Source organism: Acinetobacter sp. MF4642 (assembly GCF_002018925.1).
GTDB lineage: Bacteria > Pseudomonadota > Gammaproteobacteria > Pseudomonadales > Moraxellaceae > Acinetobacter > Acinetobacter johnsonii.
Genome location: NZ_MVON01000002.1, coordinates 1 through 115,343 on the forward strand (window position 1 = coordinate 1; position 115,343 = coordinate 115,343).

Genomic DNA, 115,343 nt, shown 5'->3' on the forward strand with positions numbered 1-115,343 from the left:
CTTGACTCAAGCATTAATGCAGTACGATCTTCAAAGTTAAGATGATGGTATGACAATTTTATATACTCCATAAACCTTTTAAATTAATTAGGTGGTTTATGTCGCACTTCAAGTTTTACTCTGCCCTAATATACCTCAAAACGATTAACAAAAATAATCCATAAAGTCCAATTATTTATTTTTCTGAATTAAAATATTCCAAATATAATTAATTCGATTTGAAAATGACATTTCTCGTTTAACCAGATAGACATCTTGAAATAAATAGTACTGATTACCATCCAGTACTTTTAATTTATTTTCTTGCATCTCTCTTTCAACCAATAATTTAGGCAACCATGCCACACCTAAACCTTGTAATACCAACTCTTTTAAATCACCTGCATTATCCGTCTCATATAAAGTTCTATAATCCAACTTATTTTCAATCGCTTCATCCACACAGTTTCTTAAATATGCTTGTTTACTATAAGACAACAAAGGAAAAGACTGATCGAGTGAATATTTGGCCGTCCCATCATGATCTAAGGCCGTCACCGGGAGTATTTCCATTTCAACAATTTTATGAAATTCGAACAAAGAACGATCGAATTGTTCTAATGTTTTTTGATCGCAATAGCTGATTAAAAAATCACACGAACCATCTTTTAATAAGCGCATGCCCTGTTTGAAATTTGAGGCAATAATTTCCAATTTTAAGTCCGTCATATCCATCGATAACTCATGAATAAAGCGGGGGAAAAACTGGGTAATGAGCGAGTGTGACACTGCAAACTTGACGGTTAACTCATCATGTTTCACATTCTTTTCTAAATATTTTATTGTTGTAGTGAGTTGATTTTGTATATTTTTTGCCGAAGCCAGTAAAACCTGGCCTGCTTCTGTGAAATCAATATTTTTACTGTATCTTTTCAAAATTTGGAAACCCAATGAGTTTTCAATATTCTGAATTCTGCGCGTAAAGGCAGACTGCGTGACATGTCGTAGAGCTGCTGCTTGAGATATCGATTTTTCTTGCTCTAATGCAAGTAAATCTTCAATCCATCGAATTTCTAAAGTCATAACTCATTCTTCACTCATCCTTTGATCAATTATAATCTATTATGCAAAAAATGCATGTAGTAATATATTTTTACATTAGAAAAAAAACCGTGCGCACTTTAATATCGATTTATTCGAGATTAGAGTCTATTTAAATGAACATTAAGATTAACACACGCGTTGAAAAGGATTTATTAGGGCATAAAGAGATTCCCGTTCATTGCTATTATGGCGTACAAACTTTAAGAGCTTTAGAGAACTTTAATTTAAGCCCAAATAAACTCAATCAATTCCCTGTTTTTATTAATGCCCTTGCAATGGTTAAAGCTGCATGCGCAGAAGCCAATTTTAAACTCAATAAGCTTGAAGAAAATAAATACAATGCTATTCAGTATGCATGTGAACAAGTTATTAATTATAAGTATCATGACCAATTTCCAATTGATATGATTCAAGGTGGTGCGGGAACATCCACCAATATGAATATCAATGAAGTACTGGCTAATATTGGCTTAGAACATTTAGAGCATTTAAAAGGCGAATATCAATATTTACATCCAAATAATGATATTAATATGTCTCAATCAACCAATGATGTCTATCCAACAGCAATTAAAGTGGGTTTAATTTTTGCAATAGAGCAATTGAATAGCCCGTTTCAAAATTTAATTCAAAGTTTTAAGAACAAGTCAGATGAGTTTTCGCATATCTTAAAAATGGGTCGTACCCAATTGCAAGATGCCGTTCCAATGACCTTGGGTCAAGAATTTGGCGCATTTGCAAATACCTTACAAAATGATTTAAACAAGCTCAATGACATCATGCCGTCTGCTTTAAGTGTTGTAAATTTGGGCGGAACAGCAATTGGAACAGGCATCAATACCGAAGTTAAGTATCGTGAATATGCCATCGCAGCATTGTCTGAAATTACGCAAAAGCAGATCAGTAGTTCACCTGATTTAATCGAAGCAACCTCAGATATGGGCGATTTCGTTTTATTATCGAGCTTCTTAAAACGTACCGCGACTAAGCTCTCAAAAATTGCCAATGACCTGCGCTTGCTGTCTAGTGGTCCTCGTACAGGTCTGAATGAAATTCATTTAGAACCGCGTCAACCAGGCAGCTCAATTATGCCAGGTAAAGTAAATCCAGTTATTCCAGAAGCAATGAATTTAGTGTGTTTTCAAGTGATTGCAAATGATTTAGCCATTACTATGGCGGCCGAAGCAGGTCAACTGCAGCTCAATGCGATGGAGCCATTAATTGCTTTTAAACTGTTCGAATCGATCGATTTGTTGGGTAAAGCGATGCAAATGTTCCAACATAAATGTATTGAAAACATCCGTGCCAATGCTGAACACTGTCAGGCAAATGTAGATAATTCAATCGGCATTATTACGGCACTCAACCCATATTTGGGCTATGAAACAACGACTCGTATTGCAAAACAAGCAAATGAAACTGGTCAAAGTGTATTGGCTTTAATTAAAGCTGAAAACCTATTGTCTGATCAAATTTTGGCTGATGTGCTATCGATCAAAAATATGGTTCATCCTCAGCAATCTTTATCATGATTTATTAGCATTTAGTCTTTTAAAAAAGGGATCTCATCAGAGGTCCCTTTTTATAGAGAGGAAAAGTATGCTATGTCACTCGTATTAGCTGAACATCTTTATTCTATAAAGCTCTTTTTTAAATACCAAATTTGCCTAGCCATAAAAAAAGAACTTGATATAAATCAAGTTCTTTTTCACTTCATGCAATATTTAGATATATGATCTAGAATGGAAGATCATCATCCATATCTGCTGGTGCTGCCGCAGGCGCTGACTGAGGTGCCGCCTTTGGTGCAAAACCGCTTGGGTTATTGTTCGCATAACCACTTTGTTGGTTGTTGCTATTACCCGCTGCAGGATTGCCGCCATAACCACCTTGGTTGTTGTTATTGTTATAACCACCACCTTGGTTATTGTTGAAACGTGGTTGTGCATAACCATCATTTCCGCCTTGCATTTGCTCACCTTGCTGACGGTTGTTGTCGAGCATCTGCATTTGCTCACCACGAATTTCTGTGGTGTAGCGTTCTTGACCATTTTGATCTGTCCACTGACGAGTACGCAGTGAACCTTCAATATAAACTTTCGAACCTTTACGTAGGTATTGTTGCGCAATTTCACCTAGACGGTTGTGTAACACAATACGGTGCCATTCGGTTTGCTCTTTACGCTCACCTGTGCTTTTATCTGTCCAAGAGTCACTCGTGGCAATTGAAAACTGTGTCAACGAACCACCATTTGGGAAAGTTTTCGTCTCTGGATCTCGGCCTAATGTGCCCACTAAAATAACTTTATTTACACCGCGCATCTGATGTTTACTTCCTATCTATTTCTATTATTTACTTTATAAGAGTTATGCTTAAATGGCTACCTCTTTCCCCAACAACTGCGTTAAATCTTGTCGCGTAGCATCATCTATTTGCTGCTTATCGACTTTTACATACGCTACTTGCTGATCAGACATCACCACGACCTCTTCAATACCACGAATCGCTAAAAGCTGTGAAGTCCATTCGTCCGTTTGTTTATGCTCAGGTAAACGCAATACCATCGAAGACAAATAACGTGGTTGTGCCAAGCCAAAACTAATCAATAACCAAACAATCGCAAGTCCAGTCAGGATGCTCCAACCCAAGGCAGTATTGTTTAACAACAACAACTGACCACCTGTGACACCACCAAAGAATGCGCCTAAAAACTGGCTGCTGGCATTGACGCCCATCGCAGTCGCTTTGGACTGAATCGGTGCAGCTTTCGATAACCATGACGGCAACAACGCTTCCATGACATTAAAGGCAATAAAGAATAAACCCAAACCTGTCAGCAAAATATACTTCGACTCAAAGCCAAAAATTAGGATGCCTAAGCCTAAAATAATGCCGCCAATAGCCGTTAAAAAGATGCCTCGCATCTTGCGATATTTTTCAGCCAACACAATACTTGGAAAGGCAAAAAATAGGCTAACTACCAACAGCGGTAAATACACCCAGCCATGCGAATTTAGTGGAATTTTTGCAAAGTCGATGAGTTGCGATGGGACATAAATAAACATTGCCGTCAGCAATAAATGTAAGCTAAACACCGATACATGCAGACGGTTCAGATCGCCCATTTTTAAGACTTGTTTGAGCTGAGCCAAATAGCCTTGCTGATAATTACGATGATGGCGGGTGACTTTTGGCACCAAAAACAACATCGAAATGGCCGCCAAACCCATGATGGTCGTTACCCAGAATAATCCTGAAATCCCTACTAAACCGGTAAGCCACGGCCCCAAACTAAAAGCTACAGCAAAAGAAACCCCGATACTCATGCCCATGGTTGCCATGGCTTTCATGCGGTTTTCTTCACGGGTCACATCCGCCAGTAGTGCCATCACCACTGCAGACACTGCTCCACCACCCGCAATGGCACGACCAATAATCACCCCATAAATGGTGTCTGACATCGCGGCAATTGCACCACCCAAAGCAAACAGAAGTAGCCCGAAAACCACCAAGGGCTTACGACTATAACGGTCAGCAATCAAGCTGAAAGGAATCTGTAAAATAGCCTGTGTTAAACCATAAATCCCCACAGCCAAACCGAGCAGCGCAGGCGTTGCATATTCATAGGTCTGCCCTGCCACAGAAAATACAGGGATGATCATGAACAAACCCAACATGCGTAAGGCAAAAATACTGCTTAAGGCAAAAGTTGAACGACGTTCTAAAGCATTCATCATAAACGAGGACAGACTGTATTGAATTAATCTTGGATCAAGATTATAGGCTATTCAATCCGACTAGCGGCATGAATTTTATGTTTAATAAAAGCCTTCCTGATCTGAAAAACAAAAAGCGCAGCCTGAGCTGCGCTTTTCTGCGGTTTAAAGCAATCTGCTTTAAGCGGCTTGATGTTTTTTGTATTGAATAGAAGCAATAACTGCCCAAACAATAAAGGCCACACCAATTAAACCCGTGACAACTTCTGGTACATGTAGACCTGTACCACTTGCCAGCATAATGAATGCTAAAGCACCAATGGCGTAGTGTGCACCATGCTCAAGGAAGACATAGGCATCCAAAGTCCCTTTTTCTACCAAGTAAATCGTCATCGAACGCACGAAAATCGCACCAATCGCGAGACCCAACATAATAATCACGACATCGGAAGTAATGGCAAACGCGCCAATTACGCCATCAAAACTGAACGATGCATCAAGTACTTCTAGGTATAAGAAACCACCAATACCTGCTTTGACCACACCCGTGGTTGCGCCATTGGCATCATGTGTAACTGCATTGCCGTCTTCATCAACTTCAGGTTCACCACCCAACAAATGACTCAAGACTTGTACGCCAATGTAAACCACGATGCCCCAGATTCCCGCCATGGTCACCACGAGACGTTTAGCTTCATCGACATTGGCCGCCATCACCAAAAGTGCAATCAGTGCAAGGAAGACTGACATTGCAGGAACATTAGCCAAGTTCGCCAAACGGCGCTCCAACCAACGGAACCAGTGCGTATCTTTACCTTCATCCAAAAAGAAGTTAAGAAACACTAACAATAAGAACGCGCCACCAAATGCAGCTATTTCAGGGTGGTGATCCATCAGACGTTGTGAGTAGGTTTTTGGATCATTTAAAGCCAATTGAACAACTTCAACGAAGCCCATATCTGCAGTTACCGCCACAATTGCGACAGGGAAGATTAAACGCATACCAAATACAGCGACTAAAATACCCACGGTAAGGAATAACATTTTCCAAAAATGATCCCAACCTCGTAACACAGATGCATTGACAACGGCATTATCAAAAGATAACGAGACCTCCATCACCGCTAAAATTGCAGTGATGGTCAAAGCAGTAAACATGGTCTTTAAGCCCGCTTCTGGTCCATGGGTAAAACCCCAGTACGCAGACAACGCAAGACACACGATCGTAAAAATGATAGAGAAACCAAAATGTTTCATCATGACAGATCGACCTATAAAAAAATTTGGAGATGAACGAAAACTTAAAAAACAGGTTGAGTTTTATGGCCGCAATTATGACGCTTTTTGCGCCTGAAACCAAAACATCTTCGTTAATTTTTACTTATCTCACCGATGTACGGAGATGGATTGTTGTTCCGCGTAAACTGTTGTTATAGTCTTGCCCATATTTTGGCTTCCCTCAGGATCTAATCATGGCCTTTTCCCAAGACGTTTGGCAACGTAATGTCGACTTATATCAAAAAACACTGGCTTTACCTTTTAACCAAGAATTGGCTTCAGGCACACTTAATAAAGAAGCGTTTTGCCATTATGTGATTCAAGATGCGCACTACTTGGTGGCTTATGGTCGTGCTTTAGCGGTGTGTGGTGCCAAAGCGTATGAGGCTGACGACATTATTCAGTTTAGCCAAGGGGCTAAAGAAGCGATTGTGGTGGAACGCAGTTTACATGATGGCTTTATGAAAAATTTTGATATTTCAAAGCAGCAGTTTGAAGAAACACCGCTAACTTTAGCATGTCACCATTACACTTCATTTCTAACGGCAACAGCATGGTCTGAAAGCTACCCTGTAGTGTTAGCAGCACTCTTACCTTGTTTTTGGATTTATGCTGAAGTGGGTAAAGACATTGTGGGTAACTCTATCGCCAACAACCCGTACCAAGCGTGGATTGATACTTACGCGGGGGAAGAATTCAACCAAGCGGTACGTAATGTAATTGCAACCATCGATAAAGTGGCTGCACGTTGCGATGCGGATACCATTGAGAAAATGCATAAAGCCTACCGTAAAGGGGCTGAACTGGAATGGTTGTTCTGGGACAGCGCTTATAAACAGCAGCAATGGCTCGGTTTAGACCACGCTTAAAAGCGAAAATGATCCAAAAAGCCCTGAACCCTTCAGGGCTTTTTTATTGACCGAATATCGTATTTTTTCAGAAGGCGCGATTGCTATTTTAAGCATTTAAAACTAAACTCCAATAATGATAATAATTATCATTTGCATAATTAACTTTCGAGGGCCGTTCTCATGCATCCTGATACTCTAGGTACTGAAGCCATTCGTGCATTTTTTACCGTACAATGTTGCTGGCTGAATAACGAAGAAATTTACCTTGAAAAAGGCTGTTTACACTGCGGTTCTGCCGCGACCTATCTCATTTATTATACCAATCCACATATTCAAAAATTGATGTTGGCTTTTATTAAAAAATATCATTGCGTTTTAAGTCGAGAACAAGACTTACTCGACCTGCCAGACTTTGAAGATGACTACGACGCCTTCTTACAAACTCTTGAGCATGAAGTCAATTTCTATGCCCGTCTCCATCATGACATTATCCGTCCCTTTGCTTTTGAGACGGTCGATTCAATCTTTGAACGTCCTTATGCGCTAGCATGCTAAATGCTGCAACTATAACAATACTCTATCCCTGAAGGCGTACGGCAAACCAAAAATAGCACAGCCATGATTCAACTTTTACGCTACGCCGAATGGGTGATCATCTCTTTATTTACGCAACTTATAAATACCTTCCAGTTTTCAGTCGCAGCCAATGTCGATACGTTGAGACTTGTTTCAACACTGAAATCTAGCTACAGTCTAGCAGCATCACTTTTCTTTTGGCCGACATGATTTGTCGCTATAAAATCATGTTTAACACTTGAATAAAGCATAAGTCGTTATCATATACCTCCTTCATCTGCACAATTTCGAGATAGTTTTATGAGCCAAAGTCATATCCGTATTCGAGGCGCACGTACCCATAACTTAAAAAATGTGAACCTTGATATTCCCCGCGATAAATTCGTGGTGATCACGGGACTTTCTGGTTCAGGTAAGTCATCGCTTGCATTTGATACGCTGTACGCCGAAGGCCAGCGTCGTTATGTCGAATCGCTCTCGGCCTATGCGCGCCAGTTCTTGTCACAAATGGAAAAACCTGAAGTTGACTCAATTGAAGGTTTAAGCCCTGCCATTGCGATTGAACAGAAGTCAACCAGCCATAACCCACGTTCTACGGTGGGTACCATTACCGAAATTTATGACTATTTACGTCTACTCTACGCACGTGTCGGCACACCATTTTGCCCAGAGCATGATTTGCCGATGGTGGCACAGACCGTATCGGAAATGGTCGATGCAGTAAAAGGATTGGATGAAGGAACAGCGCTGATGCTGCTTGCACCTGTGGTGCGTGAGCGTAAAGGCGAATATTCCAACCTGTTTGAACAGCTACAAAGTCAAGGTTTTGTACGGGCGCGCGTCGATGGTGAGATTGTTGATCTCGACCCAATTCCAGAACTCGATAAAAAGAAAAAACACACCATTGAAGTGGTGGTGGATCGTTTTAAAGTCCGTGATGACCTCGGCAACCGCATTGCAGAATCTTTTGAAACGGCACTGCGCTTAGGTGGTGATATTGCTGTTTTGTCTTGGATGAACGGTGAACATCCTGATCGGGTTTTTTCGGCTAAACATTCATGTCCTGAATGTGACCGTGCTGTTGCGGAACTTGAGCCGCGTTTATTTTCATTTAACAATCCCTTTGGTGCCTGCCCAACCTGTGATGGTTTAGGTACACGTAGCCATTTTAGTGCCGAAAAACTCATTCCAAGTCCTGATGTGTCGATTAGCCAAGGCGCGATTCGTGGTTGGGATCGTCAACGTCCGTACTACTACAGCATGATTGAAAAAGTCGCAGCGCATTTTGGTTTTTCTTTGGATACACCTTGGAATGAACTGGATGCCGACACCAAAAAGAAATTTTTATACGGTACAGGCAAAGAAAAAGTTGATTTAAGTTATATCGATGAGCGTGGTCGTAAGCATAATCGTGTGCAACCTTTTGAAGGAATTTTGCCACATTTAGAACGTCGCTATCGTGAAACTGAGAGTAACTATGTTCGTGATGATTTGGCACAGTATCTGTCTAATGCAGCATGTGATGCCTGCGGTGGATCACGTCTAAATGAAATCTCACGCCATGTTCGAGTTAAAGATAAAACCATTGCCCAAATTACTAAAATGTCGATTGGTGATGCGGAAAGTTACTATCAAGATTTAAATCTTGATGGCGCAAAAGGCGAAATTGCCGATAAGATTTTTAAAGAAATCCGTGAGCGTTTACATTTCTTAGTATCAGTAGGTTTGAATTATTTAAGTCTTTCTCGTTCAGCAGAAACATTGTCTGGTGGTGAAGCGCAACGTATTCGTTTAGCTTCTCAAATCGGCGCAGGTTTGATGGGTGTGATGTATGTACTCGATGAACCGTCGATTGGTCTGCATCAACGTGATAATGATCGCCTATTAGAAACCTTAGTTCGTTTACGTGATTTGGGGAATACCGTTTTAGTCGTTGAGCATGATGAAGATGCGATTCGTGCAGCAGATCATATTATCGATATTGGCCCTGGTGCTGGTATTCATGGTGGTCATGTGATTGCTGAAGGGACTTATGATGAAATCCTTGCGAATAGTGAATCTCTCACGGGTCAATATTTATCAGGCAAACTGAAAATTGAAGTACCGAAAAAACGTACTGAACCACCAAAGCCTGAAGAACAAATTAAATTGATGGGTGCTGCGGGTCATAACCTACAGAATGTGGATTTAACCATTCCTTTGGGTGTGATGACCTGTGTGACTGGTGTATCTGGTTCAGGTAAATCAACGTTGATTAATCGTACTTTATTGCCTTTAGCAGCAACACAGCTTAATGGTGCAACCACTTTAACGGCTGAAAAATTTGATTCAATTGATGGTCTGCAATTCCTTGATAAAGTTGTTGATATTGACCAAAGCCCGATTGGTCGTACACCTCGTTCTAACCCTGCAACCTATACCGGTTTGTTTACCCCGATTCGTGAATTATTTGCGCAAACACCTGAAGCCAAAGCACGTGGTTATGCAGCGGGTCGTTTCTCGTTTAACGTGAAAGGTGGTCGTTGTGAAGCCTGTGAAGGTGACGGCATGATCAAAGTGGCAATGCACTTTTTACCCGATATGTATGTGCCTTGTGATAATTGTCATGGTGAACGTTATAACCGTGAAACGTTAGAAGTGGGTTATAAAGGTAAGAATATTTCCGATGTACTGAATATGACAGTTGAAGATGCAATGCATTTCTTTGATGCGATTCCTGTGATTCATCGTCGTTTAGAAACACTGAATCAAGTGGGCTTGGGCTATATTCGTTTAGGTCAGTCAGCAACGACTCTATCAGGTGGTGAAGCGCAACGTGTGAAATTAGCACGTGAATTGGCAAAACGTGATACAGGTAAAACGTTATATATCTTGGATGAACCCACTACAGGTCTACATTTCCATGACATTGCTAAACTGTTAGATATTCTTCATGAGCTACGCAATAAGGGCAATACCATTGTGGTGATTGAGCATAATTTGGATGTGATTAAAACTGCTGACTGGGTGATTGATTTAGGCCCTGAAGGTGGTGCAGGTGGTGGTCAGATTATTGCGGAAGGTACACCTGAGCATGTGGTGAAATCTAAAGTTTCACATACAGCTAAGTTTTTGAAACCGTTGTTGAAGTAATACGATTTAATCCTCCCCTTGCGGTGCATACTCCTCACCTTTAAAAAAGGAAGGAGTTCCCATTACCAATCAAGTGATGTTCCCCTCTTTATCAAAGAGGGGTTAGGGGAGATTAAAAATCATGAGTAAAATTGGATTTATCGGGGATAAAATGCACTTTTCAGAAAGAAATGGATATAAACCTGTTCGCGAAATAATTCAAAAAGAAAGTATAGATGATGATTTAAAAACACGTCTATGGTCATTGCTAGACATCTCTTTATACTCAAAATATACAAAGCCATTTATCTTCAACCAAAATGATCATAATGTTTTAGATAAATTAATTCAAAATTATTGGTTTTCATTTTTTAAAAAAGCAACGGATGAAATTCCATCTGAAAATAACCATAAAGTCAAAGCACTCAAACGAATTTTTCTTACAGAGCTATCTTGGTTCAGAATTTATGATTTTATTGAACTTAATATTCAACATTATCCATTTTTAACTTCTAAAGAAGAATTCATTTCCGAAATAAATAAAGTTTTAGTTGAGGAAAATTCTGCATATCAAATTATTAATAATCAGATAATTGAAATCACATCCGAACAAGAGATTCAATCCATCGAGGATGCTTTACAAAATACAAATCCATATTCAGGTGTACAACAACATCTAAATCAATCATTAAAATTGATGTCAGATCGCCAAAATCCTGATTATCGAAATTCAATCAAAGAATCGATTAGTGCTGTTGAATCTATTTGCAAAATCGTGACCAATGATGAAAAAGCAACTCTAGGAAAAGCTTTAAAAATCGTTGAGGATAAATTTGGTTTACACTCTGCTCTAAAAGGAAGTTTAAGCCAACTCTATGGTTATACTTCTGATGCTGATGGCATCCGCCATGCTATGCTCGAAGAATCTAATTTAAGTTATATCGATGCCAAATTCATGTTAGTAGCATGTACCAATTTCATCAATTATTTGATTGAGAAAACAAAATAACATTTAAGGAGTAAAACTACTTACTCCTTATTAATCTAAGACAATCCAAAACCCCTCATCTTTTCAGCCAACTTCGCCAACGTCTCATCATCCGCTCGCTGAAAATCATGTGAAGAAATATAACCTTCATATTGGTCAAAATATTTATCGACATTCGAGTTCACAGCTTGCCAGTTTTCATGCACTTGTTTAGTACCATGCATTGGAAATAACTTAGCGTGAACATGATCCACACCAAAACCCTCAAATACCATTGCCGTCCGACCAACATCATCAAAGAATCCATCTAACTTTTTCGCAATTTTCTTGGTGTAAAGTATCAATCCGGTGAGGACATCATCATCCAAATCAAAAGCATAACTTGTGTAATGTTTTTTGGGGATTACAACAGCTGCACCTAACGTATTCGGAAAAATTGTTAAAAATGCCATGTATTCATTATTGCTATCAATAATATGGCAAGGTATTTCATTTCGTGTCATCTGACAAAAAATACAGTCTGTTCCCATTTTCCCCTCATTTATTCTTTTGTACTGTTATTTAATTTACTTATTTATTTTGATCTAGTTCTTTTAAATATAATATGACTCATTCACTTCATCGACTGAATAAGCCACAACCTTATTTTTACCCTGCTCTTTGGCTTGAAACAAAGCACGATCGGCCTTTTCTAACAGTGCCATCCAACTGGTCGCACCAATTGCCACCCCAATACTAATACTAACTTTCAAATCAGGGCAGCGTACATTATCAACTGACTTCGCTTCATAAATCTCAGAACGAATCTTTTCCGCAATTTTTAAAGCGCGCTCCATTCCAACATTTTCAATCAGTACTATAAATTCATCGCCACCGTAACGTACCAACAAGTCAGATGTCCGAATATTTTCTTTTAATTTTTCAGCCACAAACTGAATCACCTGATCCCCCATCAGGTGCCCATACACATCGTTTACCTGTTTAAAATGATCAATGTCGATCACCATTAAACAAGTCTCCGAAAACTGAGTCGGCTGATTTTCCAAAAGTTTAATGTATTCATTCAACGCATAACGGTTTGCAACCCCGGTTAATGAATCCAAATGCGCAATATTCTTGAGTCGAAACTCCAACGCATCTCGCTGCTGAAGCGTCTGTTTTAACTGCTGAATTGCTGTAAATAAAGAATACATATTGGCTGGTTGATCTTTGGTATCCATCGGGTTGGGGCGAATACTGGAATGGGATAAATCAACCAAAATTTCACGCGCTTGAATGAGTGGACTAAACACTCTCTTACGCGCATAAATCATGGTAAACAGTGCCGCAAAAATTGAAATGAGTGAAATACCCACCGTTGTGAGCAAAATATTTTGTGCTTTATGCTTTTCAATGATGGCTTTTTCAACGCTATATTTGAGTAAATAATTTTGCAACTCCACCACGGTCGAAAATTTATCAACGATTGCTTCAGTTAACTGTGTCCCCGTTAAATAGTACGGTCGATGGTAAATACTTTCATTCATCAAGCGCTCAACAATCAATAGCCCTTTGGCTAAAAACTCATTATAAACCGCTTGATGCAGCACCTTAAATTCTTCGGTTTTATCACGCTCAGGCTGTAAGGTATCAATGAGTTCCCACAAATACATCACTTGCTTCCGAGTCTGTAAAGAACGTGCTAAATTGGTTTCAGGAATCGGTTGTTTAAAAGCTACATGCGCCATCACATTGGATGCAGCACGACCAGCCTGATCGCGTAAGTCAGCCAATAATAAAATTTGGGTATAAAAGTTTGAAATCGCGGTGTCTTTGCCTCCCGAAACTGCAATCACATCTTTTAGGACATCGTGACTATGCTCCCAAGCATTAAACATTTCTAAAATGGCCTGATCCATTTTTTCTGCATTGCACTGCTCACGTGGCAGAGCTGCATAAGCATCCACCTGCTGTCTGCCTTGCATTAAAGCTTCATCTAAACGGTCAAATAAACTTAAATCTAAATTTGGGAGGTTCGAATGCTTTAAAACCTCTAAAGTCTTTTGCATCTGCTCATCTACCGTGAGCCGATACAGTTTTAACTCAAGCACATGCTGGGCAAAATCTTGTTGATTACTCGACATGAGTTTGTTGGCTGGCGCACGCTCTCGTGAAATCTTATTGGCCAAGTCTGCAACAGCTTGTAGGGCTTGTATTTCAGTTAAAGCTTGGTTGGTTTTGATGTAATCGCGATAACTTTTGACCATCAACGGAATGGATAAGCTGCACAATGACAAAATAATAATGCTCATTGCAATATACAGCTTTTGACTCAAATACTCAGAGCGTATTTCTCGCATACTTCAACCACGCCCCCATTCCTAAATAAAAGAAAACTAAATTAACTGTTTATTATACGAACAGTATATCGTGTATTTAAGTGATTAATTCTTTGTTTTGCATCGTTTTAAGATTTCATCATCCCCAAATAATCATGGCTAAACTTTCACGCACCTATGAAAGCTGAGTCAATCCATCCTTAATAATATTCATGTTTAGTGTGAATTTCATTCAATATTTTTAATTCCCATTTTTTAAAGTGCCTATATTTACACATGCAACATTTAAGTGCATAATGCACAGTATTGGGGCGAATTAGAGTATATCCTCAGCAGATATTCTAATTTTCCCACAAGTTTTGGCTGAAAAAACCAACCTCTTTTAGAGGTTGGTTTTTTTTTGCTCAAATAAAAGTTTTTAATGAAAAATATAGCCTCAAATTCGCACCATTATTGTGCATTAAATTGCAATATATTTTTATTCAGAAAAAAATAAGATCTCGAAAATTTAAATAAAAAAAAAGCCCAACCTTGGGGAAAGTTGGGCAGATAAACAAAAACTGTTTGAGGAGAATTAGCTTCTCAGAAAACAACAATATTGTTAAATGATTCGCTAAAATCATTATGAAATAAATCCGTTCACTTGTAAAGCCAACTAAAGCACTATGGATTAACACAACGCTATAATTAGCGTGAAAATTATCACAAATACTCAGAGGATATGTACATTATGCAAGCAAAAAACGAGCTTTTTGCGCTAATTTTAGGCGTTTTTTAGATTTAGGACACAAAAACGCCTATATTTGAGGTGCCTTATTTAACTTTTTTACCGTTTATATCCATATATTCAATCTAATTTACCAATTAAAAACCAAGTTCAGTACAATTCATTTTCCTGCATTCTCTGTTTTCTAAATAGGTATACCCTATTGTTCTGCTGTAAGTTTTTTTTGGTTGACATGGATACACTCAATTGAGCAATTTTTAACCTCTAACATAGCTAGAGTAATTACTCAATAATATAATACCATTAGAGCTCATTGACTTAATAAATTGTTACAATAGAATAGCATTAGTTTAATCCAATGTTAACAATCTGGTAAATATCATGAAAAAACTCGGTTTAGCCACTGCTTTATTATTAGCCATGACCGGTGCTCAAGCATACCAATTCGAAGTACAAGGTCAATCTGAATACATCGATGCATCTGATGCAAATGACAAAGATTTTACTGGCGGTTTACAAGGTACTTTCTACTTTAAAGATGTTGATTCATCTAAAGGTCCTTTAGCTGAAGCTGCTTTTTTAAACCAAGCTTCAAATGTTTCTTTGGCATATAACTATGCTGAATTAGGCACTGACGGTACTGATTTCATCGCACACAACTACGGCGCTAAAGCAGAAGCGTATATTCCTACTAAATTCGTTCCAGCATATGCAAGTGCGTCTTATAGCCACACACATTTGGATGGTAAAAACAGCGAAACGCCTGATGACAATGGTGACCGTTATGCACTTGAAGTGGGTGCTTTAGCTGCTCCGAACTTCTTGGTTGCTGTAGGTTATACTAGCGTTGCTGACCAATTTGCTCTTGATGCGTTCAACGTAATGGGCAATGGTGTTGTTAAAGCTGTTGGTGAAGCTGCTACGATCGGTGAAGATCAAGACGCGGTTACTGCACGTACTAAATACGTAGGTAACATCGACGGTACAAACATGGCGCTCGGCTTAGAAGCTGGTCTTGTTTACGGTGAAGACACCGCTTACCAACTTAAAACTGACCTTTACTTAACTCCTGCGTTAAGTGTTGGCGCTTCTTATGTTGAATCAAGCTTTGCTGGTACTCCAGATTCAGCTTGGGGTGCAAACGTTAACTACTTCATCACTCCAGCAGTTGCTGTAGGCGCAAGCTATGTAAATGCTAACGCTAAAGACAATACTGAGAATCTTGATACTCAAACTGTTGGCGTAAACGCTAAATTCCGCTTCTAATTTCATTTAGAAACTGAATATAGAAAAGGACGCTTTTAAGCGTCCTTTTCTTTATTGGGGAGTTCTCACTAAGTTTAAGAAATATAAATGACGTTCGTACTGGTCAATAATATCTTGTAATAGATCATCTAAAGTCCAATCCATCACATCATAATTCTGCCCACCTTCTCTTAAGAAAACTTCAGCTTGATAAAACTGCTGTTCTTCAAGTCGATCTGCCATAAAACTAGGTGGCTGGGTTTCACGGGCAACCACCTGATAGATGAAGTTAATTTCATTATGGTGATCTACGCGTAACTGCAAGCCATGCTCAATCGGTTGGATGGTCACGTCTAGCTGACGGCGCTGAAATTCCTTTTGCACCGCTGAAAATGCATGTTGTACTTGCTGACCAATGAATTCTTCAACCTCAGACTGAGTATGCGGATAATGCATAATCAGACCTAGACGTTGTTGCCAACTGCGTGGATTTTGAATCGCACGTGGCGTGATTCGCGCATCTTGTAGTGCACGCATTTTGGTGACATCCAAACGCAGTGCTTTCAGTAAACCCCAACAGACCAGTAACATAATCAAAGTAAATGGTAAGGCACTCATAATTGTGGCCGATTGTAAGGCCGAAAGTCCGCCTGCCATCAGTAAGATAATCGACAGTAACGCAATCAAAATGGTCCAAAACAATCGTTGCCATAAAGGTGAATTTTCTGTTTCTGCGGTTAAGTAATCAATCACCAATGAGCCTGAGTCGGCTGAAGTCACAAAGAATAGCACCACCAGAACAGTCGCAATCAGGCTCGATATTTCAGAGAAAGGTAAATGGGTCAAAAATTCAAACAGTGCGACGGATGAATCTTGTTGTACCGCTGAGATTAACGAAGTGTGCCCATCTTGAATAATACTGAACAGCGCTGCATTCCCCATGAAGCCCATCCAAATTAGGGTAAAACCTGTTGGAATGAACAACACCCCGACAATAAACTCACGAATGGTTCGACCTTTAGACACTCGGGCAATAAACATTCCAACAAAAGGCGACCAAGAAATCCACCACGCCCAATACATGATAGTCCAACCACCAATCCAACCATTGGGTTGGTAGGCATACAGGTTGAAGGTCATCGTGAACAGATTAGATACATATTGCCCTGCATTTTGAATACTGGTTTGTAAGATATAAATGGAAGAACTGGCAAAAAACACAAATAACAGTAAAACCACTGCCAGCACCAAGTTCAATTCAGACAGCCGTTTAATGCCTTTGTCCAAACCAAACCCGACTGAGAGCGAAGCTAAAAAAGTGACAAAAATGATTAGCCCGACCTGAATACCAATACTTTGCTGGATACCAAAAAGATAATTCAGTCCCGAATTAATTTGGGTCACCCCAAAACCAAGTGTGGTAGCAACCCCGAAAATAGTGCCTAAGGTTGCAAAGGTATCAACCGCATCTCCCGTTGCACCATAGATTTTTTTGCCCACCAAAGGATATAAAGCAGAGCGAACCTTTAAAGGCAAATTATGTCGGAAAGAGAAATAGGCGAGCGACAACCCCACAAGCGCATAAATGGCCCATGCATGTAATCCCCAGTGGAAAAAGGTGATCCGCATCGCTTGTTGTGCGGCATCTACGGTTTGCCCGTCTCCCGTGGGCGGGTTGACATAGTGCATCACGGGTTCAGCGACACCGAAGAACATCAAACCAATCCCCATCCCTGCGGTAAACAGCATGGCGAACCAAGAACCACTGCTATATTCAGGCAGACTATGATCAGGGCCGAGTTTGATTTTCCCCATATCGGAGAGTGCAATAAAGATCAGTAAGATCAGAAATAACGCGACAGATAAAACGTAAAACCAGCTAAATGAGTCAATAATCCATTGATTTAAATGTTTGGTTAAAGCCTCAAAACCACTTGGGTCAAAAAGAATCAAGGCCAGAAAAAGCACCAGAATCACGACAGTGCTGAGAAATACATTCCGTTTGATGTTTGCAAACAGCGATGGCTTTATGGAAGGCATAATTCCCCCAGAAAATTATTTTTAGTACAAAGATATAACCAAAATGGTTAATTAGACGAGTCTAATAAAGAGTGAAGAATGAATAGCTTAAAATTTAACGATTCTGTTCCATCATAATTTATGTTTAAAAATAAGGCAGTGCGAATCCTGTAACAGTTTAATTCTCTTTATGATCATTGGGTCGATGCTGAATATACTGCAAGGCAATCAAGCGTGAGACGACTAAAGCCAAATACATCACCCCACAAAACATCTGTAACATCGCAATCATACGAGCCAGCGGTGTTAATGGCATTAAATCGGACAAACCTGTCGCCGACTGCAAACTAAAGCTTAAAAATAATAAATCGAGCCATGACTGTGCACCCGCCACATTGGCATTTAAAAAGCTATTGGGTTCTAAAATCTGGCAAATGCTATATAAAAAGGCAAAACCCCATGCAATAAGGGTAAACACTGCCCCTGCAGCAAATAGCTCATCTTTGGTCAAATAACGGTCTGCAAACATATAGCGCAGCAAGCCATAGGCCGCAATAAAATAGGCCATCGCCTCAAAGGCATGACTAATCACCAACAGCATCGGATCTCGCGCACCCAGCAAAATCAGTAAGGAAAAGAACAATGCCCCACCAACAAAACTCAAGCCGAGGATGGTAAACACGGGAGTTTGACGAATGACCTTGGCAATGAGTAACAGGACCAAAACACCTAAGCCCCAAACCAATACACGTAAGGACAAGCTATGGCCGCTCAACAGCGCCAAAATCAGCATAATAAATTGCAACAGCAGTAACCATGCTGAAGGCAGTAGACGGAAGCCTTTCCAAAATTCGACAAATACTTGCATATGCAGCCTGTTATTTTTAAAGCCAAGTTTGATTGGTTCTTGTTCTCGCTTTTTAAACTTAGCATGAATAGCCACTGAAACCGATGCTTTTTATTCGTGTCAGTCGATTCATTTTGCCCAATAATTTGAGTACTGCTTGAGTACTGAATATCACAATCTAGGTCTTTCAGCATTCAAAGCCAACACAGTTAGGAGCGTCAACACCATAAAAAAAGCCCCAATGAATGGGGCTTTTTTTATTTCAGGTTCAGATTAGTGATCTGAAGCGCCTGAAATACCAATACCTGTTTGCGAACGTACATACTGCGCATCAAATGCTTTACGTTCTGCTTGTGCACGTGCTGAGTTATCAGTCACAGAGAACAACCAGCAGCAGAAGAACGCCAATGGCATTGCAAAGATTGCTGGACCATTGAATGGGTTCACTGGCGTTTCAGAAATACCCAATGTATCGACCCAAACGGCTTTAGATAAGATAATTAGTGTTACTGCAGTCACTAGACCAATCACACCACCAATCACCGCACCACGTGTGGTTAAACCTTTCCAGAACATTGACAGTACAAGCACTGGGAAGTTGGCACATGCTGCTACAGAGAATGCTAAACCGACCATGAAGGCAACGTTTTGTTTCTCGAACAGAATCCCTAAAATCATTGCAAAAATAGCAAGACCTAAAGTCGCGATTTTAGACATACGAAGTTCAGATTCAGGAGTCGTTTGACCTTTCTTGAATACGTTTGCGTACAAGTCATGCGAGATTGCTGAAGCACCTGACAAGGTCAGACCTGCAACAACAGCAAGAATCGTTGCGAACGCCACTGCTGAAATGAAGCCCATGAACAAGTCACCGCCCAATGCATCAGACAAGTGAACCGCTGCCATGTTGTTACCACCAACAAGCTCTAACTTACCAGTTACAGCCATTTTCGCGACATCAAGGAACTGTGGGTTGTTCGATACATAAAGGATCGCACCAAAACCAATGATGAAGGTTAAAAGGTAGAAGTAACCAATGAAACCTGTTGCTACAACCACTGATTTACGTGCTTCTTTAGCATCTTTAACGGTAAAGAAACGCATTAAGATGTGTGGTAAACCCGCTGTACCGAACATTAAAGCCAAACCTAAAGAAATGGCATCAATTGGGTTCGCTGCAAGTTTACCTGGGCCCATGATATTGCCCGCTTCTGCTAAAGAAATGTCATGTACTTTAGAGAAAACTTGAATTGACTGGGTGAACATTTCGGAGAAGCTGAAGCCCACGCCTTTCATCACCATGAAAGCCATGAATGTCGCACCAGATAAAAGCATCACAGCTTTAATAATCTGTACCCAAGTTGTTGCTAACATTCCTCCGAAGATCACGTAAGCCATCATCAGAAGACCAACAATCACTACAGCAATGTTGTAGTTCAAACCAAATAAAAGTTTGATCAGCTGACCTGCACCCACCATCTGAGCGATCAGATAGAATGCAACGACAACCAATGAACTCACTGCTGCAAGCGTACGTACTGGTTTTTCTGCTAAACGGAATGACACTACGTCAGATAAGTTGAACTTACCTAAGTTACGTAGACGTTCAGCCACCAAGAACAATACGATTGGCCAACCCACCATGAAACCCAATGAATACAGCAAGCCGTCAAAGCCTGAACTGAAAACCATTGCGGAAATACCCAAGAATGATGCTGCGGACATATAGTCACCCGCAATCGCTAAACCATTTTGGAAACCTGAGATCCCGCCACCTGCTGTATAGAAGTCAGCAGTATTGGTGGTTTGTTTTGCTGCCCATTTGGTGATGAGCAAAGTAAATCCGACAAAGATACCAAACATGATAATGGCATGCCAGTTTGTCGCTTGCTGTTGAGCCTCACCCAAATCTGGGCCTGCAAGTGCTAGGCTCGAAGCCAACAGTGCTGTAGCAGCGACTGTAAGCGCTTTCAATGAATTCCATTTCATTAGTGCTGTCCTTTCTCTTGCGCAATGGCTTCAACTTCACGCATTGCTTCTTCATTTAATGCGTCGAGTTTGTTATTCGAGATATACGAATACACACCACACAAAACAAAAGACAATACAATAATGCTTAGACCCAATGGCATGCCAATCGTGGTCACCCCACCACTGACTGAAGTCATTAAAAATTCTTTGTTGTAGCCGACCAACAACATGAAACCAACGTATACAACCAACATAATAGTTGTCAGTGTCCAGCTCAGTTTACTTTTACGACTAACCATTTCCTTGAATTTGGGATTTTGTAGAATCTGTTCTACTTGTCTCTCATCCATAACCATACTCCTGTGTGTATCCAACCGTAGATACAATTTTTTAATTCGAATTATTACATTTGCTAAAGTAGCAAGCTTCTGTATTGGTTGTAATTTAGACTTTGGTCTGTAAATTTTAAACAAGCCCAGCAGCCTCTATCCGAGATGCGCTATGATGGACGAGATGATGGAAAAACTTTAGGTAAAATGAACAGCTGGCTCATTATCGGGGTATTGGCCCTCTATATCGTCTTACTCTTTATCTGCGCCTTTTTTGGTGAGAAACACGCCAGCCGCCTGAGCACGCGTGGGCGCATGCTATTGTTTAGTTTAACTTTAGGGGTCTACTGTTCATCTTGGACCTTTTATGGCGCAACAGGTGCAGCAGTTCGTGAAGGCATTATCTTTCTGCCGATCTACCTTGGCCCACTACTTTTCGTCGCACTGGGCTATGACATTTGGCGTCGTTTAGGCCGCGTCCGTCAGCACCATGCTATTTCATCGATTGCCGATTTTGTTGCTGCACGCTATGGTAAAAGTGGGCCTTTGGCCTCAATGGTGACTATCCTCGCCGTCATTGCGATTATCCCTTACCTTGCCCTACAGCTACGTGCCATTGCACTCAGTGCCGCGGTGATTTTAGAACCTACCGCAGGCAGCATCGCCTCCACCACCAACGGTGTGCTATTCCTCACCGGTATTTTGGCCATTTTAGCCATGATTTTCGGGACCAGACAGATTGCCAATACAGAACAGCATGGCGGTCTGATGTTGGCGGTTGCCTTCGAGTCTTTTGTCAAACTGTTTGCTTTGCTATGTGTCGCGCTCTTTTTCGTGTTTGCTGCACCTGAAAACATCCATCAAATTTCCAAAGATGTCGCAGAGACTTTCCATCAAGTACAACTCATTGGTGTACCCGATACATTTTGGATTCAAACCTTATTGGCTGGACTCGCGATCATTTGCTTACCGCGTCAGTTCCACGTCGCTGTGGTCGAATTGCGTGATGAAAAGCATATTCGCGGGGCACGTCGCTGGTTCGCAGTTTATTTAGTTTTAACCATCATTGCCATTATTCCCATTGCCAGTTGGGCGCTGCATGCAACGCCAGGTTACTTAGCGATCCCCGATGTCGCAGTTTTGTCTTTACCCCTAAGTTATGGCCAAGACTGGTTAACCCTATTGGCCTTTTTAGGTGGATTTTCTGCCTCTACGGGTATGCTGTTGGTGTCTTCAGTGGCCCTGTCGATCATGCTCAGTAATGACTTGATCATGCCTGCCTTATGGCGTACCAATTTACTGTCCCGCCACGATAAGCGCTTACCCTTGGTACTTAAATTTACCCGTCGGGTCTGTATTTTAGCCGTCATGTTATTGGGCTTTTTGTTCTTCCATTTCTTTAATGACATCGACCAACTTTCAGTCTTTGGCTTATTGGCCTTTAGTGCGGTGGCTCAGTTCTCACCTGCCCTCATAGGTGGTCTGTACTGGCGTGGCGGCAGTAAACAAGGCGTCTATGCAGGTTTATTGGCCGGTTTTGGTATGTGGGCCTACACCCTGTTATTACCCACTGTACTTCGCAGTTTGCCTGCTGAATATTCACACTTTACCGAAAGCTTTCTTAATTCCGGTCCAATGGGCATTAACTGGTTACGCCCTGAAGCCCTGCTCGGTTTTGAATCCTTTGCCGCACTTACTCATGGGGTGGTGTGGGCACTGGGTCTGAATATTATTTTATACATTTGGATTTCCCGAATTTTCCGCCCCAGCGTGGCCGAACAAATTCAAGCAGAAAGCTTTTTCTATTATGAAACCAAGCCACTGCCAACACAGAGCACGTCTACAGACATCAACTACATTCATCACGATGTTGCACGTTTAAAAGTCGGTGATTTAATCACCTTAGCCAAACGGATTACAGGCGATGGCGCAACCATGCGCGCTTTCCAACAGTTCTGTGCCCAAAACAATGTGGTGCTGAATGAAAATAGCAATGCCAACGGCATGTGGTGGCGTTTTACCGAACAATATTTAGCAGGGACCATTGGCGCTGCATCGGCGCGTACCCTGCTCACCACCGCAATGGTCAACAATGGCCTCGCTTTGGGGCAAGTAGCAAACATTCTAGACCAAGCCTCACAGTGGCAACGTTTTAATCAAAACCTGATCATGACCATGATTGACCACATGACCCAAGGGGTGAGTGTGGTCGATGAAAATATGTGTTTGGTGGCATGGAATAACCAATATTTAAAACTGTTTGATTATCCAAAAGATATTGTCTATGTCGGTTGTCCGATTTCTGATTTGATTCGGTATAACGCAGAGCGCGGCGAATGTGGCCCGGGTTCGGTCGAAGAACATGTGCGTAAACGGATGCACTGGATGCAAGTCGGTAGCGCACATGAGTTTGAACGGATTCGTAAAGATGGTCGTGTCATTCAAATGCGCGGCAACCCAATTGAAGGTGGTGGCTTTGTCACCACCTTTGCCGACATTACTGCCTTCCGTGAAAATGAAGCCATGCTGGAGGCGCGTGTCCAAGACCGAACTCAACAGTTAGCAGATGCATTATCTGAGCAACAACTGGCACGTGAACAAGCCGACAAAGCCAATATGTCGAAAAGCCGCTTTATTGCCGCGGCCAGTCATGACTTACTGCAACCGATGCATGCTGCACGTCTGTTCAGTACGGCTTTAGAACAAAGCGTACAAAGTGAAGAAGACCGTAAAACCCTACAACAGCTTGATCGTGCCTTACACGGTGCAGAAAGTATGTTGTCTGCCCTGTTGGATATTGCCCGTCTTGAAGGCGGCACCATTCAACCCAACCGTCAGGCTTATCCGCTGCATGATTTACTCAGTGACCTCGAATTGCAGTTTAAATCCATTGCCGCACAGCGCTGTATTCGTTTCAGCGTACATGATGCTCAGTTCTGGATAGATACCGACCCACAATGGATTCGCCGTATTATTCAGAACTTTGTCAGTAATGCCCTACGCTACACTGCCAAAGGCAAAGTGGTGGTGGGTGTACTCCGCTCCACGGACAAGCCACGCCATATTCGAATTGGAGTATGGGATACTGGACCCGGCATTGCAGAAGAACAACGGATTAAACTATTCCAAGAGTTTGAGCGCTGTGGTCATACCTCACCGTGGGGTGAGCAAGGGCTTGGCTTGGGTTTGGCCATCGTACAACGGATGACCAGCCTGCTCGACTACCCAGTGCATGTCTATTCAGAGTATGGCAAAGGGTCATGCTTTATGATTGAAGTACCAATCATTGACCCACCAAAAGTCGTGGCAGCGCCTGTGCAAGCGGTTCCACTCAAAACCAAAGCCTATAAGATTTTGTGCTTGGACAATGACGAAACCATTTTAGAAGGGATGTCGACTTTACTGACCAAATGGGGCTATCAAGTGTTTAAGGCAACCGAGCCTGAGCAAGCTTTTGAGATGATTCAGCAAGAAAACATTCAGGTCTGGTTGGTCGATCAGCACTTAAATCATGACAAAATTGGTTTGGACTTTATTTTGGCCAATCGCCAAGAAAATGTACCTGTCGCTTTGATTACCGCAGACTCAGATCCTGAACTGCCACAACGGGTCAAAGATATGAATATCGTGCTTTTGAAAAAACCATTAAAACCTGCTTCTTTACGAGCATGGTTATCGGGTTTAAAAATTTCAAATCCTGAATAAATTCACTACATTTGCTCACAAAACCCAAGTCAGATGACTTGGGTTTTGTCTTTTTTAGGCCCTGTATATACGGCAAACTGACTAAAGTTTTAACGGTTTCGACCAAAGTGCTCATTTCCAGCTCTTTGAAGCCCAATAATATTGACTAAAAATTCCACATCCATTTTTACTATGGCAAAATACACCAGTTACATTAGTGAACACTTGTATACTTAGTTACAATTTTTCAAGTATTTGTTTTATTTAAACTAAATATGTATAAAAACACAAACTACGACTTTAGTCGTATTCATCTCCACAGGAGATTGGCAGATAACTAGGACTAAGAAAAGATCAGTTTTTCTACCTATATCCCTCTTCCTTCGCTGAAGAAACTGATCATCTTTCTCTTGGAGTTTTATGATGAACATTTCTAAAGCAATGCCACATGGCTCAGATCAGTCGCAACAATTTCTGCGCCAGTATAGTGCCAATGCCTTTTTACCCAGTATTGACTGGGTCGAAGTCTTTAAACAAAGTAGACTCAACGAGACACATGTTCGGGCCTTAGATACGCTGTATCACACCGCTATTCCCCTCGCATTACAAGTGTTTGAACAACTCGACTTTGATGTGTTTCGCCCCGCGGCTTACCAACCGCAAGGTTTAGGTCTATTTGAAAAACTTCAGCAACAAGAAGACCCGTTCTTGCTGGCATTGGAAGCCGAATCCAGCGGACTCAGTGAAGATGTGCGCCATCAAATTTGGAGCATGCTCCTTCGCGGCGGTGCAGTTTTGGTGTTTAAAGCATGGCTCGGTAAAGTCAAAACCGATCAGGATCAACTCGACACCACCCAGTTTGACCAATTGTCGGATCTGCTCTTTATTAAAACACCACCGCAAGTCTTGGCGGATCGTTTAAGTATTGATGCGCAAGGAACACAAGACCATATTTTCCTCATGTATGACAACGAAATCTACTTAGACCGTTTCAACAGCTTGGAAACAGCGGCTTTATTTGTCGATCTTGGCGTGTATGATGCGGCCTTTTTAAGTCTGCGCGATGACCGCGTTGCGGCTTATTTGAAACAACAGGGCTATGTCTCTGAAGAGCAAATTGATGATCTGCAATGTGCTTTAAATCCTTTATTTTGTACCGATGTCACCAGTAAACAAAACTGCTTGGCTTAAACTTTAGACCGAAAAAAAGCGCTGATGATTCAGCGCTTTTTTAATTCAATAGATCAGCTTACATGCGTTTTTCTTCAATATTTAAGGCATTGATCGCGAGTACCGCTTGAGTTCGGTTTTGTACCCCGAGCTTACGGAAAATCGCGGTCACGTGTGCTTTAATTGTTGCTTCTGAAACATCGAGTTCATAGGCAATCTGCTTGTTCAGCAAACCTTCTGCCACCATCATCAATACACGGAACTGCTGCGGCGTTAAGGATTGAATCCGCTCAGCCAGTGCAGTTTCATCGGCAGCACGTGGGTCAAAGTTCATGTTAGCAGGTAAATTTGGCGGCAACCAAATTTCACCATCTAAGACTTCGCGAATTGCTTCGCCAATATGACTTGGATGTGCCGACTTTGGAATATACCCCATCGCACCATGCGCAATTGAACGCTGAATGATTGAAGTCTCTTCATGCGCTGAAACGACAATAATCGGTAATGATGGATACTGGGCACGAACGTGTACCAATGCAGAAAAACCTGAAGCACCTGGTAAGTTTAAGTCCAATAGCACCAAATCAGGTTCAGGACCTTTTTCAAGGCGTTCATAAAACTCGTTTACTGCGGCTGTTTCATGAATTTGAGCTTGCGGTAAGCTATAACGAACAGCTTGGATTAACGCATGGCGAAACAGCGGATGGTCATCAACGATTAATATATTCATAAGCAACGAGAGATTTCGAGTGCACTAGTCTTGACTATTCTAACCATACAAGTGCCGATAAGGATATGCAAAGTCTAACTTTTTTTCACTTTATCACGCTTTAGGCAGGAAAATAGCATCAATTCCAAGTCGATATTGAAATATAAATAACTAATCACATTTTGATATAAAATTTATCAGCACATCGAAAAAGGTTATTTATTTTAAATATATACATAAAATACAAACATTTAATAAAAATTTTAGCAGCCTTTTTCAAGCTCAACAGATATATCTTAAAATCAGATAACTTAACGCTATTTCTTTATTTTACAGACCAAGTTCAGATATTAGATAAATAAGCCCATTCCGAGATACAACACTTTAGGGCTTTCCTTATGTCTACTTTACTGCAAAAACCACTCAATATTGTCGCTGTGTCAGGCGGTTTAAATACCCCGTCTAAAACTGAGGCTTTGGTACAAGAAATTTTAAATGAACTGGGCGATGCAACCCCAATCCATGTACATTTCATTAAATTCAGCGAAATTGGCCATTTACTCGGTGGCGCGATTTACCGCAATCAACTGCCACAACGTGTGCAAGATGATTTAGCCGCAGTCGAAGCTGCCGATGCGTTGATTGTTGGAACACCAGTTTACCGTGCTTCATTTACTGGTTTGTTTAAACACTTTTTCGACTTTGTTGAGCAAACGGCGCTGGTCGATGTACCGGTACTGCTTGCAGCCTCAGGCGGCAGTGAGCGTCATGCGTTGGTACTGGAGCATCAACTTCGCCCACTATTTAGTTTCTTCCAAGCGCAAACTTTACCTATTGGAGTCTATGCCACAGACAAAGACTTTACACCCGCGTATACCATCCACAGTGAATTATTACGAGATCGCATTACTCTTGCTGTGGCCCGTGCTTTACCCATCCTAGAATGGGCACCTGCCAAAGGTCAGCGTGCAGAAGTGGTGAAAGAAAAGACCCAGCTTGCCAATCAGAACTTGGGTATCAACACGCAAATCGAACAAGACGATGTACTGCCTTCAGCCGCGGTCCCGAATTTAGATGCAGCCGAGTCTCGCTTGCATCAGAAAAAAGCCAAACCACAGGTCGCTTAACGCAAAAAGCATTGAGAGGGTTTTCACATGTCACAACAGAATAAAAATATTACGTTTGCTTATTGGGTTCCCAATGTCAGCGGTGGCTTAGTGGTGAGTAATATTGAGCAGCGCACAGACTGGAGTTATGACTATAACGTCCGTTTAGCGCAGGCTGCGGAAAAAAATGGCTTTGACTATGCTCTAACTCAGATTCGTTTTACTGCGGGTTATAATGCAGAAAACCAACATGAGTCGGTCAGTTTTAGTCACGGTATCTTAGCCAAAACCAGCAAACTCAAAGTCATAGCCGCTATTTTACCTGGCCCGTGGAAACCCGTGCTTGCCGCAAAACAGCTTGCAACCATCGACCACTTAACCCAAGGGCGTATTGCGATTAATGTGGTCAGTGGTTGGTTCCGCGGCGAATTTGATGCCATTGGTGAAACATGGCCTGAACATGACCAACGCTATGCTCGCTCGGAAGAGTTTATTCGTGCATTAAAAGGCGTTTGGACCCAAGACAACTATAGTTTTGATGGAAAATACTACCAGTTCAAAGACTACACCTTGTCCCCCAAACCTGTGCAAAAGCCGCATATTGAAATTTTCCAAGGCGGCAGCTCTCGTGCTGCACGGGATATGGCTGCACGAGTTTCAGACTGGTATTTTACCAATGGCAATACCCCTGATGAACTCAAAAAACAGATTGATGATATTCGTGCAAAAGCCCAACAGAATGGCCATCAGGTCAAAATTGGGGTGAATGCTTTTATCATTGCCCGAGATACCGAGGAAGAAGCGAAAACGGTTCTGCAAGAAATTATTGATAAAGCCAATATTCAAGCGGTTCATGCCTTTGGCAAGGCCACCCGTGAAGCGGGTGCAGCAACACTGGAAGGTGAAGGCAATTGGGCCAAATCGACCTTTGAAGATTTGGTTCAATACAATGATGGCTTTAAAACCAATTTGATTGGTACACCACGCCAAATTGCTGAACGTATTGTGGAATTAAAAGCCGTTGGTGTGGATTTAATCCTTTCAGGTTTTTTACATTTTATCGAAGAGGTTGAATACTTCGGTGCCAAAGTGTTGCCATTGGTTCGTGAGTTGGAAGCTCAACAGCAATCCGTTGAGACTGCCAAATCTGCTTAGCTCGGTAAGCAACAGACACGAACTAAAAAATAATAATGATAGGTGACTCTATTCTTCCCTCAGGGCTCGGCTTGAGGGTTTTTTTATTGGTGTATAATCCGCACAAAGTAAAAAATAACCATTTTATATGAACAACAGCCAACCCTCTAAATTCATTAATCTTTCTTTGGCCTTTTTATGGGGCTATCAAGGTTTAGTTCCTAAAATCCTTTTTATCAATCCCGATGAGATTGCCATTTGGCAAACTTTTGGGCTTTCCTACGCACAGGCCCAACTGGCAGGTCAGGGCTCAGGTGTGCTTGAGTGTGTTTTTGCTTTATTGTTCCTCTTTAATTCCAGTAAATATCTGCATTACCTCAGTATCTTTAGCTTAGTGTTTTTATTCGCACTGGTCGCTTTGCTAATACCAGACAGTCTCATTCGTGCTTTTAATCCTGTGGTCATGAACCTTGCAATGATCAGTTTATCCATTTGTTATTGCATGCTTCACAGCCAAAAAGCAACGTCCTTTAATTCACAAAGTAAAGGATCCATATGAATTCAAAATCAGGTTGCATCGTCATTACAGGCAGTTCTAAAGGTATCGGCTTGGGTTTAGCTCAAGCCTTCTTGGAACAACAACAAGCCGTCGTGATTTCTGGCCGAAATAGCACAGATTTACAGCGCACCCTGCAACAGCTACGGCATCGCTTTCCCGCTGCGTTGATTCATGCCGTTACTTGTGATGTCACGCAGATCCATGAAGTACAAACGCTTTGGGATGAAGCCATTCAACAATTTGGTGCTGTTCAGATTTGGATTAATAATGCAGGCAGTTGTACAGCGACACTAGACTTTAAAGATCTCGCAGCAGCAGACATACAGACTGTGGTTCAAACCAATATTCTAGGCAGTATGTTCGGCTCACAAGTGGCCTTAAACGGCATGCTGGCACAAGGCTATGGTCAAATTTTCAATATGGAAGGTTGGGGTACTCGAGGCGAATGGAGTGCAGGCATGACCGCCTATGCCACCACCAAACGTGCCGTAGGGTACTTTAGTCAAGCCCTGTTTAAAGAAACCAAACAGACCCACATTCAAGTCGGTACACTCAGTCCCGGAATGGTAGCAACTGACCTACTGGTATCCTCTTGGCAAAATGGCAATGTTCAGCACTGGAACAAAATGAAACGGCTTTTTTTGTTTATTATCGATCCTCCCGAAGTGGTCTGTCGCTATTTGGCTCAACGTATTTTAGAGAATAAACGTCGCCATACTCGAATCGTATGGATGACGCCCTTGCGTCTGTTGCTCCGATTTTTGCGGCCCTATTATTGGCGTCGCAATCCCATTAAAGATACAGCTTTAGCACACCTCAGCTCAAAATAATGCCACATCAAGTTGTAGATCATTTACATTAAACATAACCCCCGAATTAGGAAGACTTCTGATGTACACAGGTATCGTACAAGGCTTAGAGAAAATTTTAGATGTCCGTCAAGGCGACGGTTTTAGCACCCTTGTAGTTTCAAATACACACAACTTTTTTCACGATGTCTTCATCGGTGCAAGTGTAGCCATCAATGGCACCTGCTTAACTGCAACGCACATCGATCTGACCACCAGTCAAGTCCATTTTGATGTCTCAGATTTGACTCGACGCCTGACCACTTTAGGGGCTTTACAGACAGGCGATGAGGTGAATATCGAACGTTCAGCCAAAGTCGGGATGGAAAATGGGGGACACAACTTGTATGGACATATCGAAGGAACGGCTACGATAAAGCAGCTGAGCCGTCACGGCGAGACTCTGCATGTGGATCTCCACATTCCCGAGGGTAATATCAAATACTTTTTCTTAAAAGGTTTTATTGGTCTGAATGGTTGTAGCCTCACCGTCAACCGTGTTGATCGTAACAGCCATGAAATTTCAGTTGATTTGATTCCTGAAACCTTGCGTCTAACCACGTGGGCATCGGTACAAGTCGGCGATGCGGTCAATTATGAAATTGATCAGATGACACGGACGATGGTGGATACCTTAGAAAGCATCCATCAGCGTTAGAACTCTTTAATTTCTAAACGTCTTGCACTTACAAATTTGTATACAGCAACACGATGTATTCCATCAGTACACTAAAATAAAAAATACCGTCTGCTTAAGACGGTATTTTTTTAGGTCGATTTTAGCCGTTTGGATATACTTCTTTAATCAACACTTCGACCACTTGCGGTTCAGCCAGCGTCGATGTATCGCCCAAACTATCTAACTCGTTCGCCGCAATTTTTCTTAAAATACGGCGCATAATTTTACCTGAACGTGTTTTCGGTAAAGATGGTGCCCAATGTAAGGCATCTGGTGTCGCCACAGGACCGAGTACCTTTCTTACCCACTGAATCAGCTCTGCACGGAGTTCTTCCGTTTGCGCTGTGCCCGCTTGTAAAGTAACAAAAGAACAAATTCCCTGCCCTTTGATTTCATGTGGCATTCCTACTACTGCAGCCTCAGCAACCGCCTCATGTGCCACCAAAGCACTTTCCACTTCAGCCGTGCCTAAGCGGTGCCCTGACACATTCAGTACATCATCCACCCGACCTGTGATCCAGTAATAACCATCTTTATCACGGCGTGCACCATCGCCCGTGAAATACGTTCCCGGATAAGTTGCAAAGTACGCTTCGATAAACCGCTCAGGATCCCCCCAAATGGTTCGCATTTGCCCTGGCCATGAATCCTTAATCACCAGATTGCCTTCAGCTTCTCCTTCTAACTCTTTGCCTTCAGCATCAACCAAAGCGGGTTGAATCCCAAATAAAGGACGCGTTGCAGACCCCGGTTTAAGTGGTGTCGCACCCGGAAGTGGAGAAATCAAAATCCCGCCTGTTTCGGTTTGCCACCAAGTATCCACCACTGGGCAACGGCTTTCCCCCACCACTGTGTAGTACCAATTCCATGCTTCAGGATTGATCGGCTCTCCGACGGAACCAATTAAACGTAAACTGCTACGGTCACTCTCACGGACAAAGGCATCCCCTTCACGCATCATGGCGCGGATCGCTGTCGGGGCAGTGTATAAAATCGTCACATTGTGTTTGTCGACAATATGTCCTGTACGTGCCCAACTTGGATACTGTGGAATCCCCTCAAACATCACTGTTGTGGTTCCATTCGACAAGGGGCCATACAGCACATAAGAATGTCCCGTAATCCAGCCTACATCGGCGGTACACCAAAACACATCATCTTGTTTTAAGTCAAACACTTCACGGAAGGTACTATTCACATAAGTTAAATAGCCCCCTGTGGTATGCAGCACCCCTTTGGGCTTACCGGTTGAACCTGAGGTATATAAAATAAATAGGGGATCTTCGGCATTCATCGGTTCAGGTGGACAAATCTCGTTGACGGTCATGATTTCCATGTGATACCACAAGTCACGCCCTTCTTTCAGCGTGATTGGATTGCCTGTCCGGTGTACCACAATCACATTTTGTACCGAGTCTGTCCCGGGTAGATTCAATGCTGCGTCTACATTTTCTTTCAGCGGAATCGGTTTACCCCCGCGCATTCCAGAGTCTGCGGTAATCACAATTTTGGCTTGACTGTCATCAATTCGGCTCGCCAATGAGTCAGGTGAAAAGCCACCAAACACCACACAATGCACGGCACCGATTCGGGCACAGGCCAACATCGAAATGGCCGCTTCTGAAATCATCGGCATATACAGCACTACACGATCGCCTTTCACCACACCATGCTTTTTTAGAACATTAGAAAAACGACACACTTCATCATACAGTTCTGCAAAGGAAATGATTTTATGGCGTGAGGGATGGTCACCTTCCCAAATAATGGCGGGTTTATACGGATGCTCTTTTAAGTGGCGATCAAGGCAGTTAGCACTTAGGTTTAACTGACCATCTGCAAACCATTCAATTTTAAAATTATCTTTATCATAACTGGTGTTTTTAACTTGACTAAAAGGCTTGATCCAATCGAGCTTCAAAGCTTGTTCAGCCCAATATTCATCAGGTTGTTCTATCGATTTTTGATAACGTTCAAAATATTCTTGTTCATTGGTGCGCGCAGTTTTTTCAAATTCAGCAGGTACAGGATAGACTTCTTTCATATCATACTTCCTTATATTCTGACTCTCATCGCGAGAGTTCATGCCACAGTTATTGGTTTATTATTGGACTGCATAACCACAGTATGACGATTGTTTTTTAAACAGATCAACACGGCTTTGGTCGTATATTATTTCTACAATTTAAAACACATTTTATAGTGATCTTTCAATGAGATCCTGTGTTTAATCCGTAACATGAACAAAACTGAACTCAGTAAAGTCGCTCCAGCTAGGCTTTTTTAAGCAGATTGTTACACTTCAGGCTGCGCTATTTCATACATAGAAGCATGACTCAGCGCCTTCATTCCAAAACTCAAGCATTTAAAAAACAGAGAGATAGATTTTTATCCGTCTATCAATCAACCAGAATGCGATAATTTCATACGCTTTTCTCTATTAAATACACACAATTTTCAGGCAAAATATGCCAAATTTTCAGCGATTGGAGCACCAGTGTCAGAACAAACCAATACCTTGAGCGAGGTTGCTCAAGGTACGTCAGAGATGCTACATGACGCGACAGCGAAAACCACGCAAAGTGTAATTGCACATACGGCAAAATATAATGACGCCTATTCCACCATCGACAAATTTGTCGATAGTTTTTGGGAGCGTATGCCTTATTTTTGTATTGCGCTAATTACCTTCGTCATTTTTTATTTGCTCTCCAAACTGTTTAAGCTTTTTGTTCGTAAAGCACTCTCTGATCGTTCTTATACCAAGCAAAACCTTGTTCTAGTCCTGAATCGTGTCGGCAGTTCAGCCATCGTCTTTATTGGCTTCCTGATCGCCATGGTGATTGCGATTCCGGGTTTCACCCCTGGTCAGCTGATGAGTGCTTTGGGGATTGGCTCGGTTGCCATTGGTTTTGCATTTAAAGATATTTTCCAAAACCTACTTTCAGGAATCCTGATTTTACTGGGTGAACCATTTAAGATTGGCGATGACATCATTGTCTCGGGTATGGAAGGTAACGTTGAAGATATTCAAATTCGTGCCACTTACTTACGTGCACCAGATGGTCGTCGTATCGTGATTCCGAATGCGACTGTGTATACCAGTGCGGTCACCGTTAACACCGCCTATCCACGTCGTCGCTGCGAGTTCTTGGTCGGTATTGGTTATGAAGATGACATCAAAAAAGCCAAAGATATTATTTTAGGCATTTTAGACCGAGATACGACCATTTTAAGTCAACCGGGTTTTAGCGTGAACGTCGCTGCACTTGCAGATTTTTCAGTAAATCTTAAAGTTCAATGGTGGGTCAACACCACAGAAACTACGGTATCTGGCTCGATCAGTTCAGTACAAGAATATGTGGTTCAAGCCTTTGCTGAGCAAGGAATTTCTATTCCTTACCCAGTCCAAGAAGTTCGCGTCGCAAAAAATGACAGCTACCCGACAGAAACTTCAACCGCTAAATAAACGCCCTAAAACATAAGGGATCACGGTTTCAGTCCGAATAATACGGTTGCCTAAGCTCACCGCTTGGCAGCCGTTTTTTACAAGTAATTCAACTTCGTAAGGGATAAATCCTCCTTCCGGCCCGATCACAACCGTACAGGGATGCTGAATCGCAAAAGGCATTTTGGCATCGCTATAGGGATGTGCCACATAGGCAGGACAGTCGGCTGAAATCAGGCTGGGCAATTGATCTTCAACAAAAGGCTTAAAGCGTTTATAGATTTCAATTTTCGGGGCAACCGTATCACCTGCCTGCTCTAGCCCCAAAGTCACATACTGGTCCAACTGTTGTAAGAACGGGGTTTGCCAATAACTTTTATCGACCCGATAGCTGTGCAGCAAAATGATTTTTTCAACCCCTAAAGTCACCGCATCCATAATCAAACGACGCAGGACTTTAGGGCGTGGCATCGCGACAATTAAAGTCACTGGTAGTTTGGCTGGTACAGGTTCTTCATATAAGGGTTTTATACGTACAGCTGTTTCAGAGACTTCCATCACTTGCGTAAGATGACGCTTTCCGTTTTGTATCCCGACTTTTAAAGTATCACCGACTTTAAGCTCTAAATGACGATGTAAATGTTCAAGCTGACGCTTAGCACTAATGGACCAGACTTCAGATTCAGTTTGTCGCGGGTCTAAGAGAACGATATTCATAATTTGAAAAAACTACTTTAAACTGTGCGAACTCGTGATATTCAGCAGCTTAATCACTCATAGCCACAAATAACAATATAAATTTAAAGCCCCTGTGTAGGCATGACCCTACTTTTGAAAGAGCAAAAGTAGGCAAAACTCTTTGTTAGGCTGATAGTACATTCCTATACCACAGCCTAACGGTGGCATCCCTGCCACCTCACCGTTCCTATTTTTTGTGAATAGTCTATAAATAAGCATCAATCACTTGAATATGCTTTTTCAAAGAGCCCGTATTTAACTGCATAATCTTTTGTGCCGCTTGATTCAGTGTATTCGCCTGCTCAGTATCCTCTAACAGTGTCATCAACACCGCAGCAGCTTGTTCAGCATCATCAACAACTTTCACCGCGTTGGCTTGTACAAATTCATCGACAATCGTTTGGAAATTAAAATAGTTTTTGCCCAAAACCGTCGGCACATGTAACGCAATTGGCTCTAAAATATTATGTCCGCCACCCGGTTCATTTAGTGATCCCCCGACAAAACAGGCATTAGATAAGGCATACCATAACCACATCTCCCCCATCGAATCGGCTAAATAGACTTGGGTGTCCGCCTCTATGCTTTGTCCCGTACTTCTGCGAGTGGTATTTAAATTTAAACTTTGTGCAACAGCAAAGACCTCATCAAAACGCTCTGGATGACGTGGTACAACAATGCACAACAGTTCAGGCTGTGCATCCAAATATGGCTTAAATGCGCTTAACAGTTTTTGTTCTTCGGGTGCATGAGTACTGGCAATAGTGATGATCTTACGCCCAGCGAGTGACCATTCTTGCTTGAGCTGAGCTGCCTGTTTGACAAACGATTCTGGCGCATGAATATCAAACTTAATACTCCCCACCACCTGTGTTAGCGATGGCACTGAACCAAGCTGAATAAAGCGCTCTGCAGTTGCCTGATCTTGTACCAAAAGCTGATCTAGTCCGTGTAACATCGGCTGCGTAAGGCTAGATACTTTGGCATAGCCTTTGGCTGATTTTTCAGAAAGACGTGCATTAATCAAGATACATGGCACCTGACTCTGCCCCGCTTGGGCAATTAAATTCGGCCAGAGTTCAGTTTCAACCAAAGCCAAAAGTTTGGGCTGATACAATGCGAAAAACTGACGAACTAAAGGTTTTTGATCCGCAGGTAAATATACAGCTTGGAACAGATCTAGATACGGTGCTTTTAAAAATAGTGATTTGGCCCGCGCCTGACCCGTTTTGGTGGTATTGGTCACCAAGACTGGATGACCCGCTTTTAAATAATGCTCGATGAGAGGCTGCGCTGCATTGGTTTCACCCACCGACACCACATGGAACCAAATCGCTTGGCGATTTTTAACCGGTTGAAACGGCCCGAAACGTTCGAGACATTCTTGTTGAAATTGTTCTGTACTCTCTGCACGTTTTTTTATTTTAGACTTATACAGCGGTTTGATCAGCGCAAGTGCTGCGTTATACCAAAAAGGAGTAGCCAAATACGTGCTCCAAAAATCAATGCAAAAATAAAACAGCGCAACTCATATTATCCCATGAATTGCGCTGTTATCTTGTCGCGAATTGAACGGAAAAGCAATTTAAACCGCAGCAGTTTCCATTTCAGCTAAAGTTGGATAGTCCACATAGCCTGCCGAGACATCTGTTCCAATCATGTTTTCCAGTTTCAATTCATTCAATGGTGCATCTTGCAGTAGACGCTCATACAGATCTGGATTCGCAATATAGGCTTTACCAAATGCAACGGCATCTGCCTTTTCAGCTGCCAACAGCTCAATCGCATCTTCACGACTCAGTTGCATATTGGCAATATAAGGCACTCCACCAGAACGCTCTTTCATATATTCAGAAATACTGTCTTCAGCCAGATATTCACGGGTAAAGAAGAAGGCAATCTTGCGTTTGCCCAGCTGCTCCATGGCATAGCCAAATGTTTCACGTGGATTATCATCGCCCATGTCATGGTCATCACAACGCGGCGCAAAATGCACCCCTACACGATCTGCGCCCCATACTTCAATCAGTGCATCAGTTGCTTCTAGCAGGAACCGTGTACGATTTTCCACTGAACCGCCGTATTCATCTTCACGCTGATTGGTTTTGCTTTGCAAGAACTGGTCAATCAGATAACCATTGGCAGCATGTAATTCCACACCATCAAAACCGGCTTCTTTAGCACGAATCGCGGCTTGCTTATATTGCTCGGTAATCGCGTGAATTTCAGAAACCTCCAAAGGACGTGGCAATACATAAGGACGTTTTGGACGTAGTAAGCTGACATGACCCGCCTGTTGTACTGCACTTGCAGAGACTGGTGTTTCACCATTTAACAGATCCGGATGCGATACACGACCAACATGCCAAAGCTGGGCAATAATCAGACCGCCCTTCTCATGAACCGCTTGAGTGACCTTTTTCCAGCCTTCGACCTGAGCATCGGTAAACAATCCTGGAGTATTCAAATAGCCATTGGCTTCTTCAGAAATCACTGTAGCTTCAGAAATGATCAGGCCAGCACTTGCACGTTGCGCATAGTACTCAACCATCATTGGGGTTGGAACGCGATCAGCAGTTGCGCGGTTACGGGTCAGCGGCGCCATGATGACACGGTTTTTAAGCTCTAACGCACCGAGCGTTAAAGGAGAATTTAATTCAGCCATCGTTACTCCCACCTGTTAAAGGTGTTGTTGTAGGTGTTCGATAAATTGCTGAATCAACGCTTCATTGCGAGAAAAATAAGACCATTGTCCATATTTTTCCACTTGAATTAAACCGGCCTGCTGTAACACAGACAAATGGTTCGACATCGTCGATTGCGATACATTTCCCAACCGTTCGATATGACCTGCACATACGCCGCGTCTAAAGTCACCACATTCGTCACTCGATAAAAATTGTTCCGGTTTTTTTAACCATTCCAAAATTTGGCGACGCGTTGGATTAGCCAAGGCTTTAAAAATTAAATCTATATCCATACTCAAGACACGTTTAATGGGCAACAAAGCGTTGTCAGCTTGTTTTACTTAATATATCGCATTTTTTCGATTTTAATATCGATTTTTTTAGATATATTGTAAAATAACTGATAACCCTTTGCTTTCATTCATCATTTAAATTACAAACCTTGTTTTAAGCTTGCTTCAATAAACTTATCAAGGTCACCATCTAGTACTGCACCTGTGTTGGAGTTTTCAACACCCGTACGTAAGTCTTTAATACGCGAGTCATCCAATACATAAGAACGAATCTGACTGCCCCAACCAATATCCGACTTCGAGTCTTCAAGTGCTTGAGCCGCTTCGTTACGTTTGCTCATTTCCAACTCATACAACTTCGCACGTAACTGTTTCCACGCATGGTCACGGTTGGCATGTTGTGAACGTTGGTTCTGACATGCCACCACAATGCCTGTTGGCGCGTGGGTTAAACGTACCGCAGAGTCTGTTTTGTTAATGTGCTGACCACCTGCACCCGAAGCACGGTAAGTATCGGTACGCACGTCAGATGGGTTGATATCAATTTCAATGTTGTCATCGACTTCTGGCGAGACAAACACAGCAGAGAATGACGTATGACGACGGTTACCCGAGTCAAATGGCGATTTACGTACTAAGCGATGCACGCCCGATTCGGTACGCAACCAACCATAGGCATATTCACCTTCAACACGAATCGTTGCAGACTTAATCCCAGCCACGTCGCCGTCTGACTCTTCCATCAATTCAGCTTTAAAACCATGACGTTCAATCCAGCGCATATACATACGCAGTAGCATTGAAGCCCAGTCTTGTGCTTCTGTCCCACCTGAACCGGCTTGAATTTCCACATAACATGGATTTGGGTCCATTGGGTTACTGAACATACGGCGGAATTCAAGCTTCGCCAACTCTTCTTCTGCAGAGGTCAATTCAGCCTGCACATCAGCCAACAGACTCTCATCATCTGCTTCTACTGCCAAATCAAGCATCGCTTGCGCATCTTCAAGCTGCGTTGCCAAACCATCTAACACATTTAAGACGTTTTCAAGTTCGCCTTTTTCTTTGGCCATGGCTTGTGCACGGCTTTGATCATTCCAAATCGCTGGGTCTTCTAATTCACGGAGAACCTCTTCTAAACGCTCTTTTTTCAGATCGTAGTCAAAGATACCCCCGTAATGTGAGACCACGGTCGTTTAAGTCTTTTAATTGGTTTAGATACGGATTAATTTCCACGTGAATTACTCTCAATCAATATAAAGCGAAAAATAGCCGCTGATTATATCACAGACGACGGCTGGGATTATTCATCTCAAATTGGACAAAATCACTCCCTTCTTTCTAGAGCTTAAAACCGTTTAGTCTCCCAAAAAGCATTCGCTTGATCCAAAATCAAGCTGCATATAAATGTGAAGCACACCACAAAGCATACACCTGAGAAGTGTTCTCAACAGACGAACGGACTAAACATTTTGAGTCAAAATTGGTTAAAATAGCGTCAAAAATTATGAAATCCACAGAATCTACACAATTTTAATAAAACAAAACATTATAAATTTATAATTTATTATCAATCATTTAAATTTTAGAAATTACACGATGTAACCTTAGATACAGAGCATTAACTTTCCTTTGGTTGACGCTTTTTTATTTTGCCCTAGACTGAAGTTGTAACAAAAAATTAATGAAATACGGGTCCACTTACGAGGGGTACATACCATGAAAAAATTAGCAATTGCTTCAGCATTACTTTCAGCTCTAGCGATCACAGGTACTGCACATGCATACCAAGCAGAGGTGGGTGCTTCAGCTGGCCTAATTGATCCAGACAACGGTAGCTCAAGCGGCTCTTTTGGCGTAGATGGCACATACTATTTCAACCCAGTTCAAACACGTAATGCGCCACTTGCAGAAGCAGCATTCTTAGACCGTGCAAGTAACGTTAACGCAAAATACCAATACGACGAAGTCGGTGATGATGAACGTCATCGTTATGGCATTGGCGCTGAAGTCTTTGTCCCTAACTCAGATTTCTATTTAAGTGGTAACGTTGGTCGCGACGATGTGAAATTTGACCGCGGTGGCGATTTTGATGAGACCGTTTATGGCGCTGAAGTTGGTTATTTACCAGCACCAGGTTTATTAATTGCTGCGGGTCTAAAAGGCTATGACAACGATTATGACGACGGTGTAGATCCTACTCTTCGCGCTAAATATGTCACTTCCCTAAGCAATGGTAAAGACATTAACTTAGAAGCAGGCGCAGGTTTTGGTGATTTAGACGAATATAATCTTGCAGCAGATTACTTCATCGATAAAACCTTAAGCCTAGGTGTAGACTACTACAGTAAAGACCGTGACTATGGTGATACTAACGAATTTGGTATCAATGCACGTAAATTCTTTACCCCGCAAGTCAGCCTTGAAGGCCGTGTTGGTTTTGGTGAAGTCGGCAACAACGACTACAACAAATTCGGTTTAGCTGCTAAATATCGTTTCTAAAACCAATTAAAAACCTTGAATACTCAAAGCCCATTTTCGAATGGGCTTTTTGCACTCTGATAAAGCATTGTTATAAATAAAGATTGACTCCCTGCTACTTTTTTGTACACTTCGTTACAACTGTCATAGAACAGTCATATTTTTATAACAAAGAGAGAACCTCTAAAATGCTTAAAAAAATTGCGCTGACCACAGCACTGATCGCAAGCTTCGGGACTGCACATGCTTACCAAGCGGAAATCGGCGGCACCATTGCTGTGGCTGATCCTGATCATGGGGACACTTCAATAGGTTTTGGCGTAGATGGCACGTACTACTTCAACCCTGTTCAAGTCAAAAACAGTCCACTGAATGAAGCTGCATTCTTAAATCGCTCAAGTAATCTCAACGGCGAAGTTTCATACATTGATTATGATTATTACGAAGTCACAGACTTTAATGTTGGACTTGAGTATTTTATTCCAAACTCTGATTTTTACCTGAACGGTAATATTGGGCAAACCAAACACGAAGCCGATGGTGTTGAAGACCTAGATACCACCATTTATTCTGCTGAAGTAGGTTATCTACCTGTTCCTGGCTTATTGGTTGCAGCTGGTTTATTTGGCTACGATAATGATAATGGCGATGATGTCGATCCAACTTTACGTGCCAAATATGTCACTCAAGTGGGTGCTTATGACATGAACTTTGAAGGTGGTGCAGTCTTTGGTGACATCGATTACTACAACCTTGATGCTGACTTATACTTAAATAAAACTTTTAGTGTAGGCCTTGGTTTCTCTGATACCGATGAAAAAGATGCTGAAATATTTACCATCCGTGCGAAAAAGTTCTTCACGCAACAAGTCAGCCTAGAAGGTTCGATTGACTTTGCTGATGAAGACAATGTGTTTGGCCTACGTGGCGCTTATCGCTTCTAATTGCAACTAAAATCTATTAAAAAACCGCTCTATAGAGCGGTTTTTTAGTGTTGTTCTAAATGCAAAATGCGAAGTTGGACGCTGACATTGCCACGAAATTCATTTTTATCCAGCTCATAGACCAAACGAACTTGATGGTTCATCTCATTGAACTGGTATTTATCTGCCGCATTAAAAGCAATGGCATCCACGACATGTCCATTGTCTAAAGCAACACGTAATTTTAAATGCACTTCTTTCAGCCAGCGAAAATCTAAAATTTGAAAATTTCCTTCAAAAATAGGCGCTGGAAACTTTTGCCCCCATGGACTAATCTGTTGTAGAAGATCGACCGTTTCAACTTGAATATTCTGTGCAGCTAACTCACCATCGGTCCATAAAGTCGCGATAAATAAACCTTCATCCTGAGCTGCCATCAGTACTTCAAAGGCCTGCTTAAACTCTTCAAAATGGACTTTTTGAATGGTTAAACCCGCTGCCGCAGCATGCCCACCAAAGTGGCTGACCAAATGTGGATATTGCTCAGCAACACACTCAATGGCATCGCGGATATGCACTCCTTCAATCGAACGGGCAGAACCTTTGATATGTATCCCGTCTTCATCTGCAGCAAACACAATACTTGGCCTGTGAAACTGTTCTTTTAAGCGCCCCGCAACAATGCCAATCACCCCTTGATGCCAATGCGGCTCGAACATAATTAAAGCCGCAGGTAAGACCGTATCATCCAGTTGAATTTGATCCAAGGCTATTAAAGCCTCTTGTTTCATCGTCGCTTCAACCTGACGACGCTCCACATTCAACTGATTCAGTTGTTCTGCCAATGGATAGGCAGAAGAAAAGTCCTGTGCCAATAGACATTCAATCCCGATGTCCATAGTTTCCATACGACCTGCAGCATTAATACGTGGCCCCAGTACAAACCCCAAATCTTGCGCTTTTAAAGTTGCAGCCTCTCGACCTGCAATCTCCAGTAGAGCACTGATACCGGGACGACATAAATGTTGTTGAATGCGCTTCAGGCCAACATCGACCAAGATGCGATTGTTATAGTCAAGACTGGCAACATCGGCATAGGTACCTAATGCTACCAAATCCAAATACTGACTCATGAGTGCCGAAGACTTATTTAGTTTTTTACGATAGGTCGATAAGTTAGCCAAGACATAAAAGGCCACACCCACCCCAGCTAAGGCTTTACTTGGAAAATCACACCCCAACTGGTTCGGATTCACTACCGCTTGGGCACGGGGAGTCGGTTTGGTGGTCAAATGGTGATCGGTAATAATCACCTGCATGCCATGATCTTGCGCTTGTTTCACGCCGTCATGACTGGAAATACCATTATCCACAGTAATCAATAAATCAGGTGTAAAGCTGGTAAATGCTAAATCCGCAATCGCAGGCGTTAAGCCATAACCATATTTAAAGCGGTCTGGAACCAGATACTCTACCTGCGCCCCCATTTCTCGCAAAGCCAAAATCATTAAAGCGGTGCTGGTTGCACCATCTGCATCATAATCACCCACAATGACAATTTTGTGTTGCTGATCAATTGCAGCATCCATCAACTGAATCGCTTCATTTAAGCCTTTCAGACTAGGGGCCAGTAAATGCTTGAGCTTTAACTCCAGCTCCTGTGTTGACGCCACCCCACGGCGGGCTAAAATTTCTGCAATAAACGCAGGAATGTCCTGAAATAATTCAGGACAGGTAATAAAGGGTCTTTGCTTAATTTGAATGGCTGACATTTATGGCATCAAACGTTTCAGCATCCAGACATCTTGCTGTTTTTCATAACTTAAACGGTCATGTAAACGGTTCGGACGCCCTTGCCAAAACTCATAGTGGTCAGGCTCAAGACGGTAGCCACCCCAAAAGACAGGTTTATTCAGTTCTGATTTACCTTCAACTTGACTTTGCAATTGCTCAAAACGTTGTTGCAAGACTTCACGGCTTTCAATCACACCACTTTGTGGTGTACTGATATGTGCTGCAATTTGACTATCTCGTGGACGCTTATGATAGTAGTCAGTCGATTCTGCTTCAGAAATTTTGACTACTTTACCGCCAATGCGAATCTGACGTTCCTGCTCTTGCCAATAGAACAGTAACTCTGCATATGGGTTTTCTGCCAAATCATTGCCTTTTTGGCTGTCATAATTGGTATAAAAATCATACCCTACTTCGGTTGCACCGCGTAGCAATACTGTTCGCACATGCGGACGACCCTGCGCACTTGCTGTCGCCAATGACATAGCATAAGGTTCGTGTAGTTGTGCTTCTAGGGCATGATTAAACCAAAGCAAGAACTGAGCATGTGGATGGGTTTCTACTCGATCTTCATGCAGCTCGCCTTTTTGGTAACTTAAACGAAGCTCACTGAGATCTTTGATTAAATCACTCATTTCTTCACTCCTAATTAAGCTGCGTTCGTACGTACAGCATCAGCCAATGCATTTGCTAAACTGCTGACTTCATTGAGGTCATCCCCTTCTACCATGACACGAATCACAGGTTCAGTGCCTGATTTACGAATCAACAAACGACCACGACCTTTGAGTTGTTGCTCGGCTTTATCAAATTCAGCCACCAAAGCAGGCACCGCATAAGGGTCAAACATCGCCTCTAAACGTACATTCACCAGCACATTCGGTAGAAGCTTAAAGTCAGCAACCAATTCATGCAGCGCTTTCTTCTGCTCGACCATCACGGTAAGGACTTGTAGAGCCGCAATAATGGCATCACCCGTGGTACTTTTATCCAAGGTTAAGATGTGTCCTGATGGCTCACCGCCAATGACCCAGCCTTTTTCTTCTAGACCTTGTAGGACATAACGATCCCCCACTTTAGCACGTAATAGCGCTACACCCGCTTTATCCAATGCCAACTCTAAAGCCATGTTTGACATCAAGGTGCCCACTATTCCAGCAGGCTTTTTAGCACTTTGTGTCGCCAAGATATATAGAATATGGTCGCCATCAATCAGCTTGCCATCTTTATCCACTAAAATAACGCGATCTGCGTCCCCATCAAAGGCGATACCCAAATCAGCCTTATGCTTCACTACGAGTTGCTGTAAATGCTCAGGATGGGTCGAACCACATTGCTCATTGATATTTACACCGTTAGGCTCGTTATGAATGGCAATGACTTTGGCACCTAGCTCACGAAAGACTGATGGACCCACGTTATATGCTGCACCATTGGCACAATCCACCACAATCGTTAAATCATTCAAGTCATAGTGATAGGGAAATGTGGATTTACAAAATTCAATATAACGACCATTGGCATCTTTTACACGGACACTTTTACCTAAATTGGCAATATCATCAATGATGAGGTCTTTTTCTAATTCTTGGTTAATTTCTTCTTGAATAGCATCTGGTAGTTTCTTGCCTTCACTGGAAAAGAACTTGATCCCGTTATCAAAATAAGGATTATGTGATGCTGAAATCACAATGCCCAAACTTGCGTGTAAGGCACGGGTCAAATGTGCAATCGCTGGGGTTGGCAATGGGCCTAGTAAATGTACATACACCCCTGCTGCGTTTAAACCCGCTTGTAATGCTGACTCTAAAATATAACCCGATAAACGTGTGTCTTTACCGAGTACCACCAATGGTTTTGATTTTTTACTGTGGCGTTTTAAAACTTTCCCTGCGGCAAAGCCTAATTTAAGGGCAAATTCAGGGGTAATAGGGAGGACGCCAAACTTACCGCGAATACCATCGGTACCAAAATAACTCATGTTCTACTCACTTCTTAATGGTGATCTAAATCATCACTTTTTTACTCACGACACTTTACACCAAAACGAAAAAGCCGTCATAAAAATGACGGCTTTTACATTCAACAATTCGTATAACTTTATTAGCCAACGCGATAGTTTGGTGCTTCTTTGGTAATCGTTACGTCATGAACATGTGACTCAGACATACCTGCCGAAGTAATTTTCACAAACTTCGCATTTTGACGAAGATCTTCAATCACAGATGAACCCGTATAACCCATAGAAGAACGTAAACCACCCATCATTTGGTGCACAATGTTACCCATTGGTCCCTTGTATGGCACACGACCTTCGATCCCTTCAGGAACAAGTTTCTCAGCACCTGCTTTAGAGTCTTGGAAATAACGATCCGCAGAACCTGTTGCGCCTGCCATCGCGCCCAATGACCCCATACCCCGATACGCTTTATAGTAACGACCTTGGAAGAACTCCACTTCACCTGGTGCTTCTTCAGTCCCGGCAAGGAGTGAACCGACCATAATCGTACTCGCACCCGCGCCAATCGCTTTCGCCATATCCCCAGAGAAACGAATACCACCATCTGCGATTAATGGAATTTGATCTTTCAATGCATTGGCAACGCTATCAATCGCAGAAATCTGCGGCATGCCAATACCCGCTACAATACGCGTGGTACAAATTGAACCTGGGCCGATACCGACTTTGACCGCATCTGCACCTGCATCAAGGAGTGCCAATGCAGCATCACCAGTTGCAATGTTACCGCCAATCACTTGAACTTGTGGGTAATTCGCTTTCACCCAACGTACACGCTCGATCACACCCGCAGAGTGGCCATGCGCCGTATCTACGACAATTGCATCTACACCCGCTTCAACCAAAGCCTCTACACGGCTTGGTGTTTCTACACCTGTACCGACTGCTGCACCCACGCGTAAGCGACCAAGGTCATCTTTACAGCTGCTTGGATAGCTTTCCGCTTTACGGAAGTCAGTGACTGTAATTAAACCTTTGAGTTCGTTGTGTTCTCCAACGACCAAAACTTTTTCAATACGGTGCTTTTGCAGTAAAGCTTGAATATTTTCTTTCGATTCACCTTCACGAACAGTCACAAGGCGGTCTTGACCGGTCATGATGTTGCTTACAGGTTGCTCAAGATTGGTTTCAAAGCGTGTATCGCGACCTGTGACAATACCGACCACTTTGCCATCTTTCACAACAGGCACACCGCTGATGTTGTTGGCTTGAGTAATCGAGATCAATTCGCGCACTGTAGTTTCAGGTGTCACAGTGATTGGATCTTTCACCATTCCTGCTTCAAATTTTTTCACACGACGGACTTCTGCAGCTTGTGCAGCAATATCCATGTTCTTGTGCAAAATACCAATACCACCGTTTTGCGCCATCGCAATCGCCATACGTGATTCAGTCACCGTATCCATTGCTGCTGAAACAAGGGGGATATTTAAATTAATGCCGCGCGTGAATCGTGTCTTTAATGAGACATCTTTTGGGAGAACAGTAGAATAGGCAGGGAGTAATAGGACATCATCAAAAGTTAACGCGTCTTGAACGATGGTCAACATGGCAGTCTCACTGGTAATTTCCGTGCGCTATTATAAACAAATATGAACTTAAATTTCATTTCAATTGAAAATTTATTTTTTTATCTTAGAAAATAAAGTGATAAAACCCATATTTTATTTGACACCTTCATTTTCACCTTTATTTTTTATTTCTTGTTTTGAGATGGGTTCAATTGACGTTCTAAAACTCAAAAAAGCAGAGCCTTGACTCTGCTTTTACCGATTAACACACTTGATCAAAACCTTCATCGTTGACTGGAATGCTCGCTTCCAATTGCACAAATGGAATCATATTGTGCGCACGTCGCGCTTTGTTGCATTGATCATCAGCGATTTGAACTTCTTTACATGAAGAGCTACGCTGTTCATACATCCCACAACTCACCTGCTCACCAATGGTACCTTGCAGTGCAATACAGCGTGGGCTGGCTTGATTGGTTCCAGCCATGCATGAATACACAGCCGTCACTGGCTCTGTGTAATGTTCAGGCATTGAAATGCCTTCAGCCCAGTAAAATGAGACTCTAAAAAAGGCACAACATGCCCCGCAGCTTAAACAGGCATCTTCCGTTGGAACTTGAGACAACATCCTTTATATTCTCATTTTCAAAAACTTTTTTTGGAAGAAAATATTAAAAAAATTGTGGTTGCCAAACAAGCAAAATTTACGACTATTTTGTCACTTAAGTTGGACAGGTAAAAACACTCTCATCCATCAAGTCGGTACCGCACTCCAAAGTCTCAATCCAGTCTAAAAATTGATGAATCTGCTCTTGCCCAATAAACGGTGTACCATGCTGCGGCACAATCATTTCGACATCCATGGTGCGGACCATATTGACCCATAAACGAATCACTTTGTTATTGCACATATAGCGCTGATGAAACCCTTTCATTTTAGGAATATGCGCAGCAAAGTTTTCCAAAGGTTTCGAGGCATCATCCACCATCGATGCCCCCATATCGCCTGAAAATAGAATCTTGGCAATCGGGTCATAAAACTGAAAATTACCCACCGAATGTAGAAAATGCGCAGGCACAGCAATAATCGAAGACTGCCCCAAAGTAATCACCTGACCGTGGTCAGGCAGCTCCACTAAACGATCCAACCAGTTACCTTTCATCCGCTCACTCATAAAGGCAGAGTTCAAGTGGGGTAAAAAGCGTGCCCAAAGTTTAGAAGCCACCACTTTCGCTTCGGTATAGACCAACCAACGCGGCATTGAGGTAATAATGTCAGGGTCTTGGTGTGAGGCCATAACAAAATCAAGATTGGTCAAACGGGTATATTTATTCAACTCCATGGTCAACGGTACATAAGTTAAATCACCACCGGGATCTAAGACCGCTGCACGCTCATGGTCAATAATTAAAAACTGATTTGCCTGTACACCCTCGCCTTTGACCAAGCTGGTAAAGCTAATACACTTATGTGTGCCATCATCATATAAAACCTGTGACGTTGTGCGGTCAAATGCCATGCCCATCCCCTCAAAATGCTGTTTTTCTTAAAAGACTTTTTAATACCTACAACATATATGGATTTACACAAACTTACAATGCATTTGCGACTAATATCATTTGATATATCAATAAATTGAAGATTATTTTTCAATAAAAAATCCCGATTTTTTAAGTCGGGATTCCTATCTTTTACGGTAAATTAAAAGAAATAATGCTGTACAAGTGTTGCAACACCAATGACCAAGAAAATGGCCGCACCAATTTTATGAATTAAGGCAATTGGCAACTTGGTCGCCAACTTATCGCCAATAAAGACCGCTGGCGCATTGGCCAACATCATCCCTAAAGTCGTGCCCAACATCACCCAAACAATACTGTCAAAACGTGCCGCTAAAGCCACTGTCGCAATTTGGGTTTTATCGCCAATTTCGGCCAAGAAGAACAACACAAACGTTGCACCAAATACCCCAAGTTTCTGCCACTTCTTAATGCTGCCTGACTCATCATCCAACTGATCAGGAATCAACATCCAACCTGCCATAGCAATGAAACCAATCGAGAGAATCCAGATCAGCGCATCAGGGCTTAAAACTGTGGTAATCCATTGGCCTAAAACAGCAGAGACGCCATGGTTAATAATGGTTGCCAGCAAAATAGCCAATAGAATTGGGACGGGTTTACGGAAACGTGCAGCAAGTAACAATGCAAGCAGTTGGGTCTTATCGCCCATTTCAGCTAAAGCCACGATGGCTGTGGAGAGGAGGAATTCATACATGATGTCTTTCTCTGGCTAGCATAACAAATACCAATGACTCACCGCTCCTGCTAGCCAAAAATCTGCAGAGTGGTAAATCAAAGGTCTTGCCAACAAAAGAAAGCTCTTTAGAAGCTCATTTGGTTCTTTGCTATGATGACCATGCTCGTTTTAGAGCAAATATGTTGATCATCACCTGTTCTGAAGAACAGCGGCTACTCCCCAATGAAGTAACACAATTTTAGGCGAAAATATGTTTTTTGGCAATCTATAAATACAAAAGACCCTGCCGAAGCAGGGTCTTTATTGAGGTATTTTTTCAGTGCTTCCAGCCGCTATTTTTCTCTTTTGAGAAGAGAGAATAGCAGAGCTAAAAGCTAGATCATTAGATCAGCAAAGTACGGATGTCTTTCAACAACTTGGTCAGCTTATTGGTAAAGCGCGCTGCATCGGCCCCATTGATCACACGGTGATCATAAGACAGTGACAACGGCAACATCAGTTTCGGATCAAAACCTTGACCATTCCATACGGGTTGCATCGTCGCTGGAGAAATACCCAAAATTGCAACTTGCGGCCAGTTCACCAGAGGTGTAAATGCTGTACCACCAATTGCACCTAAGCTTGAAATCGTGAAGTTTGCACCTTGTAGGTCTTTCGGCGAAAGCTTCTTATCACGTGCTTTCTGACCCAATACACCGAGCTCCACCGCAATGTCTTTAATCGATTTCTGGTCTGGATTACGGAGTACAGGAACGGTTAAACCATCTGGTGTTGCTACAGCAATGCCCATATGGATTTCGTTACGCAAGAGTACAGACTTACCATCATCAGCCAAGTGACCGGCAAAATCACGCTCCTCTTTCAGCAAATGCGCAACAGCTTTAATAATGAAAGCCATAATGGTCAAGCTAATACCATCTTTCTTAAAGTTACCTTTAAGGTCATTACGCCAAGCTTCAAGCTCAGTAATATCCGCCAAATCAAACTGAGTCACTTGTGGAATATAGTTGTTTAAAGACAACTGTGGAATAGAGACTTGTTGCAGACGTGTCAGCACTTTCTCTTCAACACCACCAAACGCACTAAAGTCAGGCAGTTTCGGTAAGCCCGCAGCAGCAACAGCCGTCGCAGCAGGTGCAGTTTGCGGTGCGGTTAAACGACCTTTCACATAAGCAAAAATGTCATCTTTCATTAAACGTGCATGTGGACCAGAAGCTTTGACTTCTGCCAGCACCACGCCCAATTCACGCGCGAGTTTACGTACCGCAGGACCCGCGTAGACTTTAGCATTTGCTGCATTTTGCTCTTTGGTCAGCTTATCTGCACCTTGAACTGCTGGTGCAACTTGTACAGTAGATGCCACCATTGGTGTAGTTGCAGCTGGAGCCGCTGTAGGTTTCGCTGGTGTCTGAGCAACAGCTTGAGCCACTGGTGCAGGGGCTTGGCCCTCAGCTTCAATGGTCACCAAAGCCACACCTTCCGATACATTTTGTCCCAATGCAACATGAATGGCTTTAATCATACCCGCTGTTGTACTTGGTACTTCAACCGTTGCTTTGTCTGATTCAACCACGATGATACTTTGGTCTTTTTCAACCGTATCACCTACTGACACCAAAATTTCAGCAACTGCCGCTTTGTCTACACCCAAGTCAGGCACTGCAATTTCAACCGCACCTGCAGGCGCAGCAGCAGCTTGTGGCGCCGCTTCAGCAGGCTGAGCTTCAGTGGTTTGAGGTGCTGCAACTGGCGTAGGCTCAGCAGTCACTGGTGCAACTGACGCTGCTGTTTTTACAGTCAGGATCACTACGCCTTCTTTAACACTGTCACCAACGTGAATGCTAATCGATTCCACTGTGCCTGAAATCGTACTCGGGACTTCCACAGTCGCCTTGTCTGACTCAACCACAAGGATGCTTTGATCGACGTCAATTTGATCGCCAACCGACACCAAAATTTCACCAACGGTTGCTTTTTCCACACCAATATCTGGCACTTGCACATCAATCACTTGTGATGCTGTAGTGGCAGCGGGTGCAACCGTTTCAGCAACAGCAGCGGGTGCAGTCTTTTCTTCAGCTTGTACAAGGTCAGCCTGTGCTTGTACTGCTGGCGCTTCAGTTTGTCCCTCGGCTTCCAGCTCAATCAGCGCTGCACCTTCAGCAACAGAGTCACCTAAGTTTACTAAAATGCTTTTAACAACGCCTGCTGAAGTGCTAGGCACTTCAACAGATGCTTTGTCTGATTCTAATAGAACAACACTGTCATCAACCGCAATGGTATCGCCAACTTTGATCAAAATTTCAGCAACAACGGCTTTATCTACACCAATATCAGGAGTTGTAATTTGCATACTTATTTCTCCTCTTTGTAGTCAGCTACAGCGTGTACAGATGGCGTTGCTTGAGGAGCCCAAGCTACTGGATGGTCCGTATCTAATTCAAATGTAGAGATGGCATCTTTCACTAAGCGTGCATCCACCTCACCTTCATCAGCCAATTTCTTCAGTGTGGCAACCACAATGTGCGCTGCATCTACACCAAAGTAGCTACGTAATTTAGCGCGTGAATCTGAACGACCATAACCATCTGTACCCAATGCTACGAATGGACGGTTGTCTGGAAGATATGCACGAATTTGTTCGCTATAAGCACGCATATGATCTGTTGCAGAAACTACGATCCCTTCTGTGCCGCGCAGTTGCTCAGTCACCCAAGCTTCTTTCACATTCTCGCTCATTGGATGCAAGCGGTTATATTCTTCACATGCCATACCATCACGTGCAAGTTCATTGAAACTTGTTACGCTAAATACATTTGAATGGATTTGGTATTCATCACGTAAGATTTGAGCAGCTTTAATGACTTCACGCAGAATTACACCTGAACCCATCAACTGAACAGTGGCTTTTTCATCTTTTTGAAGTAAGTACATACCACGTTTAATGCCTTCTTCAGCACCTTGTGGCATTTCAGGATGCTCGTAGTTTTCGTTCATTACCGTTAAGTAATAGAAAATACGCTCTTGGTTCACATACATGCGTTGTAAACCATCATGCACAATAACTGCTAATTCATAACCAAAACATGGGTCATACGACACACAGTTCGGAATTGTATTTGCAAGAATATGTGAGTGACCATCTTGGTGTTGTAAGCCTTCGCCATTTAGCGTGGTACGGCCTGCTGTTGCACCCAATAAGAAACCTTGTGCTTGTGCATCACCTGCAGCCCATGCAATGTCGCCAATACGTTGGAAACCAAACATAGAGTAGTACATGTACATTGGAATCATTGGTAAGTTATTGGTTGAATAACTGGTTGCCAACGCTGCCCAAGCGCTCATTGCACCTGCTTCGTTAATGCCTTCTTGAAGCATATGACCATCTTTTGCTTCACGGTAATGCATCAACTGTTCTTGGTCTTCAGGCGTGTAATGCTGACCATTGGCTGCATAAATACCCAATTGACGGAACATACCTTCTAAACCAAAAGTACGTGCTTCATCTGGAACAATAGGAACAACACGGTCTTTAATGGCTTTTTCTTTTAACAATGCAGCGATTAAACGAACCATCACCATGGTGGTTGATTGTTCTTTGCCTTGTGAGCCTTTTAAGACTGCATCAAAGATAGAAAGTTCTGGAATAGCCAACTGTTCACTTTCTTTACGACGTGCAGGTAAGTAACCACCTAGTGCTTCACGACGTGCCTTCATATATTTCAATTCAGGTGAGTTTTCGCTTGGACGATAGAAAGGCACTTCTTCTAATTGCTCATCGTTAAATGGCAAATTGAAGCGATCACGTACATATTTTAAAGATTCGATTTGCATCTTTTTGATTTGATGCGTTTTGTTTACTGCTTCAATTTCATCAGACAAACCATAACCTTTAACAGTTTTCGCTAAGATTACAGTTGGTTGACCTTTGGCTGTACATGCTTCTGCATAGGCTGCAAAAACTTTGTACGGGTCATGACCACCACGATTTAGATTATCAATATCTTCATCGCTTAAGTCTTTAATCAACTCAGCCGCTTCTGGGTATTTACCAAAGAATTTTTCGCGTGCATATGCACCGCCCTTCACTTGTAAGCGTTGGTATTCGCCATCCAGTGTTTCTTCCATAACCGACTTTAAAGCACCAGTTTTGTCTTTAGCCAGTAGTGGGTCCCAATGACGGCCCCAAACCACTTTAATGACACGCCAGCCCGCACCACGGAATAGAGACTCTAATTCTTGAATAATTTTACCGTTACCACGTACTGGGCCATCTAGACGCTGTAAGTTACAGTTTACAACCCAAATGAGATTGTCTAATTTTTCACGACCCGCAAGTGAAATTGCACCTGTGCTTTCTGGCTCATCCATCTCGCCATCGCCAAGGTATGCCCAAACTTTGCGATTTTCTTCTTTGATTAAACCGCGGTTCATCAAATACTTTTGAATATGTGCTTGGTAAATCGACATGATTGGGCCAAGACCCATCGATACCGTTGGGAACTGCCAATAATCAGGCATTAAGTATGGATGCGGATAAGAAGGTAAGCCAACACCGTCCACTTCGCGACGGAAATTGTTTAGATGCTCTTCAGTCAAACGACCTTCAAGGAACGAACGCGCATAAATACCTGGCGCACAGTGACCTTGATAATAGATCATGTCCCCGCCAAAGTTGTCGTTATTGGCACGGAAAAAGTGGTTAAAACCGACATCATATAAAGTTGCTGAAGATGCAAAACTTGCCAAGTGACCGCCTAAGTCATCACCTGTTTTATTGGCACGGAGTACCATCGCTAGCGCATTCCAACGAATCAACGCACGGATACGACGCTCCATGTCTTGATCGCCTGGCATTGCAGGTTCTTCAGCCACTGAAATTGTATTTAAATAAGGCGTATTTAATCGCTGAATAGGGACATGTTTAGCGATTGCTTGTTGATACAGTTTTTCCAGTAGAAAAGCTGCACGCTCAGTCCCCATGTGTTGTAAAACGGAGTCAAACGCATCTTGCCACTCTTGCGTTTCTTGCGCGTCAGTATCACCATAAAACGCCATAATTCACCTATTTCGATATCCTAATCTTATACGCTAATATGTATCATACTTTCGTCCTATAAGAGTATCGCCACAGCTGAATATGGCTGAGCCATACTATTTAGCAACTAAATAGTCATTGACCATTTGTTACCCAAGATAACAAAAAACCGCCAATTTAGGCGGTTTTTTATACATTTAATGCTACTTTTTGATGCTAACTTAGATTTCGTCAGAGCTGTATTCCTTTTTCAAGCATCAGACCAACGGTAAGTTCGGATCATCGATCAAATCGGATTTAAGGCAACATTGCTAGATAAGTCGATGGGTTTTTGCGTTGACCATCTTCAACTACTTCATAGTGTAAATGTGGGCCTGTACAACGACCTGTACAACCGACATTGGCAATATGTTCACCCGCATCTACACGGTCGCCAACACGAGCGATTAAACGTGAAGCATGAGCATAGCGCGTGATGTAACCATTGCCATGGTTAATTTCAACATATTGACCATAACCTGTACCCCAACCTGACTTGGTCACAATCCCTGGGCCTGTCGCATAAATCGGTGTACCGCTTGGCGCAGCAAGATCTAGACCTGAGTGGCGCTCAGCACGACCATTCATTGTACGACCACCATAACTAGAGCTCACACGTGCACTTGGAAGCGGGTGTGTCACTAACCACGAATATGGATTATTTGAAAAACTTTTTGCAGAGGATTCCGAACCGTATTTTTTCGCTAGTGAAGCGTTGTTGAGTTCAACCGTTTTCTCACGTAGTTTCACGGACATTTTCGTTTCGGCAGGGATATCAATATCATTAGATTCGGTATAAGCACCTTCCGATAAAGTGCGTGTCAATTGCTCAATTCGATCCGAAGATGCATTATTTGTATTGAGTTCTACCAAATCAGCGAAGGCTACTGAAGCAGCCGATGCCGCAAAAGAAAAAGCCAACAAAATACGTCGCATATGCATAAAAAACCTCTTAAAACTGTTCTTACGAATGTTTCTTGCGTGATCTCGTCCTTGATATCTACCGAAAGAAGCGCATAAGATTAAGACATTAACATGAAGGAAATATGTATGTCCGAACCAGTGAATCTCTTTCAACAAACCAGAAAACACATAAAAACAGGAAACTTAACGTTTCTCTCAAAGCAAGTAACTGCATGGCAGAAACTTACAAAACTGATTCAACCTATCCTACCGCAACCAGAGCAGTGGCAGGTTGTTTGTTATCAATATGGTATTTTGACGATTACCGGCGAAAATCAAGCGATGATTAGTCAACTTGGTTACCTTCAAAAACAATATATTGCACAACTGTCGGAACTTGATGAGTTTAAAGACTTACAAAAACTCCAAGTTCGTTTGAGAATCCCCTCTCAAACACCCGCAAAGATACAATCTATTTCAAGATCGCTAAGCACAGAAACTCAAGACTTAATTCGAGGTGCTGCTGACTTTGTGAGCGACCCTAAGCTTAGCCAAGCAATGCGCCGTTTGGCAAGCAAAAAAAAGTAACCTCGTCTCGACCCGCTTCAGAATTGCGTTTTTAAAATGATAAATTCATCACACTTGCTCTTGTTACAATATAACATCACACAATAAAGACAATGACTTAAGTCACACTCACATAAGGAATTGGACACTGACCTTTGTCATTAAATGTTACAATTTCATAGCTGCTTGGATCACTTTGGACATTGCGCAATAATTGATTATTCAAAGCATGCCCAGACTTATATCCATCAAATTTGGCAATAATTTGGTGGCCGAGCAAGTAAAGATCCCCCACCGCATCTAATATTTTGTGACGAACAAATTCATCTGAGAAGCGTAAACCTTCTTCATTCACCACACCAGTTTCATCGACACCAATAGCATTGTCTAAACTTGCCCCCAAAGCGAGATTATTGGCTTTGAGATAGTCCAAATCTTTCATAAAACCAAAAGTACGGGCCTCGCTGACTTCATAAACAAAGGTTTCGGTTGAAAAATCAATAGTGGCAGACTGATATTCCTTCTTAAAAGCAGGATGGTCGAAGTCAATGGTGAAATTGAGCTGGAAACCCTCATGTGGGCGGAAAATGGCGCGTTTGTCGTCGATGAGTGCTTCTACAGGTTTGAGTATTTTTATAAATTTTTTAGGGGCTTCTAATTCTTTGAGACCGCCTTGCATGAGCAAGTAAATAAACGGACCTGCACTGCCATCCATAATTGGGACTTCAGAGGCAGACACTTCAATGATCAGGTTATCAATACCCAGACCTGCAATTGCACTCATAACATGTTCAATCGTACCGACTTTGGCATCTTCTTGAACCAAGTTTGAACACATGAAGGCTTCTTGAATCAACATCGCATTTGCACGAATGTCGACGGGTGGATTGAGATCGATACGACGAAACACAATTCCTCCGTCCGCATGATGTGGCACAAAGTTAATTAAGACTTTTTGACCACTATGCAAACCAATGCCGCTTGCTTTAACGACACGTTGTAGAGTTCTTTGTTTCAACATGTTTCATACCATCTCACCACTAAACCGCTATACGTTAGCATATTTAGCCATTGATAAAAAACAAAAAGGTAGTCAGAGACTACCTTTTCTTCATCACATGTGGCTTAACCACATCAATAAATACTACTTACGTTGTTGATTTTTCAAGTAATCTTGAATGCTCATTGGTGTTGGGCGTGCAGCACTCACTGTCGATGCAGAACTCGCTGCAGCAGCCACGTCTTGGTTCTGACGCTGGATTGCAGGCACATCATCATCTTCAACAACCGCTTGCGTTGCATGCCCATGTTGTGCTACCTGCACATGTGCATTTGGACGCTTCACTGGCTCAGCAGAATCTGCTGAATTTCGAGTCAAACCTGTTGCAATGACAGTGACACTGATTTCATCGCGCGCATCTGGATCAAATACGGTGCCATAGAAGACTTGGCCTTCATCTAGATCGACAATTTGGTTCACAACGTCGGTAATTTCTTCGATTTCGCCAAACGTAACGTCATCACCACCCGTCACATTAATCAGAATCCCTTTGGCATTCATAATGGTGACGTTATCCAGCAATGGACTACGGATCGCTTGCTCAGCCGCTTGGCGTGCACGGTTTTCACCACGACCTAAACCCGCACCCATCATGGCATAACCACGTGTGCTCATCGCAGTTTTCAAGTCAGCAAAGTCAAGGTTAATATGACCTGGGCGTACTACCAAATCAAAGATACTACGGACCGCATTTAACAAGACATCATCCGCTTTTTTGTAGGCATCTTTCATTGAGATGTCACGGAAAACTTTTAACAAACGTTGGTTTGGAATGATGATTAAAGAATCTACATGCGCTTCTAATGCTTCAATGCCTTGCTCAGCGGACTGAAGACGACGCTTACCTTCAAAGTTAAACGGTGTCGTTACCACGCCTACGGTTAAAATACCCATTTCTTTGGCAATTTCAGCAACCACTGGCGCAGCACCTGTACCTGTACCACCGCCCATGCCGGCAGTGACAAACACCATGTCAGTGCCTTCAAGGTGTTGACGAATCAAGTCACGACTTTCTTCAGCTGCTGCTTGACCTACATTTGGATTGGCGCCTGCACCTAGTCCACGAGTACTTTGCTCACCCAACTGGATTTTGAATTGTGCATTCATACGGTCTAGCGCTTGCTTGTCCGTATTGGCACATACAAATTTTACACCTTGAATATCTGACTCAAGCATGTGTTGTACGGCGTTACCACCTGCACCACCAACACCAAACACAGTAAAACGGGCTTGACCGTTGCTATCGGTTTGATCATCTTCTAAAAATTCAAATGAGGCCATGACCTATAGATTTCCTAATTCGTTATTGGCAGTCACTTAAGCCCGTATACTGCCTTGATCTTAATAAACAAAATTGCTTTTAAGCATGCTGTGCAAGCCATAGCTTGTCAAGTTTAAGCGATGCGTTGTACAACTTCTTAACAATATTCCAAAAAAATTCAACTTAAAAAACAGATTTCAGCTTTTCATTGAGTCCAGACCAAGCACGTCCAACGCGTTTAATCAGAGACAGTTTTTCTGTATCTTCTGGTTCCACTATGGTGTCTTGTGTTTCGCTCTGACTAAACATCAACAAACCTGCGGCAGTGGCATACTGAGAGCGACGCAGTGCGGCAATATTCTGCTCATCTGCTGTCACTTGCACAGGTGGATTACCCAAATGCGCAGACACACCCAACATACGACGGGTCAACGTCACCATACCTTCGATTTGACTGGCATCACCAGTTAACACCACACCATGATACAAACCATGAATCGCACCATTACGCTCTAGCTCTTGGCGAACTTGGCCTAAGATTTCTTCATAACGCGCAATCACGATTTCAGTCAGCTCAATACGACTAATCGTTTGCGGACCATCAATCCCTTGGATCTGAATCATATGGTCCGGTTTAACCGACTTAATGTCGACACACCCATAGAGTAATTTAATTCGCTCTGCTTCTTCAGTGGTGGTTTGTAACACAGCAGCAATATCACGGGTGACATGTTCGCCACCACGCTGCAAAGTATGTGTCAACGCCAAACGACCATCCAAATACACCGCAATGTTGGTGGTACCTGCACCAATATCGACTAAACAAACGCCATACTCTTTTTCATCTTTGAGTAGGCTCGCTTCTGCCGTTGCCAGACAAGACACCACCAGTTTCTCCACCCCGATGTTCGCACCTTTTAAGGCCCGATCAAGGTTTTGCATGGTGCTAATCGGTAACATCATCAACTGATAATGACCAATCATGCTGTGGGCAGACATTCGTATTGGGTTTTGTACCCACTCAGTGGAGTCATCCAGCTCAAAGCCCAGTGGAACAGCACTAACCAAATAATGATCCGAGGTCATGTGGCTGGCTTTGGCCAACTCTAATGCACGAACCACTTCACTTGTTGTAATTGTATGGTCAGTATTTTCAACTGGCGTTCGTCCTGATGCATAAAAGCTTTTTAACTCGGCACTTGGGATCGACACCCACGCAGAATGGACACGACATTCAGCCATATCTTCTGCTTCTTGCACGGCATTTTTTATCGCTGTAATGACTTTATCAAGACTTACAATTTTTCCTTTATTCATGCCTCGGTTACGAGCAGTTGCCATTCCTATCACTTGGATATTGTCTGGCGCATGTACCTTACCAATCAAAACTGAAACTTTGTGCGTCCCAATGTCAATCGCAACAACTGAGGGAACCGCTTCATTCATTATTTACTACTACCATCACATGTTTGTTTAATTTATGGCTTTATGCCTCTGTTTTAAAGCCAAGTATTATGGCTTTGCTGCTGCTCCACCTGCAATGCTTGTGTCATCAATCGTTACAACAAAATGACCATTTGCTATCTTTGGTGCGGCAGCATTCTTCCATTGGATGGCCAAGCCATTCCGATAACGCAAATCAATGGCAGATACTTTGGTCCAAACTGGCTTCAAATCACTTTGAGCCAAATAACTCAAACGTTGCAGCTTACTCATGGTTTGATCCTGATCTACGATAACACGTAAACCTGAATCGAACTGCATAAACCAAGTCATACGCTCCGTTAAATATAGTTCTTTTAAACGGAGATTGACTGGCTGGAATAATTGATTAATTTCATTATAACGGCGCATCATCATTTTAGACTGACTGATTGGGCCGTGTAATAAAGGCAAATTCTGATTATTTTTCGGTGTCACTTCGCTAAATACGTCACCACTGTCACTTAAGAGACGCCCCGTCCCCCAACGTGCAATTGCATGCCGAGGCATGACGCGAACGCGAATCGCATTCGGCCATGCGCGCGAAACCACCACACGATCGACCCAACCCAGCTCTAAGGTACGATCACGAATTTCTTCTAAATCTGAGGTGAAATAATTATGAGTAATGGCCGCTGAAACATGTCCCATCACCTGATTCTTTTCCGCCTCAGAACGTACGCCTACTACATCAAGTTCGGCCACGCGTGCATCTGTCATGACTTGATATAAGCCATAAATACCAACCAACAGTACCGCCACGGCAACGATCAACATCACCCAACCACCAAAGTTGGCAAGCTTTTCCTTACGCGTCGGTGGTTTATCGTGTATTGAAGTAATCGCTGCGCGTTTACGGCGCATAGAAGCAGGTAATTGCGCCATTTAGTGAGCCGCACCTGTCAGTGTTTGCTCTAAAATTTGGACACAAAGCGCATCAAAGCTATAACCCACTGCATTTGCTGCTTTCGGCACCAAAGAGTGACTGGTCATCCCAGGTACTGTGTTCACTTCTAGTAACCAGAAATTGCCTTGCTCATCTTGCATCGCATCAATACGACCCCAACCACTTGCACCCACCGCTTGGAATGCACGGAGGCAAAGCGCTTGCAACTTTTGCTCTTCTTCAGTGCTTAAGCCACACGGAATTCCGTATTCCACATCATTACGCTGATATTTCGCTTCATAATCATAAAAAGCCACATCCGCAGGAGGTTGTAGACGAATCACAGGTAGCGGTTGACCATTTAAAAATGAAATCGTGAATTCACGTCCCGTAATCCATTTTTCAGCCATCACCACAGCATCGTGTTGGGTCGCTTTGGCAATTGCCGCTGCCAAATCTTCTGCTTTTTCAACTTTACTCATGCCGACACTTGAACCTTCGTGTACCGGCTTGATAATCAGTGGAAGACCCAAATTCGCCACCACTTCAGCTAAATCTGACTCTTGGCTAATGATGCGATAGGGTGCTGTCGGTAAGTCTGAACCCTGCCAAACTTGCTTGGTTTTAACTTTATCCATGCCAATAGCAGAACCCTGTACGCCTGTTCCGGTATACGGGATATTGAGCCACTCCAAGACCCCTTGGATTTGACCGTCTTCTCCACCGCGACCATGTAACACAATAAACGCACGGTCATAACCGACCAATTCGGTCACACTACGCTCTTGCGGATCAAAAGCTTCTGCATTTACACCCGAACGAACCAATGCTTCAAGTACAGCTGCACCACTATCTAGAGAAACCTCACGCTCAGCAGACTTACCACCAAGCAACACCGCTACTTTGCCGAATTTTGAAGCATTTGACACGTTGATATCCTTAAACTTTATGACTGTTTTATTCATTGAGTAATCACAAAACGTGATTATTTTAAATATAAATGATTGCTTGCAAGCTCAACCGAGATAGCCCCCACATTACCTGCGCCTTGCGTCAATAACAAGTCATCCGCTTGTAACACTTTTTTCAACGCATGCTGCAAATTACCTTCGACTGGATCGATCAAAATCGGCTCTACATCGCCACGTAAACGAATACTACGCGCCAATGAACGACTGTCTGCACCCACAATCGGTTTTTCACCCGCAGGATAGACTTCAAGCAGCAACAACTGATCGACATGTGACAGTACATCCACAAAGTCATCGAAACAGTCACGGGTCCGGCTAAAACGGTGTGGCTGAAACATCATCACTAAACGGCGGTCTGGATGGCTTGCTCGTGCAGCTTTAATGGTCGCTTCAACTTCTTTTGGATGGTGACCATAGTCATCCACCAATTTCACATTACCGCCTTCGATGTCAAATTCACCTTGGACTTGGAAACGACGACCTACACCGCTGAAACTTTCCAATGCACGTGCAATCGCAGCATCAGACACACCTTCATCGGTTGCAATACCGATCGCCGCAAGTGCATTTAAAATATTATGTAAACCCGGCAAATTGATGGTTAAACGCAAAGGCTCACGATCTTTACGCAATACGGTAAAGTGCGACTGCATGCCTTCTTGTTCAATATCCACTGCACGAATGTCATTGTCTTCGTTAAAACCATATGTGATCAATGGACGACCAATACGCGGCATGATTTCACGAATGTTGGCATCATCGCCACACACCACAGCCAAGCCGTAAAACGGTAGTTTTTGTAAGAACTGTACAAAGGTATCTTTTAGGACATCAAAGCTACCACCGTAGGTGTCCATGTGGTCTGCATCAATATTGGTCACGATGGTGGCCATTGGTTGCAAATGCAAGAATGAAGCATCTGATTCATCTGCCTCTGCCACGATAAAACGACTCGCGCCCAGTGCTGCATTCACACCAGTACGATTCAGCAAACCGCCAATCACATAAGTTGGGTCGAGATTTTCTTCTGCCAACATACACGTGACAAGGCTAGTGGTCGTGGTTTTACCATGCGTTCCCGCAACAGCAATCCCATGACGGTAGCGCATCAGCTCACCCAGCATTTCTGCACGGCGCACCACAGGTGTACGCGTTTCAATGGCTGCTTTAATTTCTGGGTTTTCTGCATCAATTGCAGTCGACACCACAATCACGTTTGCCCCTTGAATATTTTCAGCGGTATGCCCGATATAGACTTTGATGCCGTTTTCTTCAAGCTGAGCCGTGGTTTTTGATGCTTTGATATCTGAACCTGAGACTTTGTAGCCTTGGTTCTTGAGCACTTCAGCAATACCACACATACCCGCACCACCAATCCCAATAAAATGGATGTGCTTAATACGGCGCATTTCTGGCACTTTAATTAACTTTTTTGCTTGATCAGCAGGCGTAGATGGCGACATAAAATACTCGGTTTACAATGCTTGAATTAAACGAACCACATGTTGGGTTGCATCGGGTTGTGCTTGCTGACGTGCTTTCACTGCCATTTCAGACAATAACTGACGGTTCATCAAGGGTAATAATAATTCTTTTAAACTCTCGGGCGTCATGCTTGCTTGTGGGCAAATTTTGGCTGCACCGATATTGGCTAAAAACTTTGCATTGGCCGTTTGGTGATCATCCACTGCACTTGGCAGCGGAACAAAAACCGCAGCCACACCCGCAGTCGCAATCTCGGTCACGGTTAACGCCCCAGCACGGCAAATAATTAAATCGGCATCGCTATAGGCTTTGGCCATATCTTCAATAAAAGGGTGAACTTCAACCTGAAGCTGTTCAGGGGCATCGGCATAACGCGCTTGGGTCGTATCTGCATGGTTTTGACCACACTGATGATAAACGCTTAACGGCACATTCAATTGCTTCAATGCTTCAGGAACACGCTCATTTAACGCTTGTGCACCCAACGAGCCACCCACAATTAAAACTCGAAGCGTAGCTCCAGCTTTTTCACGTTCTTGATAACGCCAAGACGGATTTAAAATTTCCGTAATCTCTTTGCGGACGGGATTACCTGTGGTCACAATTTTATCTTGTGCAGCAAAGGTGTTTGGAAAAGCCTGACACACTGTTTTGGCAATACGTGATAACTGCGTATTGGTAAAACCCGCAATCGCATTCTGCTCATGAATAATCACAGGAATACCCAATGCGCGCGCAGCCAATCCACCAGGCCCAGCGACATACCCCCCAAAGCCCGCGACGGCATCGACTTTGAGCTGCTTCATGTAACGCATTGCACTTAAAGTGGCTTTTAAAATTTTAAAGGGTGCCAATACTTTGCGGACTAAGCCATTGCCGCGCACACCTTGAATATCAATTTGATAAATCGGGATATCATGATTTTTAAGCAGGCGATTTTCCATACCTGTAGGCGTAGCAAGCCACGAGACTTGGCAGCCTTGTTGCTGTAATTCCTTAGCCACAGCAAGTGCTGGAAAAACATGCCCGCCCGTTCCGGCAGCCATCATCATTACATGTTTCGGCTTTGTTTGTGTTGCTTCGGTCACAGTCTAATTCTTCAATTCTAAAAATATGGAAACAAAATTCAATTTTAAGCGATCAATTGTAATCACAAACGCATAGCCGCGAAAGATTATTTACTTTTTTTCAACAGGCATTTGATTGTTTTTTTCTACTGATTTTCAAGTTTAAACTAGATTTGTTATCAGATGTGCATTTTTACTCAAACTACAGCACACAATCAGGCTCGACAGCGCAATTGGCTATATTTAAAATTAAAACCAGGAAGGTGATTGGAATCAATTATTTAACATAATTTTAAAGCCCAATTCGCGTCATTTTAGCGCCTAGAAATACAATCTGAGTGCATACATTTGAGTAGGATGAAAATTTGTAGTGTCTGGCAACATAATCCGCTTTATTTTCAACCAAATTGATACACTTTGCAGCAAAGCACAGCTCTATTTCAAAACCGACCACAACCATGAAAGAAAAAAGGAACCATTTCAGGTTCCTTTTCTGTCGTTTTAGCTGGCTTTGCCTGCTTCCAAGACATCAAATAAATCATCGGCAATCGAGGTACCAAATTGCGCATCAATCTCACGAATACAGGTTGGACTGGTGACATTAATCTCGGTCACATAATTGCCAATCACATCAAGTCCGACAAAAACCAAACCTTTTTCACGTAAGAAGGGTCCCACTTTTGCAGCAATCGCCTTGTCGTTTTCAGTCAAAGGACGTGCTTGACCCAAACCACCTGCGGCCAAATTCCCACGGACTTCGCCGTTTTGTGGAATACGCGCCAAACAGTACGGAATCGGTTCACCATTGACCAGCAAGATACGTTTATCCCCTTCCACAATTTCAGGAATATAACGCTGCGCCATAATCGGACGTGTGCCCATTTCCGTCAACATTTCCAAAGTTGAGCCAATGTTCACACCATCTTGATATAAACGGAAAATTCCCATGCCACCCATCCCATCGAGAGGCTTCACAATCACATCACCATGTTCTTTGATAAATTCACGGATCAGGCTTTGTTGTGAAGTCACTAATGTAGGGACTTGGAGTTCGGGGAACTGCGTGGCAAACAGTTTTTCATTACAGTCACGTAAGGACTGTGGTTTATTGATAATCCACGCGCCTTCACGTTCCGCTTGTTCCAAAATATAGGTGGTGTAGACAAAGTTCATGTCGAATGGTGGATCTTTACGCATCAAAATCACATCGTAATCGGCCAAGGACTCTTTTTGCTGTTCACCCAAATCATAATAATGATCGTAATCTTCAAACACTTTTAAGGGAGAAATCAGACCAAAGGCTTTGCCTTGATCGATATATAAATCGTGTTGTAATGCATAACCCAGTTCATGTCCGCGACGGCTTGCGACCCATAACATGGCCATGGTGGAATCTTTTTTCAGATTCACCGTTTCAATCGGGTCCATCACTACCAGTACACGCATAATTCTCACGCTCAAATTTTTTTAAACTTGGCAAAAAGTATAGCGAAGTTTTCAGGTTTGGGTGCAACAAGTTGTGTAATAATTAAAGATTAAAAAATCTATTTTATTCAAATAACTACAACTTCTTGCGGCAACTAATCAGATGCTAACTGCGCGATGCAACAAAGGAAAGTTACATCCATTACCAAGCGACAGCTCCTTTCCACACCTTCTCCATTAAGCCAAAAGGCGTTGAATATCCTTGGCAATTTTTTCAGGTTTAACAATCGGCGCATAGCGTTTCACCACCTGTCCTTTTTGGTTAATGAGAAACTTGGTGAAATTCCACTTGATACTCTGGCTACCTAAAATGCCTTTAGCTTCAGCGGTTAAATACTGATACAGCGGATGCGCTGTAGGACCATTCACATCAACTTTGGCAAACATTGGGAAAGAGACTCCATAGTTACGCTGGCAAAAGCTGCCGATCTCTTCATTACTCGCAGGGTCTTGCTGCGCAAATTGGTTACAAGGAAAACCTAAAATCAGCAGGCCTTGCTGTTGATAGTCCTGATATAACTTTTCCAAGCCTTCAAATTGCGGGGTTAAACCACATTGGCTGGCGGTATTCACCACCAATAAAACCTTGCCCTGATAATCGGCCAGATTTTTTTGCTCGCCTTCCAACAGTTCAGCCTGAAAATCATAAATTGTGGTCATTACATCTCTTCCATTCATCAAAATGTCATTAATTAAAGTCGCTTCAAGTTCTGAACCGACCTCAGTCTCAAATAAATATCGCACACAATTAACTTGCACACAAGATTATTATGCGCAATATACTTTCATCCCTATTTCATTTATACTGCTTTACAGACATTAACACCCAAGGACATGCAACATGGCGGACACCCCACTTTTAAAAAACCGCGTGTGTTTTGCCATGTATTCCGCAACCAATGCCATGGTTCGTCAATACCGTCCACGCTTACAAGCTTATGATCTGACCTATCCGCAATTTATTGTTTTGTTGGCTTTATACGAGCAGGACAATGTGACGCTGACCGAGATTGGACAAAAAACTTTTTTTGACTCAGGCACCTTAACCCCAATTATTAAAAAACTAGAAGAAAAACAGTTTTTAAAGCGTGTTGCTGTCAAAGAAGATGAACGTATGAAAAAAGTCGTTCTGCTGGAAAAAGCACTCTTAGCCAAAGATAAAATTATAGCCATTCCATTTGAGCTGGCGTGTTCTTTAGGTCTAGATTCCGATGATTTGGTAGCCATCCATCAACTGTGTCAGCGTTTTTTAAACGGCTTAGAACAGCCTCAACACGTCAGTCGAGATACTTAAGTGCAACAAGCGATTGTCGGTTTTCATCTCGATGAAGAACATCATTGGGTGGCGGAGCTTGCCTGTGGCCACACACAACATGTCCGCCATACTCCACCGTGGCAAAACCGTCCTTGGGTACAAACTGAGCAAGGACGCCAAGAAAAAATAGGCGTTCTTTTAAGCTGTAAAAAATGCATGGAAAATGCACAAAAATAATTCTTTTGCATTTTCTTCAAATTTTAATGCTTATTTATCAATTTTTTAGAAAAATTAAAAAACCTGTACAGCTGTACTTTTCAACCCAGTCAAACTATGTAGAAAAAATGAATATTACCGTAAGTCTTGTTCATTTTTAGTAAATGATTATACTTCTCATTTTTATTGGCAATTCACTCTCTCCGAGCCTTAAATCATGATTAAATTTTCACCACAGCCGCTTTGTGGTTCTAACCTATTCAAATATAGCCTTCTCAGCTTTATGATTTTAAATGCGCATGCAGCTTATGCGGATGAAGCAACGCTACAAAATAATGAGAACCCTTCCTCTCAAGCGACGATAAACAACTCGAATACAGCAGCAGTTCTGCCGACCTTGAAAATTGAGGCAATGAGTGAACTTGATCCAATCAAAAGCTATGTCGATTATGATCAGGCCAATGTCACACGGAATGGTTTAAAGAAAAAAGACATTCCTCAAACCATCGACACCATCGATGTACAGAAATATAAAATCTATGGCTCTAACGACCTCAGTGTAATGTTACAAGGTACACCAGGGGTTTCAACCAGCTACGATATGCGCGGTGATGGCATTACCCTCCGTGGTTTCTCTGCCGACTCGGGTGATATTTACCGTGATGGTATCCGTGAAAGTGGCCAAGTGCGTCGTAGTACAGCCAACATTGAACGGATCGAAATTTTAAAAGGCCCTGCCTCGGTGTTATATGGACGTAGTGCAGGCGGCGGTGTGGTCAATATGGTGAGTAAATACGCCAACTTTGACTCAAAAAGCTCAGTCGGTACTTACGTAGGCTCATATGATACTTATGGCGCAACAGCGGATATTAACCAAGTCTTAAATGACAACTGGGCTGTCCGTTTAACAGGTGAATACGGTGAAGCGGATAGTTTCCGTTCAGGCATCGACAGTCAAATTGAGATGATCTCGCCAAGTTTCACTTATAAAAATGATGATGAAACCCTCACGTGGACCACACAATATACCTATGACAAATTAGGTCGAGTACCAGACCGTGGACCTTCTTATAGTGTTTTACCTGCTGGAACATCCATTAAAACGGGCTTTGCACAAAAAGGCGATTACGTTGATGATGTACTACAAGTCATTCGTTCAGATTTAAATTACGAATTTGCGCCGAATTGGAAATTCCATTGGGCAACAAGTTACCGCCAAGCAGATCAAGACTTTGATCATTTTTATGGTGGTACCTACTGTGCTTCAGATGCAACCACCAGTAATGGTGAAAGCGCTTCTAGCACTCCACTTACACAACGTCGCTGCTACAACAATGTCGGAAAAATTTCGCAAAACTATTACTGGCAGCAAACATCTAATCGAACCACCACCAATACGTGGGATATTACAGGTGAGTTTGATACGGGCGCTATTAAACATAATCTTTTAGTGGGTACCGATTGGACCTATGAACAAAGAGAGCCGAAACTTTCTAATAAAAACGCCAATGGCAGTCGAATTGATGGTTTTTATGACCCAATTACAGGTCAATTAACACAGAATAATCGTGATAACGGTGCTAAAACCATTACTCAGCATAATTATAATGAAGGCACAAGCTACGGCTTTTTCATTCAAGACTTAATTAGTTTTAATGAATATTTCAAAGTAATGCTTGGTGCACGTTATGATTATTACGATACATCAACCACCAATAAATTATTAGCTTCTTCCGACATCAATTACCATCGTAGTATCAATGATGAAAGCTTTAGCCCCAACATTGGTTTCATTTGGCAACCCACAGATCAACACAGCTTCTATGCTTCATACAATAAAAGCTTTGCACCGTTTGGTGGGCGTGTAGGTGTCAGTGTTGTATCCGCAAATACCAATCTGAATACCTTTGATTCAGAACCTCAATATAATGAGCAATATGAAATTGGGGTCAAAAGTGACTGGTTTGATGACCGTTTAAATACCCAACTCTCAGTTTTTGACATTCGCAAAAATAATATTCGTTATGTACCTGATGACACTAAACCTGAAGAATGGGCAACTGCGGGCGAACATCAATCTAAAGGTCTAGAGTTTAGTTTTATTGGTCGCGTATTGGATAATGTATTTGTCCGTGGTGGATATGGTTATCTACAAGCCGAAGTTAAAAAAGACAAGCAAAATCCAGATAATGTGAATAAAGTGCTAAATAATGCGCCTGAACATACGGGTAACTTATTTGTTCGTTACTTACCTACAGAAAAACTCTATGGTGAAGTTGGTGTGACTTATGTGGGTGACTACAAAGCCTACCCTAATAGCAATTTAAGCAACCAGCCCTTGGATATGAAAGCTTTCTCACGTGTCGATGCAGCCATTGGTTATAGTGCTGATCCATGGAACCTGACCTTAGCTGTCAGTAACTTGACCAATAAAGAATACTGGCGTTCAGACTCTATGCCTGGTACACCGCGTAGCTTCCTCATGCGTTTGAACTACCAGTTCTAAACCCCTTCAGTTAAAACGCCATCTCAAGCGGAACAGGTCACTGTTCCGCTTTTTTATGCTTATCAAGGAACGACTAAGTCAATCAATGCATGCTTCGAACCTTTTCTGATAAAGCGCAAGAAACGGATTTTCAGGCCTGACTGGATTTGTTAGTGTTTTCTTAAGTTAAATGATTTCCACGAGTAATCATGACAGAACATAGCAATTACGCACGTGTGGCAAAGGCAATTGAATACATTGAACAAAACTTCAAACAGCAACCCAGTTTGGCTGAGATTGCAGAACACGTGCATTTAAGTCCTACACATTTTCAGCGTATCTTTAGCGAATGGGCAAGTATTAGCCCGAAAAAATTTCTGCAATATGTTAGTGTGGAATATGCAAAGTCGGTTTTGAACAATCACACAGAAAATAATATTTTTGCAGCAACCTTTGACACTGGCCTTTCTAGTACCAGCCGATTGCATGATTTATTTGTCCAAATCGAAGGGATGACGCCCGCAGAATATAAACAGGGCGGTGAAGCACTCGACATTCACTATAGTTTTGCCGAAACCATTTTTGGCTCCGTCATTATTGCCTCGACCCCTAAAGGGATTTGTCATATGGCCTTTACCGAAGCAGATCGGGATGCATTGGCCTATCTGAAAAAACAGTTCCCACGTGCGACATTTATTGAAGATCAGGATGAATTACAACGCAAAGCGCTTGCAATTTTTCAGCACAATCAAAACAGCCTATCAGAGATTAAACTGCATCTGAAAGGCACCGACTTTCAGCTCAAGGTGTGGCAAAGTCTGCTTAAAATTCCCATGGGAAAGCTCAGCAGTTATGCATATATTGCTCAAGAGATTGGGCAAGAGCGTACCTCACGAGCGGTCGGAACAGCCATTGGTAACAATCCCGTTGCCTTTTTAATTCCATGCCATCGGGTCATTCAGTCTTCAGGACAACGTGGTAATTATATGTGGGGAACAACACGTAAAACCGCGATGATTGGCTGGGAAGGTGCGCATAGCCAAACACCAACTGAAAAAGAAAGCGAATAAAAAAGGAAGCCGAAGCTTCCCTTTTTTGTTTCAATGCTTAGACGCCATACTTCACGCGATAGGCTTCCATTTTTGCTAAAGCCTCTGTCTCACCTTTAGCCTCTAAATAATTCATCAAATCTTTCATGGTCACCAATGCATGCACAGGAATTTCCAATTCTTTTTGGACTTCTTGAATCGCAGACAGTTCACCTTGACCTTTTTCTTGACGGTCTAATGCCACCAACACACCTGCAATCTGCGCACCCGCATTTTTCAAAATGGTGACTACTTCACGGATCGCTGTGCCCGCAGTAATCACGTCATCAATAATCCAGACTTTTTTGCCTGCAACGGATGCACCAACCAAGACCCCGCCTTCACCATGATCTTTGGCTTCTTTACGGTTAAACCCCCAAGGTACGCTCACCCCATGATTTTGTGACAAAGCCACCGCTGTTGCAGCAACAAAAGGAATCCCTTTGTACGCAGGACCAAAGACCACCTCAACATTGTTGCATTCTGTCAGTTTAGTTGCATAGCCAGACGCCAGTAATGACAAGGCTTCACCGTCATTAAGCAGACCTGCATTAAAAAAATAAGGACTCACACGACCCGATTTTAAAGTAAACTCACCAAATTTAAGCACGCCACGTGATAATGCGAGTTCGATAAAAGCTTGAGGGTTAAATGTCGCTTGCATTGTCATGCGGTGCTCCGTATTTTCAAATTGAGGTAAGACTTGCGCATGATACCAAAGAGTAGCTATCCAAGTGATCAAAAAATTTTACGTGTGGTTTCAATTAACGTAAATGGTCTACGTTCTGCAGAAAAAAAAGGGATTTTTGATTGGATTGCCACATCAGATGCTGATGTGATTTGCATGCAAGAATCTCGCATCACCCACGAACAATGGACCGATAAATTTAAACCTGAAGGCTGGCATACTCACCTGTTCCCTGCTGAACGTCCAGGGTATGCTGGCACTGCTATTTATAGCCGTTTACCATTTGTTTCAGTTACTGATGGACTTGGTTTTGAATTGGCCGATTCTCAAGGCCGCTTTATTTCGGCTGAGTTTGACTTAGGCTTAGACCAAAATGTGCATATTTGTTCACTCTATTTACCATCGGGCTCTTCTGGCGAAGAAGCACAAGTACGTAAAGATCACTTCTTAGAAGAATACAAACAAATTTTGAAACAATGGCGCGATGAAAATAAATCCGTGATTGTCTGTGGTGACTACAACATCGTGCATAAACGCATCGACATTAAAAACTGGTCAGGCAATCAAAAAGCCTCAGGCTGCTTACCGCACGAACGCGCTTGGCTCGATCATATTTATGATGAACTTGGCTATGTCGATACTTTCCGTGAAGTACGTCCAGAAGCTGAGATTTATTCGTGGTGGTCAAACCGTGGACAGGCCCGTGCGAAGAACGTGGGCTGGCGCATTGACTATCAAGCTTGCTCACCTGACTGGAAAGCCCGTACAGTCAATGCTTGGGTCTATAAAGAAACATGGTTTAGCGACCATGCACCTGTCATTATTGACTACAAAATCTAGAAAAATGTAAGCATTTAGCTCATATTCAGCGAACAAATGTTTACTGAATATGCGTTTTTAACCTACATTATCTGCCGTTTTTTGAGTCTTTTTCTGATCAATCAATCAGTGCATTATGTTTCCACGGCAAAGGGACGATGTCAGGATGACAGCACAAGGACAGGACGCCGTAGGATGAAATTAAAACGAACTATGGATATAGTTGGTTTTCAAGGATGTGACAATGGACGTTGTAATGAGACCCGCATGATCAGGATGATTAAATGCGGGTTTTCTCTTTTTTAGTCTCTGCCTTTTTAATGCTTCTTCTTTTTATATTCTATTTTTCTTTGATTTAATTCTAAATCGCTTTTATGACAAGACGATGACGCTGTTGGCTTAAATCGCGACACTAGAGCTGCTCTGCTTTTTCCGTTACTCTAAACCCAGCTTAAAATTCAAAAGGGTGTTCCATGTTAAATGTGTATGGCATTAAAAATTGTAATTCAATGAAAAAAGCATTCGACCTACTGAATGAGTTAGGTTTAGCGTATGAGTTTCATGATTATAAAAAACAAGGCATTGATGCTGCGACTGTCAAAACATGGCTCGATCAGATTGGGGCAGATGTGGTCCTGAATAAAAAAGGCACCACTTGGCGTAAGTTGACTGAAGCAGAACAAGACACTGCTTTAGCTTCAGAGCAAGGACTGATTGATGCCCTCACGACCCATCACAGTCTCATTAAGCGCCCCGTGATTGCAACGCCCGATGGTTTTATTGTGGGTTTCAATGAAGATGCAATTCGTGCCCTAAAGGCATAACAAAAACAAAAAAGCCGAGCAATTGCTCGGCTTTTTTTGTTGGATGAGATTAGTTCGCGCGAATCCAAGTTTGGTTACGGCCTAATGCAGCCACACCAATATAGCCACGGAGCTCTAGTTTTTTACCACCAGCAGCAATGTTGCCTTTTAATTTATAGGTTTTACCCGTTTGCGGATCTAAAATTGATCCACCGTCATAGCTTGTACCACCCGCGTTTTTCAGACCATGTACAATCGTTAAACCTTTCAACGATTTATTTTTGTATGGGCCTTCACACTTGGTACATGCATTTTCTTCACCTGGTGTCAAAATACCTTGAATACTCGCAGTTAAAGTTCCATTTTTTTGCTCAGTGAATTTAACCAAAGCTTTCGCTTGTTTAGTTTTGTCATCAATCGTTTTCCAAACAGTGCCATTCAGCGGATCTGCTGCATGAGCTAGAGCGGTTAATCCTAGTACGCTTAGTGCAAGTGCAATTTTTTTCATTTTTGTCATTTCCCTAGTCTAGTATAGACGACTATCATTATTAAAAAGTCACAACAATTTTTCAATTTTTCAATGTGACCAATTAGTGTAACCTTGTAAATTATGTTGGTAAATACACAAACTCAAGGTAAAACAAATAACAAAATGGAATAACTATGAAGATTGCCGATCCATGGAAACAAATCATTACAGAGCAGTTTTTAAAAACCACGATTCGAACCCCAAGTCGCTTTAGTCTCCCACCCAGTAGTCAGCGTTTTCTTCTTGAACAAATGTGTCGTGCATTTCCGCTCAATAAGTCGATCCAGATTCGTCCTCTACGTCTTGCAGGCCTGCGTGCGGAAGAATTAAAACCTGAAACTGAAGCCACTCAGCTCATTTTGCACATTCATGGTGGGGCTTTCTTTTTAGGTTCAATGAATACCCATCGCGCGTTTGTCTCAGACCTTGCAGCCAGCACACAAATGCAGGTTATTCACCTTGACTATCCTTTGTCACCTGAACATCCCTATCCTGAAGCTATTGATGCGCTGTTTGATGTTTATCAGCTGTTATTGGAACAAGGTATACAGGCCAAAGATATTATTTTATCGGGGGATTCATGTGGTGCAAATTTAGCGCTAGCCTTAGCACTACGCATTCGTGATGAGCAACGTCCTCAAGTCAGTGGATTAATTCTACTTTCGCCGTTTTTGGATTTAAGCTTAACCAGTGAGTCTATTCGCTATAACAGCAAGCTTGATGCACTATTATCCGTCGAAGCCCTTGAAACAGGCATCGACTATTATGTCCCAGAACAAATTGACCCAGCGGACCCGCTCGTTTCACCTTTATTTGATGATTTAGCAGACCTCCCGCCAACCCTTGTACAAGTCGGTTCGAAAGAAATTCTTTTGGACGATGCGCAGCGGTTTAGAGATAAAGCGACCAAGGCAGGTGTAGATGTGACATTTAAACTATACACAGGCATGTGGCATAACTTTCAAATGTTTAATGCATGGTTTCCAGAAGCTAAAATGGCATTGGATGACATCGCAACGTTTGCTCAAGCGCTTGACCAAGACTAAACAAATTCCGCATAAAAAAAGGTCAGCTGAACGCTGACCAAATGAGGAATCATGGAACTACAGTTATTGTTATTAGATCGCTTGCACCTGCACTAAAGCTGCTGCAATGGCTTTGTCTTTCAGCTCTGGGCCCATATTCACGCCTTCAGCACGAATGATTTCAACATCGGTCACACCAGTAAAATTAAAAACAGTTTTTAAGAAGCCTTCTTGGAAGTCAACAGGACTATTTTCACCATAGACACCACCGCGACTACTGGCAATATAGGCTTTCTTGTCACCAGCCAAACCGACAGGACCATTTTCCGTATATTTAAAGGTACGACCTGCAACACTAATGCGGTCAATCCATGCTTTTAAAGTCGAAGTAATCCCGAAGTTATACATCGCCGCACCAATCACCACAACGTCCGCATCTAAGTATTGTTGAATAATACGTTCGCCCAGAGCCGATTGTTCTACATTTTGACCCATTAAAATTTCTGCGTCTAAATGTGGAATCGGCTGCGTTGCCAAGTCCAAATATTCAACCTCAACTTGTGCATGCTTTTCGCTGAGTTGCGAAACAATGGCTTGGCTCAACTGACGAGATACAGAGGCATCCGCCATAATACTTGAATCAATGTGTAAAACTTTCATGGGATGTTCCCGCATAATCTTTATTGAATAGCTGCATCTTAAAAGAATCCCGCTCTTAGAATAATTGGTTTATTTAAAACACTATGTTGCAAAAATAGAACACTTTTCCCTTTTTATAGGGATATTTTTTCTATGATTTTAGATGCTATCTTTAAATTCAATTTTAAGAATTAATTACACTATTTAAATTAAAAAGAATATGAAAGTAAGAGGATAAAAAGATTGAATGAATTCACTAGCCTCCAGCTCTAAAAAATTAAATAAAAATAAACTTTCTCACTATTTACTGGAAGAGGAAGTCATCATGAATTGGAGTACCTTGAAAAAGTGTATTCTAATGTTGGTTTTGGCTTGCATTATTCATGTTGCTTGGCTCGGTTGGGATAGCTTTATCCTACTGAATCCTCAATATTGGCAGGTGGTCAATCTCGATATTGTACGCATCCAATTTGTACTGAACTCTATCTTTTTACTGACCTTGTTAGGACTGATTTATCCCTGCTATTTCCTACATGATCGCGTCTGGGTGCAGCGTTTTTTACCCTATGTCGCGATCGGCATTTTTGTCATTTCTCTTTGCCAAGACAGTTATTTCGTTTGCCAAGACAGTTATTTCGTTGGCGTATTAAGCCCAATGACTATGATTGCCTACATTTGTTTACTGACCGTGGGCTTAGTTCTATTTAAACGCAAAATCATTTATATCATGCTGATTCCCGCAACCAGCTTTTTGGTCTTCTCGGGTTATCTCAGTTTTATAGATGTCGTGCCCTACTCACCACTTTTCACCATTAACGGTAAGCTGTTTTATAATGGGTTTGGGTTATTTTCAATGCTGTATTTCATTGCCCCTATTCTTGTCACTTGTCTGATTTTATTTGAAATCTTACTCAGCCAATGGCGGCATCGTGAGCGACTGATTCAACATTTAAGTCAGACCGACCCACTCACCAACGCCTTGAACCGTCGCAGTATTAACCAAAGCTTAGATGAGTTGCATCATGATAAAAATTGCCCCTATGCCATCGTGCTTTTAGACCTCGACCACTTTAAAAATATCAATGATCAATTTGGACATCATATGGGAGATACGGTTCTGATTGCCGTAAGTCAAAAATTAGGCCTTCATTTGCGTGAAAGTGATGTAGTGGGCCGTTTTGGGGGTGAAGAATTTATACTCATTTTAAAGCAGTCCTCTGCCCTTAAAGCTCGTCAAATCGCGGAACGTTGCCGTGCAGCCATTGAAGATTTAGTGATTCAAAATGAAGATGGACGTGCAATTCGCATTACTGCCAGTTTCGGCATTGCCCTAGCGATGGATAAATTGAAACCGCAACAGCTTTTGGATCAAGCAGACAAAGCACTGTATGCCGCTAAAGCCGGTGGACGCAATCAAATCAAATGCTATTTAGAAATCAATCCCTGTGAGATCAAATATAGCGCCGCATGTGGCGACACACAGCACATTTCACCCAACTAAACTGCTTCTGCCCGTGCCGCATCGAGCCATTGTGTGACCGCAGGATGCTGCATGATGTGTTGCATATACTGCTGGCTGCCTTCGGCTACAGGTAGTGCATAACTCTTAAAACGCATCACCACAGGTGCATAGAAGGCGTCGGCTATAGAAAAATCACCAAATAAAAAGGTATGCTCATTCGCACGCTGTGCCCAAATTTGTTCAATTCGTTGAACATCTGCTCTTAATTCAGCATGCTGCACCCACAAAGCTTGCCCCTCGGCTATGCTGTACTGCTCTTGAATATTCATCGGACACAATTGGCGTAGTGCCATAAAACTACTGTGCATCTCACCACTGATACTCCGTGCTTGTGCTCTCAAATGGGCCGGTTTAGGCCACAAGGCTAAATCTGGATTTTGCTCGGCCAAATATTCACAGATGGCTAACGAATCCCAAATCTTAAATTCACCCACATCCAATACAGGCACTTTAGCATTGGCATGAATGTGGGAAAGTTGCTGCTTAAAAGTGGCGGCTTCTGCATCAAAGCGAATGAGGATTTCTTCAAAATTCAGATCAAATGCAGTCAAGACCAACCATGCTCGCATCGACCAACTGGAATAATTTTTATTGGCAATATATAAACGTTGCATCCCCCGCTCTCCTTCAGGTTAAAAACGTTGTAATTGAGCTAAAAGTTCAGCCTCAGTAAATGCACCCGTTAAACGTAAACCACGAATTTCTTGTTGTGAGGCATCTAAGAATAAATAGGTCGGTGGTCCTAAAATATCCCACTGGTTTAAAAGCACTTGATGGGTTGCATCGTAATGGCTCAAATCCAATTTAATCAAATAATACGGTGCAAGCGCTTGCTGTACCGTTGCCGATTTTAATATACGGTGTTCGATTGGCTGACAAGCAACACACCAATCCGCATAGACATCGATAATGATTTTTTGACCTTTTGGTGCTTGTGCCAAGAGCTGCTTAAACTCCGCTGCCGTCGCTGCCACATGCCAACGCGCAGATGCCTCTACTGGTGCTTCAAAGAAACGCTGACTCTGCTGATATTGGCTATAAGTAATGTACGTCCCGCCAATAACTAAAGCCACGATGTACAGCATGCGTAACTGAGTTTTATGCCACATCAAACGATACAACACATAGATGATAAAGCTTAACCCTAGCAGCAGACTCAGTGCTTGCATCCATGTTTCAGAAAGCAAAGGACGCACAAAATACAGCGCCAAAGCCAACATGATGAAAGCAAAGAATACCCGAACCTGATTCATCCACAGCCCAGCACGAGGCAATACCTTAGCGCCCAGTACGCTCGCCAGTAACAGCGGTGTACCCATACCAAACCCTAAGGTGAACAACAAAATGGCCCCTTGCCACTGACTTTGTGTCTGCGAAATAAACAGTAAAGCACCTGCCAAAGGCGCCGTCATACACGGTCCAACCAACAGCGCAGAGATCATGCCCATAATGGCAGCGCTGATCAGGCTTCCACCCTTTTGCATAGACTGGATATGATCAAGTTTATTCACCACGGCTTGCGGCAGTTTAAGTTCAAACAAACCAAATAGATTGAGCGCGAATAAAACAAAAAGAATGCTAAAAGCAATCAGGGTGGATGGCTGTTGTAACCAACGCTGGAAGTTCAAACCTGCTGATGAGGCCACCAAGCCCAAAATGGCATAGACCATGGCCATACTGCACACAAAGACCAAGGCAATCATCCATGCTTTGAGGCCTTTGCTATCGCGAATAATTAATGAGGTTAAAATCGGCAACATCGGCAAAGAACACGGCGTAAACGCGAGTAATATCCCGAGGCCAAAGAACAGTAATAAACCATAAGCCAATGAGCTTTTGGCTAGCTTTTCAGACCAAATTTGGTCTTGCGCAGCCATCGCATCGGAAGCTGTTGCGGTGGGTTCAGCAGTGACCGTTGGATTGATCGGCTCAAATTGCGGATTCGACTGCGCGGCTAAATCTAGCAGTCGTTTTGAGCCACCAGCTTGGTCTTGTAGACTGACCAAACCGTTGACATCGGTTTTAAACTCAATGCTTTGCGGCGGATAGCAAATACGATCTTTGGCACAGCCTTGCCAAGTCACCTTATAGGTTTGCGAAGCCTGTGTGTCTAAGTCAAATTGCAATTGTTGATAATAAACTTGGGTGTGTCCATAGTTTTCATCATACAAATCATGCGCAGGCGGCAGCTCAAGCTTAAGGGGCTGACCCGCCTGCTGTACTTCAAATTTGTGCTGATACAGATAATACTGTTCAGGGATATTCCAGTGCAGTTGAGCGGTATGCTCAGTCGTGGATTCCACTGTAAATGGAAAAGCATCTTCAGCTGAAAGGAGTGGAGTTTCTGCATGAACGTTTAGGATACTGGCCCAGATACACAGATTGATGATCAATACTGACAGCGCCAGATACCACGTTTTGCCGCTCATCCCCTGTTTCAGATGAAGATGCTTTTTCATAATATGTTCTTTTTTCTAATTAAAATAAGTATGAAACGCCAAGGCCTGAATAATAACTTTTATCTGCACCATTTAAGTCGACACCAACACTTGCGTCCAACTGCATCCGATTATTCACCGCATACATGACACCTGTACCGAGCGCATATTCATTGTCTTGACTTTCTGCTTTACGATAAACCAATTCAGAAAAACCGCTGAGTTTATCGGTAAATTGATATTCTAAAGTCGGAATTGCAGAAATGGCCCAATCACTATTTTGCACTTCATAACGCATAGTGATGGATGTCGACACGAGGTCGCTATAATCGTATGCCACCACAGATGACAGACTATAAATATCATCTTCATTGGTGAAACCATCATTACCTGTGGCAATAATCGCTTCAGCCAGTACCGCCATAGTCAAGCGTTCATCATCCAAAGGAATCGCCGCTTTCACACCCACACTGACATCACCCAAACCATCTGTTTCAGACTTATTGCCTGCCACTTTCATTTGTTGCCAAGAGGGCCCAGCCCAACCCAATTGCAATTCGATGTTTTCAGCTAAACCTGTGCGCAATAACATATCTGCATTTAAGCTGGTGGTTTTGACTTTTTCACCATCAGCCGTGGTCGATTCAGCATAGTGCGCATTGGCCAAGCCCTGCTCCCAAGCCAACTTCCCCACAGGCGTAATCCCTGTCCCTATGCCCGAACCTGGGCGGTCAAAGGAAAAATCTGCAGCCATCGCATTCATACTGAACCCAGCGGCTACACATAAACCTAAATGTTTTAATTGCATCATGATGATCTCGCTGTTTAAGCTAATTCTTTTGTCATTTTTGCACCATGCTGACGAAGCAACTCTAAAGTTTGCTTTTCTTCAGCCAATGCTTCGGCCCAATTAATTTCGTCAAATTCACAATCAAAGAATAAATCGCTAATTGAAGATAAAATAGTTAAGCCATCTTCATCTTTGGTGTTTGGATCGACTTTTTCGTCCAACAAACGCTTGACCGCTGGCGCACATGCAGCACTTGCAGCATCCCAAAGTGGGCCATAAATTTCTTCTGTATCCCACAAATGCAAGTTTGCTTTGCCATGAATCAGTTGTTCTAGAATGTCTAAATGGACCGCTAGAGTCTGTTGTTTTTCTTGTTCTGACAGTGGTGCACCTGCTTCATACGCTTCGCAAATCGCTTCCCACCATTTGAATAAGCCGTCTGACCAAACAGAAATCACAGGTCCTTTTTCAGGATCGATAAAATTGAGACTTAACCCATCGGTCAATAGACGTTGAACTTGTTGAAGATCTAATTCTTCAAGTGCTTGCACGAAAGCTTGTTGTTGCGCGATTAACATGGAGATGACGCTCTTCAATTCAGTTTATTCTATTATGCCGAATAAACGGGACATTTGTTATCCGTAATGTTGGATAAAAGTGAGTGCCCAGCATTAAAAAAGCCCCTGATTGAGGGGCTTTTTTTAAATTCGGTGAGGTTTAATCTTCCTCATCATCAACTAGGCCATCATCCTGATCTGCATATACAGGTTGGCCAGCACGTGGTTTATCATTTTTTTCAAAGGTATGTTCTAAACTACGTTTAAGGCGATCGATCGCGCCATGAATCGCAGTATCGACATTATGACCTTTATGATTTACAACCACGGGTTTTAAACCTGCTGGACGCGCTTCAATCATACATTGAATGTCGTCATCTCCGCCTTTATGGCTATTGGCATCACTTAGATGCACTGAAAAGTGGGTAATGCGCTCACTGTGACGTTGAAATTCTTGATTCAGCTCTTCGCGTATATAACTAATTAAACGGTCACTATTTTGAATGTTTTTATCTGTACGGATTTCTATGTTCATAAAATAACATCCTCTCTCTTTCTTTATTCGACTCTTTTTTGTACGAAGATTTTTATCTCTTGGCACACTTGTAACTTACTGTTTTAACAGTATTCGACCATCTTCAATTGCTTTGGAATTCGACCTCCATCGATTGAATGATGAACACTTTTGAGTCTGCAGATCTGTGTCCTTCTCCTTTGAATATCGGGCCTAACTGAAAATTATGCAAGTGATATTTTTAAAAAAATATGAAAAGGATACTTATTGTGACAAGCCCTTACTTGCATGGCCAGAAACAGATGGATTTGATTCCATCTTCTCTCTATTCAGGTGACTTCATTGGCTAGAATGAACAAAAAAATCTAATGATTATGACAACTTCAATTACGGCAGGAATGACTCCACTCATCGATCATTCATTCTTTGCAAACATCCCCAAATAAGTGCAAACGCTGTTCCATTCTAGGATTTTCCCGAGCTGTATCATGTCGATATTGCTAAATTTATTATTCAATCACCTAACATTTTTTCCATGAAGGTCCATATCAAATTAAGTGTCATGCCTGAAAGGCAACATTAAACCATTTGGTAAAAAAAGTATAAAAAATGGCTCATTTTGATATCTATTTTCCATGACGTTCGTCAAATTTGGCTTTATTTTTGCTTAATAATCGGTATCCTGTATCCGATTTTTTGGGGAAATATTCATGAAACTGACTCAACTTGCTGCTTTCTTAGCATTATCTTCTGCTGCGGCAATCTCTCAAGCTGCGCCGATTTGGCAAGACTTTAGCATCACTGGTTTATATGGTGAAAACTACAAATCACCGTTCGAAACTGAAGACGAAAAGCTTGAGCAAACAACCATTACTGCAGAATACGCAGCGGGCTTCAAATATGGCGATTTCTTCGCTTTCGCTGACCGTACCAACAACGATGCTGATGGCAATGAAACTTACTTTGAAGTTGCACCACGTTTCAGCTTAGGTGCAATGACAGGAACTAAACTTGAGCTTGGCCCAGTTAAAGATGTGCTAGTTGCAACGACATGGGAAGGCGGTGAAGGTTTCAATAACTACCTCTATGGTATTGGTTTTGCCTTAAATGTGCCATATACACAGTATGCAAACATCAACTTCTACAAAGCAGATAACGACCTGACTGATGATGATTATCAAATGACCATCAACTATGCAGTACCGTTCAAACTTGGTTCTGAAGACTTTTTAGTTGATGCCTTCCTTGACTGGTCAACAGGTGAAAATGCAAATCATTCAAGCGAGTTAAACTGGACTAGTCAGTATAAATGGAATGTAGGTAAACACATTTCTCCAGATACACGCCTTTACGTAGGTATCGAGCACTCAGTTTGGAATAACAAATACGGCTATAAAGGCGTTGACCAAAATGACGTAAGTGCGTTAATTAAATACCACTTCTAATTCACTTTTGTGAATATCCAAAAGCAAGACTTCTGTCTTGCTTTTTTTTATGTAAAAGCAGCATGATAACCCTCCCAACGCATACAACCTTGACTTCATGTCTTTTCTCATTCGTCCGGCTACTGAACACGATCTGCCCGAGATCCAAAATATTTATAATGCAGAAGTCTTACATGGCATGGCCACTTGGAATGAACATGCCTATGATTTAGCACATTTCCAAAAACAACTACTACACTTTCAACAAAACCAATTTCCATTTTGCGTGGTGGAAGACCAAGAAACGCAGGCCATTGCAGGTTTTGCAGACTATGCCACTTTTCGCAATTTTTCAGGCTATCGTTATACCGTTGAGCACTCGATTTATATTTCACCCAACTATGCCCGTCAGGGCTTAGGTCAACAGCTTTTAGCCTATTTGATTGAACAAGCAAAAATGCAGCACATGCATGTCATGGTTGCAGGAATAGACCACGCCAATTTGGCATCAATTGCTTTGCATGAAAAGTTTGGCTTTGTACAAACTGGCTATATGCCCCAAGTCGGACAGAAGTTTGGGCAATGGCGTGATCTGGTGTTGATGCAACTGCTGTTAAATCAGTGAGATTGGCGTTAGATTGTCACTGGTGACGCTGATCACGGCATAGGTATGCTTGGCCGCATGTTCATAAAAGTTTCTGAGCTGAGCAAAGATTAAACTCAACTCAGCAAATTGCAATTCAATCGATTCGCTCTGGATGCCATGTTCCTGTTCTAAGCGTTTCAAACACGTGGTTTGCATATGTTTTTTAAAGTCTTCGATATCCAGTTTTTCTAAAGCTTCCTGGACTTCAACCACACGCACCGCGGTGTTATAACGCACCTCTGTAAGTTGTTTTTGGCGCTCTGCCAAATGATGCTCGGCTTGTACACTCAAAGCCAGTAATGAAGTGCCAGACTTAAAACTGCCTTGCAATAAGGTCTGTAAGATTTTCCAGTTTTTACCTAAAAGCAGATGTGACTCGATGTGCTCCGAATTCAGCACATCGTCGACAGAAATAGATTCTAAAATCAACGTTTCCAAAGCATTGGGCGGAATACTTAATAATAATGTGTCCATATGGCTGCTCTTATTGTTGTTGCTTTGCATTAGCTTAGCGCGTCTAAAAGCACACTGCTCAAACAATTTGTATGAGTAATTTTTCATACAAATTGAAAGATGACCAACCTTTACTTCCAACCCAAAGACCGACCAACACAGACTAAAACTTACCCCTCCTCGCAGATGTATATATTGAGACTCAAACATTCGAATCCCCAAAGGAGTTTTCGGTTTTGACTGGATGAGGACAGAACACCATTGTGATATTTTTCAGCTTGATGAAAAAATTCAAATTACACGTCTAGATCATGCCTAACCAAGTATTTATGCGTTAATATCTCATTTAATTATTCAAAATAATCAGAGGGTTCAATGGCAAAATTTTTAAATACGAGCGGTACTAATTTTTTTCTTGAAGAACTCATCAAAAATGCCAAAGAGCGTCTCATTTTAATTAGTCCTTATCTCCGTTTAAATGACCGAATTAAGGAACTGCTAGAAGATAAAGATCGTCTCAAAATTGATATTCGTATTGTTTATGGAAAAAGTGATTTACATCCAGACGAAATTAAATGGATGCAAAAGTTGGATTATGTTCGCGTTAGCTTCTGCAAAAACTTGCATGCAAAATGTTATGTCAATGAAAGTGAATGCATTATTTCAAGTCTAAACCTTTATGAGTTCAGCCAAGTCAATAACAATGAAATGGGGATCTTAGTCCGTAAGTATGAAGATAACGAAGTCTTCAAAGATGCTTATGAGGAAGCTCAACGAATTATCCGTATTAGTGATGAAATACGTATTACTCTAGATGAAGTAAAAGCTGAGGCTTCTCCAGTTTCAGAAATGAAAGAAAATGAAGAGGAAATTACGACCTTTACTAAGTTAACTACAGCAAAACTTGCTGCTAAAGTTGGTATTAAAACCCCAGATTTACTAGAAAAGTTAGTCAATAAAGGCTATTTAAACCTAACAGACAATGGAAAGCACTTACTTACAGATTCAGGGAAGTCTATTGGGGGCGAATTTAGAACGGGGCAATATGGTATTTATTTTCTATGGGATGAAAATACCGAGATTTAAAAACAATAAATCCCTCCAAACCTCCCTTTTAAAAGGGAGGCTTCCCCCTCTCCCTTGGGAAGAGGGGGGAGAATAAAAAAGCTTAAATCGCTACCAATTCTCGAATACCTTTTGCAGGCATTTCACAGCCTGCGCCTTGCGCAATCACTTGCCCACGGGCCATGACGGTATATGCATCGGCCAGCTCCTCGGCAAAATCATAAAACTGCTCGACCAAAACCACCGCCATGTCGCCGCCATCCGCCAGTTTACGAATCACTCGGCCAATGTCTTTGATAATAGAAGGTTGAATGCCTTCTGTAGGCTCATCCAAAATTAACACCCGAGGCTCTGATGCTAAAGCACGCGCAATCGCCAGTTGCTGCTGCTGCCCCCCTGATAAATCTCCGCCTCGGCGGTGCTTCATTTCATCTAAAATTGGGAAAATTTCATACAAATGCTCAGGCACTTTTCGAGTTTTCACCCCCTTAAACTTGGCCATGCCAATCAGGATATTTTCTTCGACAGTTAAGGTTGAAAAAATATCACGCCCTTGCGGCACATAAGCCAAACCTACACGCACGCGTTGCTCGGGACTCATTTTCGAAATGTCCTGACCATCAAGTAAAATCTGTCCGGACTTAATCGGTAAAATCCCCATTAAACATTTCAGTAAAGTGGTTTTCCCTACGCCATTACGCCCCAGCACCACGGAGCACTCTCCCACAGGGGCCTGAAAGGAGACATCTCTTAAAATATGGCTGCCACCGTAAAACTGATTGACGTCTTTGACTTCTAACATGGTCGGCTCCTTAACGTCCTAAATATTTCTCAATCACATCTTCATTGGCCTGTACCTCAGCCAATGTACCTTCGGCTAAGATCGCCCCTTGAGCCAGTACCGTCACCTTCTCACTGATGGTGTCGATAAAGCTCATATCATGTTCAACCACCACCAAGGTGTGATTTTTCTTCAGCTCTAAACATAGCTCAGCGGTTCGTTCCGTTTCGGCATCGGTCATACCCGCCACAGGTTCATCGAGTAGAATCAGCTTAGGACGTTGCATAAGCAACATACCGATTTCCAACCATTGCTTTTGTCCATGTGACAACAGCCCCGCAGGTTTGTGTACCCATTCTTCTAGGCGAATTTGAGCCAAAGACTCGTCCAAAGCCAGCTGTGCATCTGGGTCAAGTTTGCTAAAAAAGCTTTTCTTCACCCGCTTATCTTTTGGTGCAGCAAGCAGTAAGTTTTCCATCACGCTAAAGTTTTCAAACACCGTTGGTTTTTGAAATTTACGTCCAATGCCTGCTTCCGCAATTTGCTCGGTACTCATCTTGGCCAAATCATAGTTTTGCCCAAAAAAAGCGGAGCCTTCGGTCGGTCGGGTTTTACCCGTAATCACATCCATTAGTGTGGTTTTACCTGCCCCATTGGGCCCAATGATGCAGCGTAGCTCGCCTTCTTGGATGTATAGCGATAAATCATTTAAGGCACGAAAAGCATCAAACCAAACACTAACTTTTTCCAAGTACAGTGCAATCCCATGACTGAAGTCGGCGCCTTGCTCTTTGGGACGTCCATAGCCGTCTGAAGCATGGCCACCATGAGGTTGTATTAGCTCACTCATTTGCTACGCTCCTTTTTAAAACGGTCAAACAGACCAATGACACCTTTGGGTAAGAAAATGGTGACCACAATAAATAAAGCACCCAAGATCAATAACCATGCTTCTGGATAAGCCACGGTGAAATAAGTTTTCACGCCATTAATTAACCCTGCACCCAAAATTGGGCCAATCAAGGTGCCACGCCCACCCGCAGCCACCCATACCGCCATTTCAATCGAATTGACAGGGTTCATTTCACTCGGGTTAATAATGCCAGCCTGAGGCACATACAAAGCTCCTGCAATACCTGCAATCACTGCGGACAGTACCCATGCAGAAAGCTTGTACCACAGCGTACGATAGCCCAAGTACTGCAAGCGGTTTTCACTGTCCCGAATCGCCCCCAGCACACGACCGTAGGGTTTATTCATGAGATGACGCAACCCCACAAAGCACAGCATCAACACCAAAGCCGTTAGAGAACATAAGGTGGCACGCATGGGCGCAGACGTGATGTCCATGCCTAAAATAGTCTTAAAGCCAGTAAACCCATTGTTTCCGCCAAAGCCTGTTTCATTGCGGAAAAATAACAGTGCCGCAGCAAATGTCATGGCTTGGGTAATAATCGAGAAATACACGCCTTTAATTTTGGAGCGAAAGGCAAAGAAACCAAAGATGAAGGCCACCATACCGGGCACCAATACCACCAAGGCCAAAGCCCATAAGAAATGATTGCTGCCCACCCAATACCACGGTAGTTCAGTCCAGCTTAAAAAACGCATAAAGTCAGGCAGGCTGTCACCTGCCGTCTGGCGCATCAGATACATACCAAACGCGTAGCCACCAAGGGCAAAGTACAAGCCATGGCCTAGGCTTAAAATGCCTGCATAACCCCAAACCAAGTCCAACGCCAAAGCCACCAAAGCCAAACACATGATTTTACCAATCAAGGTGACCCAATACGCAGAGAGATGAAAGGCTGCATCGACTGGTAGCAAATGTAACCAAGGCAGGATCAACATCACCGCAAAGCAGACCGCAATAGCGAGCGCACTATAAGGTTTATCGGAAAATAAAGAAGTGATTTTCATGCGCTTACTCCACAAAACGGCCTTTGATGGCAAACAAACCTTGTGGACGTTTTTGAATAAACAAAATCACAAGAACCAGTAGAATAATTTTAGCAAGAACAGCCCCCATCCCAATTTCAAGGACTGTACCGCTGATCCCTAAACCAAGTGCCGCCAGCACAGCTCCCCAAACTTGTCCTACACCACCCACCACAACGACCAAGAAAGCATCGATAATATAGTTCTGACCCAAATCAGGCCCAACATTGCCCACTTGCGCTAAGGCACAGCCCGCTAGACCAGCCAGCCCAGAACCCAGCCCAAAGGCCAACATATCGATACGGCTAGAGCGAATACCAACAGCACGTGCCATTTGACGGTTTTGTGTCACGGCACGAACAAACAGACCAAAGCGAGTTTTATTAAGCAGGTAAACCAACAGCAGTAGCACCGCAACCGTAAACACAATAATGGCAATCCGGTTATACGGCAGCATTAAACTTGGACTCAGCGCTATCCCGCCCGATAACCAAGAAATATTCGAGACTTCAACATTTTGTGCGCCAAAAATCATCCGCACCAATTGCATCAAAATCAGACTGACCCCAAAAGTCGCCAACAGTGTTTCCAGCTGACGACCATAGAGTGGACGAATCACCGTCCGTTCAATCAACATGCCAATTAAAGCGCTCACCAAAAAGGCCGCAGGAATGGCAGCAATCAAATACCAATCGACATAGCTACCCAAGTAGGTCTTAAACAGGCTTTGCACCACATAGGTGGTATAGGCCCCAATCATAATCAACTCACCATGCGCCATATTAATCACACCCAGCAGGCCATAAGTGATGGCCAACCCGAGTGCTGCTAGCAGTAAAATGCTGGCTGTACTGAAACCTGAAAACACATGCCCTGCCCATTCACTGGCTTGGATGCGGGCTTTAATCTGACTTTTGGCATCCAGCAAAACAGCTTTGAGTTCGGGGTTCAAATTTGATTGAGTTAAAGCTTGCTCAACCAGTGCCAGCACCTCGGGACGGTTGGAATCGGTAAGGACTTTAGCAGCCTGAATTTGGACTAAAACATCTGGACTTTCAAAGTCGAGGCGCGCTTTAAGCTGTGCCAAGCGCTGTTTAACTTTATTATTTTGTTCATGCAGATAGAGCTGATTAATCTGCGCAACATTCAGTTCAGACAGATTATTTTCTAAAATATCAATGGCTGCTAAACGTTGGGCAGATTCTTCAGATTTTAATTTGGCCTGTGCCTGTCCAAAGTTTAAGGCTTTACGTAAGGTGTTGACCAAAGTTACCTGAGACAAATCCCCCGGCCAAGTTTCAATCACTTGCTCATCGGGATAACGCAATAATTTTTCATTATTTTTTAGAATATACGTCGTGCCTGCGCTGTCCCGATACAGCTCATCATTGTCGATCAGTGCCACCAATCGATCAAATTCTTCAATCGTCCCCGGCCATTGGTTGAGCATGGCACGGCGCTCAGCAAACTCAGCTTTGACAAAACGTTGAATCGTATCATTCGATGCTGATACGCTTTGGGTCTGAGCAGAAAGTTGAGCCTCTTCAGCCCAAACACTGCTACTCACGAGCTGTGCCATTGCGCACAACAGTGCAGCACAAAAAAATTTAAGATTCATAATATGACTTCCTTAAGCTTGCTTAAAACATCCCACATCGGGATCTGCTTACTGAAAAGCCCACAGCAATCGCAGCAGGCTCAACGCTTAAGAAAATTATTTAGGAATGTACGGACTCCAAGGTTCCGCCTTAATCACTTTTGGTGTTTTATACACCACGTCAAACTGACCATCACCACGAATTTCACCGATCATCACAGGTTTTTGTAGATGATGATTTTCAGCATCCATTTTTAAGGTATAGCCTGATGGTGCTTTGAACTCTTGACCTGCCATCGCAACGCGAACTTTATCAACATCGGTGCTGCCTGCTTTTTCAACCGCTTGTTTCCACATATTAATGCCCACATAGGTGGCTTCCATCGGGTCATTGGTCACGATTTTGTCAGCATTCGGCAGCTTATACTGCACCGCATACTGCTTCATTTTATTCACAAATTCAGTATTGGTCGGGTTTTTCACCGACATGAAATAGTTCCAAGCAGCCAAATGTCCAACCAATGGTTTGGTATCAATACCACGGAGTTCTTCTTCACCCACAGAGAAGGCCATGACAGGAATATCTGAAGCTTTAATGCCTTGGTTACCCAGCTCACGATAGAATGGCACGTTAGAATCACCATTGATGGTTGAAATGACCGCGGTTTTCTTACCTGCAGCAAATTTCTTCACATTACCAACAATGGTTTGATAGTTACTATGACCGAAGGGTGTGTACTCTTCCATGATGTCCGCATCGGCCACACCTTTGGACTTCAAAAACGCACGTAAAATTTTATTGGTGGTGCGTGGGTAAACATAGTCCGTACCGAGTAGAACAAAGCGCTCTGCTTTACCCCCCTCTTCGCTCATCAAATATTCCACCGCAGGAATCGCCTGTTGGTTCGGTGCGGCGCCTGTATAGAAAATATTTTTCGACTGTTCCTGCCCTTCATACTGCACGGGATAGAACAACAAACCATTCAACTCTTCTACCACAGGTAGCACAGACTTACGCGATACCGATGTCCATGAACCAAAAATCACCGCGACTTTATCTTGGGTAATGAGTTGACGTGCTTTTTCAGCAAATAAAGGCCAATCAGATGCTGGATCGACCACTACAGGTTCTAATTTTTTACCCAGTACCCCACCATTGGCATTAATTTCATTGATGGTCATCAAGGCCGTATCTTTGAGTGAGGTTTCAGAAATTGCCATGGTGCCTGATAGCGAGTGCAAAATTCCGACTTTGATGGTGTCACCGCTGCTCACTGCCGCTGTTGGCTCAGACGTTGCTGTTTCCGCTTTCTCTGCAGGTTTTGAACAACCTGTCAAAGCAATAGTCCCCATCATTGCAGTTGCAAGGAATGTTTTAGTGAGTAATTTTTGTTGGAACATCTTGATTTTCTCCAAACTTGAAACTTAGGGTGCATTTTGCAATGCATGATTGTTATTCGCGCTATGAGTGCCAATTCAATTTCTATGCCAAGCAGGGTTTTATGATGTGAAAATCATTGTAAAAATTTTAATTATTTTAATATTTATCAATTATTTATTAATTTTTAAATGCACTGCATTTTAGGTGGATTTGCGCCCAAATGGCTACTTTTCTGCATACAAACTTGTATACATCATGTGTTCCAAATCAATTCATTTCACCTAATTCAATCGATTGATCTGAAAAATTGTGCACAGATTAAGCGCAATTTTATTGCCCATCTGCGCAGCAAAAAGCCCGCAATGTACGGGCTTTTTATTTTTAGATTAAAAGTGTTCAAATAACACAATTTATGCATTTAATGCAGAATCATATGCCTAGGTTGATTTAGTGATGTGTAATCTTCAAACCAATAATGTGGATCATTACCTTTCGTATATTTAACATTTTGTTCTTTATAATTTCCTTTAAACTTTTCAGCAAGGGTAACGTGTATTGAGCCTTGTTCAGGATAATCACAATGTGCATCACTGATTCGATTACCTAGTGCTAACTCATTGTCTAAAATTTTTTTCATCTCAGAATTTAATAAATTGGCATAATACAAAATTCTTTTTTTCCATTCGACACGCCCTGCTAAGCTTAAGGCATGTAGTGTTTCATCATCCACATCAGCTTCACGCATTTCCTGTAATTCTTCTTCATTCATGCCCATATCATTTCGTATATTTTCCGCTAAATGTTTTTCTTGATATTCCATTTTTATTCTCTTAAAGCCAATTTAGTTTTTAGTCATCATAATAGATAAGCCCACTTTACGCAGGCTTATCAATATATTAAACCACCAACTCGGCCAAGTTACCTTTCTGCTCTAACCATTCTTTACGGTCACTCGAACGTTTTTTTGCCAGTAATTTGTCCAATAAACCTGCAGTAAAATGACTGTCATCCAAGTCTAATTGCACCAAACGGCGTGTGTTTGGATCCAGCGTGGTTTCACGCAGTTGGCTTGCGTTCATTTCACCCAAACCTTTAAATCGAGTAATTTGCGGGTTCTTGGTTTTGCATTTTTTTAACATGCTTTCAAGCTCATCATCGTCCAAGGCATAGTGCACATCTTTTGCATCATCAATTCGATACAGCGGTGGCATCGCCACATACAGATGTCCCTCTTCAACCAAGATCGGAAAATGTTTCACAAACAAAGCACACAGCAGCGTCGCAATGTGTAGACCATCCGAGTCAGCATCGGCCAAGATACAGATCTTGCCATAACGTAATTCTGATAAATCATCCGACCCTGGATCGACCCCGATCGCAATGGCAATGTTATGCACTTCTTGCGAAGCCAAGACTTCATCAGAAGAGACTTCCCACGTATTTAAGATTTTTCCACGAATAGGCATGATCGCTTGAAAGTTTTTATCACGCGCCTGCTTGGCTGAACCACCCGCAGAATCCCCTTCCACAATGAACAGTTCAGACTCTTCTAAGGTATGCCCAACGCAGTCTGACAGTTTGCCGGGTAACGTCGGCCCTGCCACAATTTTCTTACGTTCAACTTTTTTCGCAGCTTTCAGACGACGACCCGCTTTTGAGATCGCCATTTCAGCCAACTGCATGGCAATATCGGAGTTTTGGTTCAACCACAGTGCAAAAGCATCTTTAGCAATGTTTTGAACAATGCCTGACGCTTCACGGCTGGATAAACGCTCTTTGGTTTGACCTGAAAACTGTGGCTCTTGGAACTTCAACGACAAAATATAGTTCACACCATCCCAAACGTCTTCAGCTGACAGCTTCATATTGCGTGGCAGCAAATTACGCAGTTCACAAAACTCACGCATCGCATCCGTCACGCCTGAACGTAGACCATTCACATGAGTCCCGCCCTGCGCAGTGGGAATTAAGTTCACATAGCTTTCTTGTACTAATTCGCCGCCATCGACATTCCAACAAATGGCAAATTCGGCACTGGCACGCTCAGCATATCCTGTTGCCACAAAGGCTGGATGAGGCAGAATCTCACGATCTTCAATTTCATCCATCAAATAATCGACGAGGCCATTTTCAAACTGCCAAACAATTTTTTCGTCATTGATTTGGTCGACATAATTGATTTGCAAACCGGCAGCCAAAACAGCTTTGGCTTTTAAGTTGTGCTTCAGCGCTTTCAGGGCAAATTTCGGTGAATCAAAATATTTAGCTTCAGGCCAAAAGTGAACGGTGGTTCCTGTCGCACGCTTCGGAGCTTTACCTTCTAATACCACCAAGGGCGCAGTCGGTTCACCGTGCTCAAAGGCCATTTGGTAGAGGTTGCCTTGACGCTGAACTTCTACTTCGACTCGGCTAGATAAAGCATTCACCACGGAAATGCCTACGCCATGCAAACCACCTGAAAACTGGTAGTTGTCGGTACTGAATTTACCACCTGCATGCAGCTTGGTCAGGATGATCTCGATCCCGCTTTGACCATATTCGGGGTGAATATCGACAGGCATGCCACGACCATTGTCTTCGACTGAGAGTGAACCATCTTTATAAACGGTGACAGTAATTTTGTTGGCATGACCGGCCAGTGCCTCATCGACTGCATTATCAATAACCTCTTGCGCCAAATGGTTTGGGCGTGTGGTATCGGTATACATGCCGGGACGACGACGTACCGGATCTAAACCAGATAATACTTCAAGCGATTGAGCCGTATATTGAGACACGTTGTACTGTTTCCTTATTTTAAGCAGTCCGATAAAAACTGTAATGCCATCGGTATTTTGTCTGCGAAATCTTCCATCGCATGATTGCCTTGCGTTTCCGAGATCACGAGCGCTGCGCCATTATAATAGCGCTGTGCTTCACGATAATCCAAAACTTCATCGCCTTGTTGCAATAACACTAAAATTTTGTCTGCATCTTGCACAAATGGCAGTTCAATCTGTTCTAAATAGTCCAATTGCGCATCATCAAGCGTCCAATGCTCATTTACTTTATAGGGCAGTCGAGTCGCACCAAATAGATCTCGGAACAAGTGCCATGGTTGCATAGCTGGATTGATCAGCACAGCCGGCACTGCTAACTTCGCGACCAGTTGTGTCGCATAAAAGCCACCTAAACTACTGCCCACCAGTACCACCTGATCCAGCTCCTGAATCAAGGCGGCCAATTTTTCTAAGGCCAAATGTGGCGGCATGTTCAAGTCTGGCAAATGCACGTTCCAGTGTGGACGAGATTCGCAATAGCGTTTCAGCAATTGACCTTTAATCGATAAAGAACTGCTTTGAAAGCCATGTAAATAAATAATATTCATGCTGTACATTTACTCTTCTACATCATTTTTATTGAACTCAAAAGAGGTGGCATCAGCCGACTGTATTATTTTGTATGGATATAAAAATTGTCAGACAAAAAAATAAGGTCATCTGTGTATTCATCGCTATTGTAAAAGTTGTTCGAGATGAATTAGATAAGCTAGAGTGCTAAGAATTTATACCGTGATCATTGAAAAAAATAAAGTCCCTTTGGACACAGAAACACAAGGGTAGAAAAAATGCCAAGTTTAACGCCTCTGCACGAGACCTATTGTAAATGGGATCGTACTCCTCCCAGCCAAGCCGACCTGCTTGAAGGGATTGCTCAGTTGGTGACAACCCGCTTAGGCGATGTCGTCCACGATTTAATTCAGGCCATTCAACGGGAAATTTTAATCAGTATATTTGGGATGAATGAAACCAGTTCCAAGAAGTTTCTGTCGACACGGTCAATTGAAAAAATTTACCAGTTTTCCTTCAATACCTTGCAAAACTACGGTAGCTATTTATTGGCGCCAAGTTTGCGTCATATCATTGAAAAATTTCCAAATTTGCATCGCAAACCCTTAACCCCAACCATGCATTATTTAGTTGGTGCAATCAACGGCGTTTTGGGCGACTATTTACTGAAATATCACAACCCTGTGGCGCTACCGATGGTGTTTTATGATCATTATGGTGCCATCCAGCAAGGCGAGTTGTCTGGTCGCGTGGTGATTATGGTCCACGGTCTATGCATGAACCATTTGTACTGGAGCACGGCGCGTTATGGCGGTATAGGGGAAAAACTGCTGGCGCAACGTGCACAAAACACCATGCTATATCTCAACTACAACACGGGTCGTCGTATTTCAGCCAATGGGCGTAGCTTTGCCAACTCACTACAAGATTTACTCAACCGTAACCCACGGATTAGCTCGATTGATCTGATTGGGCACAGTATGGGCGGACTGGTTTCGCGCAGTGCGCTGTTCTACGGCAAACAAAATATGCAAAGCTGGATTCATGTGGTGGAAAACATAGTCTGTATTGGTTCTCCCCATCATGGTGCGGCTTTAGAACGTTTTGGCTTTCATTTGCAGGACAAACTGGGACGTTTCCCTTTTGTCAAAATTATTGGGCATATCGTCAACATTCGCAGTAATGGCATTTTAGACTTACGTCATGGCAGTGTGCGAGACGATGACTGGGAACATAATGAAGCGCGTATTGGTCATGTTGATGACAATCGTAAACCTGCTCCATTGCCCTCCCATATCAATACCTTCTTGGTGGCAGGTACCATTGAGTTTGAACATCGCAAATATCGTGCGCTCAATGTGATTGGGGATTATTTGGTCAGTGTGAAAAGTGCCTTAGGCGAGCATATGAATCCGCGCTTTCAACTAAAAGTCCCCGATTCACATAAAGCTATTTTCTATGGCTTAAACCATTTTGAGTTACACACCCATGCCAGTGTTTCCGAACAAATCGTCAATTGGTTCTATCCAAATCCAACTGAAACGGAATATGGTCAAGTGCATGAATATATGATCGGGTTGGATGACTTAGAGGGCATTGCGCTCACCTAGGCCCCCTCATTCACCTCATAAAAAAGCCAACATCACGTTGGCTTTTTTTATCTTTATTATTTTTTCTTCGCGTGGCTTGGATATTTACGCAACAATTGCCACAGACTAATCAACGCCAGTGCCACAAAAAACACCAAAGACCACACAGGTAAAGACTGACCCAAGAAAGTCCAATCTACCAGTGCACATTCACCTGAACCTGTTAAAACTTGCTCAAACACAGCACGCAGCGGCAACGTGTCTAACCAATAATCCAAGCCTGGGCCACAGCTCGGCACTTGATCAGGTGGTAAGCTCTGTAACCAAACGTGACGTGCTGCCACACCTGCGGACCATAAGATCGAGAGGCTGCCTAAAAATGCATAAAAACGTTTAAAACCATTCGATGCTGGGTTATGCAAAAAGGCAATCAGCGAAATAATCCCCAGTCCAATCAGTCCCACACGTTGGAACACACAGAGTGGACATGGGTTTAACTGTAGCGGGCCATGCTCTAAATACAAGGCAAAGGCCATCCCAATGATACTGGCTAAAACCAAAACACCACTCACGAAGCGATAACTCCATTGCATGGTCAATCCTCTTAATTTTTTATCTAAATTGCGCAAGATACTGTTCAAAACTCAGTTGACTGTCTTGCTCTAATTGCTGTTGTTGTTGCAGTGATTGCGTGGCTAAATCGTCAAAATAAGCCCATGTCTCTGCACTCAACTGATGACGCTCATAACTCGATGCATGTTGTGCAGCCATTTGGCTACCAAAGCCCCATGTCCCACCCGCTTCTAGAGTATCTTCGATCATCTGCGCCGACAAAGTATCATCAACTTCAGCGACTCTCTGTTGCATGACTGTCATCGCTTTACTATACAGTGTGGTGTCATAGCACTGATCTAACAACACAACCAGTTCTTGCATAGCCTCTAAATGAGACTGACTCCATGCTTCAATTGGGAACGATTGCTCACCCATAGCAATTGCAGCATCCGGTGCGCGACCACGATTGACCACTTCCGCTTGGTTTTTCTCGATTTGATCTTGCTCTGCGGCCAATAAGTCTGGGCTATCTAGCAATAAGCAGTACAGCGCCAGCACCTCTAAGAAACCTGCGGTATCTTCATTGATCCCAATTGGGCTATACGGGTTCACATCCACCGCACGCAGTTCTACATAACCGACACCACGATTGCTCAGCGCTTGTGATGGCGTTTCACCTGCTTGCGGTACTTGCTTTGGGCGCACCAAACTGTAGTACTCATTTTCAATTTGCAGGACATGATCATTAATTTGAATCGGTTCGCCCTGCGCATCGTTGAGGCCTAAGCGACTAAACGGCGCATAAGCCGTTTTGACTGCTTTTTGTAGACCTTCGAGATAACCGTCGATATTGTTGTAATGAATCCCGAGCTGCTTTTGTGCTGAGTTTTGATAACCAAAACGTCCCATGCGTAAAGCAGTTGCATAAGGTAAATACAAGGTCCCGCGCAGCAATGGCAACAGATGATGTTCACGCCCTGTCATAAAACACTGGCAGACCGATGGACTTGCCCCGACCAAAAACATCACCAACGGCGTAAGGCGAATAAAGTTGCGGATCAAACCAAAATAGCGGTGACTACGATAGTCTTGTGCAGATAAGGCTTTTAGTGCCTCATCTGTTTCATGTTGTTGTAATTGTTCAAACAGCTGATCAGGAAAAGACAAGTTATAGTGTAAACCTGAAATGGTTTGCATACGGCGACCATAACGTACCCCTAAACCATGACGGTACAAGGTCTTGAACTTTCCGATATTTGAGCTGCCATATTGGGCTAAGCGGATTTTATCGTCATTGTCATCCAACATACATGGCATCGACAGCGGCCAGAGCTTTTCACCATGTTCCAGATGACGATGCGCCACGCTATGAATGTCTTTTAAATAGTGCAACGCCTCGGTAATGCTGGGCTGGGGCGGTGTAATAAATTCTAATAAAGCTTCCGAATAATCCGTCGTAATATGCGGATGGGTCAGTGCAGAACCCAAAGCTTGAGGGTGGTCGGCTTGTGATAAAAAACCATCACTTTGCATGCGCAAACTTTCACGCTCAATCCCACGTAACATCCCTTGCAAAAGTGATGAATTGACCCAAGTCGGTAACACAGCTGTAGATTTAGATGCGGGTTGACCCATTACAATCTCACTTTTTGGAAGAAACAATTACAACGACGAATAAAATAAAATCATCAGTTTATATCAGTATAACGTGATTTTAATTCGGCACATTACACCCAGTCCTATTTTCAAGTAAACCATCTGTTCTATTTTTTCGGAAAATATTTATCACAAAGTTACGCTATTAGACATGTCAAAAGTGTGATTGTATTGAAGAATAAATGCTAAAGAATTGTAAACTTTATGAATTATCAAGAAATTTTAGATTTTTGGTTCGATCCCAAAAACCAAAGCTGGTGGTTTAGCCAAAATGATGCGTTCGATGCACTCATCGAAGAAAAATTTAAGACAATTCATCAACAAGCGGCGCATGCTGAGCTATGGTCTTGGCGCAGTAGTGCTGAGGGCGTTTGGCTGAAATTATTGTGCTCGACCAACTGTCGAGAAACCTGTATCGCAACAGTTCTTTGGCCTTTGCTCAAGACGCCTTGGCCTTGGCTTTGGCGCAAGAAGCCATCACGCTACAACTGGATGTAGCACTGCCACCCATACAACGCAGTTTTTTATATATGCCCTTTATGCATAGTGAATCGAAACTTATTCATCAATATGCTTTAAAATTGTTCGAAGACTTAGGCAATCCGATTAACCTCGATTTTGAACAGCGTCACAAAGTGATTATCGATCGTTTTGGACGCTATCCACATCGGAACCAAGTCCTTGGCCGCAACTCAAGCCAAGAAGAACTGGATTTTTTGACTCAGCCCAACAGCCATTTTTAACTGTTCGGCTTCTCCCTCTGTGCTAAGGAGTCTATCTCATGAAGAAAATTTTAATCGCCTGTGCACTGGCGACGGGTCTGAGTTTAGTAGGCTGTGCCTCTACCCCCTCAAAGCCCTTAACCTTCGACCAGTTAGGTCGGTTTAGTAATACGCCATTAAACACCTCGACTTATCGCATCAGCTTCCAAGCTCGCCCAAATATGAGCTATGGCACGGCTGAAGAAATTACGCTGGTCAAAGCTGCGCAAACCACAGTGCAAAATGGTTATCGCTTCTTTAAAGTACTGAATGACCCGAGCAACCAAAACCAACCACCAAGGCAGGCCGTGGTGTATTCAAACCCAATGCCTTATTACCCATATGGTTATTATTCTCGCCATCCTGCCTTTTGGCCTGATCCGTTCTATGATGTCCCACGTGTAGTCGACATTGACCCCGTGCAAGTGTCATACAGCATTCAATGCTTTAAAGACCAAAAATCGGCACCAAGCGATGCCTTTGATGCCACGCTGATTTTAAAATCGCTGGGTGGAAAATACGGTTTGAGTCCAACCGGTGAAGTGCTCCCACCGCCTGAACCGAGCAGTCCAGCGTCGACCAGTAAATAAAGCATAGAGCCTGCCTATGAATGAACCTCAAGCCGTCCCATCAAGTCTGAAACGCAGCAAACGTTTTGCCACCATTGCCCTAATCACGGCAGTGGTGACATGGCTGCTGCTGATGGTCGTGGCCAAGTTTGTCCCCACAGACAAAGTTTGGATCATTCATATTTTAATGTTATCCGCCGAAGCAGGTGTGGTCGGCGGCTTGGCTGACTGGTATGCCATTACTGTGCTGTTCCGTAATCCCTTTGGAAAAATGCCGATTCCAAAGTTTTTACGCGATCACACCGAAATTATTCCTCGTAACAAAGACCGTATTGCAGAGTCTATGGGCCGCTTTGTACAAGAGAATTTTCTTTCTCCACAAGTGGTGGAAAAAAGCCTGCAAAGTACCGACCTGTCTTTGGCGGTTGGTCAATGGCTTGCCAACCCACAAAACAATCTGCAAGTCACCCAAGTCATTCAACAAACGGTGCCTAAAGTCTTTGAGTTTGTGGGCCAAGAACAAATCGGACGCTTTATTCAAAGTAACAGTGTGCAGTGGGTGCGCAACACTCAAGTCAATCATTTGGCCAGTGAAATGCTGCGTGCAGTGCTAGAAAATGATTTCCATCAAGATGTATTACAACGCGGACTCGACTTGGCGCATGACTGGATGACCCAACATCCTGAACAAAGTCGTGAGTTGACCCGAACCTTGTTCAAAGAACTCGGGGTTTGGAAACTGGCCAAAGGGGCCAGTTGGATTGGCATCGATGTGCAGCAAAGAACCATCGACTCACTCATTCAACGAGTCGAGTCGATGTTGGCCGATCCTGAGCATCCGTGGCGTCAAAAGATTGAAGCGATGGGGCACGCGCTCATGCTCGAACTGGCAGACACTGACAGTAGGGCCAGCCAGCGTTTAAACCAAACCAAAGATGCCCTGCTGGATAGCCCACAAGTCCTGAATTTTATTAGCGGTGCAGTGGTCATTTTATGTGATGCCATTAAACAAGACTTACAAAAACCAGATTCTGGCATTGCTCACAACATCCGTGTATCCATTCAACAAATTGGGGAAAACATCATCTCCAATCAAGCCGTCAGAGATTTGCTTAATCAACGCCTCAGCGGCATTGCGGTCAATCTCAGCGACCAATACAGCGAAAAAGTCATTCGTTTTATCAGCGAACGTATTCACGAATGGGACTCCAGAGTGATGATTGACAAGATCGAAAATGAAGTCGGTGGCGACTTGCATATGATTCGGGTCAATGGTGTGGTAGTCGGTGCATTTATTGGCTTAGCACTGGGGATTATTCGCGCGGCAGTTGAACAGCTCTTATAAAAGCAATCCACAAAAATGCATGCTTTACCCCTGTCCTACATGCAAAATTTGCATAAGTAAAAGGGGATGAATATGCTATTTTGGGCTGATATTTAGATACTTTTAAGCATTCATGATTCAGTTGCCTTCATCTAAACTGCCTGCACAAGGCGTCACTATTTTCAGCACCATGACTGCCATGGCACAGCGCTTAAATGCCCTAAATCTATCTCAAGGCTTTCCAGACTTCGAAGCCCCCGCTGAACTGCTGGATGCTTTAGCACAGGCCACTCAAAGTGGTTTTAATCAGTATGCTCCGGGCGATGGGGTCTGGTTGTTACGCGAGCAACTGGCGCAACAATTTGCACAACGCGATCAGATTCAGCTTGACCCGATGACTGAAATTACCATCACCCCAGGTGCAACCATTGGCCTTTTTGCTACCATTCAAGCCGTGGTTCATGCGGGCGATGAAGTCATCATTTTTGACCCCAGTTATGACAGCTATGCGCCAAGTGTGGCTTTGGTTGGGGGCAAAGCCATTCATATTGCGCTCCAACCCCCACATTTTTCAGTCGATTGGGAGCAGGTCAAATCAGCCATTACGGCCAAAACCAAACTGATCATTATCAACACACCACATAACCCGAGTGGTGCCATTTGGAGCAAGCAAGATTGGTTGACGCTGATTGAACTGATTCGCGACAGCAATATTTTAGTCCTGTCTGATGAAGTCTATGAACATCTGGTATTTGATGGTCAACGTCACTATTCGGCTTTGTCTTTTCCTGAACTGCGTGAACGCAGTGTGGTGGTGGGTTCCTTTGGCAAAACCTTTCATGTGACCGGTTGGAAAACCGGATACTGCGTTGCTACACCTACGCTGATGCAACTGTTCCGACAGGTCTATCAGTTTGCCAACTTCTGCGGAGTCACCCCAGTACAACTGGCTTTAGCCAATTATATGCAGCAACATCCTGAGCATATTCAAAACTTAGCGGGCTTTTATCAAGCAAAACGCGATCGTTTTATTGAGGGTTTAACTGGTTCACGCTTTCAATGGCTGCCTTCGCAAGGCACTTACTTTCAAAATGTCGACTACAGCCGCATTCGTCCCGATTTAAACGATGTTGAATTTTGCCGCTTTCTGGCAGAGCAGCATGGCATTGTTGGCATTCCTGTTTCCGTGTTTTATCAGCAGGCACCAGAGGCTTTGCGCATGATTCGTTTTTGCTTTGCCAAGACCGATCAAACCTTGGCTCAGGCAGCTGAAATTTTGCAAAGCGTTTAAACCTTTTTCAGCTTTACTTTTGCACAAGAACAGGCTTCGCTTACTGAAATACATCGGCTTTTCAGCACCGAACTATGCTAGGGTAAGCCTTAGAAATGTAATAAAAATAACCTCAGGATGACCTATGTCAGCACACACCCCATTGGTGCAACAACAAAAGCTATGGAAAGCCTTTTTTATTTTCCTGATGCCTTTGATTGCCACCAATATTCTGCAAAATCTGTCGGGTACAATTAATACCATCTTTGTCGGACAGATGATGGGTGTGCAGGCGATTGCAGCAGTTGCGGTGTTCTTCCCCATCCTATTTTGCTTAATGGCCTTCGTAATTGGACTATCTGCGGGTTCTACCGTCTTGGTTGGTCAAGCATGGGGCGCACAGAATATTGAAAAAGTCCGTGCGGTGGTCGGCTCCACTATTTTTATGACTCTCATTGGTGGCAGCTTTATTGCATTTTTAGGGGTAGTTTTTGCGCGACCAATTTTATCGGCTTTGGGTATCGATGAAGACGTCATGCATCTCTCGTTACCTTATGTGCAATGGATGTTGGCAGGTAGTCCCCTACTGTTTGTATATATTATTTATACCTCAATTTTACGCGGTGTCGGAGACAGCACGACACCACTGATAGCCTCTGGCATGACCATCTTGATTGGGCTTTGTGTCACGCCAGTTCTGATTGCGGGTTATTTCGGCTTTCCCAAACTGGGGATTGTTGCGCCTGCCATTGCGACCATTTTAGGCTTTGTTTCTGTGCTGACCTTTTTGTATTTCTATTTGAACTATAAACAGCACCCACTCAGGCTTGATGCACAACTGCTACGTCATATTCGCTTTGACCGCCAGCTGAGTAAAATCATTCTGCGCTTAGGGGTTCCAACAGGCATTCAAATGATCACCACCTCGGTTGCGGGTCTTGTGATTGTGGGCCTAGTCAACCGCCATGGGGCCGATGCGACCGCAGCTTATGGCGCGGTCAATCAGGTTCTGAATTATATTCAATTCCCCGCTCTATCGATTGCCATTGCTGCATCGATTTTTGGTGCACAGGCCATTGGCGCAGGCAAGTCCGAGTTGTTGGCCAAAGTCACGCGTACCGCGCTCGGCATGAACATTATCATTACGGGCTCTTTGGTGGTTTTAGCCTACCTCTTCTCCAAATACCTCATGGCACTTTTTATCACGGACCATGCGGTAGTTGAGCTAGGGCAACAGCTGTTGTTTATTGTGCTGTGGTCCATTTTATTCTTTGGTGCCAGTGCTATTTTTGCCTCTATTATGCGGGCCAGCGGTACAGTCACCATGCCTATGGTGATCAATATCGTTGCGATTATTGCGATTGAAGTGCCCTGTGCCTACTTATTTAGTGAATGGTGGGGACTGGAAGGGATTTGGTATGCTTATGCACTGGCCTTTGTCAGCTTATGCATCATGCAAGGGCTTTATTATCAATTTGTTTGGAAGAAAAAGACCATTGAAACGCTCATTTAAAGCTAAACGGATATTTGATAGAACACGTTTTTGATCATGACACTCTTTAAAATTAAGCATAAAAGAACCCGCCAAGGCGGGTTTTTTTACATCACGACATTAAGACTTTCTTTGGCTTAATTTGGTCGCAAAAGCAGTCACTTTTTGGTAGCCCGTCGGTAAGATACGCTGAATCAAATCTAGCGTTTTCGCATCATTGCCAATCAATAAACGGCGTTTATCTTTTTGTACCGCCTCTAAAATTTGACGCGCTGCTTCTTCAGGTGGACAGCGTAATAATTTATTAAAGGTCTGCGCAGACTTCTCAGGGTTCATCCCGATGCTACGCAAGCTATCATTCACTTTGGCAGCATTGGCAATATTGGTTCGAATCCCACCCGGATGCACGCACAACGCGCTCACACCAGAGTTTTCCATATCTAACTCTTGGCGTAATGACTCGGTAAAGCCACGCACCGCAAATTTAGTAGCATTGTAAGCAGATTGAGTCGGTTGAGCGGTCAGACCAAATAAACTGGAAATATTGATGATATGCCCATCGCCTGTTTTTTTAATATAAGGCAAAAACTCTTTGGTGCCATAGACCACACCCCAGAAATTAATCCCCACGATCCATTCCAGCTCTTCATAGGATGCACCTTCTACGGTTGAACCCAAAGCAACGCCAGCATTATTAAAAATCATATTCACAGAACCATGATTTTGTACGGTTTCTTCGGCCCACGCTTGCATCGCTAAACGGTCTGAGACGTCTAATTTTTTCGTGGTGACGCGTACATTGCTGCCTTGTAGCAGTTCAACTGTTTTCGCCAACCCTTGTTCATTGACATCACTCAATGACACATGACAGCCCGCCTTGGCCAATAAAAGTGCCAATTGTTGGCCAATACCCGATCCTGCACCTGTAATGGCTGCAACTTTATTTTTAAAATTCTTCATGAGATTGTGGTTGTCCTTTATCTTTGTAGATCGACTGTAGATGCTTTTTTTATAATTGACAATATCAATTGTCATAAATTTAATAGCCAAAAGTGTCAAGTCCATGAAAACCAGCTAGAGATTAAAGCCTACGCATAGGTAGAGTCGTGGTTTATTGCTAAACTATGTAAAACCTTGGCTTTAAAATAGGGCGATGAAATCTGATGACGGCATCTGAACCAGTACAACAAAACAGCGATAACAATAAAACCAAAGAAAGACAATTCAAGGGCTTATCGCTTTCTGAACGTAAACAGCTGCGTCGTGAAAAACTGATTGAAGCAGGAATTGAAGCCTACGGCACCCATGGTTTTTTTGCTGTGACGGTGAAAGATATTTGTAATGAAGCCAAGCTCACTGAACGTTATTTTTATGAATCGTTTAAAAAAAGTGAGCAACTGTTTCAAACCATTTTTTTAAAGCTGATCGATGAATTACAGCACAATGTCATGCAAGCCATCATGCAAGCCTCTTCAGATCCGCACAAAATGATTGATGCTGGACTGCGTGCCCTGCTTACCACCTTAAAAGACAATCCCCGCATGGCGCGTATTATTTATATCGATGCGATGTTGGTGCAAGAATTACATAACCAAGCCACCATTCATGAAACCATGACCCGTTTTGACCGAATGATTCAAGCCTTTGTGATGCTAATGATGCCGCAAATTAATCGTTCCGAACGAGAAATTTCGCTGGTAGCCACAGGTCTCAATGGCTATGTCACACAAATTGCGATCCGTTGGGTGGTCAGTGGATTTAAACAATCCTTTGAAGAAGTTTTATCCTCCAGCCGTATTGTGTTTATTTCACTTCTAGAAACTTTTTCAAACCCCAATACACGGGCAAAATTGGATGTCTAAGACTTTTCATTTGGATGCAATCGGCATTTCCGAATGCAATTTAGGTTAAACTTCCATTAATTTTGAATCCCAATATGACGATTTTTTGTCACATTTTTTTGCAAATTTCATCAATCGTCTGTTTTTTGCAATGATACTGTCATAATTAATCTTTGTAATAAGCCTGTCATAAAATTAAAACGGCCTGCCGTTACCTACAATAGGATATTGCGTTGTGAAAGATGACTACATTTTAATCGTCGATGATGAACTTCCCATTCGAGAAATGATTCACACCTCGTTGGATATGGCAGGCTTTCAATGCTTACAAGCCGAAGATGCAAAACAAGCCCACCAAATGATTGTGGATCAGCGTCCTGCTTTGATCTTGCTCGACTGGATGATGCCTGGTGGTGTCAGTGGTGTAGACTTATGTCGTCGTCTCAAGCGCGATGAAAATCTCTCTGAAATTCCCGTCATTATGCTCACGGCACGTGGCGAAGAAGACCATAAAGTACAAGGTCTAGACGCCGGTGCAGATGACTACATGACTAAACCGTTTTCGACCCGCGAATTGGTTTCACGTATTAAAGCGGTTTTACGCCGCGCTAACGCGCTCAGTGGTGAAAAATCGATTGATGCCAATGGCTTAATCTTAGACCCTGTCAGCCAACGGGTCAGCTTTGGCAATAATTTCCTCGACATGGGGCCAACCGAGTATCGTTTATTGGCCTTCTTCATGACTCATCCTGAGCGTGCCTACACCCGTGCACAACTTCTTGACCAAGTCTGGGGCGGAAACGTGTATATTGAAGACCGTACCATCGACGTGCATATTCGCCGCTTACGTAAAGTGCTTGAGCCTTATGCTGCAGATCGTTTTGTGCAAACAGTTCGGGGTACAGGCTATCGATTCTCTACACGTGCGGATATCGCCCTAGGTTAATTTTGTTTTATGTATGAACCCTACCCGGTCCCTGAACTTGCACGCGAGCATAAAAAAACGCGATACAGCAGTTTATGGGGCTTTGCCAAACAGGACTTACGTCTCCTTGCCTTTTTCTTGCTGATTGCAAGCTTGATTGGCTTTGGCGTCGGTTATTTTTGGACGTGTATCTCCTTTGCCTTTGCCGTTTTTTTTATTCTGCAAATGCGCTCTTTGTATTTGGTCAATGACTGGATTTCCAATCGTCCCTACGAAGTTCCACCCAACCTGGGGGGCATTTGGGGGGCATTATTATTCAATGTCTATCGTGCACAGCGCCAAGAACGGATTGTACAAGCAGAAATGGTCGGGTTGATTGATCGGGCGCAGTCATCATTGGTCGCTTTGCAAGAAGCCGTGGTGCTGATCGATGACATGCAACAAATTGAATGGTGGAACCCTGCCGCAGAACGGTTATTAGGCATCGAACAAAATGACCGTGGCCGTAATATTTTGACTTTATTACGCCAACCAAGTTTTGTGGATTATTACAATAATATTGATGCGGCACCAGATGGCTTAAAAATGAAGTCATCCAGTTTTGATGAACATTATGTTCAAGTCAAAATGACTCGATTTGGTGGTGAAAGTCGCTTACTGGTCGCCTATGACGTGACCCGCATGCACAATCTCGAACAAATGCGTAAAGACTTTGTCGATAACATTTCACATGAACTACGCACACCACTCACAGTACTCAGTGGTTATATTGAGACCTTTACCGACCAAGAAGACCTCAACCCACGTTGGAAGCGGGCCTTTGACCAAATGCAGGCACAAGCCAAACGCATGAATGCCTTGGTGAATGATTTGTTGTTACTGTCACGCCTAGAAAATGACAAGCAAATTGCTAAAAATCAAATCATTGACATGCCTAGCTTAATGAACCAACTTTATGACGATGCACATGCCTATAATATTGATTATGGGCATACGCTCAATCTCGATATCGACAGTCACTGTGACTTAATCGGTTCAGATATGGAGTTGGCCAGCGCTTTTAGTAATCTGATTACCAATGCCATCAAATACACGCCGAAAGGCGGAACGGTGACCATGGGTTGGCATGACAATGGTGAACAGGCTTATTTTACTGTGGAAGATACTGGTATCGGCATTGATCCTAAGCACCTACCCCGTTTAACCGAACGCTTCTACCGTGTTGACAGCGCGCGCAGTCGACAAACGGGTGGCACAGGCTTAGGACTCGCAATTGTGAAACACGTGTTAATGCAACACCAAGCACATTTAGAAATTGAATCCAAAGAAAATCAGGGCTCTATTTTTAAAGTGATTTTTCCCAAAGAACGCACCTATAATCCTGAATAAACCTTTCTTCAGAAACATAAAAAAAGCACCGATATCGGTGCTTTTTTGTCTCTCACTGTCCGTTTAACAAGGACGGTGACCGAGAGCTGAAACGATTAAACTGTATGTCCCATCGCTTCACCCATGACCACAGTCGAGTTGGCTTTAAAGGCGGCATCCCACGTCATTTTGTCTTTTTCAAACAGTACCACAGCTGTTGAGCCTAAGTAAAAGCGCCCCAGTTCGGCACCTTTGTCCAAGAATAAATTATGCTGATTTAGCTCTAAACGACCAGTTGGCTTCACTTTTCCTGTTGCAACAGTTTCAATCCCCGCCACAATCATGGCGCCAACGAGGACCACGGCCATACGGCCGATTTCCGTATCAAATAAACAGACCATCCGTTCATTGCGGGCAAACAGGCCTGGAATATTTTCAGCAGTGGTTTGATTGACCGAGAACAATTCACCCGGCACATATAAGGTTTCCGTCAATGTGCCTGCAAATGGCATATGCACACGGTGATAATCTTTAGGCGATAAATACACTGTTGCAAACTGACCATTTTTAAACGGTTCAGCCAACTGCGGATCTGCAATTAAATTATCAACGGTGAATTTTTGTCCTTTGGCTTGGAAAATATCCCCTTCCACAATTGGACCCAACTGTGAAATTGCACCGTCCGCAGGCGATACAATACTGGTCGCATCGGTATCAATATCACGTACACCCTCTTTTAATGCACGGGTAAAAAACTCATTAAAGGACTTAAACTTCAGTGCATTGCTCTGCTCAGCAATCGACATATCAATGCCGTACTGCGCTTTAAATGCAGTGATGACCGCATTTTTCACAATCGGATTTTCGCTGGCTGCGACTCTGCCCACGACACGTGATAACTGATGTTGGGGTACAACACGTTGAGCTTGAATGAAAATTTGTTTTTTTAAGCGTGATGTGAGGCTCAAGACGGCATCTCTCCGGTAATGATAGGACTGTCGAGGCGGTTGCCCCATTCACTCCACGCACCGTCATACGCCTGAATATTCCAACCCAATAAACGACCTAAAATATAAGCCAGTCCTGAGCGGTGATGTGACTGACAGTACACCACCACAGGTTCATTTAAGTTAAAACCCAATTGTTCTAAGCGTTGCTGCGTGCGTTCTAAAGGGTGCAATCTTAAATGATTTTCACGGTTAAGGGCAGTACTCCATTCAAAATGTAGTGCATTTGGAATGTGACCGCCGCGTCGCGCTGCAAGACGCAGGCCGGTATATTCGTCTTCTGTGCGGCAGTCCCAGAGTTGGACTTGGCTACTTTGAACTTTCTCTAATAACTCAGCATATTCAATTCGATACTGCTGTATTTTGGCTTGATCGACCTGTACTAAAGCACGGACAGGTTCAAACTGTTCCACTTCAGAAGTGGTTGGAAGTCCTGCTGCAAGCCATGCATGAATTCCACCATTCAGCAGGCTGGTATTTTCAAAACCCAAGCAGTGTAAATTCCAAATCAAACGCCCTGCCCAAGCGCCACCTTCATCATCGTAAACCACCACATGATGCTCGGGTGAAATATTCAAATAACGAATCAGCTCTTGTAAACCGTCTACATCAGGAAGTAGACCGGTGGCTTGTTCATCTTGGCGCACCAAAAATTTCGGCTTTAAATGCAAAGCATGTGGAATATGCAATTGGTCATAGACTGAAGCACGGCTTAAATCGACGATGCGTAATTTGTCATTCCCTAAATGCGGAACCAACTGCTCTGCGTCTATCAACAAGCCAAAATCAAAGGCAGAATGTGTCATATTATTTCGTATATTTTCAGATCATGCTTTGATCTTAGCACAACTCATTTTTACAATTATTCTGATTTTTTGCATTCTTTTAGCAGAATTAGAGATATCACTATTCACCAGTTTTTTAATGCGCAATGCCAGAACGGATTCTGGCATGGTATATATTCTGGATTAATTGACTTCTGCTTCAGCAATCTCAAAAACCTGACGTAAATACGCCAAAAAGGTGTCGTTATCCGTCATAGTTTTACCCGGACTGTCCGAGATTTTCGCAACCGACTGACCATTACACTCGACTAGCTTGAGCACAATATTTAAAGGGGTTTGTCCCATATCATTGGTCAAATTGGTGCCAATCCCGAAGCTGACTTGGAAACGGTCTTTGAAATAATTGTGCAGATCCCACGCTTTCTCTAAATTCAGTCCATCACTAAAGGTCAGCATTTTGGTTTTACTGTCAATTTTCAACTTTTTATAGTGGGCATAGGCCTTATCGCCCCATTCATACGGGTCACCACTGTCATGGCGCAAGCCATCGAACAATTTGGCAAAGTACAAGTCAAAATCACGCAGGAATGCGTCCATCCCCACCACATCCGTCAAAGCAATACCTAAATCACCACGGTACTCTTGTACCCAGGTTTCCAGTGCTGATTTTTGGAAATTACGTAAACGTACATCCAACGCTTGGAATGCTTGTAGGAATTCATGTGCCATGGTGCCAATCGGGGTTAGGCCCAATTGCTTCGCAATTAAGACATTACTGGTACCACGGAAAATATGCGGTGCAGCTTGATTAAACACTTCAATCACATGTTTTTGCCACGCCAAACTATAGCGGCGCCGCGTACCAAAATCAGAGACTAAAAATGGGGGATCATTTGGCGTTTGCGATGTTTCATAGTGTTTTAATAATGCCACTTTGGCCTGTAAGCGACGTTCGCCCTCAACCATGACCTCTTCACTTCGAATACGGCGGAAATACAGCTCATTGACGATAGCAAGCACAAAAATTTCAAACATCATGGCTTGAACCATCGGCCCTTCAATCCGAATGTCTAAACGGCCTTGGTGATCAATACTGGCCACAATAAAACGGCGTTTGAGCTGAAACAATTCTAAATAATCGACAAAATCACTTTTGATAAAGCGCAAACCACGCAGGTATTGCAGCTCATCGTCTTGAAAACGTAATTGGCAGAGCAAATCTAATTGGTGATTTAAATCATCGAGAATGTCGACCAAAGGATAGACGGTGTCATCCAAATTGCGACAACGGAACTGGTACACACTATGCGCTTGGGGAAACTTATGCAGGACCACCTGTAGCATCGTAAATTTGTACAGATCAGTATCTAATAAGGATTGGATGATGGCAGACATATCATTTTCGGTTTTTAGCAACTTATTGCATTAAAGCACATTTTTTTAAGCTGCATAGCCATGTTTTGGTAATTCGGTCTTGCTATTCGACCAATTACTCGGGACATTTCTTGTTTCTCTTGATTCAGAATCCAAGTGTTGATGTCTTTATTGTATCGCTCTTGGCCTATGTTCTTTTACTTAAACATTGCTATGGATATCAACGCAACGGCCTTGTTTTTTCAATCGATGTCTCTCCTGCCCTGCACTAGGTTTGCTACAATTTCAGTCTGCACAATCAAATAGTAGATAGAATCAGTCATGCGGGCCTTATTACAACGCGTTCTCGAAGCCAAAGTGGTGGTCGATGGTGAAACCACAGGCGAAATTCAACACGGTATCTTGGTTTTCTTAGGTCTTGGGAAAGAAGACACTTTAGACAAAGGCAAAAAAATGATCGATAAAATTTTAAAGTATCGTTTTTTTGACGACGAACAAGGCAAAATGGGCTGGAATGTCAGCCAAGCCGGTGGGGGTATTCTTCTGGTTTCGCAGTTCACCTTAATGGCGCAAACCCAAAAAGGCTTACGCCCTGACTTTGGACCAGCCATGCCACCAAATGATGCTGAGGCTTTATACGAACAACTGGTTGAATATGCCAAGACCCAGTTTGAGCATGTGCAAACCGGTATTTTTGCTGCCGACATGAAAGTACATTTGGTCAATGATGGACCCGTGACTTTCAATTTAGAAGTCGAATAAAAGCACCATGCATAAAAAAGCCCTCTATCGAGGGCTTTTTTATGCATGGTGCTCAATCTGCCTTTTATAAAGGAGACGGAATCGAGACGTTTAAAAAATCTTTTTACTTACCTGTTTTTTCTTTCAAAAATGCGCGAGCGGCTTTAATTTTTGCTTTCACAGGCTTTGGTAGCTTGGGTGGAACCAATTTTGCAACTTGGTTAAACCAAACTAAGAGACCAAAATCACCTTCCATTTTAATGCTGCCGTTTTGCATGCCCGTCATAAATGCGGTTGGGTCACCTTTGATTAAAGTTTTCACACCCTGCTCACTGTCCGCAAACTGTAAAATAAAATCGGCTTTTTCAGCATCACCTGAAACGGTATCAATCTGACCATTGTTCACAATAATTTGGCGCGCCATACCCAGATCCGTACCAATTTGAATACGGAACTGACGTTCATGAACTAATTCAATAAATTTTGGACTGGTACGCGCCAGCTGTTTCATACGAAGTGCCAAACCTGTAACCATTAAATCCAGCGGATCCGTGCTGACATCAACCAATGGAAGTTTAACCACAGGAATTGAAGATAGTTTCATGACATGAAAGCCTATTGTAATTGTTGATAAATTGACTGTTTTCAATGCTACCACAAGTTGCCATTTTTACCGCTAGGCTTTGTATAACAATCATGTAAGAACGTAAAAAAGATGCTCTAGGCATCTTCTTTTACGGTATGAGGTTATGACTTAGCGGCTAGAACACTGCTGTTGGTCATCTTCATATACAGGTGTATGTTCAATACAACGGCGCTGCGCCAGTGCACGTTCTGCGCGACGATCTTCACGTAGAAGCAACATCGTCACAATAAGCATCGCTGAAGTTAAAGCAGTTAAGTAGCTATAAGTGATCGGCATTTCAAACACTGCTTGCACACCTAGGCGAATGACTTCCAATATTCCCCAAAACACCATACCCGCCACCATAAAACTCAACCAGCGACGATAAGGCGAAAAGAAAACAGCAATTAACGCAGCGGCGACTAAACTTAAGCCAACGATGGTTGCTAAATTCGCTGTTACCATAAAAACCTCCGTCTAAGATAAATTCAGGCAACTGGTACACTGTGCTGAACTCATCCCCGATACCGTTTAAAATTAATGGATTGTGTAGCTTTCAAACTCTATGCATGCATTATGAGCAGTTTTGAAAAGAAAAAAAGGCTTGTATTTTTAGAATGCGACATACCTTGTCGCCATATTATATTGTCATTACATTTTTTTAGATTTGAACTTTTCCAAAACAAAGACGCGCTCAGTCTTGGCGTGTCATTACAAAATAAAACCCGTATTTTCAGCGCTTAAAAATATTTTTTCCAATTCTGTTGATCGTTGTTTTTATCGACATTTTTCACTGACCGCTCATCGTTTTTCGCTTAAATTTGCAACAAAAAAACGCAGCTCAAAGGCTGCGTTTTTAATAACACCGAGATGCTTTAAGCACGATTTAAATCTTTATCGTGCACACCCAATAAATACAACACCCCATCTAAGCCAACACTTGAAATGGCTTGATTGGCGTTTTGTCTCACCAGCGGTTTCGCACGGAAAGCGACACCTAGGCCAGCAATCGACAGCATCGGTAAATCATTCGCACCATCGCCCACTGCAATCGCCTGCTCAAGAGAAATGCCCATCTTATCGGCTAACTCACGTAATAATAGTGCCTTACGTGCACCATCGACGATGTGACCTTTAACTTCGCCCGTCACCACCCCATTTTCAACGTCTAAGACATTGGCATGGACTTCATCAATACCAAGTTTGGCTTGTAGATACTCTGCAAAGTACTGAAAACCACCTGATAAAATAGCCGTGCGGTAGCCTAATGCTTTTAAAGTTGAAATTAAGCGTTCAGCACCTTCTGTAACGGTCAGACGTTCTGCAATTTTAGGTAGGACAGAGGCATCCATCCCTTTGAGCAGTGCGACACGTGCACGAAAGCTTTGTTGGAAATCTAGCTCACCCTGCATTGCACGTTCCGTAATTTCAGCGACTTGTGCACCGACACCCGCTTCAATCGCCAACTCATCAATCACTTCTTGCTCGATTAAAGTTGAGTCCATGTCAAAACACACCAAACGGCGGTTACGACGGTAGGCATTATCTTCTTGTACCGCCACATCCACATTCAGTTCATGTGATAAACGTAAACAGGCTGCACGCATGGCTGCGGCATCCAGCATTTGACCACTTAAACCAAATTGAACACAGGCGCGTTTCGGCCCATCGACTTCGCCATTTAAGACTGGACGACCTGACAAACGGGTCACAGTTTCGATGTTGAAACCTTGGTTAGACACAATATTTGTAACTGCTTGTAAGTGAGATGCCTCAAGCTCTGGCGCTAAAGCCGTGACGATATAACGCGTCCGCCCACCTTCGCTCACCCACTGGTCATATTCAGTTGTAGTGATTGGTTTAAAACGTACAGTTAAACCAATATCATGTGCTAAAATTAGAATTTCCTTCATCGCTAAAGCTGTTGCGGTTTGGTCGTCTGAAGAAATAACAATACCTAAGGTCAATTGGTTATGAATAACTGCTTGTCCGACATCTAAAATTTGTAATGAATGAGTGGACAAAACCTGCATTAATCGAGTGAACTGATTCGGCTGGTCTGGTCCTAAAAATGAAATAAGAATGATTTCTCGCATGAATTGACTCGGGTCTGAGCTACGACTATTGTTAGAATCATAATCGAAATTGAATATATTTTCTTTGGAAGTTTACGTTGAATGCGCCTAGACAAGGGCTATTTGCTAGCCTATTAATTGTAAGTTTTGCTTTACATACCTTTTTATTGGTATTGGCAACGACTCATCAACTGAATGAAAACCGTGCCAACCAAGGCCAACTGATGACCTCTCAATTGGTCACAGACAGTCTTGCAGAGCTGGAGCCTGCCAACACGGTTTCCCTTGCGCTTTTGGTGGATCGCTATGCGACCAACCCAAGCGTAGCTTCCATTCGTATTTTGGATGCCAACAATCAAGTCTTGGCGACAGGTGGCCAAGTTCGAACACGTGATGGCGAAGTGTTTGTCCGTGATGCGCTGCAAAATGAAAAGAAAGTGGGTAGCATTGAAATCACGCTCATTAAACCAAGTATGGGTGAGATTTTACGGACTCAGTGGTTAGCGATTTTATTGTCCTTAGCGATTCATGGCTTACTGTGGTTAGCTTATCGCGCCATTGCGCGCCCAAGCCGTACCGAATATTTGGCACGGATCAATAACGAATCCCGCTTAAAACATGAAATTCAAGTTTTAACCCAAACCCTTGAACAGGAAAAACACCATACGGCGGTCGCGATTGCCCAAGCACAACAACAAATCAAAACCAGTGCGAAGCCTAAAGAGCAGAAACCCGTGATCGTGGATAATCATTCGGTTGCGCTCAATATTCAATTTTATGACCCGAAACAGTTGATGGACTCGGTGAATACAACCGTGTCTATTCCATACTTTAATTTGTGTCAGATTTTCCTCAATAAAAGCACAGAACTTTGTTTAAAACACTACAAACTCAACAGCTCGGACATCACTACAGTTCAATCCTTTAATGAGCATGGTGCCACCCTCAGCATGTCGACAGACACACCTAATGCAGTGCCATGTTTAATGATGGTCAGCAGTGTATTCCAACTGCTATCTGAGGTTTTGTATAAACGTTACCGCGAAGAAAAGCGCTTTGTTTTGCAAACACGTTGTGGCATTTCAACTGCAGTCGATGCAATGCAACTGTCTGCGAATCAAGCTGCTGAGCGTTTGGTCCAACAGTTGTCTGCCAAAGAAAGTGCGGTACATTTAAGTAACGAATTATTGAAAGACATCTCTGAAAGTTACCAATTGGTAAATTTACCTAATCCAACCAATGTCTTGACCCGTCATGCCTTTATGGTCAATGGCATGGGTGCTGAGTCTGCAGAGTTGGCGCAAAGCTTAAGAACGGAAATTTTAAAAGCAAAACAATCTAAAGCCTCTTAACTAAGTCCAACCATAAAAAAAGCCTGACCTACGTCAGGCTTTTTTTATGGCAACTGTTAAATTTTGAGTTGCTTCTGCGCAATTAAATGTTGCTGCGCACTATACCTTTGCTCTGGATCGGTACAGGCCACTTTAAGCCAATGACCATCGGCTTGTAGCTCCCAAGCATTCAAACAATCATTTAAGTAACTGATTAATCCGTCTTTATAAATCTGCTTTTTCAAAACGCGATCTAATATTGGAAAGCAGGTTTCAACACGCGAAAATAAATTACGGCCCATCCAGTCTGCGCTGGCACAGTACAGCTTTTTCTCACCGCCATGCTCAAAACAATACACTCGGGTGTGTTCCAAAAAACGGCCCACAATCGAACGCACTCGGATATTCTCAGACATGCCTTGGACCTGTGGAATCAAACAGCAGATCGAGCGGATAATCAGATCAACCTGTACCCCTGCTTGTGATGCACGATACAGTGCAGCAATTAACTGAGGCTCTGTCAAAGCATTGACTTTAATGATGATACGCGCCTTTTGACCGGCTTGTGCAAACTGAATTTCTTGCTCAATCAGTTTTAACAGTTCACTGTGTAACGTAAAAGGCGCATGTAACAACGCCTTCAATTTGGCCATTTTGCCCATCCCCGTCAGTTCTTGGAACATACGATGTACATCTTCACAAATATCAGGCTGTGTGGTCATCAA

At 42.8% G+C, this 115,343-nt stretch carries 101 protein-coding genes, 2 pseudogenes and 1 riboswitch (1 of these 104 running past the window's edge); of the genes and pseudogenes, 40 read left to right on the plus strand and 63 right to left on the minus strand.

Annotated features, from left to right (window positions below; genetic code table 11):
- Positions 1–171: 171 nt before the first annotated feature.
- Positions 172–1,062, minus strand: a complete 891-nt coding sequence (locus MF4642_RS01455; protein ID WP_078425068.1) for a LysR substrate-binding domain-containing protein — start codon at positions 1,060–1,062, stop codon at positions 172–174.
- A 134-nt stretch (positions 1,063–1,196) separates the two neighbouring features.
- Between MF4642_RS01455 and MF4642_RS01460 the strand changes: the two genes are divergently transcribed.
- Entirely contained in the window at positions 1,197–2,615 is a 1,419-nt protein-coding gene (locus MF4642_RS01460) for an aspartate ammonia-lyase (protein WP_078425069.1), read from the plus strand.
- A gap of 205 nt (positions 2,616–2,820) precedes the next feature.
- Here the strand turns inward: MF4642_RS01460 and ssb are convergent, their stop codons facing one another.
- The 3 genes from ssb to MF4642_RS01475 all read right to left on the minus strand — a co-directional run bounded on the left by ssb (position 2,821) and on the right by MF4642_RS01475 (position 6,060).
- A complete protein-coding gene (ssb, locus tag MF4642_RS01465; RefSeq protein WP_004691666.1) occupies positions 2,821–3,405 on the minus strand; it encodes a single-stranded DNA-binding protein in 585 nt (194 codons plus the stop codon).
- A 51-nt stretch (positions 3,406–3,456) separates the two neighbouring features.
- Positions 3,457–4,821 (minus strand): MFS transporter, encoded by a 1,365-nt coding sequence (locus tag MF4642_RS01470; RefSeq protein ID WP_005401546.1) that lies wholly within the window; start codon positions 4,819–4,821, stop codon positions 3,457–3,459.
- A gap of 159 nt (positions 4,822–4,980) precedes the next feature.
- Positions 4,981–6,060, minus strand: coding sequence for a DUF475 domain-containing protein (locus MF4642_RS01475; protein WP_058952492.1), 1,080 nt, complete (start codon positions 6,058–6,060; stop codon positions 4,981–4,983).
- Between the two features lie 212 nt (positions 6,061–6,272).
- Between MF4642_RS01475 and tenA the strand changes: the two genes are divergently transcribed.
- The 4 genes from tenA (at position 6,273) to MF4642_RS01500 (ending at position 11,625) form a co-directional block, all read left to right on the plus strand.
- On the plus strand, positions 6,273–6,947 hold the full coding sequence (gene tenA, locus MF4642_RS01480; RefSeq protein WP_004691671.1) for a thiaminase II: 675 nt from the start codon (positions 6,273–6,275) through the stop codon (positions 6,945–6,947).
- A gap of 162 nt (positions 6,948–7,109) precedes the next feature.
- Complete coding sequence (locus MF4642_RS01485; RefSeq protein ID WP_058870673.1) at positions 7,110–7,484, plus strand: hypothetical protein; 375 nt, start codon at positions 7,110–7,112, stop codon at positions 7,482–7,484.
- A gap of 321 nt (positions 7,485–7,805) precedes the next feature.
- Complete coding sequence (gene uvrA, locus MF4642_RS01495; RefSeq protein WP_078425070.1) at positions 7,806–10,637, plus strand: excinuclease ABC subunit UvrA; 2,832 nt, start codon at positions 7,806–7,808, stop codon at positions 10,635–10,637.
- A 121-nt stretch (positions 10,638–10,758) separates the two neighbouring features.
- Positions 10,759–11,625 carry an AbiJ-NTD4 domain-containing protein gene (locus MF4642_RS01500; protein ID WP_227518497.1) on the plus strand — a complete coding sequence of 289 codons (867 nt, stop codon included), beginning with the start codon at positions 10,759–10,761 and terminating at the stop codon, positions 11,623–11,625.
- A gap of 35 nt (positions 11,626–11,660) precedes the next feature.
- Here MF4642_RS01500 and MF4642_RS01505 read toward each other — a convergent pair whose 3' ends face one another.
- A complete protein-coding gene (locus MF4642_RS01505; protein ID WP_078425071.1) occupies positions 11,661–12,134 on the minus strand; it encodes an HIT family protein in 474 nt (157 codons plus the stop codon).
- 63 nt (positions 12,135–12,197) lie between these two features.
- Positions 12,198–13,943: a GGDEF domain-containing protein gene (locus tag MF4642_RS01510; RefSeq protein ID WP_078425072.1), complete on the minus strand. Its 1,746-nt coding sequence runs from the start codon at positions 13,941–13,943 to the stop codon at positions 12,198–12,200.
- Between the two features lie 1,087 nt (positions 13,944–15,030).
- Here MF4642_RS01510 and omp33-36 point away from each other — a divergent pair.
- Entirely contained in the window at positions 15,031–15,915 is an 885-nt protein-coding gene (omp33-36, locus tag MF4642_RS01515) for a porin Omp33-36 (RefSeq protein WP_058870480.1), read from the plus strand.
- Positions 15,916–15,966: 51 nt separating this feature from the next.
- Here omp33-36 and MF4642_RS01520 read toward each other — a convergent pair whose 3' ends face one another.
- The 4 genes from MF4642_RS01520 to MF4642_RS01535 all read right to left on the minus strand — a co-directional run bounded on the left by MF4642_RS01520 (position 15,967) and on the right by MF4642_RS01535 (position 21,081).
- Positions 15,967–17,934 carry a BCCT family transporter gene (locus tag MF4642_RS01520; protein ID WP_078425073.1) on the minus strand — a complete coding sequence of 656 codons (1,968 nt, stop codon included), beginning with the start codon at positions 17,932–17,934 and terminating at the stop codon, positions 15,967–15,969.
- A gap of 157 nt (positions 17,935–18,091) precedes the next feature.
- Entirely contained in the window at positions 18,092–18,781 is a 690-nt protein-coding gene (locus MF4642_RS01525) for an ion channel (RefSeq protein ID WP_004978220.1), read from the minus strand.
- A 252-nt stretch (positions 18,782–19,033) separates the two neighbouring features.
- Entirely contained in the window at positions 19,034–20,749 is a 1,716-nt protein-coding gene (locus tag MF4642_RS01530) for a cation acetate symporter (protein ID WP_062032020.1), read from the minus strand.
- Positions 20,749–21,081: a DUF485 domain-containing protein gene (locus tag MF4642_RS01535; protein ID WP_004691685.1), complete on the minus strand. Its 333-nt coding sequence runs from the start codon at positions 21,079–21,081 to the stop codon at positions 20,749–20,751. The genes MF4642_RS01530 and MF4642_RS01535 overlap by 1 nt, the downstream gene beginning before the upstream one ends.
- A gap of 186 nt (positions 21,082–21,267) precedes the next feature.
- Here MF4642_RS01535 and MF4642_RS01540 point away from each other — a divergent pair, with 186 nt between their 5' ends.
- Both MF4642_RS01540 and MF4642_RS01545 read left to right on the plus strand, forming a co-directional pair.
- Complete coding sequence (locus MF4642_RS01540) at positions 21,268–24,765, plus strand: PAS domain-containing hybrid sensor histidine kinase/response regulator (RefSeq protein ID WP_078425162.1); 3,498 nt, start codon at positions 21,268–21,270, stop codon at positions 24,763–24,765.
- Between the two features lie 402 nt (positions 24,766–25,167).
- On the plus strand, positions 25,168–25,935 hold the full coding sequence (locus MF4642_RS01545; RefSeq protein ID WP_078425074.1) for a hypothetical protein: 768 nt from the start codon (positions 25,168–25,170) through the stop codon (positions 25,933–25,935).
- 58 nt (positions 25,936–25,993) lie between these two features.
- Here MF4642_RS01545 and MF4642_RS01550 read toward each other — a convergent pair whose 3' ends face one another.
- Positions 25,994–26,644 carry a response regulator gene (locus MF4642_RS01550; RefSeq protein WP_004691689.1) on the minus strand — a complete coding sequence of 217 codons (651 nt, stop codon included), beginning with the start codon at positions 26,642–26,644 and terminating at the stop codon, positions 25,994–25,996.
- A gap of 377 nt (positions 26,645–27,021) precedes the next feature.
- Between MF4642_RS01550 and msuE the strand changes: the two genes are divergently transcribed.
- From msuE to MF4642_RS01575, 5 genes are all read left to right on the plus strand, one after another.
- Positions 27,022–27,750 carry an FMN reductase gene (msuE, locus tag MF4642_RS01555; protein WP_078425075.1) on the plus strand — a complete coding sequence of 243 codons (729 nt, stop codon included), beginning with the start codon at positions 27,022–27,024 and terminating at the stop codon, positions 27,748–27,750.
- Between the two features lie 27 nt (positions 27,751–27,777).
- Complete coding sequence (sfnG, locus tag MF4642_RS01560) at positions 27,778–28,884, plus strand: dimethylsulfone monooxygenase SfnG (protein ID WP_078425076.1); 1,107 nt, start codon at positions 27,778–27,780, stop codon at positions 28,882–28,884.
- A gap of 127 nt (positions 28,885–29,011) precedes the next feature.
- Entirely contained in the window at positions 29,012–29,422 is a 411-nt protein-coding gene (locus MF4642_RS01565) for a DoxX-like family protein (RefSeq protein ID WP_078425077.1), read from the plus strand.
- Positions 29,419–30,252, plus strand: coding sequence for an SDR family NAD(P)-dependent oxidoreductase (locus MF4642_RS01570; protein ID WP_078425078.1), 834 nt, complete (start codon positions 29,419–29,421; stop codon positions 30,250–30,252). The genes MF4642_RS01565 and MF4642_RS01570 overlap by 4 nt, the downstream gene beginning before the upstream one ends.
- A 61-nt stretch (positions 30,253–30,313) precedes the next feature.
- Positions 30,314–30,928, plus strand: coding sequence for a riboflavin synthase subunit alpha (locus tag MF4642_RS01575; protein WP_078388330.1), 615 nt, complete (start codon positions 30,314–30,316; stop codon positions 30,926–30,928).
- A gap of 121 nt (positions 30,929–31,049) precedes the next feature.
- Here the strand turns inward: MF4642_RS01575 and acs are convergent, their stop codons facing one another.
- On the minus strand, positions 31,050–32,993 hold the full coding sequence (gene acs / locus MF4642_RS01580) for an acetate--CoA ligase (protein ID WP_078425079.1): 1,944 nt from the start codon (positions 32,991–32,993) through the stop codon (positions 31,050–31,052).
- Positions 32,994–33,446: 453 nt separating this feature from the next.
- On the opposite strand from acs, the gene MF4642_RS01585 reads away from it, so the two are divergent.
- Positions 33,447–34,418, plus strand: coding sequence for a mechanosensitive ion channel family protein (locus MF4642_RS01585; protein ID WP_058870491.1), 972 nt, complete (start codon positions 33,447–33,449; stop codon positions 34,416–34,418).
- Here the strand turns inward: MF4642_RS01585 and MF4642_RS01590 are convergent.
- The 5 genes from MF4642_RS01590 to prfB all read right to left on the minus strand — a co-directional run bounded on the left by MF4642_RS01590 (position 34,404) and on the right by prfB (position 39,351).
- Positions 34,404–35,114, minus strand: a complete 711-nt coding sequence (locus MF4642_RS01590) for a 16S rRNA (uracil(1498)-N(3))-methyltransferase (protein WP_078425080.1) — start codon at positions 35,112–35,114, stop codon at positions 34,404–34,406. The two genes, MF4642_RS01585 and MF4642_RS01590, sit on opposite strands and share 15 nt — an antisense overlap.
- A gap of 226 nt (positions 35,115–35,340) precedes the next feature.
- On the minus strand, positions 35,341–36,621 hold the full coding sequence (locus tag MF4642_RS01595) for a 3-deoxy-D-manno-octulosonic acid transferase (RefSeq protein ID WP_078425081.1): 1,281 nt from the start codon (positions 36,619–36,621) through the stop codon (positions 35,341–35,343).
- A gap of 99 nt (positions 36,622–36,720) precedes the next feature.
- Positions 36,721–37,800: an alkene reductase gene (locus MF4642_RS01600; protein ID WP_078425082.1), complete on the minus strand. Its 1,080-nt coding sequence runs from the start codon at positions 37,798–37,800 to the stop codon at positions 36,721–36,723.
- 15 nt (positions 37,801–37,815) lie between these two features.
- Positions 37,816–38,115: an ArsR/SmtB family transcription factor gene (locus tag MF4642_RS01605; protein ID WP_004978252.1), complete on the minus strand. Its 300-nt coding sequence runs from the start codon at positions 38,113–38,115 to the stop codon at positions 37,816–37,818.
- 140 nt (positions 38,116–38,255) lie between these two features.
- A protein-coding gene (prfB, locus tag MF4642_RS01610; RefSeq protein ID WP_100222790.1) for a peptide chain release factor 2 occupies positions 38,256–39,351 on the minus strand; the annotation gives its coding sequence in 2 pieces (ribosomal slippage) (positions 38,256–39,278 and positions 39,280–39,351; 1,095 coding nt in all).
- A gap of 483 nt (positions 39,352–39,834) precedes the next feature.
- Between prfB and MF4642_RS01615 the strand changes: the two genes are divergently transcribed.
- Both MF4642_RS01615 and MF4642_RS01620 read left to right on the plus strand, forming a co-directional pair.
- Positions 39,835–40,617: a putative porin gene (locus tag MF4642_RS01615; protein WP_078425083.1), complete on the plus strand. Its 783-nt coding sequence runs from the start codon at positions 39,835–39,837 to the stop codon at positions 40,615–40,617.
- A 167-nt stretch (positions 40,618–40,784) separates the two neighbouring features.
- The gene (locus MF4642_RS01620) at positions 40,785–41,540 is read left to right on the plus strand and encodes a putative porin (protein ID WP_078425084.1); all 756 of its coding nucleotides are present in this window, start codon (positions 40,785–40,787) and stop codon (positions 41,538–41,540) included.
- Positions 41,541–41,584: 44 nt separating this feature from the next.
- On the opposite strand, the gene recJ is transcribed toward MF4642_RS01620, so the two are convergent.
- From recJ to MF4642_RS01670, 10 genes are all read right to left on the minus strand, one after another.
- Positions 41,585–43,291 (minus strand): single-stranded-DNA-specific exonuclease RecJ, encoded by a 1,707-nt coding sequence (recJ, locus tag MF4642_RS01625; protein ID WP_078425085.1) that lies wholly within the window; start codon positions 43,289–43,291, stop codon positions 41,585–41,587.
- On the minus strand, positions 43,292–43,948 hold the full coding sequence (gene pdxH, locus MF4642_RS01630) for a pyridoxamine 5'-phosphate oxidase (protein WP_078425086.1): 657 nt from the start codon (positions 43,946–43,948) through the stop codon (positions 43,292–43,294).
- Positions 43,949–43,962: 14 nt separating this feature from the next.
- Positions 43,963–45,294, minus strand: a complete 1,332-nt coding sequence (gene glmM, locus MF4642_RS01635) for a phosphoglucosamine mutase (protein ID WP_078425087.1) — start codon at positions 45,292–45,294, stop codon at positions 43,963–43,965.
- 122 nt (positions 45,295–45,416) lie between these two features.
- Positions 45,417–46,883: an IMP dehydrogenase gene (gene guaB / locus MF4642_RS01640; protein ID WP_004691717.1), complete on the minus strand. Its 1,467-nt coding sequence runs from the start codon at positions 46,881–46,883 to the stop codon at positions 45,417–45,419.
- A gap of 223 nt (positions 46,884–47,106) precedes the next feature.
- Positions 47,107–47,472, minus strand: coding sequence for a YkgJ family cysteine cluster protein (locus tag MF4642_RS01645; protein ID WP_078425088.1), 366 nt, complete (start codon positions 47,470–47,472; stop codon positions 47,107–47,109).
- A 94-nt stretch (positions 47,473–47,566) separates the two neighbouring features.
- The gene (locus tag MF4642_RS01650) at positions 47,567–48,364 is read right to left on the minus strand and encodes an MBL fold metallo-hydrolase (protein WP_004691719.1); all 798 of its coding nucleotides are present in this window, start codon (positions 48,362–48,364) and stop codon (positions 47,567–47,569) included.
- 182 nt (positions 48,365–48,546) lie between these two features.
- Complete coding sequence (locus MF4642_RS01655; RefSeq protein WP_004691720.1) at positions 48,547–49,122, minus strand: TMEM165/GDT1 family protein; 576 nt, start codon at positions 49,120–49,122, stop codon at positions 48,547–48,549.
- A 76-nt stretch (positions 49,123–49,198) separates the two neighbouring features.
- Positions 49,199–49,337: riboswitch (yybP-ykoY riboswitch) on the minus strand.
- Positions 49,338–49,486: 149 nt separating this feature from the next.
- Positions 49,487–51,457 carry a 2-oxo acid dehydrogenase subunit E2 gene (locus MF4642_RS01660; RefSeq protein WP_078425089.1) on the minus strand — a complete coding sequence of 657 codons (1,971 nt, stop codon included), beginning with the start codon at positions 51,455–51,457 and terminating at the stop codon, positions 49,487–49,489.
- Between the two features lie 2 nt (positions 51,458–51,459).
- The gene (aceE, locus tag MF4642_RS01665; protein ID WP_078425090.1) at positions 51,460–54,162 is read right to left on the minus strand and encodes a pyruvate dehydrogenase (acetyl-transferring), homodimeric type; all 2,703 of its coding nucleotides are present in this window, start codon (positions 54,160–54,162) and stop codon (positions 51,460–51,462) included.
- 277 nt (positions 54,163–54,439) lie between these two features.
- A complete protein-coding gene (locus MF4642_RS01670) occupies positions 54,440–55,123 on the minus strand; it encodes a M23 family metallopeptidase (protein WP_078425091.1) in 684 nt (227 codons plus the stop codon).
- Positions 55,124–55,231: 108 nt separating this feature from the next.
- On the opposite strand from MF4642_RS01670, the gene MF4642_RS01675 reads away from it, so the two are divergent.
- On the plus strand, positions 55,232–55,672 hold the full coding sequence (locus MF4642_RS01675; RefSeq protein ID WP_058870506.1) for a hypothetical protein: 441 nt from the start codon (positions 55,232–55,234) through the stop codon (positions 55,670–55,672).
- Positions 55,673–55,769: 97 nt separating this feature from the next.
- Here MF4642_RS01675 and lpxC read toward each other — a convergent pair whose 3' ends face one another.
- From lpxC to MF4642_RS01720, 9 genes are all read right to left on the minus strand, one after another.
- On the minus strand, positions 55,770–56,672 hold the full coding sequence (gene lpxC, locus MF4642_RS01680) for a UDP-3-O-acyl-N-acetylglucosamine deacetylase (RefSeq protein WP_078425092.1): 903 nt from the start codon (positions 56,670–56,672) through the stop codon (positions 55,770–55,772).
- A 123-nt stretch (positions 56,673–56,795) separates the two neighbouring features.
- Complete coding sequence (gene ftsZ, locus MF4642_RS01685) at positions 56,796–57,992, minus strand: cell division protein FtsZ (protein WP_004691726.1); 1,197 nt, start codon at positions 57,990–57,992, stop codon at positions 56,796–56,798.
- 163 nt (positions 57,993–58,155) lie between these two features.
- The gene (gene ftsA, locus MF4642_RS01690; protein WP_058870507.1) at positions 58,156–59,418 is read right to left on the minus strand and encodes a cell division protein FtsA; all 1,263 of its coding nucleotides are present in this window, start codon (positions 59,416–59,418) and stop codon (positions 58,156–58,158) included.
- Between the two features lie 66 nt (positions 59,419–59,484).
- Complete coding sequence (locus MF4642_RS01695; protein ID WP_078425093.1) at positions 59,485–60,339, minus strand: cell division protein FtsQ/DivIB; 855 nt, start codon at positions 60,337–60,339, stop codon at positions 59,485–59,487.
- Positions 60,340–61,269 (minus strand): D-alanine--D-alanine ligase, encoded by a 930-nt coding sequence (locus tag MF4642_RS01700; protein WP_078425094.1) that lies wholly within the window; start codon positions 61,267–61,269, stop codon positions 60,340–60,342.
- 56 nt (positions 61,270–61,325) lie between these two features.
- Positions 61,326–62,774, minus strand: coding sequence for a UDP-N-acetylmuramate--L-alanine ligase (murC, locus tag MF4642_RS01705; RefSeq protein WP_004691731.1), 1,449 nt, complete (start codon positions 62,772–62,774; stop codon positions 61,326–61,328).
- Positions 62,775–62,786: 12 nt separating this feature from the next.
- Positions 62,787–63,884: an undecaprenyldiphospho-muramoylpentapeptide beta-N-acetylglucosaminyltransferase gene (murG, locus tag MF4642_RS01710; protein ID WP_078425095.1), complete on the minus strand. Its 1,098-nt coding sequence runs from the start codon at positions 63,882–63,884 to the stop codon at positions 62,787–62,789.
- Between the two features lie 480 nt (positions 63,885–64,364).
- Positions 64,365–65,309, minus strand: coding sequence for a glutathione synthase (gshB, locus tag MF4642_RS01715; protein ID WP_078425096.1), 945 nt, complete (start codon positions 65,307–65,309; stop codon positions 64,365–64,367).
- 216 nt (positions 65,310–65,525) lie between these two features.
- Positions 65,526–66,008 (minus strand): glutathione peroxidase, encoded by a 483-nt coding sequence (locus MF4642_RS01720; protein ID WP_078425097.1) that lies wholly within the window; start codon positions 66,006–66,008, stop codon positions 65,526–65,528.
- A gap of 181 nt (positions 66,009–66,189) precedes the next feature.
- Between MF4642_RS01720 and MF4642_RS01725 the strand changes: the two genes are divergently transcribed.
- From MF4642_RS01725 to MF4642_RS01740, 4 genes are all read left to right on the plus strand, one after another.
- Positions 66,190–66,642, plus strand: a complete 453-nt coding sequence (locus MF4642_RS01725) for a MarR family winged helix-turn-helix transcriptional regulator (RefSeq protein WP_078425098.1) — start codon at positions 66,190–66,192, stop codon at positions 66,640–66,642.
- On the plus strand, positions 66,643–66,840 hold the full coding sequence (locus MF4642_RS01730) for a DUF3565 domain-containing protein (RefSeq protein WP_078388309.1): 198 nt from the start codon (positions 66,643–66,645) through the stop codon (positions 66,838–66,840).
- Between the two features lie 196 nt (positions 66,841–67,036).
- Positions 67,037–69,325: a TonB-dependent receptor gene (locus tag MF4642_RS01735; RefSeq protein ID WP_078425099.1), complete on the plus strand. Its 2,289-nt coding sequence runs from the start codon at positions 67,037–67,039 to the stop codon at positions 69,323–69,325.
- Positions 69,326–69,513: 188 nt separating this feature from the next.
- The gene (locus MF4642_RS01740; protein ID WP_078425100.1) at positions 69,514–70,374 is read left to right on the plus strand and encodes a methylated-DNA--[protein]-cysteine S-methyltransferase; all 861 of its coding nucleotides are present in this window, start codon (positions 69,514–69,516) and stop codon (positions 70,372–70,374) included.
- Positions 70,375–70,411: 37 nt separating this feature from the next.
- Here MF4642_RS01740 and pyrE read toward each other — a convergent pair whose 3' ends face one another.
- Positions 70,412–71,062, minus strand: coding sequence for an orotate phosphoribosyltransferase (gene pyrE / locus MF4642_RS01745; protein WP_005401497.1), 651 nt, complete (start codon positions 71,060–71,062; stop codon positions 70,412–70,414).
- 39 nt (positions 71,063–71,101) lie between these two features.
- Between pyrE and MF4642_RS01750 the strand changes: the two genes are divergently transcribed.
- A complete protein-coding gene (locus MF4642_RS01750) occupies positions 71,102–71,920 on the plus strand; it encodes an exodeoxyribonuclease III (RefSeq protein WP_078425101.1) in 819 nt (272 codons plus the stop codon).
- Between the two features lie 452 nt (positions 71,921–72,372).
- On the plus strand, positions 72,373–72,723 hold the full coding sequence (locus MF4642_RS01755; RefSeq protein WP_078425102.1) for a Spx/MgsR family RNA polymerase-binding regulatory protein: 351 nt from the start codon (positions 72,373–72,375) through the stop codon (positions 72,721–72,723).
- Between the two features lie 49 nt (positions 72,724–72,772).
- Here MF4642_RS01755 and MF4642_RS01760 read toward each other — a convergent pair whose 3' ends face one another.
- The gene (locus tag MF4642_RS01760; protein WP_058951520.1) at positions 72,773–73,210 is read right to left on the minus strand and encodes a DUF2147 domain-containing protein; all 438 of its coding nucleotides are present in this window, start codon (positions 73,208–73,210) and stop codon (positions 72,773–72,775) included.
- A 155-nt stretch (positions 73,211–73,365) separates the two neighbouring features.
- Between MF4642_RS01760 and MF4642_RS01765 the strand changes: the two genes are divergently transcribed.
- Complete coding sequence (locus MF4642_RS01765; protein ID WP_078425103.1) at positions 73,366–74,277, plus strand: alpha/beta hydrolase; 912 nt, start codon at positions 73,366–73,368, stop codon at positions 74,275–74,277.
- Between the two features lie 72 nt (positions 74,278–74,349).
- On the opposite strand, the gene MF4642_RS01770 is transcribed toward MF4642_RS01765, so the two are convergent.
- Entirely contained in the window at positions 74,350–74,916 is a 567-nt protein-coding gene (locus tag MF4642_RS01770) for an FMN-dependent NADH-azoreductase (RefSeq protein WP_078425104.1), read from the minus strand.
- 226 nt (positions 74,917–75,142) lie between these two features.
- On the opposite strand from MF4642_RS01770, the gene MF4642_RS01775 reads away from it, so the two are divergent.
- Entirely contained in the window at positions 75,143–76,396 is a 1,254-nt protein-coding gene (locus tag MF4642_RS01775; protein WP_162841294.1) for a GGDEF domain-containing protein, read from the plus strand.
- Here MF4642_RS01775 and MF4642_RS01780 read toward each other — a convergent pair.
- From MF4642_RS01780 to MF4642_RS01800, 5 genes are all read right to left on the minus strand, one after another.
- Positions 76,393–77,031: a glutathione S-transferase family protein gene (locus MF4642_RS01780; protein ID WP_078425105.1), complete on the minus strand. Its 639-nt coding sequence runs from the start codon at positions 77,029–77,031 to the stop codon at positions 76,393–76,395. The two genes, MF4642_RS01775 and MF4642_RS01780, sit on opposite strands and share 4 nt — an antisense overlap.
- Before the next feature lie 18 nt (positions 77,032–77,049).
- Positions 77,050–78,876, minus strand: a complete 1,827-nt coding sequence (dsbD, locus tag MF4642_RS01785; RefSeq protein WP_078425106.1) for a protein-disulfide reductase DsbD — start codon at positions 78,874–78,876, stop codon at positions 77,050–77,052.
- Between the two features lie 19 nt (positions 78,877–78,895).
- Positions 78,896–79,666 carry a transporter gene (locus MF4642_RS01790; RefSeq protein ID WP_078425107.1) on the minus strand — a complete coding sequence of 257 codons (771 nt, stop codon included), beginning with the start codon at positions 79,664–79,666 and terminating at the stop codon, positions 78,896–78,898.
- A 14-nt stretch (positions 79,667–79,680) separates the two neighbouring features.
- Positions 79,681–80,223 carry a hypothetical protein gene (locus MF4642_RS01795; RefSeq protein WP_078425108.1) on the minus strand — a complete coding sequence of 181 codons (543 nt, stop codon included), beginning with the start codon at positions 80,221–80,223 and terminating at the stop codon, positions 79,681–79,683.
- 139 nt (positions 80,224–80,362) lie between these two features.
- Positions 80,363–80,737, minus strand: a complete 375-nt coding sequence (locus MF4642_RS01800; protein ID WP_004691760.1) for an HPF/RaiA family ribosome-associated protein — start codon at positions 80,735–80,737, stop codon at positions 80,363–80,365.
- A 329-nt stretch (positions 80,738–81,066) separates the two neighbouring features.
- Between MF4642_RS01800 and MF4642_RS17090 the strand changes: the two are divergent.
- From MF4642_RS17090 to MF4642_RS01810, 3 genes and pseudogenes are all read left to right on the plus strand, one after another.
- Positions 81,067–81,255: pseudogene (locus MF4642_RS17090) on the plus strand (purine permease); the annotation flags it as partial.
- A 171-nt stretch (positions 81,256–81,426) separates the two neighbouring features.
- On the plus strand, positions 81,427–82,161 hold the full coding sequence (locus MF4642_RS01805) for an outer membrane protein OmpK (RefSeq protein ID WP_078425109.1): 735 nt from the start codon (positions 81,427–81,429) through the stop codon (positions 82,159–82,161).
- A 97-nt stretch (positions 82,162–82,258) separates the two neighbouring features.
- Positions 82,259–82,765 (plus strand): GNAT family N-acetyltransferase, encoded by a 507-nt coding sequence (locus MF4642_RS01810; RefSeq protein ID WP_078425110.1) that lies wholly within the window; start codon positions 82,259–82,261, stop codon positions 82,763–82,765.
- On the opposite strand, the gene MF4642_RS01815 is transcribed toward MF4642_RS01810, so the two are convergent.
- Positions 82,754–83,260 (minus strand): DUF1877 family protein, encoded by a 507-nt coding sequence (locus MF4642_RS01815; protein ID WP_078425111.1) that lies wholly within the window; start codon positions 83,258–83,260, stop codon positions 82,754–82,756. The two genes, MF4642_RS01810 and MF4642_RS01815, sit on opposite strands and share 12 nt — an antisense overlap.
- A 354-nt stretch (positions 83,261–83,614) precedes the next feature.
- Here MF4642_RS01815 and MF4642_RS01820 point away from each other — a divergent pair, with 354 nt between their 5' ends.
- Positions 83,615–84,325 (plus strand): phospholipase D family protein, encoded by a 711-nt coding sequence (locus MF4642_RS01820; RefSeq protein ID WP_078425112.1) that lies wholly within the window; start codon positions 83,615–83,617, stop codon positions 84,323–84,325.
- 82 nt (positions 84,326–84,407) lie between these two features.
- On the opposite strand, the gene urtE is transcribed toward MF4642_RS01820, so the two are convergent.
- The 8 genes from urtE to MF4642_RS01860 form a co-directional block, all read right to left on the minus strand.
- Complete coding sequence (gene urtE / locus MF4642_RS01825) at positions 84,408–85,106, minus strand: urea ABC transporter ATP-binding subunit UrtE (RefSeq protein ID WP_078425113.1); 699 nt, start codon at positions 85,104–85,106, stop codon at positions 84,408–84,410.
- A gap of 10 nt (positions 85,107–85,116) precedes the next feature.
- Complete coding sequence (gene urtD, locus MF4642_RS01830) at positions 85,117–85,935, minus strand: urea ABC transporter ATP-binding protein UrtD (protein WP_004691767.1); 819 nt, start codon at positions 85,933–85,935, stop codon at positions 85,117–85,119.
- On the minus strand, positions 85,932–87,005 hold the full coding sequence (gene urtC / locus MF4642_RS01835) for an urea ABC transporter permease subunit UrtC (protein ID WP_078425114.1): 1,074 nt from the start codon (positions 87,003–87,005) through the stop codon (positions 85,932–85,934). The genes urtD and urtC overlap by 4 nt, the downstream gene beginning before the upstream one ends.
- Positions 87,006–87,009: 4 nt before the next feature.
- Complete coding sequence (gene urtB, locus MF4642_RS01840) at positions 87,010–88,641, minus strand: urea ABC transporter permease subunit UrtB (RefSeq protein WP_078425115.1); 1,632 nt, start codon at positions 88,639–88,641, stop codon at positions 87,010–87,012.
- Positions 88,642–88,737: 96 nt separating this feature from the next.
- Positions 88,738–90,021 (minus strand): urea ABC transporter substrate-binding protein, encoded by a 1,284-nt coding sequence (urtA, locus tag MF4642_RS01845; protein ID WP_058951508.1) that lies wholly within the window; start codon positions 90,019–90,021, stop codon positions 88,738–88,740.
- A 398-nt stretch (positions 90,022–90,419) separates the two neighbouring features.
- Entirely contained in the window at positions 90,420–90,821 is a 402-nt protein-coding gene (locus MF4642_RS01850) for a hypothetical protein (RefSeq protein ID WP_078388292.1), read from the minus strand.
- A gap of 76 nt (positions 90,822–90,897) precedes the next feature.
- Positions 90,898–92,778 (minus strand): DNA topoisomerase IV subunit B, encoded by a 1,881-nt coding sequence (parE, locus tag MF4642_RS01855; RefSeq protein WP_078425116.1) that lies wholly within the window; start codon positions 92,776–92,778, stop codon positions 90,898–90,900.
- A 14-nt stretch (positions 92,779–92,792) separates the two neighbouring features.
- The gene (locus tag MF4642_RS01860) at positions 92,793–93,368 is read right to left on the minus strand and encodes a YqiA/YcfP family alpha/beta fold hydrolase (protein ID WP_078425117.1); all 576 of its coding nucleotides are present in this window, start codon (positions 93,366–93,368) and stop codon (positions 92,793–92,795) included.
- 240 nt (positions 93,369–93,608) lie between these two features.
- Here MF4642_RS01860 and MF4642_RS01865 point away from each other — a divergent pair, with 240 nt between their 5' ends.
- Positions 93,609–94,940 (plus strand): hypothetical protein, encoded by a 1,332-nt coding sequence (locus tag MF4642_RS01865; RefSeq protein WP_078425118.1) that lies wholly within the window; start codon positions 93,609–93,611, stop codon positions 94,938–94,940.
- Between the two features lie 56 nt (positions 94,941–94,996).
- Here MF4642_RS01865 and MF4642_RS01870 read toward each other — a convergent pair whose 3' ends face one another.
- Together MF4642_RS01870 and gshA are read right to left on the minus strand one after the other, a co-directional pair.
- Positions 94,997–95,512, minus strand: a complete 516-nt coding sequence (locus MF4642_RS01870) for a disulfide bond formation protein B (RefSeq protein WP_058870537.1) — start codon at positions 95,510–95,512, stop codon at positions 94,997–94,999.
- Between the two features lie 19 nt (positions 95,513–95,531).
- Entirely contained in the window at positions 95,532–97,109 is a 1,578-nt protein-coding gene (gene gshA, locus MF4642_RS01875; protein ID WP_078425119.1) for a glutamate--cysteine ligase, read from the minus strand.
- A 225-nt stretch (positions 97,110–97,334) separates the two neighbouring features.
- On the opposite strand from gshA, the pseudogene MF4642_RS01880 reads away from it, so the two are divergent.
- From MF4642_RS01880 to MF4642_RS01900, 5 genes and pseudogenes are all read left to right on the plus strand, one after another.
- Positions 97,335–97,873 (plus strand): annotated as a pseudogene (locus MF4642_RS01880) (DUF924 family protein).
- Between the two features lie 38 nt (positions 97,874–97,911).
- Positions 97,912–98,481: a CC0125/CC1285 family lipoprotein gene (locus MF4642_RS01885; protein WP_058951504.1), complete on the plus strand. Its 570-nt coding sequence runs from the start codon at positions 97,912–97,914 to the stop codon at positions 98,479–98,481.
- 16 nt (positions 98,482–98,497) lie between these two features.
- Positions 98,498–99,805, plus strand: a complete 1,308-nt coding sequence (locus tag MF4642_RS01890) for a DUF445 domain-containing protein (RefSeq protein WP_078425120.1) — start codon at positions 98,498–98,500, stop codon at positions 99,803–99,805.
- A 112-nt stretch (positions 99,806–99,917) separates the two neighbouring features.
- Complete coding sequence (locus tag MF4642_RS01895; RefSeq protein ID WP_078425121.1) at positions 99,918–101,075, plus strand: methionine aminotransferase; 1,158 nt, start codon at positions 99,918–99,920, stop codon at positions 101,073–101,075.
- Between the two features lie 124 nt (positions 101,076–101,199).
- Positions 101,200–102,567 (plus strand): MATE family efflux transporter, encoded by a 1,368-nt coding sequence (locus MF4642_RS01900; protein WP_078425122.1) that lies wholly within the window; start codon positions 101,200–101,202, stop codon positions 102,565–102,567.
- A gap of 99 nt (positions 102,568–102,666) precedes the next feature.
- Here MF4642_RS01900 and MF4642_RS01905 read toward each other — a convergent pair whose 3' ends face one another.
- Positions 102,667–103,506 carry an SDR family NAD(P)-dependent oxidoreductase gene (locus tag MF4642_RS01905; protein ID WP_005401472.1) on the minus strand — a complete coding sequence of 280 codons (840 nt, stop codon included), beginning with the start codon at positions 103,504–103,506 and terminating at the stop codon, positions 102,667–102,669.
- 203 nt (positions 103,507–103,709) lie between these two features.
- Between MF4642_RS01905 and MF4642_RS01910 the strand changes: the two genes are divergently transcribed.
- The 3 genes from MF4642_RS01910 to phoR all read left to right on the plus strand — a co-directional run bounded on the left by MF4642_RS01910 (position 103,710) and on the right by phoR (position 106,701).
- Positions 103,710–104,408 carry a TetR/AcrR family transcriptional regulator gene (locus tag MF4642_RS01910; RefSeq protein WP_078425123.1) on the plus strand — a complete coding sequence of 233 codons (699 nt, stop codon included), beginning with the start codon at positions 103,710–103,712 and terminating at the stop codon, positions 104,406–104,408.
- Positions 104,409–104,622: 214 nt separating this feature from the next.
- The gene (phoB, locus tag MF4642_RS01915; protein ID WP_004691794.1) at positions 104,623–105,333 is read left to right on the plus strand and encodes a phosphate regulon transcriptional regulator PhoB; all 711 of its coding nucleotides are present in this window, start codon (positions 104,623–104,625) and stop codon (positions 105,331–105,333) included.
- Positions 105,334–105,342: 9 nt separating this feature from the next.
- Positions 105,343–106,701, plus strand: a complete 1,359-nt coding sequence (phoR, locus tag MF4642_RS01920; RefSeq protein ID WP_004691795.1) for a phosphate regulon sensor histidine kinase PhoR — start codon at positions 105,343–105,345, stop codon at positions 106,699–106,701.
- A gap of 95 nt (positions 106,702–106,796) precedes the next feature.
- Here phoR and asd read toward each other — a convergent pair whose 3' ends face one another.
- The 3 genes from asd to pncB all read right to left on the minus strand — a co-directional run bounded on the left by asd (position 106,797) and on the right by pncB (position 109,867).
- A complete protein-coding gene (gene asd / locus MF4642_RS01925) occupies positions 106,797–107,648 on the minus strand; it encodes an archaetidylserine decarboxylase (protein ID WP_062031857.1) in 852 nt (283 codons plus the stop codon).
- Positions 107,645–108,493 carry a sulfurtransferase gene (locus tag MF4642_RS01930; protein ID WP_078425124.1) on the minus strand — a complete coding sequence of 283 codons (849 nt, stop codon included), beginning with the start codon at positions 108,491–108,493 and terminating at the stop codon, positions 107,645–107,647. The genes asd and MF4642_RS01930 overlap by 4 nt, the downstream gene beginning before the upstream one ends.
- Positions 108,494–108,655: 162 nt before the next feature.
- The gene (gene pncB / locus MF4642_RS01935; protein ID WP_078425164.1) at positions 108,656–109,867 is read right to left on the minus strand and encodes a nicotinate phosphoribosyltransferase; all 1,212 of its coding nucleotides are present in this window, start codon (positions 109,865–109,867) and stop codon (positions 108,656–108,658) included.
- Between the two features lie 300 nt (positions 109,868–110,167).
- Here pncB and dtd point away from each other — a divergent pair, with 300 nt between their 5' ends.
- Positions 110,168–110,608 (plus strand): D-aminoacyl-tRNA deacylase, encoded by a 441-nt coding sequence (gene dtd, locus MF4642_RS01940; protein WP_078425125.1) that lies wholly within the window; start codon positions 110,168–110,170, stop codon positions 110,606–110,608.
- 103 nt (positions 110,609–110,711) lie between these two features.
- Here the strand turns inward: dtd and MF4642_RS01945 are convergent, their stop codons facing one another.
- The 3 genes from MF4642_RS01945 to serB all read right to left on the minus strand — a co-directional run bounded on the left by MF4642_RS01945 (position 110,712) and on the right by serB (position 113,308).
- A complete protein-coding gene (locus MF4642_RS01945; RefSeq protein ID WP_004691804.1) occupies positions 110,712–111,191 on the minus strand; it encodes an SCP2 sterol-binding domain-containing protein in 480 nt (159 codons plus the stop codon).
- A 150-nt stretch (positions 111,192–111,341) separates the two neighbouring features.
- The gene (gene aciT, locus MF4642_RS01950; protein ID WP_004691806.1) at positions 111,342–111,677 is read right to left on the minus strand and encodes a ciprofloxacin tolerance protein AciT; all 336 of its coding nucleotides are present in this window, start codon (positions 111,675–111,677) and stop codon (positions 111,342–111,344) included.
- 410 nt (positions 111,678–112,087) lie between these two features.
- The gene (gene serB / locus MF4642_RS01955) at positions 112,088–113,308 is read right to left on the minus strand and encodes a phosphoserine phosphatase SerB (protein WP_005401465.1); all 1,221 of its coding nucleotides are present in this window, start codon (positions 113,306–113,308) and stop codon (positions 112,088–112,090) included.
- Between the two features lie 77 nt (positions 113,309–113,385).
- Here serB and MF4642_RS01960 point away from each other — a divergent pair, with 77 nt between their 5' ends.
- On the plus strand, positions 113,386–114,639 hold the full coding sequence (locus MF4642_RS01960) for a hypothetical protein (protein WP_078425126.1): 1,254 nt from the start codon (positions 113,386–113,388) through the stop codon (positions 114,637–114,639).
- Between the two features lie 56 nt (positions 114,640–114,695).
- Here MF4642_RS01960 and ppk1 read toward each other — a convergent pair whose 3' ends face one another.
- On the minus strand, positions 114,696–115,343 hold the end of the coding sequence (gene ppk1, locus MF4642_RS01965) for a polyphosphate kinase 1 (RefSeq protein WP_078425127.1). Its footprint extends 1,416 nt past the window's final position; the window shows 648 of its 2,064 coding nt (coding positions 1,417–2,064); its start codon lies off the right edge, out of view; the stop codon is at positions 114,696–114,698.

Coding starts and splice junctions, on each gene's coding strand:
- MF4642_RS01455 (WP_078425068.1), bottom strand. CDS start 1,062: ATGACTTTAGAAATTCGATGGATTGAAGATTTACTTGCATTAGAGCAA.
- MF4642_RS01460 (WP_078425069.1), top strand. CDS start 1,197: ATGAACATTAAGATTAACACACGCGTTGAAAAGGATTTATTAGGGCAT.
- ssb (WP_004691666.1), bottom strand. CDS start 3,405: ATGCGCGGTGTAAATAAAGTTATTTTAGTGGGCACATTAGGCCGAGAT.
- MF4642_RS01470 (WP_005401546.1), bottom strand. CDS start 4,821: ATGATGAATGCTTTAGAACGTCGTTCAACTTTTGCCTTAAGCAGTATT.
- MF4642_RS01475 (WP_058952492.1), bottom strand. CDS start 6,060: ATGATGAAACATTTTGGTTTCTCTATCATTTTTACGATCGTGTGTCTT.
- tenA (WP_004691671.1), top strand. CDS start 6,273: ATGGCCTTTTCCCAAGACGTTTGGCAACGTAATGTCGACTTATATCAA.
- MF4642_RS01485 (WP_058870673.1), top strand. CDS start 7,110: ATGCATCCTGATACTCTAGGTACTGAAGCCATTCGTGCATTTTTTACC.
- uvrA (WP_078425070.1), top strand. CDS start 7,806: ATGAGCCAAAGTCATATCCGTATTCGAGGCGCACGTACCCATAACTTA.
- MF4642_RS01500 (WP_227518497.1), top strand. CDS start 10,759: ATGAGTAAAATTGGATTTATCGGGGATAAAATGCACTTTTCAGAAAGA.
- MF4642_RS01505 (WP_078425071.1), bottom strand. CDS start 12,134: ATGGGAACAGACTGTATTTTTTGTCAGATGACACGAAATGAAATACCT.
- MF4642_RS01510 (WP_078425072.1), bottom strand. CDS start 13,943: ATGCGAGAAATACGCTCTGAGTATTTGAGTCAAAAGCTGTATATTGCA.
- omp33-36 (WP_058870480.1), top strand. CDS start 15,031: ATGAAAAAACTCGGTTTAGCCACTGCTTTATTATTAGCCATGACCGGT.
- MF4642_RS01520 (WP_078425073.1), bottom strand. CDS start 17,934: ATGCCTTCCATAAAGCCATCGCTGTTTGCAAACATCAAACGGAATGTA.
- MF4642_RS01525 (WP_004978220.1), bottom strand. CDS start 18,781: ATGCAAGTATTTGTCGAATTTTGGAAAGGCTTCCGTCTACTGCCTTCA.
- MF4642_RS01530 (WP_062032020.1), bottom strand. CDS start 20,749: ATGAAATGGAATTCATTGAAAGCGCTTACAGTCGCTGCTACAGCACTG.
- MF4642_RS01535 (WP_004691685.1), bottom strand. CDS start 21,081: ATGGATGAGAGACAAGTAGAACAGATTCTACAAAATCCCAAATTCAAG.
- MF4642_RS01540 (WP_078425162.1), top strand. CDS start 21,268: ATGAACAGCTGGCTCATTATCGGGGTATTGGCCCTCTATATCGTCTTA.
- MF4642_RS01545 (WP_078425074.1), top strand. CDS start 25,168: ATGAACATTTCTAAAGCAATGCCACATGGCTCAGATCAGTCGCAACAA.
- MF4642_RS01550 (WP_004691689.1), bottom strand. CDS start 26,644: ATGAATATATTAATCGTTGATGACCATCCGCTGTTTCGCCATGCGTTA.
- msuE (WP_078425075.1), top strand. CDS start 27,022: ATGTCTACTTTACTGCAAAAACCACTCAATATTGTCGCTGTGTCAGGC.
- sfnG (WP_078425076.1), top strand. CDS start 27,778: ATGTCACAACAGAATAAAAATATTACGTTTGCTTATTGGGTTCCCAAT.
- MF4642_RS01565 (WP_078425077.1), top strand. CDS start 29,012: ATGAACAACAGCCAACCCTCTAAATTCATTAATCTTTCTTTGGCCTTT.
- MF4642_RS01570 (WP_078425078.1), top strand. CDS start 29,419: ATGAATTCAAAATCAGGTTGCATCGTCATTACAGGCAGTTCTAAAGGT.
- MF4642_RS01575 (WP_078388330.1), top strand. CDS start 30,314: ATGTACACAGGTATCGTACAAGGCTTAGAGAAAATTTTAGATGTCCGT.
- acs (WP_078425079.1), bottom strand. CDS start 32,993: ATGAAAGAAGTCTATCCTGTACCTGCTGAATTTGAAAAAACTGCGCGC.
- MF4642_RS01590 (WP_078425080.1), bottom strand. CDS start 35,114: ATGAATATCGTTCTCTTAGACCCGCGACAAACTGAATCTGAAGTCTGG.
- MF4642_RS01600 (WP_078425082.1), bottom strand. CDS start 37,800: ATGGCTGAATTAAATTCTCCTTTAACGCTCGGTGCGTTAGAGCTTAAA.
- MF4642_RS01605 (WP_004978252.1), bottom strand. CDS start 38,115: ATGGATATAGATTTAATTTTTAAAGCCTTGGCTAATCCAACGCGTCGC.
- MF4642_RS01615 (WP_078425083.1), top strand. CDS start 39,835: ATGAAAAAATTAGCAATTGCTTCAGCATTACTTTCAGCTCTAGCGATC.
- MF4642_RS01620 (WP_078425084.1), top strand. CDS start 40,785: ATGCTTAAAAAAATTGCGCTGACCACAGCACTGATCGCAAGCTTCGGG.
- recJ (WP_078425085.1), bottom strand. CDS start 43,291: ATGTCAGCCATTCAAATTAAGCAAAGACCCTTTATTACCTGTCCTGAA.
- pdxH (WP_078425086.1), bottom strand. CDS start 43,948: ATGAGTGATTTAATCAAAGATCTCAGTGAGCTTCGTTTAAGTTACCAA.
- glmM (WP_078425087.1), bottom strand. CDS start 45,294: ATGAGTTATTTTGGTACCGATGGTATTCGCGGTAAGTTTGGCGTCCTC.
- guaB (WP_004691717.1), bottom strand. CDS start 46,883: ATGTTGACCATCGTTCAAGACGCGTTAACTTTTGATGATGTCCTATTA.
- MF4642_RS01645 (WP_078425088.1), bottom strand. CDS start 47,472: ATGTTGTCTCAAGTTCCAACGGAAGATGCCTGTTTAAGCTGCGGGGCA.
- MF4642_RS01650 (WP_004691719.1), bottom strand. CDS start 48,364: ATGGCATTTGACCGCACAACGTCACAGGTTTTATATGATGATGGCACA.
- MF4642_RS01655 (WP_004691720.1), bottom strand. CDS start 49,122: ATGTATGAATTCCTCCTCTCCACAGCCATCGTGGCTTTAGCTGAAATG.
- MF4642_RS01660 (WP_078425089.1), bottom strand. CDS start 51,457: ATGCAAATTACAACTCCTGATATTGGTGTAGATAAAGCCGTTGTTGCT.
- aceE (WP_078425090.1), bottom strand. CDS start 54,162: ATGGCGTTTTATGGTGATACTGACGCGCAAGAAACGCAAGAGTGGCAA.
- MF4642_RS01670 (WP_078425091.1), bottom strand. CDS start 55,123: ATGCATATGCGACGTATTTTGTTGGCTTTTTCTTTTGCGGCATCGGCT.
- MF4642_RS01675 (WP_058870506.1), top strand. CDS start 55,232: ATGTCCGAACCAGTGAATCTCTTTCAACAAACCAGAAAACACATAAAA.
- lpxC (WP_078425092.1), bottom strand. CDS start 56,672: ATGTTGAAACAAAGAACTCTACAACGTGTCGTTAAAGCAAGCGGCATT.
- ftsZ (WP_004691726.1), bottom strand. CDS start 57,992: ATGGCCTCATTTGAATTTTTAGAAGATGATCAAACCGATAGCAACGGT.
- ftsA (WP_058870507.1), bottom strand. CDS start 59,418: ATGAATGAAGCGGTTCCCTCAGTTGTTGCGATTGACATTGGGACGCAC.
- MF4642_RS01695 (WP_078425093.1), bottom strand. CDS start 60,339: ATGGCGCAATTACCTGCTTCTATGCGCCGTAAACGCGCAGCGATTACT.
- murC (WP_004691731.1), bottom strand. CDS start 62,774: ATGTCGCCATCTACGCCTGCTGATCAAGCAAAAAAGTTAATTAAAGTG.
- gshB (WP_078425096.1), bottom strand. CDS start 65,309: ATGCGTGTACTGGTAGTGATGGACCCGATTGAAACGGTGAATCTGAAA.
- MF4642_RS01720 (WP_078425097.1), bottom strand. CDS start 66,008: ATGACCACAATTTATGATTTTCAGGCTGAACTGTTGGAAGGCGAGCAA.
- MF4642_RS01725 (WP_078425098.1), top strand. CDS start 66,190: ATGGCGGACACCCCACTTTTAAAAAACCGCGTGTGTTTTGCCATGTAT.
- MF4642_RS01735 (WP_078425099.1), top strand. CDS start 67,037: ATGATTAAATTTTCACCACAGCCGCTTTGTGGTTCTAACCTATTCAAA.
- MF4642_RS01740 (WP_078425100.1), top strand. CDS start 69,514: ATGACAGAACATAGCAATTACGCACGTGTGGCAAAGGCAATTGAATAC.
- pyrE (WP_005401497.1), bottom strand. CDS start 71,062: ATGACAATGCAAGCGACATTTAACCCTCAAGCTTTTATCGAACTCGCA.
- MF4642_RS01750 (WP_078425101.1), top strand. CDS start 71,102: ATGATACCAAAGAGTAGCTATCCAAGTGATCAAAAAATTTTACGTGTG.
- MF4642_RS01755 (WP_078425102.1), top strand. CDS start 72,373: ATGTTAAATGTGTATGGCATTAAAAATTGTAATTCAATGAAAAAAGCA.
- MF4642_RS01760 (WP_058951520.1), bottom strand. CDS start 73,210: ATGAAAAAAATTGCACTTGCACTAAGCGTACTAGGATTAACCGCTCTA.
- MF4642_RS01765 (WP_078425103.1), top strand. CDS start 73,366: ATGAAGATTGCCGATCCATGGAAACAAATCATTACAGAGCAGTTTTTA.
- MF4642_RS01770 (WP_078425104.1), bottom strand. CDS start 74,916: ATGAAAGTTTTACACATTGATTCAAGTATTATGGCGGATGCCTCTGTA.
- MF4642_RS01775 (WP_162841294.1), top strand. CDS start 75,143: ATGAATTCACTAGCCTCCAGCTCTAAAAAATTAAATAAAAATAAACTT.
- MF4642_RS01780 (WP_078425105.1), bottom strand. CDS start 77,031: ATGCAACGTTTATATATTGCCAATAAAAATTATTCCAGTTGGTCGATG.
- dsbD (WP_078425106.1), bottom strand. CDS start 78,876: ATGAAAAAGCATCTTCATCTGAAACAGGGGATGAGCGGCAAAACGTGG.
- MF4642_RS01790 (WP_078425107.1), bottom strand. CDS start 79,666: ATGATGCAATTAAAACATTTAGGTTTATGTGTAGCCGCTGGGTTCAGT.
- MF4642_RS01795 (WP_078425108.1), bottom strand. CDS start 80,223: ATGTTAATCGCGCAACAACAAGCTTTCGTGCAAGCACTTGAAGAATTA.
- MF4642_RS01800 (WP_004691760.1), bottom strand. CDS start 80,737: ATGAACATAGAAATCCGTACAGATAAAAACATTCAAAATAGTGACCGT.
- MF4642_RS01805 (WP_078425109.1), top strand. CDS start 81,427: ATGAAACTGACTCAACTTGCTGCTTTCTTAGCATTATCTTCTGCTGCG.
- MF4642_RS01810 (WP_078425110.1), top strand. CDS start 82,259: ATGTCTTTTCTCATTCGTCCGGCTACTGAACACGATCTGCCCGAGATC.
- MF4642_RS01815 (WP_078425111.1), bottom strand. CDS start 83,260: ATGGACACATTATTATTAAGTATTCCGCCCAATGCTTTGGAAACGTTG.
- MF4642_RS01820 (WP_078425112.1), top strand. CDS start 83,615: ATGGCAAAATTTTTAAATACGAGCGGTACTAATTTTTTTCTTGAAGAA.
- urtE (WP_078425113.1), bottom strand. CDS start 85,106: ATGTTAGAAGTCAAAGACGTCAATCAGTTTTACGGTGGCAGCCATATT.
- urtD (WP_004691767.1), bottom strand. CDS start 85,935: ATGAGTGAGCTAATACAACCTCATGGTGGCCATGCTTCAGACGGCTAT.
- urtC (WP_078425114.1), bottom strand. CDS start 87,005: ATGAAAATCACTTCTTTATTTTCCGATAAACCTTATAGTGCGCTCGCT.
- urtB (WP_078425115.1), bottom strand. CDS start 88,641: ATGAATCTTAAATTTTTTTGTGCTGCACTGTTGTGCGCAATGGCACAG.
- urtA (WP_058951508.1), bottom strand. CDS start 90,021: ATGTTCCAACAAAAATTACTCACTAAAACATTCCTTGCAACTGCAATG.
- MF4642_RS01850 (WP_078388292.1), bottom strand. CDS start 90,821: ATGGAATATCAAGAAAAACATTTAGCGGAAAATATACGAAATGATATG.
- MF4642_RS01860 (WP_078425117.1), bottom strand. CDS start 93,368: ATGAATATTATTTATTTACATGGCTTTCAAAGCAGTTCTTTATCGATT.
- MF4642_RS01865 (WP_078425118.1), top strand. CDS start 93,609: ATGCCAAGTTTAACGCCTCTGCACGAGACCTATTGTAAATGGGATCGT.
- MF4642_RS01870 (WP_058870537.1), bottom strand. CDS start 95,512: ATGCAATGGAGTTATCGCTTCGTGAGTGGTGTTTTGGTTTTAGCCAGT.
- gshA (WP_078425119.1), bottom strand. CDS start 97,109: ATGGGTCAACCCGCATCTAAATCTACAGCTGTGTTACCGACTTGGGTC.
- MF4642_RS01885 (WP_058951504.1), top strand. CDS start 97,912: ATGAAGAAAATTTTAATCGCCTGTGCACTGGCGACGGGTCTGAGTTTA.
- MF4642_RS01890 (WP_078425120.1), top strand. CDS start 98,498: ATGAATGAACCTCAAGCCGTCCCATCAAGTCTGAAACGCAGCAAACGT.
- MF4642_RS01895 (WP_078425121.1), top strand. CDS start 99,918: ATGATTCAGTTGCCTTCATCTAAACTGCCTGCACAAGGCGTCACTATT.
- MF4642_RS01900 (WP_078425122.1), top strand. CDS start 101,200: ATGTCAGCACACACCCCATTGGTGCAACAACAAAAGCTATGGAAAGCC.
- MF4642_RS01905 (WP_005401472.1), bottom strand. CDS start 103,506: ATGAAGAATTTTAAAAATAAAGTTGCAGCCATTACAGGTGCAGGATCG.
- MF4642_RS01910 (WP_078425123.1), top strand. CDS start 103,710: ATGACGGCATCTGAACCAGTACAACAAAACAGCGATAACAATAAAACC.
- phoR (WP_004691795.1), top strand. CDS start 105,343: ATGTATGAACCCTACCCGGTCCCTGAACTTGCACGCGAGCATAAAAAA.
- MF4642_RS01930 (WP_078425124.1), bottom strand. CDS start 108,493: ATGACACATTCTGCCTTTGATTTTGGCTTGTTGATAGACGCAGAGCAG.
- pncB (WP_078425164.1), bottom strand. CDS start 109,867: ATGTCTGCCATCATCCAATCCTTATTAGATACTGATCTGTACAAATTT.
- dtd (WP_078425125.1), top strand. CDS start 110,168: ATGCGGGCCTTATTACAACGCGTTCTCGAAGCCAAAGTGGTGGTCGAT.
- MF4642_RS01945 (WP_004691804.1), bottom strand. CDS start 111,191: ATGAAACTATCTTCAATTCCTGTGGTTAAACTTCCATTGGTTGATGTC.
- aciT (WP_004691806.1), bottom strand. CDS start 111,677: ATGGTAACAGCGAATTTAGCAACCATCGTTGGCTTAAGTTTAGTCGCC.
- serB (WP_005401465.1), bottom strand. CDS start 113,308: ATGCGAGAAATCATTCTTATTTCATTTTTAGGACCAGACCAGCCGAAT.